Consider the following 115,343-nt stretch of genomic DNA (forward strand, 5'->3'; position numbering starts at 1 on the left):
CCTTGGACCACGGGCAGTCGGTGGACCCGGGTGCCCTCGGGCGTCGTCAGGCGCAGGCCCCCGGCGCGCAGGGCCTCGTAGTGCGCCCCGCGTGCGACGAGTACCACTTCGTGCCCGCCCTCGGCCAACCGCCCGCCGATGGTGCCGCCGACCGCCCCTGCCCCGATGATGATGTAGCGCATGGGCGTGAGCCTGCCACACCCCGCGCGGTGTGTGCAGGGGGCACGGAGTAGCGTCCGTACATGATCTCGGACACCTTCGGCACCTTCAGCATCGGCGGGGACCTTCCCGTACGCCGCCTCGGGTTCGGCACGGCCCAGCTCACCGGACCGGGTTACTGGGGCCCGCGGGGCGAGCGTGCGGACGCGGTCGCGGTACTGCGGCGCGCGGCCGAGCGCGGCGTCACGCTCATCGACACGGCGGACAACTACGGCCCCGGGCTCGCGGAGGAGCTCGTCGCCGAGGCGCTCCATCCCTACCCGGACGGACTCGTCGTCGCGACGAAGGGCGGCGTGGTCCGTACGAGCGCCGACGCCTGGCACATCGCGGGGCGGCCCGAGGACCTGCGTGCCATGTGCGACGCGAGCCTGCGGCGGCTGCGGACCGGGACCATCGACCTGTACCAGCTGCACCGGCTCGATCCGGACGTACCGATGGCCGAGCAGCTCGGCGCGCTCGACGAGCTGCGTACGGCGGGCAAGATCCGGCACATCGGGCTGGACTGCGTCACCGTCCGGCAGCTGGAGGAGGCGCTGGCGCTTACGGACATCGCGTCCGTGCAGAACCGCTTCAACCTGGTGGACCGGTCGTCCGAGGACGTCCTTGAACTGTGCGAGGCGCGCGGGATCGCCTTCCTGCCCTGGTTCCCGCTGGCCAACGGGGAGTTGAAGGGGCGCGGGCAGCTCGCGCTGGCCTGGCTGCTGCACCGGTCGCCGGTGCTGTGCCCGACGCCGGGCACCGGGTCGCTCGTCCACCTGGAGGAGAACCTGGCCGCGGCCGAGCTGCGGCTGAGCGCGGAGGAGATGGCGGAGCTGTGAGCGTCGTGATCAGGGCGGACCGCGTCGATGTGGTCCGGGACGGCAATGTGCTGCTGGACTCGGTCTCGCTGACCGTACGCGGCGGCGAGCACTGGGCGCTGCTCGGTGCGAACGGCGCGGGCAAGAGCACCCTGCTCGCCCTGCTCGGCGCCGTCTCGCATCCGACGCGCGGCACGGTGGAGGTGCTCGGGCGGGCGCTGGGGAGGGTGGACCTGCGGGAGCTCCGGGCGCACCTCGGCCATGTGGACCCGCGCCACCCGCTGCGCTCGCCGCTGCGGGTGCGGGACGTCGTCCTGACCGGGCTCACCGACTCCGTGGAACCGGTGCCTCGTTGGTCGCCGGCCGCCGGGGACCTGGCACGGGCCGACCGGCTGCTGGAGATGCTCGGGATGGGCGGCAGGAGCGTGGCGCGCTGGCCGGCCCTGTCGCAGGGCGAGCGCGGGCGGACGCTGATCGCGCGGGCGCTGATGCCCCGGCCCCGGCTCCTGCTGCTGGACGAGCCGGCCACTGGGCTCGACCTGGCGGCCCGCGAGCAGTTGCTGTCCAGCCTGGACGCGCTGCGCGGCGAGCACCCCGAGCTGGCGACGGTCCTGGTCACGCACCATCTGGAGGAGCTGCCGGCCAGTACGACGCACGCGATGCTGCTGCGCGGCGGCCGGTGTCTCGGCTCGGGGCGCGCCGACGACGTGCTGACGTCCGACCAGGTCAGCACGTGCTTCGGCCACCCCGTGCGGATCGCCCGTACGGACGGCCGGTGGACCGCACGGGCGGAGCGGGTCACGGGGACTGCGGTGTGACGCCGGGGTCGTCCTCCTCTTCGTAGGGCGTGCCCTGGTGGAAGTAGAGGAGCCAGCCGCGGTCCGTCAGGCGCCACAGTGAACTCCGGTGGGCGCGGCGGCCGTTGCTCTCGGTGTCGAAGGTCAGCTGGACCACGTCGGGGGCGAGCCGCACGCCCCGCATCCGGGTGGTGGTGATCGGGCGGGCCGTCGTCGCGGCGGACTCGTCGGTGAGGGCCGCGACGATCGAGTCGCGGTCCCAGCGGCGGCCCGACACCCCGAACTCGTGGAAGTCGGGGTGGAACAGCTCGACGAGGAGTTCGGGGGTGTTGCGGACGGCCGGGTCGAGCAGGCGCAGCTCGCCCTCGATGGCGGCCTCGATCGCGTCGTCAGTCACGGGTCATCTCCACGAGCTTGGCGACCGTGTTCCAGTTGCGGGTGGTCGCGGTGACGCCCTTGAGGAGGGCCGGCCTCGCCAGCGTCTCGGCGAGCTTGGAGCGGCCCAGCCCGTCCGGTGCGTAGAGGTAGAGGGCGCGGTCGCCGAGGCGGAACTCCTCGGGGAGGTACGCCGCCGGGTCGACGGGCGCGAACCGCGCGGGGCCGACCCGGTGCGAGAAGTAGGTGACGTGGAGCTGCCTGCCCTCCAACTCGGCGGCGGGGAAGGGACAGGCGTCGGCGACGGCCTTCAGGTAGGCGCCGCTGCGGACCAGGCAGTCGACGGTGAACCCGAAGTGCGTCCCCATGGCCTTCTCCAGGTCCGCGGCGAGCGAATCGTCGGCGTCGTCGGCATCGGTGGTGAAGACGGCGTTGCCGCTCTGGAGGTACGTACGGACATCCCGGTGGCCCAGTTCGGTCAGCAGCGCCCGGAGCTGGGCCATGGGCACCTTCTTGTGCCCGCTCACATTGATTCCGCGCAGCAGGGCGGCGTACGTCGTGGTCATGCGCCAAACGATAGGCGGCCGCCGCGCCCCGTGGGGGAGGGCACGGCGACCGCCCGTTCGGTGCCGCGGGCGCGTCCCTACTCGACGACCTTCAGCAGCTTGTTCGGCGTGCCGGTGCTCGGGTTGCTGATCTTGTCCAGGGTGGCGCCCCCGGTCAGCGCCGTCGCGACGGCCTCGGGCGTGGCGTCCTTGTGCCCCGCCAGGTAGAGCGCGGCGGCGCCCACGACGTGCGGGGTCGCCATGGACGTACCGGAGATGGTCTTCGTGCCCTCGTCGCTGTCGTTCCAGGAGGAGGTGATGTCCGAACCGGGCGCGTAGATGTCCACGACCTGGCCGAAGTTGGAGAAGCCGGACTGCGCGTCGTCCTTGGTGCTGGAGGCGACGGTGATGGCCTCCTTCACGCGGGCCGGGGAGCCCTGCCCGGCATCACTGGACTCGTTGCCCGCCGCGACACCGTAGGTGACGCCGGAGGCGATGGACTTGCGCACCGCCTCGTCGAGGGCCTCGTCGGCGCCGCCGCCGAGGCTCATGTTGGCGACGGAGGGGCCCTGGTGGTTCTTGGTGACCCAGTCGATGCCGGCGACGACGCCCTCGGTGGTGCCCGAGCCCTGGTCGTCGAGGACGCGGACCGCGACGATCTTCGCCTTCTTCGCGACACCGTGCGCGGCGCCGGCGATGGTGCCGGCGACGTGCGTGCCGTGGCCGTTGCCGTCGTCGGCGGAGTCGTCGTTGTCCACGGCGTCGAAGCCGTGGGCGGCGCGGCCCCCGAAGTCCTTGTGCGTGATCCGGACACCGGTGTCGATGACGTACGCCGTGACGCCCTCGCCCGCGCTGTCCGGGTAGGCGTACTTGCCGTCACCGGCGGTACCTGCCTGGTCGATGCGGTCGATGCCCCAGGACGGCGGGTTGTCCTGCGTCGCGTTGATCGTGAACTTCTTGTTCTGGACGACCTTGGCGACGGACGGGTCGGCGGCCAGGCGCTTGGCCTCGGTCTCCGAGAGGCCGCTGGCGGAGAAGCCGTTGATGGCGGAGCTGTAGTTGCGCCGGAGCTTGCCGCCGTACTCCTTGGCCAGGTCCTGCTTGTCGGTCTTCTCGTCCAGCATCACGATGTAGCTGCCGGCGACGGCGCCCTCGGCGCCGACCCCGTACACATGCCCCTGGGCGGCCGGCGCCGCCCCGCGAAGGGGGAGCTGAGTACGGTCACGCCTGCCGCGGCCGCCACGGCGGTCATCGCCGCGGTGAGCTTCAGCCGGCTGGAACGCTTGTGAAGTGCCATGAAGAGGGGGCTCCTCGTCAAAATGTGGGGGGATTCACCTCCGGACCGAAAGATCTCCGGGGGTTGGCTCGAAACCCTGACCGATTGACGCGCGCAGATCAAGGTCTTCATGATCCCGTCACTTACTCAACAACGTTTCATAACAAAAAAACGGGCAGCGGGCTCCAAGTCGGACAGGGGCCGCCCGAACACCCTTTGCGCGGAGGAGACTTGCGTCCCGCCGCCGCCCCGCCCCTCTTCTCCGTACGGCCACTGTCACAGCCGGGTGCTGTTCACGAGCCGCATCCCGCCCGAGCCGTACCGGACGTTCGTCGCGGAGACAACCGACGGGCCCTCCTCCGGGCCGCCGGATTAGCGGCGAAGGCGCCGCCCCGTTCGGGGCGGCGTTCGGATCCACCACGGCCGACCCGGGATTCGCAGGACGGGTCGGGCACCGGGCGGCCGGCAAGCCGTGGTTCGACGTCGAGGTCGAGTGAGGCGCCCGGGACGGCCTCGGGAGCGGCGACGGGGAGACGGAGGCGGAGGCGGACCGTGACGCCGCGCTTCAGCGCTGGTAGCGGGCGAGCACCAGGTTTCCGTCCTCGACCAGGCGTTTCTCCAGCTCCTCGGCGTCGATCGCCCCGCTGTAGAACTCCTGGTAGGCCGGTGTCGCCACCTTGTCCTTCCACTCGGGATAGCCGCGCACGGACTGCGCCGGGTCCGGGACCAGGTGCTCGGCGAGTGCGGTGCCGGTGGCCCAGCCGTCCTTCTCGGCCCGCAGGCCCGGGTCCTTCAGCGCCGCGGCTCCGGTCGGCAGCATCCAGTCGCCCTTGGCGAGACGCGCCATGTTGTCCGGCTGGAGGAAGAAGTCGATGAACTCCACCGCCTCCTTCTTGTACGGGCTGTCCTCGGCCACCGACAGCGTCTGGGGGCTCACCCCCTGGGCCGGGCCCCCGGCTCCCGCCGGGGCCGGGAGAACCTTCCACTCGAAGCCCTCGGGGGCCTGCTGGACGATCTGCTGCCGGTAGGAGAAACCGAGCGGCACCATGGCGTACTTGCCGCCGAAGAAGCCGGGCAGGGTGTCCGAGCCGCCCATGCCGAGGGTGGCCGCCGATGCGCTCCTGTCGGCGTTGACCTGGTCGTGGACGGTGCGGGGGACCACGGCGTCGCCCTCGGTGAAGCGCACCCGCACCTTGCCCTCGGTGTCGCGGTGGAAGAGCTGTCCGCCCGCCGACAGCCCCAGGTTGAGGGTGGCGGACACCGGGTCCTTGAGGGGCCAGGCGACACCGAACCTCTTGCCGTCGCCGGTGCTCAGCTCTTTGGTGATCCACCGGAACTCCGGCCAGCTCCACGGCTTCTCGGGGGTGGGGATGCGCACCCCCGACGCCCTGAGGATCTTCTCGTTGGCGATCAGGACCCTCGGCTCCTGGAGGAACGGCACGCCGTAGACGCCCTTGCCGAAGGTCGTCGTCCGCCAACTGCGCCGCGGGATGTCGTTCTTGAGCCGGGCGGGCAGCAGCTCGCCCAGGTCGGCGAGGTAGCCGCCGTACGCGAAGTCGGCGAGGTCGTCGGAGGCGTCGTGGATGATGTCCGGGGCCTCGCCGCCCTCGAAGGACGTCAGCAGCTGGTCGTGGACGCTGTCCCAGCTGCCCTGGACGTACTCGACCCGGACGTCGGGGTGCGCGGCGTTCCACTCGTCGACGAGTGCCTTGTTGGCGTCGACGGACTCCTTCTGCCAGGCCAGCGACTGGAAGCGGAGGGTGACCTTCCCGCCGGTGTCCCGGTCGCCGCCGCCGTCCGAGCAGCCGGTGAGGAGCAGCGACGCGAGCGCGGTGGCGGTCGCGAGCTTCGTGAGCCGGGCGATGCGCATCAGGCCTTCACCGCCCCGGCCGTCATGCCGCCCGTGATCCGCTTCTGGATGAGGGCGAAGACGACGAGGGAGGGGAGGGTCGCGAGGAACGCGGCGGCGGCGAGCGGGCCGAGGTCGGCCACGCCCTCGGCGCCGAGGAAGTGGGTGAGCACGACCGGCAACGTCTGCTTCTCCGGAGTCTTGAGCAGGACGAGCGCGAAGAAGAACTCGTTCCATGCGGTGATGAACGCGAACAGCGCGGTGGCGACGATGCCGGGGGCCAGCAGCGGGGCGGTGACCGAGACGAGCGTGCGGAGCCGGCTCGCTCCGTCGACCGCGGCGGCCTCCTCCAGTTCGTGCGGTACGGCCCTGACGTAGCCGACCAGCATCCACAACGCGAAGGGCAGCGACCACACGACGTACACCATGATCAGACCCGCCAGGGAGTTGATCAGGTGGAGGTTCTTGAGGATCAGGAAGAGCGGGATGATCACCAGGACGAAGGGGAACGCCTGGCTGACCACGACCCAGCCGGTGGCGGCGGCGGAAAACCTGTTGCGGTGGCGGGCCATGACATAGGCCATCGGGGTCGCGATGACGACCGCGATCAGGGCCGCCGAGAGGGCGGCGGTCAGGCTGTTGAGCGCGGCCTCCAGCAGGGGCTGCTCGTCGAAGGCCTGACGGAAGTTGTCGAGGGTCGGGTTCTCGGGGATCCAGGTGGGATGCAGGGAACCGAGCTCGCGCGGCGGCTTGAACGCCGTCGAGATCAGCCAGAGGAAGGGGAAGGCGAGAAAGACCAGGTAGGCGAGGAGCGCGAGGTACTGGCCGGTACGCGCGGACCGGCTGGTGCGGAGCGTCACTGGTCCTCGCCTCCCTTCAGGCGGCCCACGAGGTAGAAGGCGAGCATCACCGAGATCGCCGCGACCATGACGCAGCCCATGGCGGCGGCGTAACCGAACTGCCCGTAGCGGAAGGCCTGTTCGTACGCGAAGAGCATGGGAAGGCGGGTGCGGCCCCCGGGACCGCCGTTCGTCAGGACGTACACCAGGGCGAAGGAGTTGAAGTTCCAGATGAAATTGAGAGCGGTGATGGCGAGGGCGACCGGTTTGACGGCCGGCCAGGTGACGGTACGGAAACGGCGCCAGGCGCCGGCGCCGTCGAGGGCGGCGGCCTCGTGCAGCTCGTGCGGCGTGTTCTGGAGGCCAGCGAGGAGGGCGACCGTGGTCTGGGGCATGCCCGCCCAGATGCCGACGAGGATCACGGCGGGGAGGGCGGTGGCGAGGCCCGTCAGCCAGTCGCGGCCGTCGCCCAGGCCCAGATCACGGACGGTCTCGTTCAGGATCCCGGCGTCCGGGTTGTAGACGAGGCGCCACATGATGCCGACGACCACTTCGGGCATCGCCCAGGGAATGATCGCGAGCGCCCTGGCCAGCCAGCGGAAGCGGAGGTTCTGGTTGAGCAGGAGGGCGAGACCGAGCGCCAGCAGGAACTGCGGCACGGTCACCCCGACCGCCCAGAGCAGGCCGATCCGGAACGATTCCCAGAACAGGGTGTCGTGCAGCAGGTCCTGGAAGTTCAGCAGTCCGACCCACTGGGTGGGCGTGGTGCGGCCCGACTGGGAATCGGTGAAGGCGAGCGCGATGCCGTAGAGCAGCGGGCCGACGCTGAGGATCAGGATCGGGATGAGCGCGGGCAGCACCAGGAACCAGGCGCCACTGCTCGACTTCCCGGTGCTGGACCTCTTGCCACTGCCTGGCCCGCTGCCGCTGCCGGTCCCTCTGCCGGACCGCGCCTTCGCGGTCTCCAGTGTCACGGATTCGACTCCTTCGGGCGGCTCGTACGGGACCGGCCGCCCCGGCGGCCCCCGTCATCGTGCTGACGGGCAGTTGGTTCGTCAACCCGGCCTGCGCGGATGCGAGAATCGGGCCCATGGACGAGACACGGGCACGCGAAGTGCTGGCCACCGCCGGACTCCCCGCCGGAGCGGAACTGCTGGCACTGGGCGAGAACGCGGTGTTCGCGGCCGGAGCTCTCGTGGTCAAGGTCGGCCGCCGCGACGCGGAACTGCTGGAGCGGGCCGAGCGCGAACTGGCCGTCGCGGCCTGGCTCGCCTCGTCGGGCGTCCCCGCCGTACGGGCCGCCGAGCCGAAGCCCCGCGTGGTGGACGGCCACCCGGTGACGGTGTGGCACCGGCTGCCCGAGGCCGTACGCCCGGCGGGCCCGCGGGACCTCGCGGAACTGCTGCGCCTGGTCCACGCCCTGCCCGCACCCTCGTTCCCGCTTCCCCGGCGGGAACTGCTCGGCGGGGTCGAGCGGTGGCTGCGGCTCGCGGGCGACGCGATCGATCCGGCCGACGCGACGTACCTGCGCGAGCGGCGCGACGGTTTCGCGGCGGCGGCGGCCGCGCTCGTCCCGCACCTGCCGCAGGGGCCGATCCACGGCGACGCGCTCCCCCGCAACGTCCACGCCGGCCCCGACGGTCCGGTCCTGGTCGACCTGGAGACCTTCGCCGCCGACTTCCGCGAGCACGACCTGGTGGTCATGGCCCTCTCGCGCGACCGCTACGGCCTGGCGCCCGAGGCGTACGACGCCTTCACCGCGGCGTACGGCTGGGACGTACGCGAATGGTCCGGCTGCGCGGTGCTGCGCGGGGCCCGCGAGACGGCCAGCTGCGCCTGGGTGGCGCAGCACGCTCCGTCCAGCCCGGCGGCCCTGGCCGAGTTCCGCCGACGGGTGGCGTCCCTGCGCGACAGCGACCCCGAGGTCCGCTGGTACCCCTTCTGACCGGCCCCGCGCTCGCCCGCCTGCCCGGGCTCAGCGCCCTGTCGGCACCACCTCGCGCAGGGGCCAGCGCGGGTCGATGACCGCGTCCGGGGTGCCCTTCCTGCGGAGGAACTCCTGGAAGGAGGCCGCCCAGTCGGCGTACCACTGGATCTGCTTGTCGTGCAGGTCGGCGGGGGTGAGCGCCGCGACCGAGGGGTGGCGCTCGGCTATCGCGCGGGCGACTCCGACCGCCGCGAGGGCGTCCGCCGAGGCTTCGTGGGCACCGTCCAGGGCCACGCCGTACTCGGCGCAGACCGCTTCCAGCGTCCGCTTGCCCCTGCGGTAGCGGTCGACGGCGCGGTCGATCGTGTACGGGTCGATGACGGGGCCGATGCCTGCGCCGCCGAGCCGCTCGCTCAGCGACGGCAGCCCGTACCGGTGCAGCTCCGCCGCGAGCAGCGTCAGGTCGAACGCCGCGTTGTAGGCGACGACGGGAACACCCTGCGCCCAGTAGCCGGTGAGCGTTCCGGCGATCTCGTCGGCCACCTCACGGGCCGGCCTGCCCTCCGTCCCGGCCCGCTCGCTGCTGATGCCGTGGATCGCCGACGCCTGGTCCGGGATGCGGACGCCCGGGTCGGCCAGCCAGTCACGCCGGCGGACCACGGCGCCGTCCTGCACACCGACGACCGAAGCCGTGACGATCCGGGACTCCAGCGGTTCCGTGCCGGTCGTCTCCAGGTCGAACCCGACCAGTGGTTCCCCGTGCCATCCCATCCTGGGACCTCCTTCGTGATGCTCCCGGATGCTCCCCCGGTGAAAACCACCCTCGCACGCACCACTGACAACGCCCTCAGGAGACCGGTCGGGAGTCCGCCCACACCGCTTCGAATTCTTCCCGGTACGTCTCGAAAAGACCGTGCTCGGTGTCGTGGCCGTCCTGCCCGTGCCTGACCACACCGCGCCCGCCGCCCCGCAGCACCAGGACCGGCGCCTCCATGCCGCGCGCCCTGCGCAGATACGTCTGGACGACGGCGAGCCCGTCCGAACCGTCCCCGTCCACCAGGTACGCCGTGAAACGGGGCGTCTCGTCGAAGACCTGGATCTCGAACGCCCCCGGGTCGCGCAGCTTCGAGCGCACCCGCCGCATGTGGAGGATGTTCATCTCCACCGAACGGCTCAGCTCGCCCTTCTTCAGACCGAGTTCCCGCTCGCGCCGCTTGACCGCGCTGCTCGCCGGGTTGAGGAAGAGCAGCCGTATGCGGCAGCCCGATTCGGCCAGCCGCACCAGCCGCCGGCCGGAGAAGTTCTGGACGAGGAGGTTCAGACCTATGCCGATCGCGTCGAGACGCCGGGCGCCGCCGAAGAGGTCCTCGGCGGGCAGCTGGCGCTGGAGGCGCACCCGGTCCGGGTGGACGCTGACCACGTCGGCGTACCGGTCCCCCACCAGGTCCTCGACCGCGTCGACCCTGAGCCGGTCCGACGACGGCACGCCGGCCCCGCTGCCCAGGATCTCCAGGAGCCGCGCGGACGCCCGTTCCGCCTGGGCGAGGACCGCCTCGGACAGCGCCCGGTTGCGTGAGACGACGTTGCGGGTGACCTCCAGCTCGTCCAGGGCCAGCTCGACGTCGCGCCGGTCCTCGAAGTACGGCTCGAAGCACGGCCAGTGCTGGACCATGAGCTCGCGCAGCTGCGGCAGCGTGAGGAAACTGATGACGTTGTCGTCGGCCGGGTCGAGCAGGTAGCCCTTCCTGCGGGACACCTCCCGTACCGCGACGGCGCGCTGCACCCACTCCTGGCCCGCCGGCCCCGCGGCCGCGACCACCCACTCGTCCTCACCGTGCACCGGCTCGTAGATGGGCCGGAGCACGGCGGCGACGACGGCGCGCAGTCGCTGCTCCACCAGGTTGAGCCAGATGTAGGCCCGCCCCGCCCGCTGGGCACGCGTGCGCACCTCGCTCCAGGCGTCCGCGCCCCAGTCCAGCTCCGCTCCGATCTCCATCGGCCGCGCAAGCGAGACCGCCCCGGGCGGGACGCCTGTGGAACCCCCTTCGTGACCTGCGTCACCGGGGGGCAGTTCCAGCCCTCCCGAGCTCACCCACGCACCGCCTTCAGCTTCTGCAAGCCCCGTCTTCAACGATCAAGGAAGGGTACTCCGGAGCGGAAGGCGGTGCAGCCGGATCCACAGGCTCCTTTCTCAACTCCCCTGCTCGTACCGTCCGTTCTGTCCGGCAAGATCGGCCGGAGTGAGCGGATTCATAGCGGTTACGTCCCTGGGTGCCAGCTGGAAACCCTGCCAGTGGACCGGCATGGGCTGCTGGTCCTCGTCCCGGGCGACATGGTGGAATCCGATGTTGACCCAGGTGATCGGGTTCTTGAGGGTTTCGCCGTTCACCCACTCGTCGACGCTGTCCGGCGCGTTCGCGCCGCCGCAGTCCCGGATGTTGTTGCTCGCGAACTGTTCACACTTGCGGTAATCGGTGAAGTACAGGTCGTGCTTGGTGAAGCTGCGCCCCGGATGCTTGTTCGAGGCGCCGGGCACGATCTCGTACGAGCGCGGGTGCCCGTCCTTGTTCTTGCCGGTCGCGCTGACGACCCGCCACCACCGCATGCTCCTGGCGTCGCCCGCGAGCTCCTTGGTGATGGGGGTGCGGGTGGTCCTGGTGGTCGGCTTGCCGTTGCCCCGCGGCGGGGTGACCTTCGAGTCGTACTGCTCGATCCGGTTCTTGGAGCTGCCGTCGAGACCGAAGTTCAGCCGCCAGAAGACGTTGTGGCTGTGGCTGGTGGCGTAGTCGCGCGCGCCCTTGCCGATCGGCCAGCCCCGGCCGTCGGTGGCGTCGTAGTCGCCCGGCGAAAGGCTGCCGGTGGCGCCGACGTTGGCGGATACGGTGCCGTCGGAGGAGAAGCGCCACTCGGTGATGTACTCGTACCAGGACACCTTGTTGACGGTGTAGACGAGCAGGTCCTTGCCCTGGGCCTGCCAGACCTTGGTGCCCTCGTCGTTGGCGAGGCGGTACGCGTGCCCGCGCGCACGCGTGGTCGTGCACAGGCCCTTGACGTTGCCCACCTCGCGGACCCGGACCGTCCTGATGGTGCCGCCGGGGCACTCGGTCGGCTTCAGGTTCTGGAGTCCCCAGCCGAAGCCGTAGCCGGTGAGGTCGTCGTACTCCTCCCGGCCGTTGTCGTACGGCACGTGGACCTGTGCGAGCTTGCCGCTCGTCAGGACGCGGATCGGCTTGGGCTCGCCCTTGGGCTGGTACGAGACCTTCTCCAGGACCAGGCCGGCGTCACTGTCGTAGTTCCAGCACATGCGCCAGGTGGTGCCGCCGTCGAGCTTCTGCTCGATGCGGTACGCCGCGCTGCAGTCGGCCGGCGCCGGCGCCGGCGCCCGGGGCGCGGTCCCGGGTGCGGCGGCGGGGGCCGCGGTGGCGGCGGATCCGCCCGCGGCCGCGAGGCCGCCCATCAGGCTCGTGACGGCGATGATTGCCGCGGCCCGCTTGCGGGCACCAGAAGTTCTGTTGACGTGCATGAGGATGGACTCCCTCGTACGGAAGTGCGGGAAGGGGCTGAAGAGGATGAGACGGGTGAGAACGTCAGCCGATGCGGCCGACGGTCCTCGCGCTCAGGTCGACGACGAGATCGCGGGTGTCTATCCACGGTCCGTTCTTGACCTTGGACGTGACGCGGACGCACCGGTGCGCTCCGCACTTCGCGAGCGCCCGGGGCACCCGCTCCTCGCGGTCGGCCCGGTAGATCCCGCCGTTCACCCACAGCTGGTCCGCCGAGGTGAGCGGTTTGCCCATGGCGTCCTGATAGTCCTTCTTCAGGCCCTCGCCGAGCGGGCTCGCCAGGATCAGCTCCGTGGCCTCACGGTTCTCCCGGGGAGTGGGCGACGGCTGCACGCCCTTGAGGACACTGGTCCGCTCGACCTCGCCGGTGGCGAGGTCGACGGTCCTCGTCACCAGTTCGTCGCTCCTGTAGTCGTAGTACGAGACCTCCGCGCGGCGCGGCGGCGCGGCGTCGTCGACCTCGGACGGCTGCATCTCGCTCAGGTTGGTGGTGAGGTGCTGGAGCCCCCGGTCCCCCTCGACGTCCCGGCCGGCGGCGAACCGCGCCGGGGACAGCGCGAGCTTCTCCACCCGCTCCAGCTCGCCGTCCGTCAGCGGGTCCCTGCCGATGCCCCGCTCGTCCTCCGCCGGGGCGTCCTCGACGACCCCTGGCTCCGGAGCCCGCCCCGCGGCGGTCCCGTCGTCCTGGGCGCTCCCGTCGTCCTGCGCGCCACGGTCTCCCTGGGCGCTCCGCCCGTCCGGGGCCGGCCCCGTGGCTGCCGCGGTCCCCGCCCGTCCGCGCTGCGTGTCGTCGGCGCCCGCCGGATCCGGCAGGGTCACCCCGATCATCAGCGCGGTCCCGGTCACCGCGATCGCGGTCCCCGCCAGCACCTTTCCCAGGTGACGGCGCACTGTCCCGTTCACATTGCCCCCCTGCTTCTGCCCCGATCCTCCGTCGCCCGCGCGTCACACGCGACAGCAACTGACATACCGGGTATGCGTGGTCACCCGGTAGGACGGTCCGAAGTCCTAGGTGGTTGCCCCGCTTTCGGGGAAGATCTTGTGCGAAGTACCCCGCAGCACCCGGATCAGAAGTGGAAGAGTCGATCGCATGCAGGTCTGGCCGGGAGAGGCTTACCCACTCGGTGCCACGTACGACGGCGCCGGGACCAATTTCGCTGTCTATTCGGAGGCCGCCGACCGGATCGAGTTGTGCTTGCTGCACGACGACGGTTCGGAGACGGCAGTGGAACTGCGCGAGTCCGACGCGTTCGTACGCCATGCCTTCCTGCCCGGCATCATGCCGGGCCAGCGCTACGGCTACCGGGTCCACGGTCCGTACGCTCCGCAGGAGGGCAAGCGGTGCAACTCCGCCAAGCTGCTGCTGGACCCGTACGCGCGGGCCATCAGCGGGGAGATCGACTGGGGCGAGGCGGTGTACGGCTACCACTTCGGGAAGCCGGACTCGCGCAACGACCTGGACTCGGCGCCGCACACGATGGCCTCGGTGGTGGTCAACCCGTACTTCGACTGGGGTGACGACCGCCCGCCGCGCACGGACTACCACCGCACGATCCTCTACGAGGCCCATGTGAAGGGCCTCACGATGATGCACCCGGACCTCCCCGAGGAGCTCCGGGGCACGTACGCGGCGCTGGCGCATCCGTCGATCATCTCGCACCTGACGGAACTCGGCGTCACCGCGCTCGAGTTGATGCCGGTGCACCAGTTCGTCAACGACCACCGGTTGGCCGACGCGAACCTGAGCAATTACTGGGGCTACAACACCATCGGTTTCTTCGCCCCGCACAACGCGTACGCCTCATGGGGCGACCGGGGCCAGCAGGTCCTGGAGTTCAAGTCCGCCGTACGGGCGCTGCACCGGGCGGGCATCGAGGTCATCCTCGACGTCGTCTACAACCACACGGCGGAGGGCAACCACCTGGGCCCCACGCTCTCCTTCCGCGGTCTGGACAACGCCTCGTACTACCGCCTCGCCGACGATCCCCGGTACTACATGGACACGACGGGCACGGGGAACTCCCTCCTCATGCGCTCGCCGCACGTACTCCAGCTGATCATGGATTCGCTGCGGTACTGGGTGACGGAGATGCACGTCGACGGCTTCCGCTTCGACCTGGCGGCGACGCTGGCCAGGCAGTTCCACGAGGTGGACCGGCTGTCGTCCTTCTTCGACCTGGTGCAGCAGGATCCGGTGGTCAGCCAGGTCAAGCTGATCGCCGAACCGTGGGACGTGGGCGAGGGCGGCTACCAGGTGGGGAACTTCCCGCCGCTGTGGACCGAGTGGAACGGGAAGTACCGGGACACCGTGCGGGACCTGTGGCGGGGTGAGCCACGGACGATCGCGGAGTTCGCGGGGCGGCTGACGGGCTCGTCGGACCTGTACCAGGACGACGGCCGCCGACCGCTCGCGTCGATCAACTTCACCACCTGCCACGACGGTTTCACGCTGGCCGACCTGGTCTCGTACAACGACAAGCACAACGAGGCCAACGGCGAGGGCAACCGGGACGGCGAGAGCCACAACCGGTCCTGGAACTGCGGAGCGGAGGGCGAGACGGACGATCCCGAGATCCTCGAACTGCGCGCCCGCCAGATGCGCAACTTCATCGCGACGCTGATGCTGTCGCAGGGCGTGCCGATGCTGTCGCACGGCGACGAGTTCGCGCGGACACAGGGCGGCAACAACAACGCCTACTGCCAGGACAACGAGCTGTCGTGGGTCCACTGGCCGGAGAAGGGCGACGAGGAGGGCACGCTCCACACCTTCACGCGCGCGATGGTGTGGTTGCGCCGGGACCATCCGGTCTTCCGGCGCAGGCGCTTCTTCCACGGACGGCCGGTGGAGGGCACGCACAACGACCTGTCGGACATCGCGTGGTTCACGCCGGATGGCAAGGAGATGGCCCAGCGGGACTGGCAGGCGGCGCACGCCAAGGCGCTGACGGTCTTCCTGAACGGCCACGCCATCTCGGAGCCGGGGCCGCGCGGTGAGCGGATCTCGGACGACTCCTTCCTGCTGATGTTCAACGCGAGCGCCGAGGAGCTGGAGTTCGCCGTTCCGGTGAACCACGGAAAGCAGTGGCAGGTGGTGGTCGACACGGCCCGGCCGGACGGAGTGCCGCCGGGGAGCGGTCCCAAGGTGGGGGCGGGCGAACGGGTCACACTGATCGGGCGCAGTCTGGTGGTGCTGCAGCGTCCGGCTTAGCGGCCCCTGCCGTCTTCGCGGTCGCCGCGGAAGTGGTGCGGGCGGTCCACGCCAGTACGGCGCAGAGCGTGGCCGCCACCACCGCGACGGCGAAGGCGGCGGGCGCCCCGCCGCCCTCCGCGAGGCGCCCCGAGACCGCCAGGGCCAGGGCCTGGCCGCCGACTATGCCGCTCGTCAGGAAGGCCACGGCCTCCGCCGGCCTGCTCTCGGGAACGATCCGTTCGGTCAGCCCGAAGATCGTGATCAGGTGCGGGGCGTACGCGACGCCGAGGACCACGACGACGGCGTAGAGCGCCCACAGGGACTCCACGCACAGCAGCGGGACGGAGAGCACGGTCAGGGTGGCCGTCGCGGCGCGCCAGCGGGCCGTCAGGGTGATCCTGGCCGGTACCGCCGCCATGGCGAGCCCCGCGGCCGCGCTCATGACGCCCATGGCCGCGTGGACGAGCCCGGCCTGCTCCGGCCGGCCGAGCCGCTCGGTGAGCGCGGTGATGCCCGCCCGGGACGCGCCGAACATGGCGCCCTGGAGCACCATCGCGGTGCGCAGCGCGTACACCGCGCCGGGCAGGCTCGTACGTACGGTGGATGCCTGACGGGACACGGGACGTACCCGGGACGCCGTCGGATGCAGTGCGAACCAGGTACCGCAGACGGCGAGGAGTGCCACGGCCGCGAGCAGCGCGGCGGCGGGGTGCGCGAGAGCCGCCGCGAGACCGACCAGGGCGGGGCCGAGGACGAACGACACCTCGTCGAGCGTTCCCTCGAACGACAGGACGGCGCCGATGAGCCGTTCGTCGGCACCGCTCCTGCGGGCGAGCGCGACCGATCGCGTACGCGCCATCGGGCCGACCTGGGGAACGCTCGCTCCGGCGAGCGCGCCGACGAGTGCGAGCGGGAGCGTGCCGGCGTGCCCGAGGGCGGCGACCACGAGAGCGGCGACGGCGACCGCGTTGACGAGGGCGGCGGCCAGGACGACGGTGCGCTGTCCGTGACGGTCCGCCACCCGGCCCAGCAGTGGCCCGCCGGCCGTCTGCCCTGCCGCGAGCGCGCCGCCGACCAGGCCCGCCGTGGCGAGGCTGCCGCTGGTCCCGGCGACCAGCAGCAGGCTGCCGAGCTGGCACATCGCGGTCGGCAGCCTGCCGAGGAACGACACGACGGGCAGCACGGGTCCGGTGAGGGCGACGACCTTGCGGTACGTGTGAAAGGTTCCCGGCATCGGACGAACGTAATACCGGGTCATCACACGGACGCATGGGCCGATGACACAGAAGCCCCCAATGCGGGTACGTACGTTCGCATGACGCCCACCGCCACCTATCGTCTGCAGCTCCATTCCGACTTCCCCTTCTCGGCCGCCGAGAAGGCGGTGCCCCATCTGGCCGCACTCGGGGTCTCACATCTGCATCTGTCCCCCGTGCTCGAAGCCGTTCCGGGCTCCCGGCACGGGTACGACGTCGTCGACCACGCGCGCGTGCGGGACGAGCTCGGCGGCGAACAGGGCCTGCGCGCGCTGTCCCGCACGGCCCGCGCGCACGGTCTGGGGCTGGTCCTGGACATCGTGCCGAACCACATGGCCGTACCGGCTCCGGAGAGTCTGAACAGGCCGCTGTGGGAGGTGCTCAGAGAGGGGCCCGCTTCGCCGTACGCCCGGTGGTTCGACATCGACTGGGAGGCGGGCGGGGGGAAGGTCCTCCTGCCCGTACTGGCGCACCGGATCGGCGACGAGCTGGAGGGGCTGACGGTCGACGGGGAGACCCTGCGCTACCACGAGCACGCGTTGCCGCTGCGCGAGGGCACCGCTGGGCTGCCGCTGCCCGAGCTGCTGGACGCCCAGTGGTACCGGCTCTCCTGGTGGCGGCTGGCGCGGACCGAGCTGAACTACCGGCGCTTCTTCACCATCTCGGAGCTGATCGGTGTCCGGGTGGAGGACCCCGAGGTGTTCGCCGCCTCGCACGCGAAGATCCTGGAGCTGGTACGGGACGGGGTGGTGGAGGGGCTGCGGATCGACCATCCGGACGGGCTCGCCGATCCCGAGACGTACCTGCGGCGCCTCGGTGAGGCGGTCGAGGGCCGCTGGACGGTCGTGGAGAAGATCCTGACCGGCCCCGAGCGGCTGCCCGCCACATGGCCGGTCGCGGGAACGACGGGGTACGACGCGCTGCACCGGATCGACGGTCTGTTCACCGATCCGGCCGGCGCCGGCGAGCTGGCCGGTCACTACCGCGATTTCGCGAGCCCCCCCGAAGACCGCGGCGGCTCCTGGGAAGCGACCGTACGACGGTCGGCGTACAAGGTGCTCACGCATGAGCTGGCCGCCGAGACCCGTTTCCTCGTCCGTACGGCCGAGCGGATCTGCGCCGCCGATCCCGCCCTGCGCGACTACGCTCCCTGGGCGCTGCGCACAGCCGTACGGGAACTGCTGGTGCGCGTTCCCGTGTACCGCCCCTACGTGACGGCGGGCGGACCCTGTCCCGACAGCGCCGAGGCCGCTGTTCCGGTGGAGGCGGTGCGGCAGGCGAAAGCGGTGTTCGCGGTGCAGGAGGAGGCGGCGGCCGTCGACCTGGTGCGCGATCTGGCGCTGGGGAAGCTGGGCGGGGGGCCGGACCGCGCCGCGTTCTGCGCGCGGTTCGCGCAGACGGCTTCGGCGCTGCGCGCCAAGTCGGTGGAGGACACGGCCTTCTACCGGTACACGCCGCTGATCTCGGCGAACGAGGTGGGCGGCGACCCGGGGCGCCCGGAGTGAGCCCGGAGGACTTCCACGCCTTCTGCACGCGCCTGGCGCGCGACTGGCCGGCGACCGGCACCGTGCTGTCCACGCACGACACGAAGCGCAGCGCGGACGTGCGGGCCCGGATCGCGGTGCTCTCCGAGTGCCCGCAGCGGTGGTCCCGGCTGCTGGAGCAGCTGTCCGGGGCCGGGGTCCTCACCCCCGACCCGCACCTGGCGTGGACGGCGTGGCAGACGGCCCTGGGCTTCGGGGAGCCCGACGGGGAGCGGCTGACGGCCGCGCTGCTGAAGTCCGTACGGGAGGCGGGGCTGCACACCAGCTGGACCGGGCAGGACGCGGCGTACGAGCAGGCGGTGGCCGACTTCGTGGCTGCGGGCCCCGCGGGGCCGCCGTTCGAGGCGGTGGCGGAGTTCGCGCGGGAGCTCGGTCCGTACGTACGGGCCAATGTGCTCGGGTCCGCCCTGCTGCATCTGACGATGCCGGGGGTGCCGGATCTCTACCAGGGCACGGAGCGGGAGTTCCGCGCCCTGGTGGACCCGGACAACCGGCGCCCTGTCGACTTCACGCCCCTCGCCGCGGACGGCGACGGCCTGTCCGGCCTGTCCGCGGAGAAGTACGCCGTCACGGTGGCCGCGCTGGGGCTGCGGAGCGGGCGCCCCGAGGTCTTCGGCGAGTCGGGTACGTACACACCGCTCACGGCCGCGGGCCCGGCGGCCGGCCACTGCGTGGCGTTCTGCCGTTCGGGCGAGACCGTCACGGCCGTCACACGGCTGTCGTTGCGGCTCGCGGAGGCGGGCGGCTGGCGGGACACGGAGCTGGTGCTGCCGGAGGGCCGGTGGACGGATGTGCTGGAGCCGACGGGGCGGGGGTTCTCGGGAACGGTGCGGGTGGCGGAGCTGTTCGCGACGCGTCCGGTGTCGCTGCTGACCCGCGCGGGGCGGGAGGAGCCGTAGGGACGGGCGTGCCCGGCGGGACTTCTCCCCGGCCCGCCCCTTCCCGAACCCGGGGCGCTGCCCCGGCCCCGCTCCTCAGCCGCCGGAGGGAATCGGTGTGAGACCCTCCGGCGGCTGGGGGCACGCCCGCCCCGGTGGAGCCAGGGGCTTCCCGTACGGCCACGATGCGCAGAGCAGACCGGCGAACGCCGCTGCCGCTCCCGTGAGCTCGACGCGGGAGAAGACCGTCAGAGCGCGCCGCCAGGGCGGGTCGGCCGGAAGCACGACGCAGTCCTCGCCCACGGCGCCCCGCACGACGTGCGAGGGCGCCGTGGCGACGCCGACACCGGCCGCGGCCATGCGGACCGCCGTCGAGGTGTGCTCCGTGCGGACCGCCGTGCGCGGCACGAAGCCCGCTTCCGCGCAGGCCCAGTCCAGGAACCGCTGCCCGTCGACCACCGCCTCCATCGCGCACCGCACCCAGGTGCGGTCGGCCAGCTCCGCCAGGCGTACCGACGTACGTCCTGCGAGGCGGTCGTCGAAGGCGACGACCAGCACGATCTCCTCCTCGCCGACCGGCACCACGGGGCCCTGCCACCGGGGCGGCGGGGCCGGGCCCACCGCGAGGTCGGCGACGCCCCGTTCCAGCTGCTCCTCCAGTTCCTCGGTCGTCGCGTACTCGCGCAGGACCAGGGCGACGTCCGGGTGTGCGCGCCGCCAGCGGGCGAAGACGTCGGGCAGGATGCCGACGGCCACGGAGTGGAGGGTGGCGATGTGCAGCTCGCCGCCCTCGGCCCCGGCGGCGGCCCTGGCGGCGCGCCGGGCCTGGACGGCGCTGCGCACCGCGAGTTCGGCGTGCGGAAGGAAGGCGCGGCCCATCGCGGTCAGCCGTACGCCGCGCGCCATGCGTTCCAGCAGCGCGCCGCCGACGGACTTCTCCAGGGCCTTGATCTGGTGCGAGAGGGCCGGCTGCGTGACGTGCAGGAGCTCGGCGGCCCGGGTGAAGGACTTCTCCTCGACGACCGTCACGAAGTACTCCATCTGCCGCAGGCTCACCCGGCGTTCCTCCCATGAAGGATGTACATGGCCTTCAGAGAAACATTGCCTTGGACTCATGGCAAGAGCGGTCGCAGGGTGGTCCCATGACGGAGAATCATGAAACCGATGTGATCGTGATCGGCGGCGGGACCGGCGGCTACAGCACCGCTCTGCGCGCCGCGTCCCTCGGCCTCAAGGTCGTTCTGATGGAGCGCGACAAGGTGGGCTGCACCTGCCTGCACCGCGGCTGCATCCCCAGCAAGGCGATGCTGCACGCCGCCGAACTCGTCGACGGCATCACCGAGGCGCGGGAGCGGTGGGGCGTGAGGGCGACGCTCGAGTCCGTGGACTGGCCGTCCCTGGTGGCCGCCAGGGACGACATCGTGTCCCGCAACCACAAGGGCGTCGAGGGGCACCTCTCGCACGCGGGCGTGGAAGTGGTGCGCGGGAGCGCCGCGTTGACAGGTCCCCGGAGCGTACGGGTCGAGGGCGTCGCCGGTACGTTCGGCGCGCGCCGGGGCATCGTCCTGGCGACCGGGTCCGCACCCCGTACGCTGCCGGGCCCGGCCCCGGACGGGAGCCGCGTCGTCACCAGCGACGACGCGCTGTTCGCACCCGGGCTGCCGCGGTCCGTACTGGTCCTCGGCGGTGGGGCGATCGGTGTGGAGTACGCCTCGTTCCACCGCTCCATGGGCGCCGAGGTCACCCTGGTCGAGGCCGCCGACCGGCTCGTACCGCTCGAAGACGCCGACGTCTCGCGCCACCTGGCGCGCGGTCTGAAGAAGCGCGGCATCGATGTACAGGTGGGCGCGCGGCTGCTGGACGCGACCGTGCTCGACGACGGGGTACGGACCGAGGTCCGCACCTCGCGCGGCGAGACGCGCACCGTCGAGGTCGCGCGGCTGCTGGTCGCCGTGGGCCGCGCACCCGTGACCGACGGCCTCGGCTTGGCGGCGGCCGGGACGGCCACCGACGCGCGCGGATTCGTCGCGCCCGCCGACTGGTCCCGGCTGGAGACCGCCGTGCCCGGCCTCCATGTGGTCGGTGACCTCCTGCCGCCGCCCTCGCCCGGCCTGGCCCACGCCTCGTTCGCGGAGGGGCTGCTGGTGGCCGAGACGCTGGCGGGCGTCGCCTCGCCGCCCGTGGACTACGCGGCGGTCCCCCGGGTCACGTACTCCTCGCCGCAGACCGCGTCGGTCGGTCTGAGCGAGGCCGAGGCGCGGGGCCGCGGCCACGACGTCGTGGTCAACACCATGCCCCTGACCGCGGTGGCCAAGGGCATGGTGCACGGTCAGGGCGGCCTGGTGAAGGTCGTCGCCGCGCGCGGCGGGCAGGTCCTCGGCGTCCACCTCGTGGGACCGAACGTCTCCGAGATGATCGCCGAGAGCCAGCTGATCGTCGGCTGGGACGCCGAGCCCTCCGACGTCGCCCGCCACATCCACGCCCACCCGACGCTCTCCGAGGCGGTCGGCGAAACCTTCCTCACCCTCGCCGGCCGGGGCCTGCACCAGCAGTAGCGGGGCGGCCCGGTTCACCGGACGGCCGGCCGGAGGCCGGCGCGGAGTTCCGCAGGGGCCACCAGCAGCGGTCGCCGAGCAGCGCCATCGCCGACGGCAGGATCAGCGCCCGCAGCACGATCGCGTCGAAGAGCACCGCCACCGTGAGGCCCACGGCGATCTGCTTCATCTCGATGCGGTCGATGAAGAGGAAGCTGGCGAAGACCGACACCATGATGACGGCGGCGCTGGTGACGACACTCGCGGAGCCCGTGATCCCGTCCACCACGGCCTCCCGGGTCGGTGTGCCGCGCCGCACGGCCTCCTTGATGCGGCTGACCACGAAGATCTGGTAGTCGGTGGAGAGCCCCACCAGGATGGCGAACACCAGCAGCGGCGTGCGCGATCCGACGAATCCGGTGGACTCGAAGCCGAGCGGCCCCTCGGCCCAGGCGCCCTGGAAGACCAGCGTCAGTACGCCCCAGGAGACCGTCACCGCCGCCAGGTTGAGCAGCACGCGCAGCACGGCCATGACGACGGAGCGGAACGCCACGTACATGACGGCGAGCGTCGCCAGGGACACGAAGAGGATCACCCAGGGCAGCCGTTTCTCCTGGTGCGCCGCGTAGTCCGCGCCGTAGGCGATCTCGCCACTGACGGCGGTCTCGGTGCCGGGCACCCTGCCGACGGTCGCCGGTACGAGCTCACCGCGCACCAGCGCCAGGGAGCGGTCCGCCTCGGCGGAGTTCTCGGCGTACGGGACGGGGAGCGTCAGCATCGCCGTGCGCCCGTCCTGCGAGGTGCGCAGCCGCGGCGCGGCGCCGCCGTCCCGGGCGAAGAGTTCGTTGCCGGCCGTCCGGTCCGCGAGCTTTCGCAGGGCGGCCTCCGCCTCTTCCGCGTGGGCGGCGTCCGACCGTACGAGGACGAGGTGCGCGGTCCCGTCGGCCGGGTAGGCGGCCGTCAGCCGGTCGTACGTCGCCACGGCGGGCACGCTGTCGGGGAACGTGTCCTTGCCCTCGGTACCGAGCTTCATGGTGAGGGTGGGCAGGGAGAGAGCGGCCGTGGCGGCGAGTCCGGCGAGCAGCGTGACGAGCGGCCTGCGCATGACCGGCCGCAGCAGGGCGGACCACATCCGGCTCTGCCGCGGAGCGCCGGCCGCACGGCGTCCGCCCCCGCGGCCGTCCGTGCGGTGCCCCAGCTTGGCGAGCAGCGCGGGCAGTACGGTCAGTGATCCCGCCACCGCGACGAGGGTGACCAGGATCGCCCCGGAGGCGATCGACGAGAAGATCACGTCGTCCATCACGTAGAGGCCGCCGAGCGCGACGGCGACCGCCAGGCCCGAGTCGACGACGGCGCGCCCCGAGGTGGCCGCGGCCAGTTCGACGGCGGCGGCGTGGCTGACGGCGCCGCCCGTGCGCTCGCGTTCCTCCCTGGCCCGCTTGAGGTAGAAGAGCGAGTAGTCGACGCCGACCGCCATGCCGAGCATGAAGATGACGCTGAGCGCCGCGCCGCCCGCGTCGGGGGTGATCCAGGACACGAGACCGTAGAGGCCCACCGCTCCGGCGAAGGCGAAGAGGGCGAGCAGCACCGGGATGCCGGCCGCCAGAACCGATCCGAAGACGACGAGAAGGATGAGGAAGGTGACCGGCAGGCTGATCGCCTCGGTGCGCTGGAGGTCCTTGCCCTGCTGGTCGTTGACCCCGTTGGAGACCGAGGCGCTGCCGGTCTGTTCGATCCGCAGGTCCCGGTGTTCCCTCTGTACGGCCCCGGTCTGCTCCAGCAGCGCGTCGACGTCCTCCTTGGCGGTCTCCTTGTCGCCGCGCAGGGTGACGGCGACCATGAGCGCGGAGCCGTCCGCCGCGGCCTTCGGCGCGGCGACGGAGACGACCGCGGGGAGGGCCTTCATCCGCCGCTGTACGTCGCGTGCGGCGTCCTCGGCGGCAGTGGCGTCCTCGGCGCCGGGCTTCCCGGTCCCGCGCTCCGCCGTGATCAGTACCCGCTCGACGGGCGGGGGGGTGAGACCGGCGCCGGCGGCGATGGACTCGGCCCGGCCGGCCTCACCGATCCAGAAGTCGGAGAACTCCCCCTTGTTCGTGCCCACCGCGCTGCCCGCGCCGACGCACACGACGAGGAACACCAGCCACCCGGCGATGGCCCGCCACGGATGCGTGGCGCACCATCGTGCGATTCCGACCGTGATCGGTTGTCTGCTGCCGGCCATTGTGGTTCCCTCCCCAGGACGCTTTCCGCTTCTTGATCAGCGTCCTCTCCGGGGCTCCTCCGGTCACTGGTACCAGCCGTCGGGTCATCCTGCGGTTAACCCCACCCCTGGCCTGCGGCCGGCCTCGGCTCAGCGCGCGGCGAGCCGGAAGGCCATCTGTCCGAAACTCACCTGGTCCCCCTCCCGCACCAGGACGGTCCCCGTGACCCGGCGTCCGTTGACGGACGTCCCGTTGGTCGAGCCGAGGTCGCGCAGGACCCACATGCCGCCCTGGACGGACAGTTCGGCGTGCACGCGCGAGACCGTGTCGTGGCTGAGCCGCAGTCCGTTCGCGGGGTCGCGTCCGATCCTCAGGGGGTACGGTCCCGGCTCGGGGAACAGCAGCTTCGGCAGCCGCTCCGACTGCCACGCCCTGCGCAGCCGCACCGTGAACGCCGATGCCCGCTCCACCGCGCGGAACAGGCCCTGCGACCACCGGCCCTCGGTCTCCAGGTCGGCGGTGAGCACGGCCAGTTCGTCGGACCTGCGGGCGACGAGGGCGAGTTCCATCCTGCGCAGGAAGGTGTCGTGCGACAACCTGCCCTGCGCCGCGCCCTCCCTGAGCCTCCCGAGAACACGGTCGCGCTCGGCGTCGGAGGGCCGGGCGGGATACGCGGGGAACTCGAAGGAGGACGTCACAGAGGTGATTGTCGGGCCGACCGAGCACAGGTGTCCAGAAGAACGGTTCATCCCGTACGACCTGACCTGCGCGGACCCTTTCCGCGGGCGCTGGTGCCGGGTTATTGCCGGGCCCGGCCCGATGATCATTGTTACTGTCTGCGGACTCACACGCCACATCACCGGGGGACGGCTTGACCGCCATGCCGCAGGACCAGGAACTGACCCTGCGACCGCTCTCCGGGCCGGAGGAGCTCGGTCTCTTCCGTGAACTCGCGTACGTCCTCGACCACGAGCTCGACGACGACCTCGCCACCGGCCGCCGCCGTCCCGAGTGGATGTGGGTGGCACTGCGCGGCGGCCGGGTGCTGGCTCGCGTCTCCTGGTGGACCTCCAGGCCCGGTGGACCGCCGTGCGCCCTGGACTTCTTCGACCTGGACGACACGCTGCCCGGGCCCGAGCGCGGCGAGATCGGCCTGCGCCTCCTGGAGACGGCGTCGGCCGCCGTCCTCCCGGCCGGCGCGCCGCGTCCCGAGTACGGCAGGTTCGTTCCGCCCGACTGGCGCGACGACGCGGTGGCCCGCGGCGTGGTCGAGGCACGGATGAACGTCCTGGAGAGGGCCGGCGCGCGGCTGCTCGTCGAACGCCTGCGTCTCGAATGGCGCCCCGGCACCCCGGTCCCCGAGCCCACCGGCCGGCTGGCGTTCCGGCCCGCGAACGACCAGGAGGAGCTCATCGCGCTGATGACGCTGGTCCTGGAGGGCACGCTCGACGCGCACAGCCGGGCCGACCTGGCGTCGGGCCTCAGCGCACGGGAGGCCGCCGAGCAGCAGTTCGAGGAGGAGTTCGCGGGTTCCGCGTCACCGCGCGAGTGGTGGCGGATCGCCGAACTCCCCGGCGGCGCCCCCGTCGGTTTCGTCATCCCGGCCCGCAACAACTACCACCACACCATCGCGTACATCGGTGTCGTGCCGGCCTACCGCGGCCACGGCCACATCGACGACCTCCTCGCCGAGGGCACACGCGTTCTCGCCGCCCGGGAGGTGCCCCGCATCCGCGCGGCGACGGACCTCGCCAACGTTCCGATGGCCAAGGCGTTCGAGCGCGCCGGATACGTCAACTTCGAGCGCGCGGTCAACATGACGTGGAGCTGACGATTTACCGGCGGATCATGCCCGTCTGACGCACCATGGGTGGCGGCATCGTCGACGAGAGGGGCCGCCAGTGCTGTTCGAGGTATGGGCGCCGAAGGCCGAGCGGGCAGAGCTTCGGCTGGCGGGCGAAACGTACGCCATGGAGCGCGATCCGGCACGCGAAGGGTGGTGGACGGCCGAGGCCGACGCGGGCGCGGACGCGCGTTACGGCTTCTGCCTGGACGGCGGCCCCGTGCTGCCCGACCCGCGCTCGCGCCGCCAGCCGGACGGGCCCGACGGCCTCAGCGCCGTCGTGGACCACAACGCCCATGAGTGGCGGACGGCTTGGGCGGGCGGCGCTCCGCCGACGGGCGCGATCCTCTACGAGCTGCACGTCGGTACGTACACCCCCGAGGGCACCTTCGACGCCGCCGCACGGCGGCTCGGCCATCTGGCGGAGCTGGGCGTCACCCACGTCGAACTGATGCCCGTCTGCCCGTTCCCCGGAACGCACGGCTGGGGGTACGAGGGTGTGTCGCTGTGGGCCGTGCACGAGCCGTACGGCGGCCCCGAAGGGCTCAAGCGCTTCGTCGACACGGCGCACGGCCTCGGTCTCGGCGTCGTGCTCGACGTCGTCCACAACCACCTCGGCCCCTCCGGCAACCACCTGCCCCACTTCGGCCCGTACTTCACGGACACCCACCACACGCCCTGGGGCTCGGCGGTCAACCTCGACGCACCCGGGTCCGACGAAGTACGCGCGTACCTGCTCGGCAGCGCGCTCGCCTGGCTGCGCGACTACCGTCTCGACGGACTGCGGCTCGACGCGGTCCACGCCCTCGCCGACACGCGCGCGCTGACCTTCCTCGAAGAGCTGTCCGCGGCCGTCGACGCGCTCTCCGCGGAGGTGGGGCGGACGCTCCTCCTGATCGCCGAGTCCGACCAGGGGGACCCGCGCACGACCGCCCCGCGCGAGTCGTGGGGGCTGGGTCTGCACGCTCAGTGGAACGACGATTTCCACCACGCCCTGCACACCGCTCTGACCGGTGAGTCCCAGGGGTACTACGCCGACTTCGCCCGCGCCCCCCTCGGCGCGCTCGCCAAGACGCTGACCCAGGTGTTCTTCCACGACGGTACGTACTCGACGTTCCGGGGACGCGTTCACGGACGTTCCGTGGACCGCACGAAAACCGCCGCGCACCGCTTCCTCGGTTACTCCCAGACCCACGACCAGGTCGGCAACAGGGCTCTGGGGGACCGGCTTTCCGCCACCCTCTCCCCCGGGCTGCTCGCCTGCGCCGCCACGCTGGTCCTCACCGGTCCGTACGTCCCGATGCTCTTCATGGGTGAGGAGTGGGCGGCCCGCACCCCCTGGCAGTTCTTCACCGACCACACCGACCCGCAGCTCGCGCAGGCCGTACGGGAGGGCAGGAGGCGGGAGTTCGCCTCGCACGGATGGGCGGCGGAGGACATCCCGGACCCACAGGACCCCCGCACCAGGGAGCGCTCCTGCCTGGACTGGTCCGAGCAGGAGAACGAACCGCACGCGCGCGTGCTGGCCTGGTACCGCGAGCTGATCGCGCTGCGCCGGGAGCGGCCCGACCTCTGCGACCCGGACCTGGCTGCGGTCAAGGTCGCGTACGAGGAGAGCGCGCGCTGGCTGGCGTACCGGCGCGGCGACATCCGCGTCGCGGTGAACCTGTCGAAGGAGCCCGTCACGATCGGCCTCGGCCGCAACGGCCGCAGCACCGTACTGGCCGCCTGGGAGCCGGTCGACGCGCCGGGCCCCGACGGGCTGCTGCACCTGCCGCCCGAGTCCTGCGTCGTACTGGGCCCCGACGCCGCCTGACCCCTGCCCCGCGATCCACAAGGGGTCCCGCGGCGCACAGGGCCACGACGGCGGCCGAACACACCGGCCGGCGCCTGCCGACACCGGCCGACACCGGCCGGCAGCGGTCTCAGCCGACGACGGCCATCTCGCGCGCGGTGGTGTTGAGACGGCGCCCACCGTCCTCCGTGACGGTCACGATGTCCTCGATCCGCACGCCGAAGCGTCCGGGGAGGTAGATGCCGGGCTCGACGGAGAAGCACATGCCGGGCACGAGCGGCTGCCGCTCGCCCTCGATCATGTACGGCGGTTCGTGCGTGGTCACGCCGATGCCGTGTCCGGTGCGGTGGATGAACCGCTCGCCGTACCCGGCCTCGGTGATGACCGCGCGCGCCACCCGGTCCACCTCCTGGCAGGCGATCCCGGGCCGCACCGCCTCGAACGCCGCCTGCTGCGCCTGACGTACGACGTCGTGGACGCGCTGCTCCTCGGCGCTCGGGGCGCCGACATGGACCGTACGGGAGGTGTCGGAGCCGTAACCGTGCTTGAGGCCGCCGAAGTCGAGGACGACCATGTCGCCCTGCTCGATGACGCGCTCGCCCGCCTCGTGGTGCGGGTTCGCGCCGTTCGGGCCGCTGCCGACGACCGTGAAGTCCACCTGCTCGTGCCCGGACCGCGTGAGGAGACGGGCCAGTTCCGCTGCCACCTCCGTCTCGCGCCGTCCGGAGAAGCGGACCTTGACGATCTCCTCGTACGCCGCGTCCGCGGCCGCGCCCGCCGCTTCGAGACGAGCCAGCTCGGCCGCGTCCTTGACGGCCCGCAGCATGGGCAGGGCGGCGGTCAGCGACACGTACGAGGTGCCCGGCAGGGCCTGCTGGAGGCCGAGGAGGTGCATCGCCCAGGTGTTGTCGCTGACCGCGAAGCGACCGCCGGCGTCGAGGAACGGCGCGGTGACCGCGTACGGGTCCTTGCCGTCCGTCCAGTCGCACAGGGTGAACGCGGCGGCTCCCGCGGCCCGCTCGGCGTCCGGCGCCTCCAGGGTGGGCACGACGAGCACCGGGTCCTGTTCCACGGACAGGACGAGCAGCGTCAGCCGTTCGGTGGTCGCGGTGGGCCGGTAGCCGGTGAGGTGGACCAAGTCGGGCCCGGGGGCGACGAGTACGCCGTCCAGACCGGCGTCGGCGGCCGACCGGGCCGCGCGGGCCATGCGGGCGCGGTAGTCGTCTGCGGTGAAGGGCGCGGGCACGGACGAGGAGGCGGATGACATGGCCTCATCCTGCCCGGCGCCCGGTGCCCCCGCCACCCGATTGCGGGGCGCCGTCCGGGCGCGGGGCGGCGCCCGGGGCGAAGGCGACGACCAGGTCGGCACGGTCCCGGCCGGGGGCGACCAGGCGGGCGTTCGCCTCGTCCGAGGCGTGGACGAAGCGCTCGGCGGCCGGACGGGGCTTGCCGAACCGTTCGTGCCGGTCGACGAGACGGCGTACCCGCTCGTCCTGGTCGAGTTCCAGGAACCACGCCTCGTCGAGCAGGTCCCGCACGCGCGCCCAGGGCCCCTCGTCGAGCAGCAGGTAGTTGCCCTCGGTGACGACGAGCGGTACGTCCCGCGGGCCCGGCACCGCGATGCTGCCCGCCACGGGTTCCTCGGCCGTCCGGTCGAACGCGGGCGCGTAGACGACGGTGTCCGGCTCCCCGGGGGAGCGCAGCCTGGCCAGCAGGGCGGCGTAACCGGCGGCGTCGAAGGTGTCGGGGGCGCCCTTCCTGTCCGTACGCCCGAGGCGTTCCAGCTCGGCTCCGGCGAGGTGGAAACCATCCATGGGGACGAGTACGGCCAGTCCTTCGAGGCGGTCGACGAGGTGCGCGGCGAGCGTGGACTTGCCGGCCCCCGGCGCCCCGGCGATGCCGAGGACGCGGCGGTGGCCGGGGACGGCGAGACGGCGGGCGCGGTCGACGAGGCGGTGCGGTTCCATGCGGGCCATTGTCGCGGCGGAGCCCTCCGCCCGTCCCGGGACCCGTGTACAGGACCGGCTGCCGCCCGTAGCATCCGGCCACGTGTCCTCCCACGAACCGCACCACCGCGCCGTCGTGGCCGATGCCCACAACGACCTGCTCCCGGCGGTCACCGCCCGGCCGCCGCGTCGCTGGGCGGCCTTCTTCCGCGAGCGGTGGCTGCCGCAGTTGCGCGAGGGCGGCGTGGATCTCCAGGTGCTGCCGGTCTTCATCGAGGACGGCTTCCGCCCGGAGGGCGCGCTCCGCGAGACCCTGCGCATGATCGAGTGCGCCCACACGCTCGCCGAGGGCAACGCGGACGAGGTACGGCTGTGCCTGGACGGCGCCGGCATCGACGCGGCACTGGCCGAAGGGAGGATCGCCCTGGTCCTGGCGCTGGAGAGTGCGCCCGGCATCGACGCGAACGTGGAGCTCTTCCCGACGCTCCACCGCCTGGGCGTACGGATCGCCTCCCTCGCCCACTGGGGCCGTACGCCGCTGGCCGACGGCAGCGGCGAGGACGCCACCGGGTCCCGCCTCACCGCGGCGGGGGTCGAGGCCCTCGCCGAGATGGAACGCCTCGGCATCCTCTTCGACGTGTCGCACCTGAGCGCGTCGGGCGTCGCCCACGTCCTGGAGCCGGCCACCCGCCCCGTCCTGGCCACCCACTCCTCCGCCCGCGCCCTGCGCGACCACCACCGCAACCTCACCGACGCCCAGCTCCGGGGCATCGCCGCGACGGGCGGCACGGTGTGCGTGAACTTCCTGCCGGAGTTCCTGGCCGACGACCCGGCCGCGTGCACGCTGGACCGGCTGGTGGACCACATCGTCCACATCGCCGGGGTGGCCGGCGCCGACCACGTGGGTCCGGGCCCGGACTTCGTCCAGGAGGTCGTCGGCGACATCACCCCGCCGTGCTGCGAGTCCGACTACGGCTTCCCCTGGTCGCTCCCCGGCATCGAGGGCCCGCGCGGCCTGCCCCTGGCGACGGAGGCGCTGCTGTCCAGGGGCGTGCCCGGGGCGACCGTCCGCAAGATCCTCGGCGGCAACCTCCTCGACCTGTTCCGCAAGGAACTGGGCCGCCCGAACTAGCCCCGGACCAGCCCCGAATCAGCCCTGAGCCTCGTCGAGAGCACTGGTCAACCGCCCCAGAAGCCCTTGAAGGCCGAGGACCTCCTCGACCGAAAGGCCCGTCGCGGCAAGGATCTTGCGCGGTACCGGCAGCGCCCGCTCGCGCATCTCCTCGCCCGCTTCCGTCAGCCGGACCGTCACGGAGCGCTCGTCGGCGGCGCTCCGCTCGCGGCGCACCAGGCCGGCGGTCTCCAGCCGCTTGAGCAGCGGGGAGAGCGTGCCGGAGTCGAGGCGCAGCTGCTCGCCGATCGCCTTGACGGGCTGCGGGCCGTGCTCCCACAGCACCAGCATGGCCAGGTACTGGGGATACGTGAGGCCGAGATCCTTGAGCGCGTCGCGGTAGACGCCGCCGAAGGCGCGCGAGGCCGCGTGCAGCGAGAAGCAGACCTGGTGATCGAGGCGGAGCAGCTCCTCGTCGGACACGGCGGGGAGCGTCGGGCCGGTGGCCGGTGAAGGCGTCATGGGCCCAGAGTAACCTCTCGACCTCATCAAGTTGTGCACAACTAAATCGTGTGCAACTATTTTAGCCTCCCGACGGAACGAGGACACCCCGTGAACGCGCTCTACACCGCTGTCGCCACCGCCAACGGCCGCGAGGGCCGCACCATCAGCTCCGACGGCCAGATCGACCTCGCCCTCGCGATGCCCCCGGCCCTCGGCGGCGACGGCCGGGGCACCAACCCCGAGCAGCTCTTCGCCGCCGGGTACGCCGCCTGCTTCGCCAGCGCCATGGGCGCGGTCGCGCGCCGGACGAAGGTCGACACCAAGGACGTCTCGGTGACCGCCGAGGTCTCCATCGGCAAGGACGACACGGGCTTCGGGCTCGCGGTCGTGATGCGCGTGGAGCTGCCGGAGCACCTGGCGGGCGAGACGGGCCGCCGGCTCGTCGAGGCGACCCACGCCTACTGCCCGTACTCGAAGGCCACCAGCGGCAACATCGAGGTCGAGCTCGTCATCGAGTGACACCGGCGCGCTTCGCCCGTGCGCGTACGCCGCCCGGGCCGGCCGTTCACGCCGACGCGCCCCGCACCACCGGATCGGATCCGGGGTACGGGGCGCGTCGGCGTGTCAGGTCAGGTCAGGCGTCGGGGGTCAGCCGCAGCGAGATCGAGTTGATGCAGTACCGCTGGTCCGTCGGGGTCGGGTAGCCCTCGCCCTCGAAGACGTGGCCCAGGTGCGAGCCGCACTTCGCGCAGCGGACCTCCGTGCGGACCATGCCGTGGGAGGTGTCCGAGACCAGTTCGACCGCGTCCGTGTCCTTCGGGTCGTAGAACGACGGCCAGCCGCAGTGCGACTCGAACTTCGTGTCCGAGCGGAACAGCTCGGCGCCGCACGCCCGGCAGGAGTAGACCCCGGTCGTCCTGGTGTCCGTGTACTCACCGACGAAGGCGGGCTCCGTGCCGGCCTGGCGCAGCACGGCGTACTCGGCGGGGGTCAACTCCGCTCGCCACTGCTCGTCGGTCTTTTCCACGTCGTACGACATGCTGCGCTCCCTCAGTTCGACAGGCGGTCGAGGATCTGCGGGCCGAGGTCCGTCACGTCGCCCGCGCCCATCGTGAGAACAAGATCGCCCGGCTTCGCCATTCCCGCGATGACGTCCGGGACCGTCGCCTTGTCGGAGACCGGCATCACGTCGGCGCCCGCCGCACGCGCCGCGTCGATGACGAGCGTGCTGGTGACGCCGGGGATCGGGTCCTCGCGCGCCGGGTAGATGTCGAGGACGACCGAGGCGTCCGCGAGGGCCAGGGCCTGGCCCATCTCGGTGCCCAGCTCCTGGGTACGGGAGAAGAGGTGGGGCTGGAAGACGACGAGCAGGCGAGCGTCGGACGCCGCGCCGCGCATGGCCGCCAGGTCGGCGGTCATCTCGGTCGGGTGGTGGGCGTACGAGTCGATGACCTGCACGCCGTTCGCCTCGCCCTTGAGCTGGAGGCGGCGCTTGACGCCGGTGTACTTGCCGAGGGCGGAGGCCAGGTTGTGCGCCGGGATGCCGAGCGCGACACCCGCCGCCAGCGCCGCGACCGCGTTGTGCGCGTAGTGGCTGCCGGGGACCGAGACCGTGAAGGTGAGGTAGCGGCCGTCGAGGACGACCGTGACCTCGCTGGTCAGGCCGCGCGGGGTGACCTTGTGGACGCGTACGTCGGCCGACGGGGAGTCGCCGTACGTGACGATCTTCAGGGTCGAGAGGTCGCGGAGGCGGGACGTCAGTTCCACGGCGCCGGGCTGGTCCGCGGAGATGACGAGGGTGCCGCCGGGGACGACCTTGCCGACGAAGGTCTCGAAGGAGTCGTAGATCTCGTCCATCGAGGCGTAGTTCGCGTGGTGGTCCAGCTCGACGTTGAGGACGATCGCGACCTCGGGGTCGTACTTCTGGAAGCTGCGGTCGCTCTCGTCCGCCTCGGCGACGAAGATGTCACCGGCGCCGTGGCGGGCGTTCGTGCCCGGGCCCTCCAGGTCGCCGCCGATGGCGTACGAGGGGTCCAGACCCAACTCGGTCAGGGCCACGGCCAGCATCGAGGTCGTGGTCGTCTTGCCGTGCGTGCCGGCGACGGCGATCGCCCGCGCGCCGCCCATCAGCGAGGCCAGCGCGTCGGAGCGGTGCACGACGGGGATGCCGAGCTCGGCGGCGCGGACCAGCTCCGGGTTGTCGGAGCGGATGGCGCTGGAGACGACGACGCAGGTCGCGTCGGAGGCCAGGTGCCCGGCGGCGTGGCCGATGTGCACCGTGGCGCCCAGCGCGCGCAGGGATTCGGCGGTGGCGGACTCGCGTGAGTCGCTGCCCGCGACCCGGGCGCCGCGCTGGGCGAGGATCTTCGCGATCCCCGACATTCCGGCGCCGCCGATGCCGATGAAGTGCGGTCGGTCCATGGCGGTGGGAAGGCCGGGTGCCATACGTGTGTCTCCCATAAGTGCGACGTGTGAGCGGTGCCCCAGCCTATTCGTTGTGGGAGAAGAGCTTGAGCACCGGTACGCCGACCTTGTGGCGGGCCCGCGAGGCCCAGTCCCGGTGGAAGAACTCCTCGACGTAGTGCGGCGCGGTCAGGACGATCACCTCGTCGGCCCCCGTCTCGGCCACGACCGACTTCAGGAGGTCCAGGGGATGCTCCGCGACGACCTGGCCCACGGCCTCGTGCCCCCGGGCACGCAGCGCCTCCAGGGTCGCCTCCAGGCCGCGCTGCGCGAGGGGCTTCGCCTCTTCGCCCCGGGGCTTGTCGGGCTCGCGGACCGCTTCGTCGACCCTGCCCAGCGCCACGTCGTCGATGGCGCGCAGGAGCACGTCCGCCTGGTCGCCGCGGGGCTGCATCAGGACGACGAAGGAGACGCCCTCGTCACCGTGGAGGGTGCTGACGAATTCCACGTCGACGGACGACAGGGGCTTCTCGATCATCAATACGCTCGTGAACACGACGGGCGCCCTTCTCTTCTTCTTGGGCTCTTCTTCTCGGGACGGCGCTCCCGGGTGGCGCCGACGGCCCCCTGCGGAAACCATCCTTCCCCGTGCCCGCACGGGGTCTGCATAAGCACGTGAGTAAGCGTGTCCGGCGGAAACTGGGTGGAACGGGATATTCCACCCCCTGTCAGAACCGACGGTACTGGGTGAAAAGGAACCCGGCCTCTTCCAGTACGGACGCCAGTGCGAACCGCTGCGGAACCGCCACCCCCGGCCCGTCCGCGATCCGCTGCGCGCGGCCGGCCGTGAGCACGGGCGAGACGGTGAGACAGAGCTCGTCGAGCACTCCGGCCGTGACGAACTGCGCGAGCAGCCGCGGCCCGCCCTCGGTCAGCAACCGGGTCATCCCCCGCTCCGCCAGCGCCTCCACCGCGCGCGACGGATCCACCGCCGCACCGTCCCCCACGACCAGGACCTCGGCCCCGGCTTCCCTGGCCGCGCGGATCCCGTCGGGGGGCGCCGTGGCGCCGGTCAGCACCAGGGTGGGGACGAGGGGCGAGGTGAAGAGCGGAAGGGAGAAGTCGAGGTTCAGGCTCGCGCTGACCACCGCGATCGCGGGCGCGGGGCCCTGTCCCGCCGCCGCCCTGCGCGCCGCGAAGGCGTCGCGCGCGCGGGCCGGCCGGTACCCCTCCAGGCGTACCGTTTCCGCGCCGACGACCACCACGTCGGCGAGCGCCCGCAGCGTGCCGAAGATCCGCATGTCGGTGTCGGAGGAGATCGGCTGCGAGCGGCCCTCGTGCTGGGCGGCCCCGTCGAGCGAGGAGACCATGTTGGCCCGCAGCCAGGCTCCCGACGGGCCGCGCTCCTTCGGATACGCGTAGGCGTCGGCCAGCTCGTCGAGTCCCCACTCGCCTTCGGCGGCGGAGGCGGGGGAGAGTGTCTCGTCGGTCACAGGGAACAGGCGTCGCATGTCGTGCAGTGTGGCACGGAGCCTAGACTTGAGCCCCGTGTCGTCCTCCACCGCCGCTCATGGGTCCGCTCCCATAGCCGAAGCGGCCCCCCTGTCCCTGTGCGCACGCGAGCCGCACGTCCCCGCCGACCGCCTGGTCGCCGAGATGGTGCCGCCGCCGCGCTTCGACTCGGTGCGCTTCGATACGTACGTACCGGACCCGAACCAGCCGAGCCAGACCGAGGCGGTCCGGGTGCTGAGCGCCTTCGCGGCCGGTCTCGGCGGGGCCGCGGAGGCGGACGGGGACAAGCGGCGCTGGTTCGGTTTCGGGAAGAAGCCCGCCGCGCCCGCCGCGCCGCGCGGCGTCTACCTCGACGGGGGGTACGGCGTCGGCAAGACCCACCTCCTCGCCTCCCTCTGGCACGCCACGCCCGCACCCCGCGAGCTCAAGGCCTTCGGCACCTTCGTGGAGCTGACGAACCTGGTCGGCGCGCTCGGCTTCCAGCAGACCGTGCAGACGCTGAGCGGGCACCGCCTGCTGTGCATCGACGAATTCGAGCTCGACGACCCGGGCGACACGGTGCTGGTGTCCTCACTGCTGCGCCGGCTCGTCGAGGCGGGCGTCGCGCTCGCCGCCACCTCCAACACCCTGCCCGGCAAGCTCGGCGAGGGCCGCTTCGCCGCCGTCGACTTCCTGCGCGAGATCCAGGGCCTGTCGGCCCACTTCCGGCCGCTGCGCATCGACGGCGAGGACTACCGCCACCGCGGGCTGCCCGAGGCCCCCTCGCCGTACTCCGACGCGGAGGTCACCAAGGCGGCGTACGCCACCGGGGGAGCCAGCCTCGACCACTTCCCCCTGCTGCTCGACCACCTCGCCAAGGTCCACCCGAGCCGGTACGGGGCGCTCACGGACGAGGTGCGGGCGGTCTGTCTGACCGACGTCCGCGCGGTGCCCGACCAGTCGACGGCACTGCGGCTCGTGGTACTCGCCGACCGGCTGTACGACCGGGAGGTGCCGGTGCTGGCCTCCGGGCTGCCGTTCGACCGGCTGTTCAGTGAAGAGATGCTGAACGGCGGCTACCGGAAGAAGTACTTCCGGGCGATCTCCCGGCTGACCGCGCTGGCGCGCGACGCAAAGGGTCTGGTCGCCCAGTAGGTTTGGCCTGGATCATCATCCGCGAGAAGGGCTTTCGATATGGCTACCACGCGCCAGGCACACAACGTCTGGGAGGGCGACCTGCTCAAGGGCACGGGCACCGTGACCTTCGACTCGTCCGGCATCGGCGAGTACCCCGTCTCCTGGCCGGCCCGCGCCGAGCAGGCGAACGGCAAGACCAGCCCCGAGGAGCTGATCGCCGCCGCCCACTCCAGCTGCTTCAACATGGCGTTCTCCAACGGGCTGGCCAAGGCCGGTTCGGCACCGACCCGCCTGAACACCAAGGCCGAGGTCACCTTCCAGCCGGGCGAGGGCATCACCGGGATCCACCTCACCGTGGAGGGCGAGGTCCCGGGCATGGAGGAGGCGGACTTCGTCAAGGCCGCCGAGGACGCCAAGGCGAACTGCCCGGTCAGCCAGGCGCTGACGGGCACGACGATCACGCTGACCGCGTCGCTCGTCTGATCCGGGGCGGGCGCGTTGTCCGGACGCGCCGGCCGAGGTGTTGTGGCCCGCATGGTTCACGCGAGATCACTTGCGTGGTACACACGTGCGGGTCACAACGTTCCTGTCCGCCAACAGGGAGTTACCTCATGACCTCATCGCCCGCACCGTCCGCGTCCCCCAAGCCGTCCGCGTCACGCCGTCAAGTGCTGGCCCGCACGGGCGCCCTGGGCGCGGGCATCGCCTTCGCCGGGTCGCTGTCGGAGATCTTCGCCGGTACCGCCGCCGCCCGGGGACTGGGCAGCAGCGGCTACGGACCGCTCGTGCCCGATCCGGCCGGACTGCTCGATCTGCCCGAGGGCTTCCGCTACAAGGTCCTCTCCCGGGAGGGCGGCCCACTGCGCTCGGGCGAGGGCAGGGTTCCCTCGAACCACGACGGGATGAGTGCCTTCAGAGGTCACCGCGGCCGCGTCCACCTCGTCCGCAACCACGAGAACCGGCACACCGCCAGGATCGGCGTCCCGACGGTCGAGGGCCTGACCTACGACCCGGCCGCCAAGGGCGGCTGTACGGTCCTCGCCCTGGACGGCCGCAACAACGTCCAGGACGAGCGTGTCGGCATCGCCGGTACGGCCGTGAACTGCGCGGGCGGGCCCACCCCCTGGAACACCTGGCTCACCTGCGAGGAGAACGAGGACAAGGCCGGCACCAACGGCTACACCAAGGACCACGGCTTCATCTTCGAAGTCGACCCGGCCGACCCGCACCGCACCGGCGCCGTCCCGCTCACCGCGATGGGCCGCTTCCAGCACGAGGCGATCGCCGTCGATCCGAAGAGCGGCATCGTGTACGAGACCGAGGACGCGTTCGACCGGCCCTTCGGCCTCTTCTACCGCTTCCTGCCCGAGAAGCCGCTGGGCGGCACCGGCTCGCTGCGCGCGGGCGGCGCGCTGGAGGCGATGCGCGTTCCGGGCCTGCCCGACCTGTCGGCGGTCCAGGAGACCGGCGCGAGCTTCGGCGGCGTCGAATGGGTGCCCGTACCGGACCCGCTGGCCAGGAGGACGCCGATCCGGCTCCAGGACTTCGGCCGCAAGGGCGTCACGCACGCCCAGAAGCTGGAGGGCTGCTACTGGGGCGACAAGGCGGTCTACTTCGTTTCCAGCTTCGCGCGCAGCTCGGAGGGGTCGGCGGCGGACCACTTCGGGCAGGTGTGGAAGTACGAGCCCCAGAAGCGGCGCCTCACCCTGGTCGTGGTCTTCGGCCCGAGTACGGACATCCAGCTGCCCGGCGAGTCCCCCGACAACATCTGCCTCGCGCCCCGCGGCGGCCTGATGGTGTGCGAGGACGGCAACGGCGCGCAGCACGTGTACGGACTGACGAAGCGCGGCGAGGTGTACGCGATGGCGCGCGGCCGGCAGAACATCGGCACGCCCGAGGAGCCCGAGTGGGGCGAGTTCGCGGGCGTCACCTTCTCGCCGGACTGCTCGACGATGTACGTGAACTGCTACACGCCGGGCACGACGTTCGCCGTGACGGGCCCGTTCGACGACTGAGCCGGGCGGAGGCCGGGCGCGCGGCGGGCGCCGCGGGCGGTCACCGGGCGATCCCCGCCCCCAGGACCTGCCGGGTCGGGCCCGACCCGGCGGCCCGGCCTCCGGACAGCACGAGCAGGGTTTCGGTGCGGTTCGCGACCAGGCGCGGGTCGTGGCCGATGAGGACCGGGGCGAGGCCGCGGCTTTCCCGCAGGTCTTCGAGCAGGTCCATGACCGAGTCCGCGGTCCTGTCGTCGAGGGCCGAGGTCACCTCGTCGCAGACCAGTACGTCGGCGTCGGCCGCCAGCGCGCGGGCTATGGACGCGCGCTGGCGCTGACCGCCGGAGAGTTCGTGCGGGTAGCGGTCCGCGAAGCCGGCGGGCAGGCCGACGTGGGCCAGCAGCTCCAGGACGCGGGCCGGGGCCTCGCGGCGGCCGGCCCGCCGGTGCAGGCGCAGCGGGCGGCCGAGCGTCTCGCCGACGGTGCGGCTGGCGCGCGAACTCGCCGTCCCCGGCGCCCGCAGCGCGCTCGTCATCGGTACGGGCACCCAGGGCCGCCCCGCGCTTCCCTTCCTGCTCACCACGCTGCCGGACCTGGACCGCCTGATGCTGTCCGGCACCCACCCCGACGGCATCGCCGCCGTACGCGAGCAGGTGCGGGCCCACTTCCCGGAAGTGACGTGGAGCTCGTCACCGACCTGCGGTCCGCCGCCGGCGAAGCGGACGTCGTGGGCGCCGTCTATCTCACCGCGCCCCGGCTCGTCCTGCGTCCCTTCCTGGACTCCGGCTCGGACCAGGCGCTGGCCATCGCCACGCAGTTGCTCGTCGTCACGGCCTTCCTCCAGTTCTTCGACTGCGCGCAGAACATCGGGGTCGGGCTGCTGCGCGGCCTCGACGACACGGAGAGCGGTTTCCGCATCACCCTGATCGGCTACTGGGCGGTCGGCCTCCCCGCGGCGTGGCTCCTCGCCCACCCCCTGGGGCTCGACACGCCGGGCATCTGGCTCGGCCTGCTCACCGGTCCGGCCACCACCGCCGCGCTGCTCCTGCGCCGGTACTCCAGCTCTCTCGCCGCCCGGACCGGCACCCGTTCGGCAGTAGCGCCCGCGTAGCAACCGGAAACCTGGCAGATAATCGTATATTTTCCGTCAGTGATCATTTTTGTACGAAGATCGGCAGCAGCGGTCGTACTCGGCGCGGCTCTCGTCGGGTGCGGCAGCGGCACCGGCGCGTCACGGGGCTCGCTCGCCACCCAGCCATCGGCCTCCGCCTCCTCCGCCTCCGGGCAGCCCGCCCCCGCCCCGTCACCGGAGCGGGCCGCGCCACCCACCCTCGCGGCGGGCCCCGGCGGTCTCACCCCCGTCTTCGAACGCGCCTTCGACACCCGTACCAAAACCGTCGCGCTGACCTTCGACGCCGACATGACGGCGGACCAGGGCCCGCGGGCCGCGGGCGGCGAGCACTTCGACAACCCCGCCCTGATCGCCTCGCTGCGCAGGCTGAAGGTGCCGGCGACGGTCTTCATGACGGGGCGCTGGGCCGAGGAGTACCCGGACCAGGCACGCTCCATCGGGCGGGATCCGCTCTTCGAGATCGCCAACCACTCGTACAGCCACCACGCCTTCACGTCCCCCTGCTACGGCCTGCCGACGGTCTCCGGGCAGCGGATGCGCACCGACGTGGAGCGCGCCTTCGCAGCGTTCCGCAAGGCGGGAGCGCGGAACGTCGTCCCGTACTTCCGTTTCCCCGGAGGCTGTTACGACGACGGGGCCCTGCGCGCACTGGCCCCGGCGAAGGTGACGGCGGTCCAGTGGGACGTGGTGAGCGGCGACGCGTTCGCGCGCGACGGGGAAGCGGTGGCCGAGCAGGTCCTGGCGGGTGTGCGGCCGGGCTCGGTGGTGGTGATGCACTGCACGCGCAGCGCGGCGCCGGTGACCGAGCAGGCGGTCCTGCGGATCGTGCCGGAGCTGCGCGAGCGCGGCTACCGCTTCGTGAAGGTGTCCGAGCTCATGGAGCGCTGAGGGAGCCGAGGGAACGGGCCGGCACTTCGTACAGCGTCTCCATGCCGTCCTCCTCGTCCCACAGTTCGCCGGCCTCCGTGAAGCCGAAGCCGGCGATGGTGGCCAGGGACGCCACGTTGTCGGGCCGGATCGACGCCCGGACCGTGGTCACACCCGGCTCGGCGGCGGCCCGGCGCAGCAGTTCGGTGAGGGTGGCCCTGGCGTATCCCCGGCGGCGGAAGGCGGGGTCGACGGCGTAGCCGATCTCGACCATGCCCCGGTCGTCGGGCGGTCCGTGGAACCCGCCGTGCCCGACGACGGCGCCGCCGGGCCCGCACACCGCGAGCCGCTCGCACCAGTGCGCCCGCGCGGGATCGCCGGCCATCTGCCCGAGGCGGTAGCGCCACAGCCACAACGCGCTGTCGGTCAGGAAGAATCCGGTCAGGGCGGCCCCGGCCCCGGCACTCGCGCCGGTCAGGTCACCGTCCAGCAGGGCGGTCATGACCGCCCCGTCCAGCCGCACGAAGCGGATCTGCTGCTCGTCCCGATCTGTCACCATGCGGATCATCCCGGGGCCCCGGCACGCTGTCCACCGGATTTCACCCCGAGCAGGCCGTGCGCTGCGCCTCCTGCCATGCACAGACGGGGCAGTACACGACGCCCTTGACCGACTCCGGGTACTCGGTCGGCTTCCGGCACAGCACACATTCGGCGTACGGCGGGGTCTTCTCGTCCATGCGTACGAGCCTACTCAGCCGCGCCGCGAACTGAGCGCGCAGACCACCGCGGCCGCACCGCCCGCGATCAGCGCGGCGAGGACGAACGGCACCACCGGAGTGTGCACCGCTCCGGTCCGCGACCCCGTGACGAGGCCGGCGACGGCGGACCGCGCCGGCGATCCCGCGGCCACCAGGGCCAGCAGCGCGCCGAGCGCGGTGGCCGGCACCGACCAGCCGGGCCTGCGCAGCAGCGGCCGGGTGCACAGCGCGCCGACCGCCGCCCCGACGAGCGCGCACACCAGCACGGCGAGCAGCCCCGCCAGCGCGGCCGGCCCCGGCAGAACGGCCACCCGCCCGTCGCCACTGGCCGCCTTGCTGATCAGCGCCACCACAGCGGTGGCCACCCCGCCGAGGACGACGGCGCCGCCCAGCGCGGCGAGCAGGCACGCGAGGTGAACCCGCGCGGGCGAGGTCGCCGCGGCGGCGCAGTCGCGGGCGGCGGGCGGCTCGTTGGCCGTGCAGATCCGGACGAGCCAGGCGGTCACGGGCAGCAGGCCGGCGGCGGCGTACCCGAGCGAGTCGAGCACCGGCTGCCCGGGCCGCACCCCGACGACGAGGAACACCCCGTACAGCAGAACGGGCGGCAGCCACCGCTGCGACCGCAGGAGCAGCGCCACCTGATACCGGACAAGCGCACTCACCGCCCGGCCCGCCTCCCCACCGGCGCAGAGCCTCCGCCGTCGGCGTCTGCCGCGTCTGCCACGTCTGCCGCATCCGGCAGCGCGGCACTGTCACCGTGCCCGGCGTCCCGGAGGTCCGGGGCGGCGGAGAGCACCCCTCGCACGTGCCACGGCGGACGGGCGCCCAGGAGCGCTCGCAGCACCGCGTCCGAGTGCACCGCCGGCACCGTCAGGCGTACGCCGCCGTCCGGGCCGCGCACCACTTCCGGGGCTCCGGGCAGCCCGGCCGGCAGCGGCGCTCCCTCCGGGCCCACCGCGTCGATCCGCGTCCGGGTCCCGGACGCGGCCGCACCGGCGCCGGCGGCGGCCGCCCGCACCACTCCCCCGCCCCCGACCCGGAGCACCGCGTCCACCGCTCCCGCCAGGCGCCCCGCGTCGTGGTCGACGAAGACCACCGTCGCGCCGGCCGCCACCCGCTCGGCCACCACCCGGTCCAGCTCGCCGCGGGCCCTCGCGTCCAGCCCGGTCCACGCCTCGTCCAGGACGAGCAACTCCGGTTCCGCGACGAGCGCCTGGGCCACGGCGACCTTCTGGCTGGTGCCCTTGGACAGCTCGGGCAGCGGTGTACGGGCGTACCCCGCCGCCCCGAACCGCTCCAGCCACTCGCCGGCCCGGTCCCGCGCCACCGACCGCTCCAGCCCGTGGATCCGCCCGAGGTGAACGAGGTACCCGGTGGCGGTGAACGGCAGCACCGCCGGGAAGCGTTCGGGGACGTACGCCGTGCGCGGCCGCCCCTCCACCCGCCCGGCCGTGGGCGCGTCGATACCCGCGAGCAGCCGCAGCAGCGTCGACTTCCCACTGCCGTTGGCGCCCTCGACCCGCACCAGGGCACCCCCTCGCCGCACCGGTCCGGACAGGCCGGAGCCGGGACCGAGGTCGAGGTCCACGCCGCGCAGGATCCAGGGGCCGCCGACGCCGTACCGGCGGCCCACTCCGACGAGTCTCAGCACCGTCAGCCGGACGCCTGCTTCTCGGGCTTGAACTCGCTCGGCCGGACGATGACGAAGCCGTCGCCCTGGAGCATCAACTGGACCGCCTCGCCCGAGCCGCCCCGGATCATGGAGCCGACCGACTGCGAGCGGTGCAGCGACGTGCTGAGCTGGGCACTCCAGCCCACCACCGCGTCGGTGTCGACGTACACCGGCTGCTGCTGGGTCACGGGGATCACGATGGGGCTGCCCTCGCAGATCACGGCGAGCTTGCCGTATCCGGTGAAGAGGCTGTTGAAGAGGCCGCCACCGGTCATGCCGGCGCCCTTCACCGTCTTGATCTCGTAGGAGAGGGTCGCGTCGAAGCACAGCACGTTGCGGCCGTTGACGGTGAGCGCGTCGCCCTGCTCGATGTCGACGATGAAGCAGTTCTGCGCCTCGTGCGCGAACCACGCCTCGCCCTGGCCGCGCACCGCCATCAACGCCAGGCCCTCGCCGGTCACCGCGCGCTTGAGCATGCCGCCGATGCCCTGGCCCTTGCGCTCGAACTGGAGGTTGCCGCGGAAGGCGATCATCGAACCCTGCCGGGCGTGCATCTCTCCGTTGACCGCGTACTTCACCGACTTGGCGTTCTGGAGGGTCATTCCGGGGACAGTCGCCTGCTGCGCCATGTTCTCTGTGGCAAAAAGATCGCTCTTCATGCGGAGCATCCTCGCCCGGAGCCGTTGGTTCCGCCAAGCTGTCCGGGAGGAGGTGTCCTCCGGCCCGGCTGGCAGACTGGGCCGGGTGAGCGACAACGGCATCCCCGAGACCCCCGGCAGTCCCTTCCGCCACGAGCGGACGGCGCGCGACGAGGCCCCCCAGTTCGTGCTGCCCCTCGTCGTGCACATCGAGAAGGCCGATCCGCCGGCCCGTACGGACGCCCTGGAGACCGCGGCCCGCGCGGTGCTGACGATGCTCTGCGACGAGCGGTCGCTGGGCGAGGGCGAATGGGCCGGGGCCGTGCGGCTCTGGCAGGACGCCCGGATCCGCAAGGTGGTGCGGCGGGCGCGCGGCGCGGAGTGGCGCAAGGCGTCCGCGCTGCCCGGCATCACGGTCACGGGGAACGCGGGGAACGCAGAGGCCGCAAGGAGCGCGGCGGAGGTGCGGGTCTTCCCGCCCGTGCCGCTGGACGGCTGGCCCAAGGAGCTGGCGAAGCTCCAGGTCTCGGGGACGGACCTGGACGATCCGGAGCCCCCGGCCCCGGCCGCCGCCGGCGGCGCGGTGCTGTGGCTGAGTCCGGATCTGGACATGTCGGCGGGCAAGGCGATGGCGCAGGCCGGCCACGGAGCCCAGCTCGCCTGGTGGGAGCTGTCGGAGGTGGAGCGAAAGGCGTGGCAGGCCGCCGGTTTCCCGCTCGCGGTGCGTACGTCCGAGGCCGGGCGGTGGCGGGAGCTCACCGCGAGCGGGCTGCCGGTCGTGCGGGACGCGGGGTTCACCGAGATCGCGCCCGGCTCCTGCACGGTGGTCGCGGACCATCCGGCGCTGCGCGGGGCGCCGCGTCCCTGAACCGGGGTTCTCCCGTACGCCGTTGAACGCGTCGGATGCGTCACACGTACCCACGGATACCTGCAAGCAGGTTGTCCGGCCGTCCGGCAGACGGTTGGTTCGTCGGTGTCATGTATCGGCCCGGGAGACATCTTGTTGCGACGTATCAACGGAACCGCGCTCGTCATCGCGGCACTTGTCGCCACCATCGGCGCGCTCGCCTTCCCCGTCTGGTCCTACGCGGACCGTTCGGGCACCGGCCAGGCCAATCTGAACGCCTCCACGGTCGCGACCCGGTGGGGCCCGCTCTCCGCCACCGACCGGGACCTGCTGGTGAAGGTGCGGCTGGCGGGCCTGTGGGAGCTGCCCGCCGGCCAGCAGGCGATCGAGCGCGCCCCGAGCGAGGCGATGAAGGAGGCCGGCGACCACCTGGTCGTCGGCCACACCGACCTCGACAAGCGGGCCCGCACGGTGGCCGCCCAGCTCGGCGTACCGCTGCCCAACCAGCCCACCGAACAGCAGCAGGGCTGGCTCAGGGAGCTGTCGGCGGCGAGCGGGCAGGAGTACGAGCGGAAGTTCGCCAACCTCCTGCGCAACGCGCACGGCAAGGTCTTCTCCCTGATAGCCCAGGTCCGCCACACCACCCGCAACAGCCTCATCCGGCAGCTGGCGAGCGACTCCAACCAGACCGTCCTCGACCACATCACCATGCTGGAGGCCACCGGCCTGGTCGACTTCGACGCCCTGGCGAACGAGGCCGCGGGCACCGCAACCGCCAGTCCCTCGGGTCCCCCGCCGCCCGACGGCTCGGTCACGGTCCCGTCGCCCCCGCCGGCGGAGCCGACCGGTGACCAGACCTTCACCTCGCGGCCCTCCGCGCAGCCGGAGGGCGAGATCGGCAGCCCGGCGGTCAACACGGACCGCCCCGCCCCGTCGCCGTAACCTCAAATCAACCTCTGAACGTCCCCTCCCGCGGATTCGCCGCCGCCCGCCGGGGCCATTACCCCTGCACGAAGCGGTGGAGGGGGAACCATGGAACGTCTCGGTACGGGGATCGGCTGGCGGCCGGAGACAGCCGACGCGGTGGAGCGGCTGCCCGGGATCGACTGGGTCGAGGCGGTCGCGGAGAACATCTGCCCCGGCCACCTCCCCGACTCCCTCCTCCGGCTGCGCGCACGCGGCACGCGGGTGATCCCGCACGGCGTCTCGCTGGGCCTGGGCGGCGCCGACCGTCCGGACGAGGGCCGGCTGGCGGACCTGGCGGCGACGGCCGATGCCCTGGGGGCCCCGCTGGTCACCGAGCACATCGCGTTCGTACGGGCGGGCGGCCCCCTCACGGCGAGCCCGCGTCTGGAGGCGGGGCACCTGCTGCCGGTGCCGCGCACCTGGGACGCCCTCGACGTGCTGTGCGAGAACGTCCGCGTCGCGCAGGACTCCCTGCCGGTGCCGCTGGCGCTGGAGAACATCGCGGCGCTGGTCAACTGGCCGGACGAGGACATGACGGAGGGCCAGTTCCTGGCGGAGCTCGTGTCCCGTACCGGCGTCCGTCTCCTGATCGACGTGGCCAACCTCCACACCAACCACGTGAACCGGGGCGAGGATCCTTCGGCCGCGCTGGACGAGCTCCCGGTGGAGGCGATCGCCTACGTCCACGTGGCGGGCGGCGTCGAGAAGGACGGCGTCTGGCACGACACACACGCCCACCCGGTGTCCCGGCCGGTCCTCGACATCCTGTCCGACCTCCGCTCGCGCACCGACCCTCCGGGCGTGCTCCTGGAACGCGACGACAACTTCCCGCCCCTGGAGGAACTGGCCGGGGAGCTGACCAGGATCCGCACGGCCCTGGCGGCCCCGCGCCGCCTCACCCCCGGGCGCAGGGCCCCCGGCCCGCCGGACGGAGGCCGCGCCGGAGCCCCGGCACCGCTCCGTCCCGCACGCGCCGCCGACGCCGGTCCGGACCGGGACGCTCCGGACGAAGGCGGCGCCCGGGACGGCGGCGGCCCCGAATGCGCCCCCGCCCGCACGCGCCTCGCGCTCGCGCAGACCGCGCTGCTCTCCGCGCTCGTCGCCGGGGCTCCCGCCCCCGCCGGGTTCGACGCCGCGCGCCTGCGGGTGCAGAGCCGCGCGCTCGCCGGCAAGCGGGCCGACGTCGTGGCCAAGGTCGCCCCGGAGCTGCCGGAGATCCTCGGGAGCGGCTACCGTGCCGCGTTCCTCGCGTACGCCGCGTCCCGCCCCATGACGTCCGGCCACCGCCGCGACGCGCTGGACTTCGCCGAGCACCTGCTGGCCACCGGTCGGCCCGGGAACGACGCCGCCCGCAGGCTCCTGACCCACTGGTGGCAGGACCGCGCGGCCCCGCGCCCGCCCCGTCGCACGACCCGATTCGTCCGTGCGGCGCGTGCCGCACTCCTCAGGAAGTGACACGCCGATGACCCTGGCCCTCCCGGCCCTGCTGATCACGCTCGCCGTGGTCGCTGCCTCCCTCACGCTGACCCTCGGTGTCCGGGCCCTGCGCCGGTCCTCCGGCGGCCCCGCCCACGCCCACGACCTCATGGAGGTCGCGTTCCTGAACGGCGGCCCCTCCAGGGCCGTGGACACCGCGCTCGCCACGATGCACTCCGACGGCCGCCTCGCGATCGGCGGCCCCGGCATCGCCTCGGCGCAGAGCACCCTCGCCCGCGACCCGGTGGAGCGGACCGTGTTCGCGGAGCTCGCCGCCGCGCCCAACGGAGCGCTGCACACCCTGCGCCACGCGGTGATGCGCAGCGCGACGGTTCAGGAGATCGGTGACAGCCTGGCGTTCCGCGGCCTGATGGTGGAGCCGCGGGCGGCCCGCAAGTGGCGCTCCGGCAGCATCGCCCTGCTGGTGGCCTGCGCCCTCGGGGTGCCCGTCACCCTCGTGGTGACGATGGTGGTGTCGGTCCTGGAGGAATCCTCCGCCCCGTTCGTCCTCCTGGCGCTGCCCGCCCTGGTCCTGGGGATCGTGTGCGGCGCGGTCAACGCGTCCCGGGCGGGGGCCAGGGTCACCCCTGCGGGCCGCGCGGCGGTCAGGGCGTACCGGGCCGCGCACGCGGACCGGTACGACGTGGGCCACCTGGTCGCCCTGAACGGCCTGCGGGCACTGCCCGACCGCGTGCTGTGGGAGCAGTTGCGGACGGCGGCGCGGCTGACCCCCGGCATGGCCCGCGCCTCTTCCCGCAGGCCGTCGCCGGCCAACGGCGACAACAGCACCGCGTACGCGACGGTGCCCGTGGTCTGGTGCGCCGGTTCCAGCTCCGGTGCTTCGAGCTGCGGCTCCGGCTCGGGCGGCTCCGGCTCGGGCGGTTCGGGCTCCGGGCACGACTCGGGATCGGGGGGCTCCGGCGGGTCGAGCTGCGGCAGCGGCGGCGGATCCAGCTGCGGCAGCAGCGGTGGGTCCAGCTGCGGCGGCGGGGGCGGATCCAGCTGCGGAGGCGGATCCTGACGGACGGCGCACCCCCGCTCTCCCCGCCGTCCGGCGGGGGCGCGCCGCCCTCACGGCTCGTCGGGGTCATTGACCCCGACACCGCCCACCGGTGCTTTACTTCGCCAACCGCCCCACGAAGTATCCCTTTTGTCATGTAACTGCACGAAGGGAACGCGATGAGAGCACTGGTGATGTACGGGGCCCTGGCATCCCTCGGCTCCCTGGCCCTGACCCCCCTCGTCGCCGCCCCGGCGGGCAGCGCCGAACCCCCCGCCTCCCCCGAGGCCCGCGGCACCGCGCTCGCCGCCCAGCGCGCGGCCGCCGCCGGCATCGCCTTCGGTACGTGCCCCGAGGCCGAGGCCCTGCCCGCACCCGTCGAGTGCGGCACCTTCGAGGTCCCCCTCGACTACGCCGACCCCGGCGGCCGCCAGATCTCGCTGACCGTCAGCCGCGCCCGCGCGACCGGAAAGCCCGCCGCACGCCAGGGCGCGCTCGTCTACAACCCCGGCGGCCCCGGCGCCTCCAGCATGTACTTCCCGATGGCGGGCGCGATGCCCGAGTGGAAGCGGGCCGGCGCGGCGTACGACCTCGTCGGCTACGCCCCGCGCGGCGTCGGCCGCTCGGCCCCGCTCTCCTGCCAGGACCCCGAGGACTTCGCCGAGGCGCCCAGCCAGTCCCCGACGCACCCCTCCCACGCCTACAAGCAGCAGCAGATCGCCCGGGCCAAGGCGTACGCCGACGGCTGCGCCCGCAGGGCGGGCGGCGCGCTGCGCCACTACACCTCGCTCAACAACGCCCGCGACCTGGACGTGCTGCGGGCGGCGCTGGGCGAGAAGAAGCTGACCTTCATGGGCGCCTCGTACGGCACCTACTTCGGCGCGCTGTACGCGACGCTCTTCCCCTCCCACGTACGCCGCATGGTCTTCGACTCGCCCGTCAACCCCGACCCCCACCAGATCTGGTACCGCAACAACCTCGACCAGTCGCTCGCCTTCGAGGGGCGCTGGAAGGACTTCCGCACCTGGGTCGCCAAGCACGACCGGACGTACCGCCTGGGCGCCACGCCCGACAAGGTCCGGCTCAGCTACGAGAAGGCGCGCGCCCGGCTCTCGCGCGAACCGGCGGGCGGCACCGTGGGCCCCGGCGAGCTCCAGGCGGCGATGCTGAGCGCTGGTTACTACGACGACTACTGGGCGATGCGCGCCACGGCCCTCTCGGAGTACCTGAAGGGCAATCCGAAGCCGCTGATCGAGCAGGCGTCACCCCGGCCCGAGGCGATGCGGGACGAGGAGAACGGCAACGCCGTCTACACCGCCGTCGAGTGCAACGACGCGCCCTGGCCGACCGACTGGCCGGTGTGGAACCACGACAACAGCCTGCTCGCGCTGCGCGCGCCCTTCGAGACGTGGGACAACGTGTGGATGAACCTGCCGTGCGCCTACTGGAGCGCGCCGCGGCAGCAGCCCCTGGACGTCGGTGCGGGGCCGGGTGAACTGCCCCCGACGCTGATCCTGGCCGCCGAGCGGGACGCGGCGACGCCGTACCCGGGCGCGCTGGAGCTTCAGCGGCGGCTGGCCGGATCGGTGCTGGTCACGGAGCGGGACGCCGGCACGCACGGCATCGGCGGCGGCGAGAACGCGTGCGTCAACGGTCACCTGGAGACGTATCTCCTGACCGGCCGGACACCGGTGCGGCGCGCGCAGTGCGCGCCGCACCGGGAGCCGAACCCGGTGTCGCTGGACGAACGGGCGGTGGCGAAGGAGCCGGTGCCCGCTGTCTGATCTTCCGGGTCGGGGGTGGCGGGCCGCCGCTCAGGCGAGGCCCGCCACCAGGTCTGCGACCGACTTGCGCCGACCAGTGTAGAAAGGCACCTCTTCGCGCACGTACATGCGGGCCTCGGAAGCGCGCAGGTGACGCATCAGGTCGACGATGCGGTAGAGCTCGTCGGCCTCGAAGGCCAGCAGCCACTCGTAGTCGCCGAGCGAGAACGACGCGACCGTGTTGGCGCGCACGTCCGGGTAGCCGCGCGCCATCTTGCCGTGGTCGGCGAGCATGCGGCGACGGTCCTCGTCGGGCAGCAGGTACCAGTCGTACGAGCGCACGAAGGGGTAGACGCTGACGTAGTCGCGCGGCGTCTCGTCGGCCAGGAAGGCCGGGATGTGCGACTTGTTGAACTCGGCGGGGCGGTGCAGCGCCATGTTCGACCAGACCGGCTCCAGCGTGCGGCCCAGCCTGGTGCGGCGGAAGAGGTTGTACGCCTCCTGGAGCTGGTCCGCGGTCTCCGCGTGCCACCAGATCATGACGTCCGCGTCGGCGCGCAGCCCCGACACGTCGTACGTGCCGCGCACGGTGACGTCCTTGGCCGCGAGCTGGTCGAACAGCTCCTGGACCTCGTCGGCGAAGCCGGCGCGGTCCTCGGGCAGCACGTCGCGCAGCTTGAAGACGGACCACAGGGTGTAGCGGATGACGTCGTTGAGGTCCTTGGCCTTCTTGCCGGCGTTCGGCCCTCGGGGGGATGTCACAGTCTCCGGAGCATCAGTCATGTCCCTATTCTCCCGTGCCGTGATCCGTGCCCCGCGCCGGGTCCGGGGTGAGCATGATCTCGTCGGCCGCGCGCGTGCCGCTCGCGATGCACGCGGGGATGCCCACACCGTCGTACGCCGCCCCGCAGACCCGCAGTCCCGGCAGCTTCGCGACCTCGCCCCGCACCCGCGCCACCCGGTCGGGGTGGCCGACGGGGTACTGCGGCAGGCCGCCGATCCACCGGGTCACCTCGGTGGCCACGGGCCGGGCCGCGAGGCCGGTCGCCGCGCCGAGGTCCGCCAGGGACACGTCGACGAGTTCACCGTCCTCGCGGTGCAGGTGCTCCTCCTCGCCGTACCGGCCGATGGAGGTGCGCAGGAGGAACAGGTCGGGGGCGGAGGCGTCCGTCCAGCCCCACTTGCGGGTCGAGAAGGTGGCGGCCTTGATGGTCCGCCCGTCCACGGGCGGCACCAGGAAGCCGGACCCTTCGGGCATCGCCTCCACGTCCCGGCGCCGGAACGCCATGGTCACCAGGGCCATCGACGCGTACTCGACGGCGGACAGCTCGGCGGCCGCGGCCGGCGACTCGGCGGCGAGCAGCGCGGCGGCGGACCGGGCGGGGGCCGCGAGGACGACGGCGTCGGCCGCGATCACCCGCTCGTCGGTACGCACCTGCCAGCCGCCGGCGTCACGCGTCAGCCCGAGCACGGGCGTGCGCAGGAGGATCTCGCCGCCCCGGGCGCGCACGGCGTCGGCGACGGCGCCGGGCAGCGTGCCGATGCCTCCCGCGATCCCCATGAAGACGGGCCCGCCCTGCTGCTTCCCGCCCGCCCGCCGCTGGATCTCCCGTACGCCGTCGAGGAGCGAGTCGTACGCCCGCGCCGCCTCGAAGAGCTGCGGCACGGCGGCGCGCATCGACGTCCGGTACACATCACCGGCGTACACGCCGCCGAGCAGCGGCTCCACCAGCCGGTCGACGACCTCCCGGCCGAGACGGGCCGCGACGTACGCGCCGATCGCGATGTCGTCGCCGACGTCGGTGCGCGGCAGTTCGCGGTCGCGGCGCATCCGGGCGAGGGCGTCCTCGGAGAGGACGCCGCCGAGCACCGCCGGGTCGCTCGGCACGCCCATCACGTGGCCCTTGGGCATGGGGGTGAGCGTGCCCCGGTTCCACAGCGACGCGGTGGCGGTGGCGGGCGGCTGGAGCCGGTCGCCGAGTCCCACCGCACGGGCCAGGGCGACCGCCTCGGGGCGCCGGGCGAGCATCGACTCGGCGCCCAGGTCGACGGGCGCGCCCGCGATCTCGCCCGCCAGGAGCTTGCCGCCGAGCCGGTCCGTCGCCTCCAGCAGGGTCACGCGCGCACCGGCGCCGGCCAGCCGGTGCGCGGCGGCGAGCCCGGAGATGCCGCCGCCGATGACGACGACACGGCCCGTACGAGGTTCCACGTTCATGGGGTCCACTCTCTCAAACCCGGAACGAGTCCTGACCGTGACCGCTTCGGGACCGGAAAACGGCAACCCCCTCCCCCGTCCCGCACGTCGAACCGGCAACATCCACCACGACGTTCGGGGGGAACCGACATGCGTGCAGCACGTACGTCCGGGCACCGTTCTTCCAAGGTCCTTGCGACCGCTCTGCTCACCGCTTCGCTGGCACTCGGCGGATGCGGCGCCGGCAACGACGAGGCCGGCGGCAAAAGCGCGGCCGACGCTCCGGCCGGGGGGCGGGCGGAGCGGGCTCCCGGCGACGGCGCCGCGGCCGACTCGGGGGCGAAGGCGCCCGCCGGCGAGACCGCGGCGAAGAAGCCACCGCTCGCCAAGACCCATGTCATCCGTACCGCGACGCTCTCGGTCGAGGTCGCCGACGCCACGAAGGCGCTCGCCACGGCTCGTACGGCGGCCGAGAACGCCGGGGGCATCGTCGGCAGCGAGACCACCGAGCGGATCGACGACGGCCACGTCTACTCCCGCATCGTCCTGCGCGTCCCGCAGGAGGAGTACGACGCCGTGCTGAAGGAACTCTCCGGCACCGGCAAGCTGCTGAACCGCAAGGCCGAGGCCAAGGACGTCACCGAGCAGGTGGTGGACGTCGACAGCCGCATCACGTCGCAGCGCACCAGCGTCGCGCGCGTACGGGACATGATGGACCGGGCCACCGCGCTCAGCGATGTGGTCATGCTGGAGGGCGAGCTGAACACCCGCCAGACCGAGCTGGAGGCCCTCCTCGCCCGGCAGGCGTCGCTCAAGGACCGTACGAGCATGGCGACCATCACCCTCGAACTCTCCGAGCCCGAGGCGGAGGAAGCCGTGGAGGAGGACGACGGCCCCGGCTTCACGGACGCGCTCGGGGGCGGCTGGGACGCCTTCGTCATCACCCTGAAGTGGGTCGCGATGGCGCTCGGCGCGGTGGCCCCGTTCGCCGCGGCGCTCGCCCTGCTGTACGTCCTGTGGCGGCTGCTGCGGGGCAGTCTGCCGCAGCGGCGGACGGCCGCACCCGTGCCCGTGCCCGTAGCCGTGCCCGCGCCCGCCGGGGAGCCGCAGGAAAAGAAGCGGGAGGAGCCGCGGGAACAGCCCCGCACGTAGCGTGTCCTTCGGACGTACGGACTGGGAGGACACGTCATGGCAGCGGCGGAGCGACTGGTGGTCATCGGCGGCGACGCGGCGGGCATGTCCGCCGCGTCGCAGGCCCGCAGGCTCAAGGGCCCGGACGAGCTGGAGATCGTCGCCTTCGAGCGCGGTCACTTCACGTCGTACTCGGCCTGCGGCATCCCGTACTGGGTCGGCGGAGCCGTCACGGAGCGGGACGAGCTGATCGCCCGTACCCCCGAGGAGCACCGCGCGCGCGACATCGACCTGCGGATCCGCACCGAGGTCACCGAGATCGACGTGGCGGGCGGCCGGGTCCGCTCGCGCGACCTGGAATCGGGCGGCGAGTCCTGGACCGGCTTCGACAAACTGGTCGTCGCGACCGGCGCCCGGCCCGTCCGCCCGCCGCTGCCCGGCATCGACGCCCCGGGCGTGCACGGTGTGCAGACCCTCGACGACGGCCAGGCCCTGATCGACTCCCTGGAGCGGACCGGGGGGCGGCGCGCGGTGGTCGTCGGGGCGGGCTACATCGGCGTCGAGATGGCGGAGGCGCTGGTCGGCCGCGAGTACGAGGTGACCGTCCTGAACCGGAGCGAGCAGCCGATGTCCACCCTCGACCCGGACATGGGGCGCCTCGTGCACGAGGCGATGAACGGCATGGGCATCACGACCGTCTCCGGCGCCGAGGTCACCAAGATCCTCACCGGCGACGACGGCCGCGTCAGGGCGGTCGTCGCGGACGGGGACACCTACCCCGCGGACGTCGTCGTCCTCGGCCTCGGCGTCGAACCGGAGACCACGCTGGCACGCGGGGCGGGGCTGCCGGTCGGGGCGTCCGGCGGCCTGGTCACCGACCTCTCCCTGCGCGTGAGGGGCCACGACAACATCTGGGCGGGCGGCGACTGCGTCGAGGTGCTCGACCTCGTCTCGGGCCGCCGCCGCCACATCGCGCTCGGTACGCACGCGAACAAGCACGGCCAGGTGATCGGCGCGAACGTGGGCGGCGACTACGCGACGTTCCCCGGTGTGGTCGGTACGGCGGTCAGCAAGGTCTGCGACCTGGAGATCGCGCGCACCGGCCTGCGCGAGAAGGACGCGCGCGCGGAGGGGCTTCGGTTCGTGACGGCGACGATCGAGTCCACGAGCCGCGCCGGGTACTACCCCGGCGCGTCGCCGATGACGGTGAAGATGACCGCGGAGCGCCGGACGGGGCGGCTGCTCGGCGTCCAGATCGTCGGCCGCGAGGGGGCGGGCAAACGCGTCGACATCGCGGCGGTCGCGCTCACCGCCGGCATGACGGTGGACCAGATGACGGCCCTGGACCTGGGCTACGCCCCGCCGTTCTCCCCGGTGTGGGACCCGGTGCTGGTGGCGGCCCGCAAGGCGGTCGCGGCGGTGCGGGCCGGAGCTGCCCGGGGGGCACCGTCCGGCGCTTGAGGACACGCCCGGAAAGCGTCCGGGGGCGGAGGCCCGGCCCCCGCCCCCCTTCCCCCGGCAGGGGAACAGCCCCGCCGCGGGCGTCCGCCCCTAGCGCGCCGTGCGCGTGTGGACGTACTCCGTCAGGCGGGTCAGCGCGTCGGGGTCCGTCGCCGGCAGGACGCCGTGACCGAGGTTGAAGATGTGGCCCTCCAGGCCCGCCGCCGCGGCCAGCACCTCGTCCGTCTTCGCCATGACCGCGTCCGGCGTCGAGAAGAGGACCGCGGGGTCGAGGTTGCCCTGGAGCGCCTTGCCGGGGCCGACGCGGCGCGCGGCCTCGTCCATCGGGACCCGCCAGTCGACGCCGACGACATCCGCGCCGGCCTCGCCCATCAGCCCGAGCAGCTCGCCCGTGCCCACACCGAAGTGGATGCGCGGCACCCCGTACGACGCCACCGCGTCGAAGACCTTCGCGGACGCGGGCATCACGGAGCGCGTGTAGTCGGCGGGGGCGAGCGCCCCGACCCAGGAGTCGAAGAGCTGGACGGCGGACGCGCCCGCCTCGATCTGCACCTTGAGGAAGGCCCCGGTGATCTCCGCGAGCCGGTCGAGGAGGTCGGCCCACAGCTGCGGGTCGCCGTACATCAGGGCCTTGGTGTGCTCGTGGTTGCGCGAGGGGCCGCCCTCCACGAGGTAGCTCGCGAGGGTGAAGGGCGCGCCCGCGAACCCGATGAGCGGGGTGGAGCCGAGCTCACGCGTGAGCATCCCGATCGCCTCGGTGACGTACGTGACGTCCTCGGGCGTCAGGTCGCGCAGCCGGGCGAGATCGGCGCGGGTGCGGACCGGCTCGGCGATGACGGGGCCGACGCCGGGCTTGATGTCGAGGTCGATGCCGATGGCCTTGAGCGGCACCACGATGTCGCTGAAGAAAATGGCCGCGTCGACGTTGTGGCGGCGTACGGGCTGCAGCGTGATCTCGGTGACCAGCTCGGGCCGCATGCACGACTCCAGCATCGGAATGCCCTCGCGTACCTTCAGGTACTCCGGCAGCGAGCGTCCCGCCTGCCGCATGAACCAGACCGGCGTGTGCGGCACCGGCTCGCGCCTGCACGCCTTCAGGAAGGTCGAGTCGTACGTCTGGCTCTGCGGGCCGTCCATGGGGCGGCGGTCGTTGGCACTCACGTCCAAATCTTCGCACGCGGGCCGAAGCGGTTGTCGCGGGGCGGGTGTCCTTCCCTGCGCGAGGCCCGCGTTCCGCCTACTCTTCCCCGCATGGCTCCGGCTCAGGGACGACTTTCGGATGAAGCTGACGGCAGGGGCGGCGCGGGGGACGACTCCGTTCCGCTCGCGTTCCGTCAGGCGGTCGACGCCCTGCGCTCGGCGCGCCTGCGTCCCGGGTTGGAGGTGGAACCGACCCGCCCGCCCCAGCGGCTCGCGCCGTACGCGTACGCGCTGGAGGCGGCGGTCGTCCACGACGACGAGGACCTGGCGGACGGCCGGCTCGTACTCCTGCACGACCCTGCGGGCCACGACGCCTGGCACGGGACGTTCCGGCTGGTGACGCTCGTACGGGCGGAACTGGAGCCGGAGATGGCGTCCGATCCGCTGCTTCCCGAGGTGAGCTGGTCCTGGCTGACGGGCGCTCTGGAGGCACGCGGGCTGTCGTACGCGGAGGCGAGCGGCACCGTGACGCGGGCCGGCTCGTACTACTTCGGCGGGCTGGCCGAGCGCAGGCCCGCGACGCAGATCGAGATCAGGGCGTCGTGGACGCCGCGCGAGGGGCGCGGCGGGGTGCCGGACACGGCGGCGCACCTGGCGGCCTGGTGCGACCTGCTGGCGCAGATCGCGGGGCTGCCTCCGGCGGCCGTCCAGGGGCCGGGTTCCGTGGACGCCGGTGTGGTGTCGCTGCCGCAGCGGCGGGGCCCACAGGTGTCCTAGCAGGCGATGCGAGGGCGCGCCGGCACGGCGCGCCCTTTTGCGTGCGCCGTACGGGCGATTCTCCACCCGACCGATCACGCATCCGAATTGCCCGAATTGTTACTCACCAAATCGTGATCTTTCCCTAAAGGAGAGCGGCACCGCTGCCGAAGAGGTCAATGACCCTTCAGCACGGTTCCCCCGGCTACTTCCCCGAGCCGGCGAGTTCCGCCACTCCCCCAGGAGGCCTGGTGTCCGTTCTCCTCGAGCAGCCCGCAAGCCTGGTCGCCTACCGCCCTAACAAGCCGACGGCCATGGTCGTCGTGGCCGACCCGCGCGTCCGCTCCACCGTCACCCGCCATCTGTGGGCCCTTGGAGTACGTGACGTCATCGAGGCGTCGTCCATCGCGGAGGCACGTCCCCGCGTCGGCAGCCCGCGCGACATCTGCGTTGCCGACGTCCACCTGCCCGACGGTTCCGGGCTGACCCTGCTGTCCGAAACCCGCGCCGCGGGCTGGCCCAACGGGCTCGCCCTCTCCGCCGCCGACGACATCGGCGCCGTACGCAACGCCCTCGCGGGCGGCGTCAAGGGCTATGTCGTCACCGGTACGCGCAACAACATCGGGCACCCCACCCGCCACGGCGCCGCCCCCATCGGCGCCGTGGCCGCACGCATGCAGCGCCGCCCCCCGGGTGCCCCGAGCCACCCGGGCGGCTACCGGGAGCTCTCCGGCCGCGAGGTCGAGGTGCTCAGACTGGTCGCGGAAGGCCAGTCGAACAAGGCGATCGGTGTCTCGATGGGGCTCTCCGCCCTGACGGTCAAGAGCCACCTCGCCCGTATCGCACGCAAGCTCGGCACGGGCGACCGTGCCGGGATGGTCGCGGTGGCGCTGCGCACCGGCATCATCCACTGACCGGCCCACACCCCCCACGCGCCCGCCGACGGAACGTTCCGCCGGCGGGCGCCCCTCATTGCGGCGCCCGGGAAGGGCGCATCCGGGGGACCTCGTGCCGGTACTGGTTTTCGCAGGTCACCCGCACTTTCGAGGACGAGTGCAGGTCAGGCGTTCGCTCGTACAGATACCCTTTACGCGTGACCGACGCCCAAGAGACCGCAGCAGAGCCAGACCTGCGAAACCCCGGGGGCGCCCCCCCGGTCGACGTCGAGACGGCGCCGATTCCCTTGCTGGAGCCTCGCGAGGGCATTCCGCCGGTGGTTGCCACCCAAGAGGCACTCGACGAAGTCGTCGCGGCTTTCGCCCGCGGCACCGGCCCCGTGGCCGTCGACGCCGAGCGGGCGTCCGGATACCGGTACGGGCAGCGGGCCTACCTCGTACAGCTGCGCCGCGAAGGCGCGGGCAGCGCGCTCATCGACCCGGTCGGCTGTCCCGACCTCTCCGCCCTGGGGGAAGCCCTCGCCGACAGCGAGTGGATCCTCCACGCCGCCACGCAGGACCTTCCGTGCCTGCGCGAAATAGGCATGGTGCCCACCCGGCTCTTCGACACGGAGCTGGCGGGCAGGCTCGCGGGGTTCCCGCGCGTGGGTCTGGGCGCGATGGTCGAGTCCGTCCTCGGGTACGCCCTGGAGAAGGGCCACTCCGCGGTCGACTGGTCCACCCGCCCGCTGCCCGAGCCCTGGCTGCGCTACGCCGCGCTCGACGTGGAGCTGCTCGTCGACCTGCGGGACGCGCTGGAGGAGGAACTCGACCGGCAGGGGAAGCTGGAGTGGGCCCGTCAGGAGTTCGACGCCATCGCGTCGGCCCCGCCCGCACCGCCCCGCAAGGACCCGTGGCGCCGTACGTCGGGGATGCACAAGGTGCGCCGCCGGCGGCAGATGGCGATCGTGCGGGAGCTGTGGAACGCCCGGGACCGGATCGCCCAGCGGCGTGACGTGTCGCCCGGCAAGGTGCTCAGCGACACCGCGATCGTCGAGGCGGCCCTCGCCGTGCCGGCGAACGTACAGGCGCTGTCCGCGCTGCCCGGCTTCGGTCACCGCATGGGACGCCGGCAGCTGGAGCAGTGGCAGGGGGTCGTCGACCGCGCCAAGGCACTGCCCGAATCGGAGCTCCCGCAGCCGGGAGCGGCGGTGACGGGCCCGCCCCCGCCGCGTTCCTGGGCGGACAAGGACCCCACGGCGGCGGCCCGGCTGTCGGCCGCGCGGGCGGCGGTCTCGGCGCTCGCCGAGGAGCTGAGGATGCCTCAGGAGAACGTGATCACCCCGGACACGGTGCGACGGGTCTGCTGGGAGCCGCCGAAGGACGCGACGCCGGACGCGGTGGCGGCTTCGCTGGCGTCGTACGGCGCCCGTCAGTGGCAGATCGAGCTGGTGGCTCCGCTGCTGACCAAGGCGCTGGCAGCGACGGCGGCCGCCTGACCGCGGCCGGCCGGACCGTTCCGAGCGCAAGCCCCCGGCCGTCCGCGGCCGGGGGCTTCTCCGTGTGACCTTCACCGCTCCCGCCGTGGGGGGTGGGCAGCTTGGTTACCCGCAAGTAGCATGGCGGTATGCGTCACGCCCACGCGGCGTGCCGTGTGTGCAGCAGTGCCACCCCGCACCCTGGAGGAGAGCCAATCGTGCCTCGTACCGTCAGGGATGTCGTCTTCGTCGACGGCGTCCGCACCCCGTTCGGCAAGGCGGGCCCGAAGGGCATCTACCACGAGACCCGCGCCGACGACCTCGTCGTCAAGTGCATCCGGGAGCTGCTGCGCCGCAACCCGGATCTCGACCCCGCCCGCATCGACGAGGTCGCGCTCGCCGCGACCACGCAGATCGGCGACCAGGGTCTGACGCTGGGCCGCACCGCCGGCATCCTCGCGGGCCTGCCCGAGACCGTTCCCGGCTACTCGGTCGACCGCATGTGCGCCGGCGCGATGACCGCCGTGACCGCGATCGCGGGCGGCGTGGCCTTCGGTGCGTACGACATCGCCGTCGCCGGCGGCGTCGAGCACATGGGCCGCCACCCCATGGGCGAGGGCGTCGACCCGAACCCGCGCTTCGTCAGCGAGAAGCTCGTCGACGAGTCCGCCCTGTTCATGGGCATGACCGCGGAGAACCTGCACGACCGGTTCCCGCACCTCACCAAGCAGCGCGCGGACGAGTACGCGGTCCGCTCGCAGGAGAAGGCCGCCAAGGCGTACGCCGACGGCAAGATCCAGGCCGACCTGGTGCCGGTCTCGGTACGCCGCACCAACCCGGAGGCCGGTGAGACGGGCTGGGGCCTGGCCACCGCCGACGAGCCGATGCGCCCGGGCACGACGCTGGAGAACCTGGCCGGCCTGAAGACGCCGTTCCGCGCGCACGGCCGGGTCACCCCGGGCAACGCGGCCGGTCTCAACGACGGCGCGACCGCCTCGCTGATCGCCGCCGAGGACGTGGCGCGCGAGCTGGGCCTGCCGGTCAAGATGCGCCTCGTGTCGTACGCCTTCGCGGGTGTCGAGCCCGAGGTCATGGGCATCGGCCCGGTCCCGTCGACGGAGAAGGCGCTGGCCAAGGCCGGTCTGTCGATCTCCGACATCGGGCTGTTCGAGGTCAACGAGGCCTTCGCCGTGCAGGTGCTGGCCTTCCTCGACCACTACGGCATCGCGGACGACGATCCGCGCGTCAACCAGTACGGCGGCGCGATCGCGTTCGGCCACCCGCTGGCCTCCTCGGGCGTACGCCTGATGACGCAGCTGGCGCGGCAGTTCGAGGAGCAGCCGCACGTCCAGTACGGCCTCACCACCATGTGCGTCGGTTTCGGCATGGGCGGAACGGTCATCTGGGAGAACCCGCACTTCGACAAGGCCGCCGGAGGCAACAAGTGAGCACCACCACCACTGAGCTTCTGAAGGGCGCGGCCGAGCTGTTCCCGGGCGAGGTCGTCACGCAGGCGCACGTCCGCCACATCGACCTCCCGTCCGGCGCCGGGCGCTTCGCGCTCATCACGCTGGACAACGGCCTGGACCACACCAAGCCGACCACCTTCGGGCCGCAGTCCCTGGCGAACCTGAACACCGCCATCGACCAGGTCGAGAAGGAGGCCGCCGAGGGCTCCGTCGTCGGTGTCGGCCTCACCGGCAAGCCGTTCATCTTCGCCGTCGGCGCCGACCTCAAGGGCGTCGAGCTGCTGAAGCGCCGCGAGGACGCGCTGGCGATCGGCAAGGGCGGTCACGAGGTCTTCCGCCGCCTGTCCGGACTCGCCGTCCCGACCTTCGCGTACTACAACGGCGCGGCGATGGGCGGCGGCGTCGAGGTCGGCCTGCACTGCTCGTACCGCACGGTCTCCTCCGCGCTCCCCGCCTTCTCCCTGCCCGAGGTCTTCCTCGGCCTGGTTCCGGGCTGGGGCGGCTGCGCGCTGCTGCCGAACCTGATCGGCGCCGACCGCGCGGTTTCGGTCATCATCGAGAACTCGCTCAACCAGAACAAGCAGCTCAAGGGCAAGCAGGTCTTCGAGCTCGGGATCGCCGACGCGATCTTCGAGGGCGCCGACTTCCTGGAGCAGTCGCTGATCTGGACGGCGTCCGTGCTGCGCGGCGAGCTCCAGGTCGTACGCCCGGACATCGACCGCGGCGAGGCCTGGGACCAGGCCGTCGCGCGCGGCAAGGCGGTCGCGGACTCCAAGGTGCACGGGGCCGCCCCCGCGGCGTACCGCGCGCTGGAGATCATCGCGGCGGCGAAGAACGGCGACCTGAGCGCCGGCTTCGACGCCGAGGACGCCGCGCTGGCCGACCTGATCATGGGCGACGAGCTGCGCAGCGGCATCTACGCCTTCAACCTGGTCCAGAAGCGCGCGAAGCGCCCGGCCGGCGCGCCGGACAAGTCGCTGGCCCGCCCGGTCACCAAGGTCGGCGTCGTGGGCGCCGGCCTGATGGCCTCTCAGCTGGCGCTGCTCTTCCTGCGCCGCCTGGAGGTGCCGGTCGTCCTGACCGACATCGACCAGGAGCGCGTCGACAAGGGTGTGGGCTACGTCCACGCCGAGATCGACAAGCTGCTCGGCAAGGGCCGCATCAACCAGGACAAGGCCAACCGTCTCAAGGGCCTGGTCTCGGGTGTGCTGGACAAGGCCGAGGGCTTCTCCGACGCCGACTTCATCATCGAGGCCGTGTTCGAGGAGATGGGCGTCAAGCAGAAGGTGTTCGCGGAGGTCGAGGCGGTCGCTCCGGCGCACGCGATCCTCGCCACCAACACCTCCTCGCTGTCGGTCTCCGAGATGGCGTCGAAGCTCAAGCACCCCGAGCGGGTCGTCGGCTTCCACTTCTTCAACCCGGTCGCGATCCTCCCGCTCCTGGAGATCGTGCGCGGCGAGCAGACCGACGACGCCTCGCTGGCCACGGCCTTCGGTGTCGCGCGCAAGCTGAAGAAGACCGCGGTGCTCTGCAAGGACGCCCCGGCGTTCGTGGTGAACCGCATCCTCACCCGCTTCATGGGCGAGATCCAGAACACCATCGACGAGGGCACCCCGGTCGAGGTCGCCGAGAAGGCCGTCGAGCCCCTCGGTCTGCCGATGTCCCCGCTGGTGCTGCTGGAGCTGGTCGGCCCGGCCATCGGTCTGCACGTCTCGGAGACCCTGAACCGCGCCTTCCCGGAGCGCTTCACGGTGTCGCCGAACCTGGCGGCCGTGGTCAAGGCCGGCAAGCGCGGCTTCTACGTCTACGATTCGGGCAAGCCCGAGCTGGACCCCGAGGTCGCCGCCCTCCTCAAGCAGGGCGACACCGCCCTGACGGAGGAGCAGGTCCGCACCCGCGTCATGGAGGCCGTGGCGCAGGAGATCGGCCTCATGCTCCAGGAGGGTGTCGTCGCCGAGGCGCAGGACATCGACCTCTGCCTGATCACGGGCGCCGGCTGGCCCTTCCACCTGGGCGGCATCACGCCGTACCTGGACCGCGAGGGCTACGCGGAGCGCGTGAACGGCAAGAAGTTCCTGCCCCAGGGCGTGGCGAGCGTCCCGGCGTAACCGCGTCCGCTGTACGCGCCTGTGCCCGGCCCGCCAAGAGGCGGGCCGGGCACAGGCGTTGAGGAACGGGCGGGGTCAGACGCGGGCCCAGGCCGCCAGGGCCAGGCCCTCCTCCGGCTTCTGGCGGGCCACGTGCAGCGCGCCGTCCCGGCCGATCACCGCGAGGACGACGCGGCCCGCGCCGTCGACCGCCAGCGCCGGCGCGCCCACGCATTCCCCGCCCGTCGCGGTCCACCACACCCCGTCGCCCTCGGCCTGCGTCAGGCATGCCGCGAGCACGGGCCGGCCGTCGCTGCCGCGGTGGGCCAGGACCGTGCAGTCGTGGCCGCCGATCTCGGCGCGCAGGGCGGCGGGCGGGCTGTCCGCGGGGCTGCAGGACAGGTCGACGGGGTCCTCGCCGGGGCGGTGGGCGGTGATGCCCTTGGAGTCGGGGGCGTTCCAGTAGTACGTGACGCGGTCGTCGGCGGTCTCCAGACCCGTGGCCGTACGGACCACCGGGGACAGCGGGACGTTCTCGGCCTGGGTCAGTCCGCCCCCGGGCTTCTCCTGCGTCCAGCGCAGCGCCCCGGCCTCCGCCGGGACGAGGACCTCCACCGTGCCGGACGCCGTGGCCACCGCCACCGGACCGTCATGGGCCTTGCTGCCGCGCAGGTCCTTCCAGCCCTCCCACTTCCCGTTCGCGGCCTGACGGCGCATCTGGAGGCCACGCCCGGCGTTGCGTACGAAGACGTGGACCGAGCCCGCCGTGTTGACCGCGGCGGCCGGGGCTCCGATCCTGAGGCCGCGCTCGGCCGCCTTGTACGGGTTGCCGAGGGAGTGCCAGGCGGTCATCGGACGGCCGGTCTGGTACTGGATCGCGTGCACGATGTCCACCGCCCCGGCCTTCTCGCGCCGGCCGACGAAGTGCACGTAGCCGTCGGGGCCTTGGGCGAGGGCGATGTCCTCGGTGCCGGGCGCCGGGAAGAAGCGCGGTCCCGTCCACTCCGGGCCGCCCGGAGCCGTCTCCGTCCAGCGCAGCAGCCCGCCGTCGGTGGGGGCGTAGGCGGTGAGCCGGCCGTCCCTGCCGCGCAGAAGCCACCCGCTCGTCCCCGGCCCGGTCGCGAGCGGGGGAGGACCGGAAGAGGAGGAGGAAATCGGCTCGGCCTTACGCGCGCTCCGCGGCCTCATGGCGTCACGCCAACCTTCTGTGCATCGGCTTTTCGGTTCTCCGTGGTATCGAACAAGCATAGCGTTTTGCCTGGTGGCGCTGGTTCGTACAGCATGCTCGTGCTAAGAGAACGGTATGAGAACCCTGGTCCTCGTGGACGCTGCCAATGTTGTCGGTTCCGTCCCCGACGGCTGGTGGCGCGACCGCCACGGGGCCGCCGAGCGCCTGCGCGACCGCCTCCGGGCCTACGCCGACGAGGGCCTCCCGGGCCACCCGGGCCCGCTCTCCGTCGTCCTCGTGGTCGAGGGCACCGCCCGCGGTGTCACCTCCGTGCCCGGCGTACGGGTCGAGGCGGCGCCCGGCAACGGCGACGACCGGATCGTCGAGGTGGTCGCGGAGGAGACGGGCAGGGGGCGGCCGTCCTCGTCGTCACCGCCGACCGGGAGCTCAGGCGGCGCGTGGAGGCGTACGGCGCCCAGTGCGCGGGGCCGCGCACCGTGCGGCCCCGGCCGGGCGGCGCGGAGGGGGCGTAGGGAGCGGTGGCGGGATTCCTTGCGCGGGGAGGCGGTTCGCGCCGGCGCGGAGGCGTGCGGAGGCAGGCCGCGGCCGCGTGAGCATGCGCGCCGAGTCGTCCGGCCCCGCAGCCCCCACCGGAGCGGGGCGTACGGAGCCGGGGTGTTCCTGCCGCGGAACCGTGTCCGCCGGACGAAGCGGCCCCGTGCCTAGTACATGGCGTCGTCGCCGAGGCGGCCGAGGCGGCTGTGGCCGCGGCCGTACGCGAAGTACAGCACGTAGCCCAGCGCCATCCAGATGCCGAACCGAAGCCAGGTCTCGGCCGGCAGATTGAGCATCAGCCAGAGCGAGGCGGCCACCGAGAGGATCGGGACGAGCGGCACCAGCGGTGTACGGAAGGCGCGGTGCAGGTCCGGCCGGGTCCGGCGCAGGACGATCACGCCGAGGGCGACGACGATGAACGCGAAGAGCGTGCCGATGTTCACCAGTGTCGCGAGCTCTTCGAGACTGGTGAACCCCGCGATGACCGCGATGAGCACACCGAGCAGGATGGTCGGGCGGTACGGGGTGCGGAACTTCGGGTGCGTGACGGAGAAGAAGCGCGGGAGCAGCCCGTCGCGGCTCATCGCGAAGAACACCCGGGTCTGGCCGAGGAGCAGGATCATGCAGACCGTGGTGAGGCCGACCGCGGCGCCGAAGCTGATGACACCGGCGTAGAAGGGGTGCCCGGTGGCCTTGAACGCGTCGGCGAGCGGGGCGCTCACCGACAGTTCGCTGTAGTGCTGCATGCCGGTGACCACGAGCGACACGGCGACGTACAGCACGGTGCAGATGAGGAGCGAGCCGAGGATGCCGCGCGGCATGTCCCGCTGCGGGAGCTTGGTCTCCTCGGCGGCGGTGGCCACGACGTCGAAGCCGATGAAGGCGAAGAAGACGACGGAGGCGGCGGTGAAGATGCCCATGACGCCGAAGTTGGTGGGCGCGTAACCGAAGATCAGCTGGACCAGGGGGGCGTCCATGCCCGATCCGGCGGGCTGCTGCACGGGGTCGGGGATGAAGGGCGAGTAGTTGTCGGCCTTGACGAAGAACGAGCCCGCGACGATCACGATCAGCACCACGGTCACCTTGATGGCGACCACCAGCGCGGTGACCCGCGCGGAGAGCTTCACGCCGACCACCAGGATGGCCGTGAGCAGCAGTACCAGGACGAACGCCAGCAGGTCGAAGCCGAACCCGTCCGCCGCCTCGGGCCCGGAGAGCACTTCGGGCATGTTCCACCCGACGTTGTCCATCAGCGAGCGGACGTAGCCCGACCAGCCGACCGCCACCACCGCCGTGCCCAGGGCGAATTCGAGGACCAGGTCCCAGCCGATGGTCCAGGCGACCAGTTCACCGAGTGAGGCGTACGAGAAGGTGTACGCGGAACCGGCCACCGGGACGGTGGAGGCGAACTCGGCGTAACAGAGGGCGGCGAGAGCGCAGACGATGCCCGCGGCGACGAAGGCGAGGGCGGTCGCGGGGCCCGCCGTCTCCTTGGCCACCTTGCCCGTGAGGACGAAGATGCCGGTGCCGATGATGACCCCGACGCCGAAGACCGTCAGGTCCAGTGCGGAGAGGGACTTCTTGAGCTCGTGCTCCGGTTCCTCCGTGTCGCGGATCGACTGTTCGACCGTCTTGGTGCGGAACATGCCCCCTTTGACCGGCCCTGGGTCGTGCTGCGTACTCACCGGCGTACCTCCGACTGTCGGCTGTCGCCCAACCTTGAAGTGAGCGAGTTTCAGTCATGATCGTGAGTGAACCGGTCACTCCCCACGAGGACCGCCGCCCTGTTTCACCCGATGGGAGGCACGGGCCGGTATGCGTACCGGCCCTGCGAGTCGACCCTTTTGGCCGACCGGAACGCGGAGGACCCGCCCGGGGCTTCTGCCCGGGGCGGGTCTCCTGTCCGTACGGGATGCGTACGGACGCGTCAGTCGCGCGCGGCCTCGGCCGGCTCGTCCTCCAGACGGCCGTCCAGCCTGGCCACCAGACCCGTCACCTGACGGGCGATGTCCGGGGCCGTCAGACCGATCTCGGCCATGACCTCCTTGCGGGAGGCGTGGTCGAGGAAGCGCGGCGGGATGCCGAAGTCGCGCAGCGGTACTTCGACGTCCGCGTCCCGCAGCGCCTGGGCGATCGCGGAGCCGACACCGCCGGCGCGGCTGTTGTCCTCGACGGTGACGACGACGCGGTGCTGCTCGGCGAGCGGCGCGAGCGCCTCGTCGACCGGCTTGACCCAGCGCGGGTCGACGACGGTCGTGGTGATGCCCTGCCGGTCGAGGAGGTCGGCGATCTCCAGGCACATCGGCGCGAGCGCGCCGACGGAGACCAGGAGGACGTCCGCGGTGCCTTCGGCGGGCCTGCGCAGGATGTCCATGGAGCCTGCCTTGCCCACGGCCTTGACCGCGGGGCCGACCGCGCCCTTGGAGAAGCGGACGACGGTGGGAGCGTCGTCGACCAGGACGGCCTCGCGCAACTGGGCGCGGACCTGGTCGGCGTCGCGCGGGGCGGCGATCCGCAGGTTCGGGACGCACTGGAGGATCGACATGTCCCACATGCCGTTGTGCGAGGCGCCGTCGGTGCCGGTGACGCCCGCGCGGTCCAGGACGAAGGTGACGCCGCAGTCGTGCAGGGCGACATCCATCAGGACCTGGTCGAAGGCCCGGTTGAGGAAGGTCGCGTACACGGCGAAGACGGGGTGCAGACCGCCGGTGGCCAGGCCCGCCGCGGAGACCGCGCCGTGCTGCTCGGCGATCCCGACGTCGTACACCCGGTCCGGGAACGCCTTCGCGAACTTGTCGAGGCCGACCGGCTGGAGCATCGCGGCGGTGATCGCGACGATGTCCTCGCGCTCCTTGCCGAGCTTGACCATCTCCTCGCCGAACACCGACGTCCAGTCGACGCCCGAGGAGGCGATCGGCAGGCCCGTGTCGGGGTGGATCTTGCCGACGGCGTGGAAGCGGTCCGCCTCGTCGGCGAGGGCCGGCTGGTAGCCGCGGCCCTTCTCGGTGAGGCAGTGCACGATGACGGGGCCGCCGAAGCGCTTGGCGCGCTGGAGCGCGGACTCCAGGGCCTCGATGTCGTGGCCGTCGATCGGACCGACGTACTTCAGGCCGAGGTCCTCGAACATGCCCTGCGGGGCGATGAAGTCCTTGAGGCCCTTCTTCGCGCCGTGCAGGGTCTCGTAGAGCGGGCGGCCGACGACCGGCGTGCGCTCCAGGATGTCCTTGCCGCGGGCGAGGAAACGCTCGTAGCCGTCGGTGGTGCGCAGGGTCGCGAGGTGGTTCGCGAGGCCGCCGATGGTCGGGGCGTACGAACGTTCGTTGTCGTTGACGACGATCACGAGCGGGCGGTCCTTGGCGACGGCGATGTTGTTCAGCGCCTCCCAGGCCATGCCGCCGGTGAGCGCGCCGTCACCGATGACGGCGACGACGTGGTCGTCCTTCTTCAGGACCTCGTTGGCCTTGGCGAGGCCGTCGGCCCAGCCCAGGACGGTCGAGGCGTGCGAGTTCTCGATCACGTCGTGCTCGGACTCGGCGCGCGAGGGGTAGCCGGACAGGCCGCCCTTCATCTTCAGCTTCGAGAAGTCCTGGCGGCCGGTGAGCAGCTTGTGGACGTAACTCTGGTGTCCGGTGTCGAAGAGGATCTTGTCCTTCGGCGACTCGAAGACACGGTGGAGAGCGATGGTCAGCTCGACCACACCGAGGTTGGGCCCCAGGTGTCCGCCGGTCTTCGAGACCTCGTCGACGAGGAATGTCCGGATCTCGGCGGCCAGCCGGTCCAGCTGCTCCGGGGTGAGCCGGTCCAGATCGCGCGGTCCCGTGATGCGGGTCAGCAGCGCCACCCGTGCCTCCTTGCAGTTGAACTGTCTGCTTGCCGGTCTGTCGAGTCTAATGTTCCGCCCGCGACTGTAGTCATCGGGCAGCGGGTTACGCCTCACGCGTCGGCCGGGGCCGGGCGTACGCGTGCGCGTGCCCGGCACCGGGGTCCGGTGCCGGGCACGCGCGGGGCGAAGCGGTCAGGCGCGGCCCGCCGTCTTCTGGGTCTTGCGGGTGACGGAGTCGATCACGACGGTCGCCAGCAGGACACCACCGGTGATCATGTACTGGATCGGAGTGGCGATGCCTTCGAGGGCCAGGCCGTACTGGATCGAGGTGATCACCATGACGCCGAGGAGCGCGTTCCAGGTGCGGCCGCGGCCGCCGAAGAGGCTGGTGCCGCCGATGACGGCCGCCGCGATGACGTTCATCAGCAGGTCGCCGGCGCCGGCGCTCTGGTTGGCCGCGGCGATCTTGGAGGCCCAGAACAGGCCGCCGACGGCCGCGAACGTACCGGCGATGGCGAAGACCGAGATCCGGACCGCCGTGACGTTGATGCCGGCACGCCGGGACGCCTCGACGCTGCCGCCCAGCGCGAAGACCTTGCGGCCGTACGCGGTGCGGCGGAGTACGAAGTCGGACGCCACCAGGACCAGGAGGAAGAGCAGCACCGCGAGCGGCAGGCCCTTGTACTGGTTGAAGGTGGCCGCGGCGGCGAAGGCCAGGACGGCGAGCAGCGCCGTGCGCAGGACGATCTCGCTGAGCGGCCGGGACGGGACGCCCGCGGCCTCGCGGCGGCGGCTGTCGGTGAAGGAGGAGAGGAAGAAGGCGGCGACGGCGACCACGGCGAGACCGTAGGCGGCGGCGACGTCCGAGAAGTAGTACGTCGTGAGCTGGCCGACCAGGCCGTCGGAGTCCAGGTTGATCGTGCCGTTGCTGCCGAGCAGCTGGAGCATGAAGCCCTGCCAGAACAGCAGGCCGGACAGGGTGACGGCGAAGGCGGGGGCACCGATCCGGGCGAAGAAGAAGCCGTGGATCACGCCGATGAGGGCGCCTCCGACGATCGCGGCGACGATCGCGAGCCATTCGTTGATGCCGTTGGTGACGCTGAGTACGGCGACGATGGCGCCCGAGACACCGCTGACCGAGCCGACCGACAGGTCGATCTCGCCGAGCAGCAGCACGAAGATGATGCCGACGGCCATCATGCCGGTGGCGACCATGGAGACGGCGATGTTGCTGAGGTTGCCCGCGGACAGGAAGTTCGAGTTCAGGCCCTGGAAGATCGCCCAGATGACGATCAGGCCGATGACGACGGGTATGGAGCCCAGGTCGCCGGCGCGCATCTTGCGCTTGAACTCGGAGAGGTAGCCGGCGAAGCCCTGCTCGCGTACGAGCAGCCGCGGGTCGACGGCCGTGACGGCGGCGGGGGCGGGGGCCGGCGCGTCGTCGGCCTTGCCGAGGGGCGTGGAGGTCTTGTCGGTGCTCACTTCTGGACCTCCGCGTTGCGGGCCGCACGACGGGTCACGGCGTTGTCCGTGGCACCGGTGATGGCGGAAATGATCTCTTCCTGCGAGGTGGACGCGACGTCGAAGACGCCGTTGTTGCGGCCCAGCCTCAGGACCGCCACCTTGTCCGCGACGGCCTTGACGTCCGCCATGTTGTGGCTGATGAGGATGACCGCGTGGCCGCGGTCGCGCAGCCGCTCGACGAGGTCGAGGACCTGCGCGGTCTGCTCGACACCGAGAGCAGCGGTCGGCTCGTCGAGGATCACGAGCTTGGGCTCGCCGAGCATGGAGCGGGCGATGGCCACGGTCTGGCGCTGACCGCCGGAGAGCGAGGCGATCGGGATGCGCACGCTCGGGATGCGGATGGACAGCGTGGTGAGGAGCTCGCGGGCGCGGCGCTCCATCTCGACCTCGTCGAGGACGCCGCGCCTGCGGAGCTCCCGGCCGAGGTAGAGGTTGCCCACGACGTCGATGTTGTCGCACAGCGCGAGGTCCTGGTAGACGGTCGCGATGCCGAGGCTCTGGGCGTCGTGGGGCTTGCTGATCTGTACGGCGCTGCCTTCCCACTCGATGACGCCGTCATCGATGGGGTGCACGCCGGCGATCGTCTTGACCAGCGTGGACTTTCCGGCGCCGTTGTCGCCCACCAGGGCGACCACTTCACCGGCGTGGACCTCAAGCTCTACGTCGGTGAGCGCCTGGACGGCACCGAACCGCTTGGAGACCCCTCGCAACGCCAGCACGGGCGTAGCGGACACGTGAACCATCTCCTTCGCCGCCTGACCGGCGGGGATGCCGCGCCGGGGGAAGGCGGCGCGGAGGTCGAGCAGGAAAGTGGGGGTGCGGGGTGTTCTGTCCGGCGCCCGGCCCGAGCTGCGGGGCTGTGGAGGGCGGGGCACCGGACAGGCTTCAGCCGCGGGTGAATCCCGTGAGGAACGGGGGGACTTACTTCAGCCCGAGCTTGTCGCAGGCGGCCTTGTACTTGGGGGTGCAGATCTCGGCGACCGTGTAGATGCCGTCGGCGATGACGGTGTCCTTGATGTTGTCCTGGGTCAGCGAGACGACCGGCACGAGCACGCTCGGGATGCCCTTGACGCTGGCGTTGTCCGCGGTGTCCTTGGCGATGGAGTCGAGCTTCTCGCCCTTGGCCAGTGCGACGGCCATCTCGGCGGCGGCGGCCGCCTCCGGGGCGTACGGCTTGTAGACGCTCATGAACTGCTCACCGGCGACGATGCGCTGCACACCGGCGAGTTCGGCGTCCTGGCCGGTGACCGGCGGGAGCTTGGAGAGGCCGGCGCCCTTGAGGGCGGTGATGATGCCGCCCGCCATGCCGTCGTTGGCGGAGTAGACGCCGTCGATCTTGTCCTTGCCGAGCGCGGAGAGCGCGCCCTCCATGTTGGCGTTGGCGTTCTCCGGCTTCCACTCCTTGGTGTCGTACGACTTCCCGATCTTGACCTTGCCCTCGAGCTCGGCCAGCGCGCCCTTCTTGAAGAGCTTGGCGTTCGGGTCGGTGATGGCGCCGTTCATCATGACGATCTGGGCGTCCTCGGCCTTGTCGCCCAGCGCTTCGAGCAGGGCCTTGCCCTGGACGTGGCCGACCTCTTCGTTGTCGAAGGAGGTGTACGCGTCGATCGGGCCCTCGGCGAGGCGGTCGAAGGCGACGACCGGGATGCCCTCGTCCTTGGCCTTCTTCACGCCGTTGGCGACCGCCTTGGCGTCCACCGCGTCCAGGATCAGCACGTCGACCTTGTTGGTGATCATCGTGTCGATCTGCTGCGTCTGGACGGTGGCGTCCTGCTTGGCGTTGGCGTAGACGACCTCGCCCTTGCCGCCGGTCAGCTCGCTGACCTTCTTCTCGATCAGCGGCTTGTCGAACTTCTCGTAACGCGCGGTCTGATTCTCCGGAAGCAGGAGGCCTATCTTGAGGGCGTCGGTCTTCTTCCCGCCCTCCGACTCCTTGGCTCCTCCTGCCGCGTTCCCGGACTCCTTGGCGCTGCCGCAGGCGGCGAGGGAAACGGCCATCGCGGTGGCGGCCACGGCCACGGCGGCACGACGCATACGCGTGTTCACTTCAGAAACCTCCCTGACGAGGCCGCGTCGTTGCGGCCGAGGTGGCTGGAAGTCAACTCCGCCCGGATGGCAGCGTCAAGGAGTAAATCCTTAACGAGATGACAACGGTGCCATTCGTTATCTAAGTGAAGGCAGGTGCACCCGTCGGCAGGGCACTGTCCAGAAGGGTCGAATCACCCATTTCATTGAGGACGAGCGCGAGCGCGCCCAGGACTTCGGACCGTCCGCCGAGCGCCCCCGGAAGCACCGAGAGCTGCCTGGCCGCACTCGGGATCGCGTACCGCGAGACCGAGTCGCGGATCGGCCCGAGCACCAGCTCACCGGCTTCCGCGAGGTCTCCGCCCAGTACCACCCGGCTGGGATTGAGCAGGTTGCAGAGGTTGGCGACCCCGCTGCCGATGTGGCGGCCGACGTCCCCGATCACCCGGCGGCAGCCCGGGTCGCCCTCGCGCGCGAGCCGGACCACGCGCTCCATGGTCAGATCGTCGCCGTGGCTGGACTGCAGCAGCGGCAGGACGTACCGGGCGGCCGTGAAGGTCTCCAGGCAGCCGCGGTTGCCGCAGCGGCAGACCGGGCCCGACTCGTCGAGCGTGATGTGCCCGATCTCGCCGGCCGTGCCGCCGGGCCCCCGGTAGATCTGGCCACTGATCACCAGGCCGGCGCCGACACCGCTCGCGACCTTGATGTACGCCAGGTCCTTGACCCCGCGCCCGCTCCCCCAGACCAGCTCGCCGAGCGCGCCGAGGTTGGCGTCGTTGTCGACGTACACGGGCACGCCGAGGCGTCCGGCCAGCTCCATGCTCGGGTTGATGCCCTTCCAGCCCGGCAGGATGGACGTCGAGCCGAGCGTGCCGGACTCCACGTCGATCGGACCCGGCACGCCCAGGCCGACGCCGATCACCTTGTCCTGGCTGAGGCCGCTCGCCGCGATCAGCCGCTTGACCAGCTGTTCCGCCCGGTCGAAGCCCTCGGCGGCCGAACCGTCGACGTCCAGCGGCTCGGCCTCCTCGGCGAGCACCTGGTGGGCGAGGTTGCCGACGGCCACGCGCAGGTGCGTATGGCCGAAATCGACGCCGATGACGATGCCGGCGTCGCCGCTGAGCGAGACGCTGCGCGCCCGGCGGCCGCCCGCGGAGGTCGGGGTGACCTCGACGGTCCCGCCGTCCTTCAGCTCGCGGACGATATTGGACACCGTGGCTGCGGAGAGCCCTGTGCTCCTGGCGATCTCTGCCTGGGTGAGCGAACCTGCCATGCGCACGGCACGTACGACCCGCTCCAGGTTGGCCCGGTGCAGTGACGTCTGCGACCCCGGAGTCTCCATTGACTCTCCTCTTTCTCCAACATGTGAACTCTAAGATGAGCCTTTCGGGTTGCCCCCCGTCAAGACCTTGAGCGTGGCAGGAGCCGTGAGGGAACGCCGAACCGCCCGTCGGCGGGGTGCCGGCGGACGGTTCGTACGCGGACGGGGGCAGGGCCCCGCGGCGCTATTTCAGGGCGCCCGCGGTCAGGCCCGAGACGACCTGGCGCTGGAAGACGATGTACGCCGCCAGAACCGGCAGCATCGCCATCACCAGGCCGGCGAAGAGCCCCGACCAGTCGCCCTTGTAGCCCTGGCTGGTCGCGAGCTCGACCAGCCCCTGGGAGAGCACCCGGTTGTCCGGGTCGTTGTTGAGCACCGTCGGCAGCATGTACTGGTTCCACTGCCCCAGGAAGTTGAAGATGCCGACGCTGATGAGGCCGGGCTTGGCCATCGGCAGCATCACCTGGAAGAAGATCCTGGTGTGCGAGGCGCCGTCGATCATCGCCGCTTCCGCCACCGAGGTCGGCAGCGTACGGAAGAAGGAGGTGAGGAAGAAGACGGTGAAGGGCAGCGAGTACGCGATGTAGACGAGGATCAGGCCCGGGAGCGTCTCCAGCATCCCCATGTTCTTCAGTACGTAGAACAGCGGCACCAGGGCCAACATGATCGGGAAGCTCATTCCTCCGACGAAGAGGAAGTAGACGAAGCGGTTCCCGGGGAAGTCGAAGCGCGCGAGGACGTACGCCGCCATGGAGCCCAGCAGCAGCGTGCCGACGAGCGAGCCGCCGACCACGATGATGGTGTTGAAGAAGTAGTCGCTCATGTGCGCTTCGGACCAGGCCCGCGACCAGTTCTCGAAGTGCAGCCTGTCCGGCAGCGAGAACGGCGACTCAAAGATCGACGCGTCGTCCTTGAAGGACGTCATCACGGCCCAGAGCAGCGGCATGACGACCATGAAGGCCCAGAGGACGAGGACGCCGTGCGAGAAGACGTTGAGCGCGCTGCCGGTGACGTCCTTCTTCGGCTTCGCCGGGGCCGGGGCGCCCGCCTTCTCCGGGGAGGGAGGGCTGCTTTCGGTGACGCCTGCGGGCGGGGTGTCAGTGGTCTTCATCAGAACTCCAGCCGCTCACGCCGGCCCACTCGCATGACCAGGGCCGCGAGAGCCAGGGTGATGACGAGCAGGGCCACACCGATCGTTGTCGCATAGCCTGCCTGGCCGTCCCGGAACGCCGTCTGGTAGACGTACAGCACCAGGACGGTCGTCGAGTAGTCGGGGCCGCCGGGGCCCACGGTCATGATCTGGACGACCGCGAAGGACTCCGCGCCCAGGGCGAGGATCCCCATGTAGACCCAGCCCGACTGCACGGTGTCCCAGAGCAGCGGAACGGTGATTTTGAAGAAGGTGGTGATCCGGCTCGCGCCGTCCAGCAGCGCCGCCTCGTAGAAGTCCTTGGGGATGGACGCCATGCCCGCCGAGAAGAGCACCACGAAGAACCCCACGGTGGACCAGACGAGCACCGCCATGACCGCCCAGAGCGCGGTGTCCGGGTCGCCCAGCCACTGCGGCTGCACGCTGTCGAGGCCGATGGCCCTCAGCAGCCCGTTGATCGCGCCCTCGTTCGGGTTGTACGCGAAGGCGAAGAGGACGGCGACGATGGCGATCGAGAGCACCTGCGGGAAGAAGTACGCGATCTTGTAGAAGCCCGAGCCCCGGACTCCCGCGATCGCGGCGCCCTTCCGGCGCCGTCCGCCGACATTGAGCATGAAGGCGAAGAAGAGCGCGAGGCCCAGCGTCACCAGCGGCAGCAGCAGTGCGAAGAGCAGGCTGTGCCCCAGTGAATCCCAGAAGATCTGGTCTTCCAGCATCCGGCTGTAGTTGTCGAAGCCGACCATCTTGAAGTCCGGGCTCAGGCCGGTCCAGTCCGTGAACGAGTAGTAGATGGACTGGATGAACGGCCAGATGACGAAGATTGCGTACAACGCCAACGGGGCCGCCAAAAACCCCACGATGAACCGGTACTTGCCGTGTTGCATGGTTACCGACCCCGATCTTCCGGCGTGTGCCGCCGCTGGTTCCGCGATCTCCCGGGGGCCCGCCCCCGGGCCCCCGGGTTGCTCACTGGTGCTTGTAGTGCTTGATGGACTGGTCCTTGGCCGCCGCGTCGGCGAAGCCCTGGATCTTCTTGATGGTCTCGGCCGGGGTCGCTCGGCCGGCCATCATCTCGCCCAGACCGGCGACACCGATCTGCTCCTTCTGGAGCTTCACGTACCAGTCCTGCAGGCGCGGGTTGACCACGTTCTCGCCGGCCTTCTCCAGGGCGGCGCTGGCGGACTTCAGACCCGGGGTCAGCTCGATGCCCTCGGTGCCGCCGTTGAGCGCGGTCAGGGACTTCACGCTCTGCGTGAAGTTCTTCGACGACGCCTCGCTGAGCATGATGCGCAGCTGCTCCATGCCGCCGTCGGGGTTCTTCGCCGACTTCGGGACGATGAACGGCTCACCGCCGGAGGCCCAGATGGTGCCGAACGGCAGCTTGTCCGAGCTGTCGAGGCCGGAGGGCGCGCCCACGGCGAGCTTGAAGTCGGCCGGCATCGTCTTGGCCGCCTCGTTCTCCACCCACGAGCCGTTCGGGATGAAGAGCGCCTTGCCCTGGGTCCAGGCGGTCTGCGACTGGATGTGGTCGATGCCGGGGGTGCCCTTGAGGATGTAGCCCTTCTTGAAGAGCTCGTAGTACGCCTCGAACGCGGCCTTCACGGCCGGATCGGACCAGGCGTTCGGCTCCAGGTTGTCGATCTTGTCGAGAACCTTGCGGCCGCCGATCTTCGCGATGAACGGGTAGAGCGAGAACGGCAGGTAGTACGGGTGCTTGCCCGCGTACGTCCAGCCCGCGATGCCCTTCTTCTTCGCCTTGGCGCAGAGGGCGAGCATGTCGTCCCAGTTCTCCGGGTACGTCGCGTCGAGCTTCTCCAGCGCCGTCTCGGAGTACCAGACGCCGTAGACCGTGTACGCGTAGTACATGATCCAGACCGGGTCGCCGTCGAACTGGCCCATCTCGACGATGCCGGGCCGCAGCGTCTCGCGGACCGTCTTGCTCGGGTCGTCGACGGAGGCGGCGTCCAGCAGCGGCGTGAGGTCGGTGAGCTGCTTCTTGCCGACGAGGACACCCATGTCCATCTGCTCGGCGCCCGAGTTGTCGATCAGGTCCGGGGGCGTTCCGCCGTTGAACCTCGGCTGCAGCTGCGATCTGATCTTCTGCGTCGAGGAGAACTTGACCTTCGCCTTCGGGTAGGTCTTCTCGTAGACGGCCTTGGCGTCCTCGGCGTACTTGGTTCCGAATCCACCGTCGAAAATGACGATTTCGAGCGGCGCGCTCTCATTGACACCCAGCGGGTTCTTCTCGGTCTTCTTGCCCTTTTCGACCTTCTCGTCGCCGCCGCTGTCGCCGCTCGCGCAGGCGGACAGGAAGCTCACCGTCGGAACGGTGATCAGACCGAGTGCGGCAGACCGCTTGATCAGATCGCGACGGCCAAGGCCCTCATTGTTGTGGGCGGAGGTGGATCCCATGCTCAAGTCCTCGCCTTCTCCAGGACTCAGGCGGTGTACCGGTCGCCCGTACTTATCTCGCCTAGGCGAAGGGCCCCGCCACCGCAGTCAAATGACGCTGGGTCGTGCTGAGTTGCAGAAGGTACGGACATAGCGTTCGGCAACCACCGCAGCAGCTTCCCCCACCGGTCCCCGCCCCCCTGGCCCGCGGCCGCGAAACGGCGGTGCAGACGCCGACAGGTATAGTCCACTTCACATCAACTGGGCAAGATCGAAAGCAAGTTTGGGCGGCAGTCTTTCCCTAGTTGAGACCTCACGGATACGTGGGGCGCGCACGCGGTCGCCCGCGTGACCGCGCGGGCGCGGCGCACCCCCTTCACCCCCCCTTTCACTTGCAACACCCTTGACACCATCGGCGACTTGGCTCCCTACTGGGTCTCATGCACTGCCCATGACAACGTTGTCCAAGGGGAGGAAAAGTCCGGGATGCAGCACATACCTCGGTACGCACCACGCCATACGGCGGCCGCCGTCGCGGCGACCGCCCTGCTGCTGGTCGTCACGGCCCCTTCCGCGGCCGTCGCCCAGCCCGCCCGACCGCAGGAGCAGGAGCGCAGGTTCAGCTCCTCCTTCGAGGCCGGCGAGCCCGAGCCGGACTGGCGCAACACCGTAGAGACCGGGCCCGGCGGCGAGAAGCGCTCCTCGGGGGTCGACGGCGGATACAGCGCCGGGATTCCGGGCAATGTGACCGACCGCGTCGTCGAGCTGCGCGCCAGCGGTGAGAACACCGGCGGCGGAGAGGTCAAGGAGAACCTCGTCGACGTCCAGTCCGCCACCAAGTGGCTGGCCTTCGAGCCGACCGCCTGGATCGAGTTCGACCTGGACGAACCGGTCAAGCTCGTGAAATACGCCCTCACTTCGGCCAACGATCACGCGGAGCGCGACCCGAAGGACTGGACGCTCAAGGGGTCCGCCGACGGCGAGGAGTGGAAGGTCCTGGACACCCGCGAGGGGCAGACCTTCACGAAGCGCTTCGAGACGAAGACCTACGCTTTCGAGAACGGCACGGCGTACGCGCACTACCGTCTCGAAATCACCCGCAACAACGGCGCCTCGGACGCCACCCAGCTCGCGGACGTTCAGTTCTCGAACGGTGACACCTCCGTGCCCGCCCCGGACGACATGCGCAGCCAGGTCGACCGCGGGCCCTCGGGCTCCCCCACCGCCAAGGCGGGCGCGGGTTTCACGGGAAAGCGGGCGCTGCGGTACGCCGGCACGCACAAGCCGCAGGGCCGGGCGTACTCGTACAACAAGGTCTTCGACGTCGACACGCGCGTCACGCGGGACACCGAGCTGTCGTACCGGGTCTTCCCCGCCCTCCCGGAGACCGACCTCAACTACCCCGCCACCCATGTGTCGGTCGACCTGGCCTTCACGGACGGCACCTATCTGAGTGATCTGCGCGCCCTCGACCAGCACGGCGCGGTCCTGTCCCCGCAGGGCCAGGGTGCCTCCAAGACGCTGTACGTCAACCAGTGGAACCACAAGGCCTCACGGATCGGCGCGGTCGCGGCCGGCAGGACCGTCGACCGGGTGCTGGTGGCGTACGACTCCCCGAAGGGGCCGGCGAAGTTCAGCGGCTGGGTCGACGACATCACCCTCGCCCCCAAGGCGCCGGAGAAGCGTCTCGCCCGCCTCTCCGACTACGTGTCGACCACCCGCGGCACCCACTCCAGCGGCGCCTTCTCGCGCGGCAACAACATCCCCGCCACCGCGGTCCCGCACGGCTTCAACTTCTGGACGCCGGTGACCAACGCGGCCTCCACCAGCTGGCTCTACGACTACGCCCGCGGCAACAACAGCGACAACCTCCCCACCATCCAGGCGTTCAGCGCGAGCCACGAGCCGAGCCCGTGGATGGGCGACCGCCAGACGTTCCAGCTGATGCCGTCCGCCGCCGCGGGCACCCCGGACGCCGCCCGCAAGGCCCGCGCCCTGCCCTTCCGGCACGACAACGAGACCGCCAAGGCGCACGAGTACGGCGTCACCTTCGAGAACGGCCTGAGGGCCGAGATGACGCCGACCGACCACGCGGCGATGATGCGGTTCACCTATCCCGGTGACGACGCGAGCGTCATCTTCGACAACGTGTCGAACGACGGCGGTCTCACCCTCGACCCGGCGACCCGCTCCTTCACCGGTTTCTCGGACGTCAAGAGCGGCCTGTCCACCGGCGCCACCAGGCTCTTCGTGTACGGCGTCTTCGACGCGCCGGTCACCGCGGGCGGCAAGCTCACCGGCGGCGGGGGCGGCAGCGCCGACGACGTCACCGGCTATCTCCGCTTCGAACCGGGTGCCGACCGCCAGGTGACGCTGCGCCTGGCGACCTCGCTCATCAGCGTGGACCAGGCGAAGAAGAACCTCGCCGACGAGATCCCGGCGGGCACCCGCTTCGAGCGCGTCAAGGACCGGGCGCAGAAAGCGTGGGACGACCTCCTCGGCCGCGTCGAGGTCGAGGGCGCGAGCCACGACCAGCTGACGACCCTCTACTCCAGCCTCTACCGGCTGTACCTGTATCCGAACTCCGGTTTCGAGAACACCGGCACCAGGGCCCGCCCCAGGCAGCAGTACGCCAGTCCCTTCTCGAAGCAGACCGGCCCGGACACCCCGACCCACACCGGCGCGAAGATCGTCGACGGCGAGGTGTACGTCAACAACGGCTTCTGGGACACCTACCGGACGACCTGGCCGGCGTACTCCTTCCTCACCCCCGGGAAGGCCGGCAAGCTCGTCGACGGCTTCGTCCAGCAGTACAAGGACGGCGGCTGGATCTCCCGCTGGTCGTCCCCCGGTTACGCCGACCTGATGACCGGCACCTCCTCCGACGTGGCCTTCGCCGACGCGTACGTCAAGGGCGTCGGCTTCGACGCCGGGGCGGCGTACGAGGCGGCTCTCAAGAACGCCACCGTGGTACCGCCCTCCTCGGGCGTGGGCCGCAAGGGCATGGAGACCTCCCCCTTCCTGGGGTACGCCTCCACCAGGACCCACGAGGGTCTCTCCTGGTCCCTGGAGGGCTACCTCAACGACTACGGCCTCGCGAAGATGGGCGAGAAGCTCTACGCGAAGACGAAGAAGGCGCGCTACAAGGAGGAGTCGGAGTACTTCCTGAACCGCGCCCGCAACTACGTCAAGCTCTTCGACGGCGAGGCCGGCTTCTTCCAGGGCCGCGACCTCAAGGGCGACTGGCGGGTCCCGTCCGAGCAGTACGACCCGCGCGTGTGGGGGTACGACTACACCGAGACCAACGGCTGGGGCTACGCCTTCACCGCGCCCCAGGACTCCCGCGGCCTCACCAACCTCTACGGCGGCCGCGCCGGCCTCGGCGACAAGCTCGACCGCTACTTCTCCACCCCGGAGACGGCGGCCCCCGAGTTCACCGGCTCGTACGGCGGCGTCATCCACGAGATGACGGAGGCGCGCGACGTGCGGATGGGCATGTACGGGCACAGCAACCAGGTGGCCCACCACGCGACGTACATGTACAACGCCGCCTCGCAGCCCTGGAAGACGCAGGAGAAGGTCCGCGAGGTCCTCTCCCGCCTCTACACCGGCAGCGAGATCGGCCAGGGCTACCACGGCGACGAGGACAACGGCGAACAGTCGGCCTGGTACCTCTTCTCCGCGCTCGGCTTCTACCCGCTGGTCATGGGCAGCGGCGAGTACGCGATCGGCTCGCCGCTCTTCACCAAGGCGACCGTCCACCTGGAGAACGGCCGCGACCTGGTGGTCAGGGCCCCGAAGAACAGCGCGAAGAACATCTACGTCCAGGGCCTGAAGGTCAACGGCAAGCCGTGGAAGTCGACGGCGCTGCCGCACGACCTGCTGGCACGGGGCGGCACGCTGGAGTTCGACATGGGCCCCGAGCCGTCCTCGTGGGGTACGGGCAAGAAGGCCGCACCGGTCTCCATCACGAAGGACGACAAGGTGCCGTCGCCGCGCGGCGACGCGATCACGGGCTCCGGTCCGCTGTTCGACAACTCGTCGGACACGAACGCGCAGTTCGAGAGCCTCGACCTGCCGGTGAAGCCGGACACCCGCGCCCTCCAGTACACCCTCACCTCCTCGGACCGCGCCGAGGCCCCTCGGGGCTGGGTGCTCCAGGGCTCGCGGGACGGTGAGAAGTGGAGGGACCTCGACAGGCGTACGGGAGAGTCCTTCGCCTGGGACCACCAGACCCGCGTCTTCACCGTCGCCCGCCCGCACGGGTACGAGAAGTACCGGCTGGTACCGGACGGACCGGCGACCCTCGCCGAGGTGGAACTTCTGGGGTGACCCGGGGCAGGGGGGAGGAACGGCCCGGCGGCCGGTCCTCCCCCTGCCACACGCCCGCCAAGGCGCTGCAATCGTTCGTGTGCGCAGTGTCACTGCGGACGGCTACGCTCGGTGTGCGCGCAAGGAGCGTGGCCCATGCCTCAGCCCAAGGACCTTGACCCGTACACCGACCCGAGGTCGTTCTACGGCTCGGAACTGCGCCGCCTGCGCGAAGCCGGTGGCCACTCGCAGGAGCAGCTCGGCGAGCAGGTCTTCTGCTCCGGTGCGTACATCGGCCAGTTGGAGGGCGCGACGCGGCGGCCTCAATTCGACCTGTCGAAGATGCTCGACGGCGTGCTGGGAAGTGGTGAGCACCTTCAGCGCCTGTGCCGCCTCGCGCGCAAGTCCAAGGTCGCGAAGTACTTCGCCGACGCGGCGGACTTGCAGCAGCGGGCGACGGCGATCAGCGAGTACGGGTCGATGCTGGTTCCGGGCCTGTTGCAGACGGAGGGTTACGCGCGGGCACTGACCCGTGGCGCCCACCCGTTCGCCGCGCAGTCGGTGATCGAGGGGCACGTCACCACCAGGATGGAACGGGCGCAACTGCTCGACTCGCCCACAACGCCGGTGTTCTGGGTGATCACCCACGAGGCCATGCTCCGCGTGCCGGTCGGCGGTCCCGCCGTCATGCACGGTCAGCTCACGCATCTCCTCAAGGCGGCGCACGCACGGCCCCATGTCGTGCTCCAGGTCATGCCCTTCAGCGCCGGGCCGCATCCCTTCCTGGAGAGCAGCGTGTCCCTGATGGACTTCACCGACGAGCCGCCCGTCGTGTACACCGAAGGCGCCTATACCGGCCAACTCGTCGAGGAACCCGCCCTGGTCGCCCAGTTCCGATCGGCCTACGATCTGGCCAGGGCCGCCGCGCTGTCGCCGGAGGCGTCCCTGGCCCTGATCGAGTCGGCGGCGAAGGACTACACCACACATGAACACCACACCTGACCTGAGCACAGTCGCGTGGCGCAAGTCCTCGTACAGCAACGGCGACGGGGGCAACTGCGTCGAGGTCGCCGACGACTGCCCCGGCGGCGTCATACCCGTCCGCGACAGCAAGACCGCGCCCGGGGGCCCCGCGCTCGTGTTCCGGGCCGGGGGCTGGGCGCCCTTCGTCACCGCCGTCGGGAACGGCGCGCTCTGACCGCACGGGTATCGCAGAAGGGCCGCACCCCGTCGCCGGGATGCGGCCCTTCTGCGTCATGCGATGGCGACTAGCTGCGGATCAGGGACCGCAGCACGTACTGCAGGATGCCGCCGTTGCGGTAGTAGTCCGCCTCGCCCGGGGTGTCGATGCGCAGCTTCGCGTCGAACTCCACGTCGCCCGCCTTGACGTGCAGGGTCTCCGGGATGCCACCGTCGTTGAGGCCGGTGACACCGGTGATCTCGAAGGTCTCCTCGCCGGTCAGACCCAGCGAGGCCGCCGAGGCGCCCTCCGGGTACTGGAGCGGAAGGACGCCCATGCCGATCAGGTTCGAGCGGTGGATGCGCTCGTACGACTCGGCGATGACGGCCTTGACGCCGAGCAGCGCGGTGCCCTTGGCCGCCCAGTCGCGGGACGAGCCCGAGCCGTACTCCTTGCCCGCCAGGATGACCAGCGGGACGCCGGCGGCCTGGTAGTTCTGCGAGGCGTCGTAGATGTACGACACCGGACCGCCGTCCTGGGTGAAGTCGCGGGTGAAGCCGCCTTCCGTACCCGGCGCGATCTGGTTGCGCAGGCGGATGTTGGCGAACGTGCCGCGGATCATGACCTCGTGGTTGCCGCGGCGCGAGCCGTAGCTGTTGAAGTCGCGGCGCTCGACGCCGTGCTCCGTGAGGTACTTGCCGGCCGGGGTGTCGGCCTTGATGGCGCCGGCCGGGGAGATGTGGTCGGTGGTGACCGAGTCACCCAGCTTGGCGAGCACGCGCGCACCGGCGATGTCCTCGACCGGGGTCGTCTCCATCGTCATGCCCTCGAAGTACGGGGGCTTGCGGACGTACGTCGACTCGCTGTCCCACTCGAAGGTGTCGCCGGTCGGGATCGGCAGCGCCTGCCACTGGGCGTCACCCGCGAAGACGTCCTGGTAGGACTTGTTGAACATGTCCTCGCCGATGGCGTTCGCCACGACGTCGTTGACCTCGGCCTCGGTGGGCCAGATGTCCTGGAGGTAGACCGGCTTGCCCTCGGTGTCGGTGCCGAGCGCGTCCTTGGTGATGTCCACCCGCATGGAGCCCGCGAGGGCGTACGCGACGACCAGCGGCGGGGAGGCCAGGTAGTTCATCTTGACGTCGGGGTTGATGCGGCCCTCGAAGTTGCGGTTGCCCGAGAGGACCGACGTGACCGCGAGGTCGTTGTCGTTGACGGCCTTGGAGACCTCCTCGGGCAGCGGGCCCGAGTTGCCGATGCAGGTGGTGCAGCCGTAGCCGACGAGGTTGAAGCCGACCTTGTCGAGGTAGGGGGTCAGACCCGCCTTGTCGAAGTAGTCGGTGACGACCTTCGAGCCCGGGGCGAGGGTGGTCTTGACCCACGGCTTGCGGGTCAGGCCCTTCTCGACCGCCTTCTTGGCCACCAGCGCGGCGGCGACCATGACGTACGGGTTCGAGGTGTTGGTGCAGGAGGTGATGGCCGCGACCGTCACGGCGCCGTGGTCCAGCTCGTACGTCGAACCGTCGGGGGCGGTGACCGTGACCGGGTTCGACGGGACCGCGCCGCCCGTGGCGTCGCCGTGCTGCGGGGCACCGGCGCCGTTGTCGTCGTGGCCGTAGGCCGGGGCGTCGGAGGCCGGGAAGGACTCGGAGCTCGCCTCGTCGACCGGGGAGGCCACACCGTGCGGCTGCTCCTGCTGGGGGACGCCCGGCTTGCGGTCGTCGCCGCCGGTCACGCCCGCCTCGACGTAGTTGAGTACGTCGATCTTGAACTGCTCGGCGGCGTTGGCGAGGACGATACGGTCCTGCGGACGCTTCGGGCCGGCGATCGACGGGACGACCGTCGAGAGGTCGAGCTCCAGCTTCTCGGAGAAGTCGGGCTCGGCGGCCGGGTCGAGCCAGAGGCCCTGCTCCTTGGCGTACGCCTCGACGAGCGCGACCTGCTGGGCGTCGCGGCCGGTCAGGCGCAGGTACTTCAGCGTCTCGTCGTCGATCGGGAAGATCGCGGCGGTGGAGCCGAACTCCGGCGACATGTTGCCGATGGTGGCGCGGTTCGCCAGCGAGGTGGCGGCGACGCCCTCGCCGTAGAACTCGACGAACTTGCCGACGACGCCGTGCTTGCGGAGCATCTCGGTGATGGTCAGCACGAGGTCGGTGGCGGTGGTGCCGGCCGGCAGCTCGCCGGTCAGCTTGAAGCCGACGACGCGCGGGATGAGCATGGAGACCGGCTGGCCGAGCATCGCGGCCTCGGCCTCGATGCCGCCGACGCCCCAGCCGAGCACGCCGAGGCCGTTGACCATGGTGGTGTGCGAGTCGGTGCCGACGAGGGTGTCGGGGTACGCCTGGCCGTTACGGACCATGACCGTGCGGGCCAGGTGCTCGATGTTGACCTGGTGGACGATGCCGGTGCCCGGGGGACGACCTTGAACTCGTCGAAGGCGGTCTGGCCCCAGCGCAGGAACTGGTAGCGCTCCTTGTTGCGGCCGTACTCCAGCTCGACGTTCTGCTGGAAGGCGTTGGACGTACCGAACTTGTCGGCGATGACGGAGTGATCGATGACCAGCTCGGCCGGGGCCAGCGGGTTGATCTTCGCCGGGTCGCCGCCGAGCTCCTTGACGGCCTCGCGCATGGTGGCGAGGTCGACGACACAGGGCACGCCGGTGAAGTCCTGCATGATCACGCGGGCGGGCGTGAACTGGATCTCCTGGCTGGGCTGGGCCTGCGAGTCCCAGCCGCCGATCGCCCGGATGTGGTCGGCGGTGATGTTCGCGCCGTCCTCGGTGCGGAGCAGGTTCTCCAGCAGCACCTTCAGGCTGTAAGGGAGGCGCGCGGAGCCCTCGACCTTGTCCAGCTTGAAGATCTCGTACGACTCGTCGCCCACGCGCAGCGTGCTGCGGGCGTCGAAGCTGTTCGCCGACACGACAGTCTCCTTCTTCAATGTGCGCGTTTCTACCGCATCCTGCCGCCACGCCCCCCTGGCCATCCGCTAAGGTAAGACTTAGTTAGGTCACCCTTACCGGTCGGCGGCTGCGGTACGCCTTCGGCAGATATCTCGATGTCGAGATAACTCTAGTACATGGCCGTGGCCCGGTCATGTCCGGAGGGCGGGCGGACACGCGTGCGGGCTGCGCGTCGCGGCCGGAGCGGGGCGCCCGGCGGCCCGCGCTGCCGTCGGTGAACCAATGAGGATGCGGCTGCTCCCCCGCCCCTGCCGGGAGGCGGGGGAGCAGGCCCGGCCGCCAGGAGACCGGTGGGCCCTGCCCCAGAGGGCCGGTGAACCCTGCTCGATGCGGCGCAGCACCGGTGCGAGCCGGTCGGTCCCGCCGCTGCTCCGGAGCTGCCGTTCGTCCCACCAGGTGGCACCTGCGTCGATCAGCGGGCCGACCAGGTCGCGCGCCTTGGCCGCGCCGGCGGGGCTGACGCCGCCGAGGACGATCTCGAAGGGGCCGGTGTGCCGTTCGTCGCGGTGTCGGCGGACACAGGAGACGAGGTCACGGACCTGGTCGGTCGGCGGAGCATGTCCGTGCCTGGCGGAGTCGGACAACGGGACCGCGCCGTCCCAGCGGGCGGCTCGGCGCATCGGCGGGCGGTTCGGCCGGAACCCGGCGCCCCAGACCGGCGGGCGGGGCCGTTGCACCGGGGCGGGCAGCAGGGTCGCGTCCCGGACCCGGCAGTGCCGCCCGTGACGGTTCACCGGCTCCCCCGACCAGTAGCGCCGCAACAGGTCCAGGCCCTCGTCCAGGCGCTCGGCGAGCACGACGGGGTCGGTCGGCTCGCCGAAGCTGCCGAACTCGTCCTCGATCGGCCCGCCCAGGCCCGTACCGAAAATCACCCCTCTGCCGCTGAGCGCGTCCAGGGTGGCCACCTGGCGGGCGAGCTGCTGCGGGCGACCGGAGTGACCGGGGTGATCAGCCTGGTCCGGGAGGTCGCCAACGCCGCAGCGGTCAGCGGCATCCAGGGGTCCCCGAAGGCCCGGCCCCGGCGCAGGGTCCTGTCATGCGCCACGTGGTCCCCGACGAACAGCCCGTCCCAGCCCGCCTGTTCGGCCGCCGCGGCCACCGCCGCGACCGTCCTGGCATCGGCGAAGTCCCCGAAGTCCGGAATGTTGACCGAAAAGCGCATCCCCGCATACCGCTCCGCCACGGCGGTCACGGCATTCGAAAAACAGCGGCCCCGCGGTGAACTTTCGGGAACCGCTCGGCCTGGCGCCGTACGCCGGCCGGCGCCTCGGCGCGCCGTGTCACCGGTAGTCGGGAAAACTTGACGGCAGGTGTCAGGTATGGGCGGAAGCATCTCCGTCGAACCACGAGAGACGGAGGCACTTCCCATGACCACGACGCGTTTCCCGGCCGCCGGGACCAACGGGATCAACGGAATCAAGGCGCTGCGCGACGGCGTGCGGGGGCCCGTGCTCCTGCCCGGCGACGAGGGGTACGACGACGAGCTCGCCGGGTTCCAGACCGCCTACCGGCACCGGCCCGCCCTGGTCGTCGGCGCGGAGGAGACCGCCGACGTCCGGGCCGCCGTGGGATTCGCGGCGGCGCACGGGCTGCCGGTCGCCGTGCAGGCCACCGGGCACGGGCTCTCGGTGGCGGCGGACGGCGGGGTGCTGATCAGTACGCGCCGGATGCGGGAGGTCCGCGTCGACGCGCGGGCACGGACCGCCTGGTTCGGGGCGGGCGTGGTCTGGGGGCAGGTGGTCGAGGCCGCCGCGCCGCACGGGCTGGCGCCGCTCAGCGGGTCGGCCGCCGGGGTGGGAGCCGTGTCGTACACCCTGGGCGGCGGGGTCGGGCTGCTGGCCCGGCAGTTCGGATACGCCGCCGACCAGGTGCGGGGCGCGGAGATCGTCACCGCGGACGGCGCGTCGCGGTACGTCACCGCGCAGAGCGACCCCGAGCTGTTCTGGGCGCTGCGCGGGGCGGGGCACAACTTCGGGGTGGTGACCGGCCTGGAGGTGAACCTGGTGCCGGTCGATCAGGTGTTCGGAGGTGGGCTCTACTTCGGGGGCGCGCTGGTGGAGGACGTGCTGCGGACGTACGCCGACTGGAGCACGGCCGTGCCGGAGGAGATGACGTCGTCGGTCGGTCTCATCGCGTACCCCGACCTGCCGCAGCTCCCCGCGGCACTGCGCGGGCGCTATGCCGCGCACGTACGGATCGCCTTCAACGGTGACGCCGCAAAGGGCGAGCGGCTGGTGGCGCCGCTGCGCGCGATCGGGCCGCGGCTCGTCGACGACCTCGGGGAACTCCCGTACAGCGAAGGGGAGTCCATCTACAAGGACCCGCCCTTCCCGCACGCGTACACCGGCACCAACGCCATGCTCCGCGAACTCGACCCGGCCGCGCTCGGGGCCGTGCGCGAACTGACCGGTCCCGACCGGCCCCTGATGAACGTCGTGGACCTGCGGCACCTGGGCGGCGCGCTCTCGCGCGAGCCCGCCGTGGCGAGCGCGGTCGGCAACCGCGACGCGCGGTACATCCTGCGGGTCATCACGATGCTGGACGGGCCCGACGACATCGGACAGGCCCGCCGGACGCAGGAGCGGGTGCTGGAGGTGCTCGCGCCGTGGACCACCGGCAGCTCGCTGCCGTTCCTGTACGGCGACGGGGAGCGGGCGGGCGAGGAACAGACCCGGACCGGCCACGCCCCGGACACCTACCGGCGGTTGCGGGAGCTGAAAGCGCGCCTGGACCCCGCCAACCTCTTCCGCTTCAACCGCAACATTTCCCCTGCCCCTGCCCCTGCCCCCGCCCCTGCCTCTCCGGCCCCCGTACCCCCACCCACCCCTCGGAATGCGGCATCTCATATCTGAGATAACCTGCCGCTATGGCAGACGACTACCTCGTACGCATCGGCAAGCTCATCCGTGACGCCCGTCAGCACCGGGGCTGGACACAGAGTCAGCTCGCCGAGGCGCTGGGCACCAGCCAGAGCGCCGTGAACCGCATCGAGCGCGGCAACCAGAACATCAGCCTTGAGATGATCGCGCGCATCGGTGAGGCTCTCGACAGTGAAATCGTCTCGTTGGGGTACGCGGGACCGATGCATCTACGTGTCGTCGGCGGACGACGTCTTTCCGGTTCGATCGACGTGAAGACGAGCAAGAACGCGTGCGTGGCGCTGCTTTGCGCCTCGCTGCTCAACAAGGGCCGCACCGTGCTGAGGCGCGTCGCGCGCATCGAGGAGGTGTACCGCCTGCTGGAGGTGCTCAACTCGATCGGCGTGCGCACCCGTTGGGTCAACGACGGGAAGGACCTGGAGATCGTCCCGCCCGCCGAGCTGGACATGGGCTCCATGGACGCCGAGGCGGCGCGCCGGACGCGGAGCATCATCATGTTCCTCGGCCCGCTGCTGCACCGCATGGACCACTTCAAACTCCCGTACGCGGGCGGCTGCGACCTCGGCACCCGCACCATCGAGCCGCACATGATCGCGCTGCGCCGCTTCGGCCTGGACATCACCGCGACCGAGGGCATCTACCACGCGGTGGTGGAGCCTTCGGCCGGGCCCGACCGCCCGATCGTGCTGACCGAACGCGGCGACACGGTGACCGAGAACGCGCTGCTCGCGGCGGCCCGCCACGACGGCGTGAGCGTCATCCGCAACGCCTCGTCCAACTACATGGTCCAGGACCTGTGCTTCTTCCTGGAGGCGCTGGGCGTACGGGTCGACGGGATCGGCACCACCACGCTGACCGTGCACGGCGTACCGAACATCGACGTGGACGTCGACTACTCGCCCTCCGAGGACCCGGTCGAGGCGATGAGTCTGCTCGCGGCCGCCGTGGTGACGGGTTCCGAACTGACGATCCGCCGGGTCCCGATCGAGTTCCTGGAGATCGAGCTCGCGGTGCTGGAGGAGATGGGCCTCGACCACGACCGGACGGGCGAGTACGAGGCCGACAACGGGCGTACGCGGCTGGTGGACCTGACCGTACGGCCCTCCAAGCTGGAGGCGCCGATCGACAAGATCCACCCGATGCCGTTCCCCGGGCTGAACATCGACAACGTGCCGTTCTTCGCGGCGATCGCGGCGGTCGCCCAGGGCCAGACCCTGATCCACGACTGGGTGTACGACAACCGCGCGATCTACCTGACGGACCTCAACCGCCTCGGCGGCCGTCTCCAGCTCCTGGACCCGCACCGCGTCCTGGTCGAGGGCCCGACCCGGTGGCGCGCCGCCGAGATGATGTGCCCGCCGGCGCTGCGGCCCGCCGTGGTCGTCCTGCTGGCGATGATGGCGGCCGAAGGCACGTCGGTGCTGCGCAATGTGTACGTCATCAACCGCGGGTACGAGGACCTCGCCGAGCGCCTGAACTCGATCGGCGCGCAGATCGAGATCTTCCGCGACATCTGATTGGCGGAGTGTCGTGCCCCTAGGAGATGAGGGGCGCGACACTCCTAAATGCCTGCTGACCTGCTGTTACGCACTTGCGGGACCCTTCATTGATCATCGCTGTTTTTCATCACCTTGTGCAACGCACGTGCAAGATGATCTTAAATTGGTGACGATGCATCAGAGATATCTGAATATCCGTCAGCCTTCACGGAGAGTGCTCGCCAAAGGGGCCTCGCAATGTCCGCACCGACGGTGCCACTGGCGTTCCTGAGATTCTGAGTTCAGTCCTCGCCGCGCACGCGCATCAAGCGCACTACACCGCTACGGCCAGTTCCAGCCCGGACCTCCACGCGCACCGGCGCTCCTTCGATCATCCGGCTGACCCCCACGTCCGGGTCGGCGGCCTGCTGACCGAGGCGCCCGCCGACAGCGTCCGCGACGACCCTGCCCGGGAGCGCGTCGAGACGAGCAGTGAAACGCGTGCTGCCGTCGTCGGGCCTGCCAACGGAATGGGAGAGCGGACGCATACGTCGAGGCCAGCAAGGTCATCAAGTCCATGAAGGACACCTGCGCGGACATGTCCGTCAAGTACAAGGAAACGGCCCGGGGCGGGCTGGCGATCAACATCATCGAGCGCTGATGAAATAGGCCCCGACCAGCGCGTTCGTCACTTTCAGCGCTGTCAGGGCCATCCCTGCTTACGCGGCGGAAAGTCCCCGGGAAATCCCATGGGATGGGCGCCTGGCCTGGATGTTCGTGGCTCGCGCTTGGAGCAGCTGCTGGTGGATGCTCCGGCCTCTCAGCACCCCCGCCTCCCCGCAGACCCCGGACCTGGCGGACCGCCATAGTGGACCGGTACGAAGCCGACGGTCCGCACCAACTCGCTTTCAAGACTGCCGAGTTGCTTGATTTCATCCAGACACTGCTGGAAGGGCGCCAGCCGCCTGGGCAGCGGGCAGAACTCTTCCGTCTTGCAGCCCAAGCCTCCGGCCTGCTCAGCTACATGGCGGTCAACGCGGGTCACGAGGCCATCGCCGAGGCCTACAGCACCGAAGCCCTCCAGCTCGCTCAGGAGATCGACGACCTGGAGCTGATGATGTGGATCTTTGGCACCCGCTCTCTGGGCGCGTACTACGCGGGCCTCTACGACCAGGCGCTCGAATGGGCCGATGCCGGCTTGGCCATCGATCGCGACAACGCGCAAGCGATCCGGCTGCTTGCTAACGGCCGAGCACGTGCTCTCGGCAAGCTCGGCGACGCCGTGGGCGCGCAGAGGGCCATCGCAGAGGCCGAGGACCTCAGCAGTAACCACCGGCTCCCGGGCGGGCTGACACCGTGCATCTCTTTCGCCCCGTACAGCATCGCCCGCACACTGGCGAACGCCGCTACCGCCCATGTCGCCCTCGGCAACACACGGGACGTCATCGAGTACGCGGAGCAGGTCGACGAACTAGGAGCTGTCCGGGCGATCAAAGATCTCGTTAGGGTGGCTCGGCGGAGGGACCTGATGAGTGCTGGGGAGATGAGTCGCGCGGAGGCGGTCGTGCTCGTGCAGCGGATCATGGACGCGAACTACGCCTCGGACGACGATGCGGACGGCTGGCTGGACAGGCTGGACAGAGCCCTGGCATGCCCGTCCGGACATGTCAGGGGCTTGATTTTCTGGCCGCCGGAGCGGGAGCTTTCGGCTGATGAGGTGGTCGATCAGGCCCTGGCGTATCGGCCAGTCGCTCTGTGAAGCCGAGACTCAACTCCGAAGCCAGATGAGCAGAGCCGCGGTGGTGGCGGTGCCGAGGAAGACGTAGCCGCGCTTGTCATAGCGGGTGGCCACGGCCCGGGACTGCTTCAGCCTGTTGATCGCCCGTTCGACGGTGTTGCGCTTCTTGTACCGCTCTTCATCGAAGCCGGGTGGCCGTCCGCCGCGCGAGCCTTTGCGCAGGCGGGCGGCCTGGCTGTCGGTCTTCTCCGGGATCGAGTGCCGGATGCCACGGCGCCGCAGGTACTCGCGGCACGGACTGTTGCTGTATGCCTTGTCGGCCGCGAGGCTGTCGGGCTTCGTGCGCGGCCGGCCCGGACCGCCCCGCGGAACACGGATCTTCGCCAGCACCGTCTGGAACTGGGTGCAGTCCGCCCGCTGTCCGGCGGTGACGACCAGGGACAGCGGGCGGCAGCGGCCGTCCGCGCTCAGGTGGAGTTTGCTGGTGAACCCGCCCCGCGAGCGGCCCAGGCCCTCACCTCCCGCACCACCTCCACCAGCCGGGCGAGCAGGCTCTGCCACGGCGTTTCGCCCTGGTGTTCTGCCGCTTCGGCCCCCTTTGACGCGGGCGCCGACGGCGGTCCGGTCCGGGCACCGGCCGCGTGCTGATGAGCCCGCACGGTGGTGGAGTCCACCGAGATGTCCCAGTCGATCTCGCCCGCGGCATCGGCGGCGGCCTGGACCTGCTGCAGCAGACGTTCCCACGTCCCGTCGGCCGACCACAGCCGGTGGCGTTCATACACGGTCTTCCAGGGGCCGAAGCGCTCGGGAAGATCCCGCCACTGCACCCCGGTTCGCACCCGGTGCAGGATCCCGTCGATCACCTGCCGATGATCCCGCCACCGGCCACAACGTCCATTGCTCACCGGCAGGAACGGCCGCAGCCGTTCCCACTCGGCATCCGTCAGATCGCCCCGCCCCATACCCACAACAACGACCCAGACACGGGGCGGTCACATGATCGCCCGGACAGCTCCTAATAGAGCAGTCCGACTCCGACTGGAGCCGGGCCTTGGTCCGCCTGGACGTGGCCACTGCTCTGCTCGCAAGGCCTCAGCCGGATGTGGAGCAGGCCATGGTGCTCGGCAGGCAGGTTCTCGAAGCCGGGGGTGGCCCGCCGATCCGATCGGTCATCCAGCGAGCCGGTGAACTCCACGCCCGTGCAGCATCGTGGCACCAGCTACCTGTCGTCAGGGATTACGCCGAGGCGCTACGCACTTGGCACACCACCCCGTTAACCCGAGCGGTGACCAATTTTGCCAAGATGGCACGCTTGAGCGATAGCCGTACGAGAAGGGCACCGAGTGCTGCTGACTGAGGATCCCAGCGCGTTTCCCACCGCCCCGCCGCCGAGCGTCGATGACCCCGAGGTCATCGCGGCACACGACTGGGCGGCCTTCGACCGGGTGCAGGAGATGAGTAACCACTGGGACCGGGCTGGGTGGACTCCATCGACGCGGGCCTACTACTGGATGCTCAGCTTCCCCGCCGACTCGGCGCTCGCCGAGCACGCTCGACACTGCCAAGACAAGATCCGGCACCTGAACTTCGACTCCATCGACGCGGACGGGCTGCACCTGACCCTCGGCCGGATCGGCACCACCGACGACGTCTCGCTGGAACAGTTGGACACACTGCTCGCCACGACAGCCGCGATACCTACAGGCAGGTTCCGGCTCCAGGCCATACCGATGACCGCATCCCGCGGCGCGGTCCGCTACAGCATCGCCCCGTGGACTCCCGTGCTCGACCTCCACTCCAAGCTGTCCGCCACCAACGCGCAATGCCAGCTGCCTTTGCGGAAGCCGACCGCGGTGCTGCGGCCGCACATCGGCATCGCGTACTGCAACCGCCCCACGGATGCCTGCGTTGTCCGGGAAGCGATCCGCCCGCTCCGCGACATGGACAGCGTCGGCGTCCCGGTCGATCACCTGGAACTGGTCGAACTACGTCGCGAAGACCGCGCCTATCGCTGGCGCACCATCGATCAATTGGCTCTGAACTGATCGCATCCCCGGCACCCTTCGCAGACGTACCAGCTCAGAGGCGTCCCCCGCCTCTCCGCTCCTGGGACTTTTCAGGGACTTTCAGCTCTGTCTGAGGGACTTCCGAGGGAGTTTTGGCCGCCTAACGCGGCAAGCTCGTGAAAGACCGGAAAAGGCTTCCGATGCAGTTCAGAGGCCCTTTCCAAGACAAAGCCGCAGGTGGCGGCAGACGAGTCGGGCTGTACGCCGGGGAGATCACCGCAACGCTATGACCTGCACAAACGTTTAGAGAGGGCGCTTCCGTGGCTACCTCGATGGCTACGTAAGGAGGCGCCCCCGCGCCGGAGCGGTCCGGGACTCGTCGCCGACCTTCGAGGGTGCTCCTACAGGCTGTCCCTGTTCGTGTGACGCGGGACCCAGAGCTCGTCGACCGCAGGCCGCGAGTTCTGTGTGAGAGCAGTCGCGCGCTATCGCTCAATTTCCCTTGAGGCGGCCTTCCGCGGCCGCCAAGAGGCCAAGTCGTGGGCGCTGAGCCCATATGCGGTACGCAGGTCGTCGAGCTCACGCTGGTATGTCTCGGCACGGTCGACGTCCGGCTCTGACTCGGTCGAAGCCTCCCATTGGCGAACCCAAGGAATCAGTTCTTGGATGCCCGCAAGCAAGGGAGCGATCTCGTGGACACGCGGGTGAGCCTGCTCCTGGAGCATGCCGACCAGATCCAGCAACACACGAACGCGGTCCGTATCACTCCAGCCAGACCAGCCGATCAGCAGACCGTCCCCCTCGGCAATCGCGCCGGGATAGGAGACGAAGCGTTCCCGGGGGATGTCCAGGCTGCCTCGAAGCGACCAGTAGGAGGCATGCCTGAAGTCGGCGGCGCTGAACTTCGGCGGCACGGGGATACCCAGCGCCTCTCCCGTTCTGTCCTCGCTGCGCTGGAGCTGCCACACCTGCTCCCACTGGGCGCGTTTCCGCAGCCCCGACTCCTTGTACCTCAGCGCCGACACGTAGGGCGCATGCTCGTCGGCCAGGATCGCCGCCAGCACGTCACGGAATGTCGCGTCCCACCTTCCCAGGATGCGGATCGCGTACAGCTCGGCCACGGAACACACCGCGGCATCGGCACTGAGATCCCCTGCGAGCTGGTCGATGGTTCGGGGACGCGGGTGCCTGCCCCCGTTCCTGTGCTCGAACCAGAGGCGTTCGTCCTCACAGCGGTCGAGCAGCCAGGTACGCAACGCTTGAGTCTCCCGCCGTCCCCATGGCTCCGACAGCCACCGCCGCTTGTACTCCGGGCGCTCGACGACGGCGATCGGGTGACGGGACTCGATGGCCTCAATTCTGGCCCGCACGACCTTCTTGTAGGCAGCTGGCCAGTGCTTCGGGATCTCGGTGATCGGTGTTGCCGCGTGCCTCACGAACCACGAGTCCGAATCCTCGCCGACGTCGATTCCGCGGGCCAGCACGATTTCGAAGGCACGCTCACCCGGCCGCAGCGGAGGCGGTGGAACATCAGCGGGGGTGGTCAGGCGAGCCCGCTCATCGTCGGACAGCAGTCCGTAGGAGCCGTAGACCTCCCAGTCCAGTTCCTCCTGAAGGGCGACCATCCGACGACGCGTCTCTTGTTGTGCGGCCCGGGCCGCGTCCAAGGCGCTTCGGGAGGGCGGATGTTCCTGCGCGCAGACGGTGCTCGGCTCATGGACATCAAGCAGCCGGGCCAAGGCATGCAGTTCCCGCGCGCGGGCGATCGGAGCGTCGGCCGGCAACGGAAGCTGTGTCAGAGGACCCGTGTTGAAACGGTAGGCGCGTGCCCATTCCTCACCGGGCGAGGAGATGCCCGGTCCGTCGAACGCGGTCGCGGCGCCGGTCTGCTTGAGCCAGAAGCAGACCGTGGACGAGTTGAGCACCCCCAGCAGCGCGATGTACTCGCCCTCATCCGCAGCAGGCGACAGTCGCACCATGGGCGCGGTCCGGCTGAACACCCGTCCACCGTGTTCCAGGGCGAAGCGATTGTGCGTGGCCACAGACGCGAACGTGATCGCCGGCCCCCGATGGGCACCGGGAGACCAGTACCTCCAGGTCCACCACGCCTCAGGCCCTGCTCCGGCCGATTCTCGTGCCCGGGGAGCCGACCGGAGAAACTGCCGCATCGTCCAGAGGTGGCGTGCCCATGAGGTTCCGAGGTCCAGGTGGAGCGGTGAGCCGTCCCCGTCATAGGGGGCCAGCACTTCCGTCGACGATTCCGCACGCCAGTCCCGTACGGTCTCACTCGTGACCATGCCCAGGCCGAGCCCGGCCGAGTCCGGATGCCGGGCGAACCACGGCCGGCCGAGAGCGAACACTTCCCGCTGCCCAGGATCTGCGGCAACTCCGACCGAGCCGGAGAGGACGTCGGCCAATCGTCGCGGAAACCGCGAGAGCACGTCCACGAGGTCCCCGGCCCCGCCACCCGTCAGCGTCCACGGGAAGCGGGAGAAACGCTGCCTGGGTTCGTCCTGCACGCTCACCCATTCCGAAGTGCTGCCAGGACGGTCGATCTGGTCGAGGATCGACTTCCACACGATCCCCTCGGCCGGATCCGTGGGCTGCTTCGGCTCACCCCGCACACCAAGGACCGACCGAACAGGGGAATCACGCATGGTCGGGTCGTTCCGGCCGACCAGGATCAGAGTCGGGGTCCCATGGCCCGGTGCGTAGACGCCGGAGGTGTCGATGACATGTGTCAGCGCAACGCGCGGAAAGAACTCATCGATCAGCTTCGCGCCGAAGTTACGCCTCGTGAAGGAACTGGAGGTGTACTGACCGACGTAACCGCCGGAAGTCCTGCTGGTTTTCCGCACTGCCAGCTGGAACATGCGCTCCGCGAAGAGGACGTGGAGCGGGAACATTCCGGAGGCCACGTCATAGGCCGCCCGGTATGCCGCGTTTTTCACCTTGTCGCGCACGGAAGCGGAGGGAGGCTCTGAAATCACGGCGTTGTAGGAATTCCGGCCCAGGAGATCACACGACGCGGAGAACTCGTCGATGTCCTCCATCGTTCCGTCGCCGCCCTCCCCCTCCTCAGGAAGCAACAGCGACGATCCGCCGGGCGCACCACGCCCGGCGAGCAGGGCGTCGCCCACCGCCACGTAGATCACATGTTCCGGCAGCTCGCTCAGCGGCCTACGGCCGCTGGCCCTCGCGGCGGCCATCAGCAGCCGGAACCGCGTGATGCTCACGGCGAACGGGTTGACGTCACAGCCGTGGACGGAGTCCAGGCTCCGCCGGATCAGCTCGTGATCCTGGGTTCCGGGCTCCGCCGCCCGCCAGGCAGCCAGAAGGCGCTCGAACAGGCCCAGGGGAAACGTCCCCGATCCACAGGCCGGGTCGATCCCACGGAAACCGTGGGGCCCGAATTCCGCGATGGCCGGATCGGCGGTGAGATCCAGGACGAAGTCCACGATGAAATCCGGAGTTCGGACCAGCGCGTAGGCCTTTCGCGACGCCTCGCTGATGTCCTGGTACAGGTCACCGAGGAAGTCGGTGTCGAGTCCGGGGTGAGTGAAGTCGACGAGAAGAGACCCGTCTTCGCCTCGCCGCCTCCAGAACTCAATCAATTCGGCGGCGGCTCGGGGAGACGGTGACAGCTCCCACAACGGATTGCGCGCCCTGTCGAAGATGCGCGCGAGCGCTACGTGGGACCGCGCCAGGTGCGTGAACGCCTCCACCAGCCAGTCCTGGTCATTGGTCCCGTGATCCTCGACCCAACGGGCGTACTGCCGTTCCTCGGCCTCCGCCGAACGCAACCCCGGCCCTGCGATGAAGACCCGGTCGATGAGTCCGTTGTCCTCGCAGAAGCGCACGAAAACCGTGCCCAGCACCCATGCCACCGCGGTCTGCGTGAGGCGCTCGTCCCGCCAAGCACCGTACGTGGCAGTCGTACCACCGGCTGCCCACACCTCTTCGTACGTGCTTCGTAGGCGGTCGCGGTAGCGGTCGATGTCGTCGCTGCGCTCGCGGAGGTCCGCCTCCAGTGCTCGAACCTGTTTGCGCACACCCGTGACGAGCGCGGCCCTGTCCAGGGAGGACGTCCCCGTATCAGCTCCGTCAGTCGGAGACACAGCGGCGACCTCTCCTCCGTACGTCGTCGACGACGACGATCCACTGTCTCGTCGGATACATCCTGCCAGCTCGCCGGCCGCCGCCCCCGTTCCGTGGCCGGTCACCTCCGGACGCGCGCGGCCCGTCTCGGTCTGACGCCCTATCATTCCTGTGCGCACCGGCGGCCCTGAACGCCGCCGGACACCACGTGTTCCGAGGGCGCGCCAGGGTTGGACCGACGAGGGGGCACATGCTGACACGGCTCGAAGTCAGTGGATTCAAGAACCTTCTGGATCTGAGGGTCGAGTTCGGCCCGTTCACCTGCATCGCGGGCGAGAACGGCACGGGAAAGTCGAATGTCTTCGACGCGATCCAGTTCCTGAGCCTGCTCACCGACCACTCCATGATCGAGGCGGCTCAGGCCGTCCGCGGGACCCATGGCACGTTGCACGGTGACGCGCGCGACCTGTTCTGGAACGGTTATGCGGACGGCGAGCACTTGATGAAGTTCGCCGCAGAGATGATCGTCCCGGGTGAGGCCGAGGACGACTTCGGCAGGCTGGCCGAGCCGACGTCCACGTTCCTCCGCTACGAGGTCCACCTCGGATACCAACCGCCGCAGGGCGGGGAGCGGGGCGGCAGGCTGACACTGCGGTACGAGGATCTCAGCCGGATCAGACCAAGTGAGGCTCTGTCACATCTGCGCTTCCCGCACCGCGCCGCGGACTTCCGCAACGCCGTGGTCCGCGGTCGCCGCTCGAACTCCCCCTACATTTCCACGTCCCTCGAAACGGGCGACGCCGTCGTCAGCATCCATACCGACGGCAGCCGCCGAGGCCAGCCCCGTCCGGCACCCGCGAGCCGCGCACCTCAGACCATGCTCTCCACGATCAACCGCAACGACGACCCGACCATCCTGACTGCCAGGCGGGAAATGCAGTCCTGGCGACGGCTGGCCCTCGAACCTTCCGCACTGCGCACGCCCGATCGCTTTTCGGACCCCAGTGAGATGCAGCCCGACGGCCTGCACCTGCCGCGGAGCCTGGACCGGATCGCGTGGAAGAAGTCTCCGGACGACCCGGAGCGGATCTACTCGCGGGTCGCAGGGCGCCTCTCGGACCTGTCGGGGCTGCACGTCAGGACGCTGCACGTGGAGGCCGACGACACCCGTGAGCTGCTAACGATCAAGCTCCACGAGATCGACGGCTTGGTGTTGCCGGCCCGCAGCCTGTCGGAGGGGACCCTGCGCTTCCTCGCCCTGTGCGTTCTGCTGGAGGACCCGCAGGTGCATGGTCTGCTCTGCATGGAAGAGCCGGAGAACGGCATCCATCCGGCCAACCTCTCCGCGATGGTGGACCTGGTGCGCGATCTGGCCGTGGATCCCTCCCTGCCGGTGGACGAGGACAACCCCTTCCGGCAGGTCCTGATCAATACGCATTCACCAGGCGTCGTACAACTCGTCGATCCGGCGGACCTGCTGATCGCCGACACAACCACCGTCCCGGGGGCCGACGGCAAGGCCGCGCGCGGTCTACGGCTACGTCCTCTGGCCGATACATGGCGCGCCGGCGGCGCCGGAAAAGGCTACGGCACCAAGGCCGACATCCTCGCGTACCTCACCGCCCCGCCCGAGGCCCGCCTGACTCTCCAGGAGAGCGCGTCGTGACCATTCGCGCCCTCTACCTGTGTGAGGGATCCAGCGACACGGGCCTGCGCTTCCACATCGAGGGGATCGCAGGGGACGTGGGCAGGCAGATCCTGGTGACGGTCCCCGACCTGAACCGCCTTGCGAACAAGCCCGGTCCCGGGGTCGAAGGCAAACTGCGAGCCGCCCAGCAGCTCAGCGACAGCGGGCAGACATACGACCTCGTCGTCATCCACCGTGATTCGGATCGCGAGCCCCCGGACCACCGCCGCAGCGAGATCGCGGAAGCGGTGGCTGCGGTGAGCCCCGGCCTGGCGCATGTCCCGGCGATACCCGTTCGGATGCTGGAGGCATGGCTGCTGCTCGACCAGTCAGCGATCCGCGAAGTGGCGGGCAACCCCAACGGCAGGATGGCACTCGACCTTCCGAAACCGGCACGGGCGGAATCGGTGGCGGACCCCAAGGCACTGCTCAAACAGGCGATCGCCACTGCGAGCGGGGAAAAGGGGCGCGGTCTGCAGAAGCTCCAGACCCGCTTCTCGGCGAATCGCGCGCGGCTCCTGCAGATGCTGGATCGCGACGGGCCGGTCAGGCAACTCACGTCCTGGCAGTCGTTCACGGACGATCTGCGCGCGGCGCTGGTGAGCAGTCACTGACCTCTCGGCGTCAGGGGCGATCAGCATCCCCGGTCAGGCAGCAGACAACGTACATCATGTGCTGGACGTTGCCGACCTGGTTCCACGTCCCGGCGTTGCCCGTGCCCTTGGAACCCGTGGTCCGGGCGCACTGCTGATACCAGTGGTCGCCCGTACTCGCCCCCTCACCCCGGAAGTCCGACAACTCGGTGATCCAGCGGGCCGCCTCCCGTGTGACACCGGTTTCGCCCCGCTTCTCGGCCCAGAACCGGGCGAGCAGAAAGGAACGTTCAGTCGTGTATCGAAGCAGTCCGAACGGCGACCGGTCGCTGTCATCCGCCGCTCTGCCGAGGTTGCGGGCGGGGAGCGTGCCGTAGTCGCCGTAACGAACGAACTCCGCATACGACCGCCCACTCGCGCGTATCTCGTGCCACGTGTCCCAGTCCGCGCGGTCGGCCTCGCCCCGCTCCCGGTCGAGCAACCCGTCGACTTCGTCCGGGAAGCCACCGGCCAGAGTGGCGATCGTGCGCCAGGAGGCGAGCGGGACCAGCGCGTCGAGTGCGCGCAGCGCTTCTTTACCCGCGTCGGGACGGCTGGGGAGCACCGTCTGGAGGTCGAGAAGAAGGTCCACCCGCACCTCGGGCCCCGTCCTGGTGAGCAGAGCCGCGGTGCGTTCGGCGAGTTCGTCGTTCCAGGCGCCGGGCAGCCGTATGCGTATGCCGAGGCCGTTGCCGCCGTCGCGTGCGCTGGTTGCGGCCACTGCCTGGTGCGCTGCGGGAAGGTCCGGGTCGGTGACCGGGCGGAGCCCCGTGTGGGACCAGTACGAGGGGAGCAGATCCGCGTAGGCGCGCTCGTCGAGGTCTGCGTGCGGGGCGTCCAGCCATGCTGGCGTGTATTTCTGTACGGCCGCGACCCGCCGGAGTTCCTTGTCCACCGCCTGTTGAAGTTCCTCGGCGCCCTCGGCGGTCATGGCTGGGAGCGTCCGCAGGGGCGCCGTCCGGTCTCGGATCCCTGGGGCGAGGTCCTTGACCGCGGCCACGGCGTGGGGGCGTGCGGGCAGGACAGGAACGTACAGCGGTCCGGACATGGTGGCCCCTCCACATTGCCCCGCGGCAGTCTGGGACCAAGGTGAGCTGGGGCGATGGGCGCCGAAAGGGCGCAATCCGGTCAGCGGGGCCAATATGTGCGTCCCGGCGCTGTTCTCAGGCCTGTTCGGTCTCCCAGCGCACCTGTCGGGACAACGCGGCACGGGCCCCGTCCGTATCCGCGAGTGGATCGGCGAGGACACGGGTGGCGAGATCATCGGGGAGAGCGGCGGAGACTTGAGCCCGCGTACCGCAGCCGCGGAAACCTGCGGCAGCTCCTCCTCCCGAGGCAGCCGCCATGCCTGCGCCCACTCCTCCCCCGTGACGTCGTGGCGGAGCCGTACGTAGGCGTCTGCGGGCCTCTGAAGTGGATCGACCACGTCGGTCAGCCAGGCGGTGAGGGTGGTGTTGGCGCGAAAGCCGGCCCAGGTCCACCAGCACACGTCTCGTCCGTGACGGGTGATCAGGGCCTCGTCGTGATGGGTGAACCGGCCTTGGCAGAGACCGTTTGTGCCAGGTCCGGCCGCGCCGTCGTCCAGCTCTGGCTCCAGTTCTCATGGCTACCTACGTGGCTACGTACGTAGCCGTCCGGTCCGGTTCGTCACCTCCGGCGATGATCGCGCTCTACAGCTCGGGAAAACGTCCTGAGCGGGACGTCCCTTCTGCCAGCGCATGACTGGACCGTGGCCTGTGGGGTGAAGCGGAGGAGACCACCAGGTGGGGTCTCTGCCCATCCCGCCGGGTCTCTCCTCCCAGGCGTCAGCCACAGCGGATGCCTGGTTCTCCTCCGCAGAGCCTCACGCGGCTCTGCGCCGCCTGGTCTCGGATCTCCCGCGCTGACGTACAGACACGGCGACGGCCCAGGCGGCAGCGCCCGCCGCCTGGGCCGTCGCCGTCGAGGTCGCCGACCACGCGCCGGCCGGCGGATACGAGGCCACCGGCGCGGTGTGGATCGTGGGTGGGTCGGCGGGCAGGGCCGCAGCTCCCGCAGAGAGGAACCGCTCCAGTTGCCCGTCGGTGCTGCGCACCCACAGGTCGGTGTGGCCGTCGCCGCTCACGTCGCCGGGTGCGAGGATCTCGTGGTCCTTCCACTCCGCACCGCCCAGCGCCACCGCGTTTTGAGGAAGTGCGGCAGGGCCCCGAACGAACCCCGGTGCAGTTGAAGCCGTTGGTGCTGCGTCCGACTATGTGCGGGACGTCGAGTGCGGCAGGATAGGGACCCTGAGAAACTACTGATTCCCTGCATTAGTCGATGAGAGTAGGTTGCGACGGGCCACGGCCGTACCGGGGCGCCACGATGTGCCCGGCCGCTACACAATGCGAGAGCCACGGCTTGCCCGTCCCGAGGAAGTCCACCAGCACGATGAAGCCGCGCTCCAGCATCGCCTCCTTGGCCTCTTCCGGGTTCTTCGGGGCGTTAGGCGCGCACCGGATGCAGGCCCCCTGACCGCTCATCACGTTATTGCGGTTCGGATAGACGACCTGCTGGCACGGGATGTGACGGCACATCCAAGGTTCGCGGGCACGGCCTGGGTAAGGCTCCAGGGGCTCGGCCTTGCCCAGCCGACGCATCTCAGCAGCCGCGACGTTGGCGGGGATCGGAGGGGGCACGGCCGTCCTCAATCTGGGGGCTGACGTGGTCTTGATCGACGGCGAGGAAGCACGCCGCCGGGGATCGCGCTCTGGCTGGTCTACTGCTCTGGGTACGTGGTGAGGTACTGCAGCGCGGCAGAGAACGCGGTCACCATGTCGGTCAAGTCGACCGTGCTTTGGAGCACGGCCGAGCTTCCCTGGCCACCGCCTTTGTATCCGTAGTACCGCGGGTGGCCTTTCCCTCTCGACTTCTGCGTCTTGAATCCGTCGTCTTCCGGTGCCGCCACCATCGCCTGGACGGTCGGGCCCGCGTACTGCACGAAGCTACGGCGGGCGAGCCAGCTTCGATATTGGTCCGCGAGTTCTCCATCGGCCCCGGGCGTCGCCCCTGGGATCCCAACCATGATGCGGATCTCGAAGGGCGTGCCCGTGCCGCCTCTCGGACTCCTCGGGTTTAGGCGCTGGATCTCGGCGACAACGTAGCCGTCCGCCGTCTTTCGCCAGGCGCAGATGTTCGCGGCTCCGGCCTCAGAGCGTTGCTTGGGCTCGAAGATCGTGCCGGGTGGGGCGGCAGCCTGCGTCATGCTCGCCAGTCGCCGCAGACGCAGTGCGTCGCTCAGCGCGATGGAGGCCTGGCTCGCTGGACCCGTTGCCTCGGCCTCCAGTTGTGTGAACTGCTGGAGCGCTCGGACGGATAGGAGTCGGGCGAAGTCATCCGGCGAGCGGTTCCAGCTGGCGAGGAGGCCGGCGACTGTGAGCTGACGCGACCAATGTCTCGGCTCGTTGGGGATGGGATCAGCGTTCGGGCCCACCAGATAGCGGGCTGATACCGGTATGTCCTTCGAGTCCGCCCAGACGTCGTACGCCGCGAACTGATCGCCGTGAGCACCAGCACCGAGCTTCACCTCCATCACCGCGCGCTCGATGTCGTCCAGTAGGACGATGACGTCGGCCCGGCCTGCGGGGGCCCCTCTGCCTGCCTTCACCGAGACCTCCCGCCAAACGGTGATCCTGCCCGGTGCAAGGAGCAAGGCAGACCGGAGCGGCTCAGGATCCAGCTCGGCGAGGAGGCACAGCAAGTCCGACCAGTCGTCCTCGGTACGCAGCAGGCGCGTCAGTCCGTAAGTCACGGCCGGACGCTACACGCCGCCTCTGACAACTGGGCCTGGCGCTGGCGCCGTTGTCGGAGGCGGCTACCACGCTCGGACACCTCGCCGTCCGACAAGGCGCCAACGCCCACTTCGTCAAGACCAACCGGATCCTGGCGGAACAATGCCGGCGGCCACGCAGACCGCACCTGGGAGAAGCGGATCTGCGAGCTGTCCGTCCCAACATCCGCATCCCCTCCAAGCGATCAGGCGCGTGGTCGAGGCTCGTGAGGCCGCCGCGCCCGTGGCCGAGGCCCCGGCGGCTCGTCTGATCCAGGGCCGCCGCCGCCAGCTCTGAGTAGACGCCACATACCCCGGGTCGCGTGCCCGAAGCGCCCACTCCGGCGGCCGTCGTCGGGCCACCGGTGCCCACCACTGGGCCACGTCGCTGGACGGTTAGCGCGTGTCCTCGTCGCGGAGGGGGCGCCTCAGCGCGGGGGCCTACCGCGACGGCCAGTTCCTCCATCGTCAACTCGACGCACCGGCCTTCGGCGACCCGGCGCTTCACCCGGTCTCCCGTCACCTGCCGACCCCCGAGTTCGCCGACGGCAGACGTCACTCCCGGGGAAACGACTACGCACTTCGGCATGCCGCATGCCAACGTACGGACATCGGGAAAACCGCAGCTCAACGAAGGGATCCATCTAACCGTGAGCACCTCTGCCACCCTCCTGCCTGCCGTTGTCCGCCCCAAGGCGGATGCTCGCCACTGGCTCTCAGCCGACCACGGTGCGGGTCCGGTGCTCGACCTCCTGGGCGCTCTCGGATGGGCGTTCGTCGACACCCCCGACGCCAACGTCCACGCGACCAGCCCCGACGGCGGTGTCTACGTCGGCTGGCTCCCGGAAGACCCGTCGGCCTGGCAGCGCAACATCGTCTGGCACGTCCAGGTGCAGCCCGCCAATGGCGACGCACGGGTCCAGGAGTTCGGTCTCTCTCCCCCTCAGAGGCCGTTGCCGGGTTCCTCGCCGCCTTGGTCACCAGCTCCTCGTGCTGACTGCCCATCAGGCTCTGCTCATACATGCACCGATGGCCCGACGACTGCGTGTCGTCGGGCCGACCAGCCCGTCAGTGTCCACTGTTCACGGAGACTCCCTTGCCCCAGTACCTGACCGTCGGCCACCTGCTCCGCCAGTTCCAGGAACTCGACCCCAACCTGCCGGTCCGTCTCGCCATCAATCCGGATTTCCCCTTCGCCCACTTTGTGGGAGCCGAGGTCGTCGTACGCGACGGCAAGGCGTACATCGCCGACGACGGACAGGAGGGCTACCTCCCGGTGGGGGCGCGCGACGCCCTCACCTGGGCCTGATCGCTTCCCCACCACCACGGAGGCTTCCATCTCGTCACTGTCGCGCCCCGCGCCTCACCTCGCGCTGCACGATGTCGCGGCGCGCCCCATGCCGAACGGCGTGCACAGCGCGCTTGTCCAGCGCATCTCCGCCCGCCCCGACGGCTCCTTCGACGTCACCTGGCTCGCTGCCGAAACTCCCAGACTTCCCCTCGGGCGCATCCGACTGCGCTGGGAGCCCGCATCGCTCAGCGGCTGGGACGTCACGGTGCATCTCGGCCTGACCACTGCCGAGGTGCTCCTCGGTTCCTGGCCCGCCGCCCCGAACGACTGGCCGCGCCTGGTCCGTCCGACCCTGTACGAGGTGACCGGCCTGTGCGCCGCCCTCGCTTTCGCCACCGACGCCCTCGATCTCTCGAACCGTCTCACCGGAATCTGATCGAGAGCCGCAGGCCACCCCACGCTGTTCAGGCGAGGAACGGCCTTGCTATGCATGCATCCGGTAGAGCTCGGACAGGTCCCGCACGGTGCCGAGGAGCCGCCAGTCGTCAGCATGGCGCTGAACTGCTTCCAGCGATCGGCCTCGCAGCCGCTCCGGCACCTCCTCGTAGTCCCACTCTTCATCCGGCCAGGAGAACAAGAGGGGGCCATCGAAGTCGCCACCAAGCATGTCCCAGTGCCCGTGACCGTCAAGATTCCGTGCGCCAGGTCGTCCAGGGAGCCGGTGAAGTCGGGCTGGCTCTCGGTCCCGATCAGCATGGTCAGGGGAAACCCTGGCAGGACATGCTCCCAGCCCGAGGGCCACCGGTCGTTGTGCATCGCCAGGTCCCGGCGCGGGCCGAGTACAGGCGCGTTCTCATTCATCCGCAGCTCTTCGAAAAGCACTCGGCGTTCGCAGCGGACGCAGTTAGCCCTCACGACCGCCCCACCCACGCCTGGTGCTCGGGGGCGACGTGCAGCTGCTCGCGGAGGCGGCCACGCATGACGCCGACACGAGTTCGGCCCTCCAGGACCTGAAGCCCGCCGCTCACCGGAGCCAAGAGGCCCCGGTCGATGAGGAGCGGCGGGCGCAACCACGTCCCGTGATCTTCCCAGTGCCTGCCGACTTCCGGGGCTCGCGCTGCGACCCAGTGCACCGGGTTCTTGGCAAAGTGTTCGATCAGTCCGACTTCGCTCTCACCGGTCGGCATGGTGAGGAAGTCCGCGGACGGAATCGTCTCCAGCGTCCAAGTGATCGCGGTCAGGTCGAGGGCTCCGTATTCGTCCACGAAGGGACCGTTGTCGCCATGGTCGAACAGGAAGTCCCTCAGCACGTCGTCCGGCCACCGCAGTGCGGTCAATGCCGGATCGGATCGGAAGCGTTCGAAGCTGAGGCCGCCGTCCTGACGACGCTTCATCAGCGAGCTGAGGTCGTTGAGGTTCATGCCTCACATCTACCGGAGTTCTCCGACCGTGTTCACCCTGACCACGGTCTCCTGTCACTGCGGACATCGGGTCGATGAGAGGGGCGACTCCAAAGAGCCGGGCCGCGGGGATGTGATGAGCCTATTCCCCCCGGGGCGCGTGGCGTGCTGAACGGTGGCGCGTCAGTTCTCGGCGGCGTCTGGCTCTGTCGCTACCCGGCAAAAGAGCCAGTCGTCCGGTCGGTGAGCCATGTGACGCCGTCGGCGTCGGCCATCCAGCGTCGCTGTCAGTGCCCGCTCGTACGCTATTGACGGCGCAGTCGCGCCGGAGCCTGGAGGCTTTCGTGGCACAACAGCTGACGTATGAACAGCGGATCGCTTTGATCAACAAATGGAAGAACCCCCCGGGTGCTTCCGAACAGCTCCGGCTGGAGCGCGCCGAGCGCATGGTGAAACAGGCGGTGCTCCGGCACCAACCGTTCCAGGGGCTCGACATCACGGTGGCGTCGAAGGGCTCGTACCCCAACAACACCAACGTCCGCGGTGATAGCGACGTCGACATCATGGTGAAGCTCAACGACCCCATCCATACGGAGGGGCTGGCGGCTTGGTGGTTTGGGCAGCCAGCCAGGTACGCGGGGCCGTGGACCCGGCAGAAGCTCCGCCAGGAGGTTGAAGACGCGCTTACCAACCACTTTGGCTGGGTGGACACGGACCACAACCTCGCCGTGTACGTTCCGGAGGTTGTGGGCAGCCGTCCCAGCATCGACGTGGTGCCGTGCTTCAAGTGGGTGGCCTACGACACCACGGTTCCCGGCGGCGAGTACGTGGGCAGCGTCGTCTACGGGCGCAACGGCAAACGTGTCATCAATTGGCCCGAGCTCCAGCTGGCCAACGGCCGCACGAAGAACACCAACACCAAGTACCGGTACAAGTTCGTGGTGCGGGTGCTGAAGAACGTCGAGAACGACCTCGCCTCCGAGGGCGTGATCAAGGCCCTTCCGTCTTACTTCTCCGAGTGCCTGATCTACAACGTCCCGGACAACGTCCTGCTCCTCGACGGCAGCCTGGACTCTGTGGTCCGCGAGAGCCTGCGGGAGGTCTATCAGCAACTCACGGGGGCCTGGTTCAGCTATCTGCGCATGGTGGAGCCGAACGGGATCAAGAAGGTGTTCGGCGAGGGCCAGAAGTGGACGGAGAAGGACGCGCGCGAGCTTATCGAGCGCGCGTGGTACTACCTCAACTACGAGAGCTGACGATGAACACCGCGACCACCATCCGAGCCGGCGCCACCATCGCCGCCACCCTCTACACGGTCGTCCTGGTCGTCCTGGGCCTGTACCCGTCCGAGTTCCGGTACCTCTTCGCGTACATTCCGGCGCTCGTGGGCTACGGCACCGTCGTGTTCGACAAGTGGGCCTGGCACTGGCCCGTTATCCACCGCTTCACCGGCCGTGCCTGGGTCACGGGCACCTGGCGGGTAGTGCTTGTCCCGAGCTCGGAAAGCCACATCCCGGAGGGAGGGAACCGGGGTCCGATCATCACGTACATGACGATCGAGCAGACCTTCTGGAGCCTGCACGCCACACTCCGCACGAAGGAAAGCACCTCGCGGTCGAGCAACGCCACCATCGGCGCCCCCGAGAACTCGGGAACTGCCGAGATCGGATTCCTGTACGACAACACGCCCCGCGTGGAGCACCAGCATCGAAGCCCGCGGCACGAAGGGGCCTGTCGAATCGCGGTCACCGGTCTCCAGCCCAAGACTGCGACCGGGCACTACTACACCAGCCGGTTCACCGCCGGTGACATGGACTTCAGTCTGCTCGACCGATCGACCGACTACGGCACCTTCGCAGAGGCTCAGGCTGCCGACCCGGCGCACGCCAGTAGCTGAAGATCAGAAGCGGCGAACCCGGAGGCTGGTGCCCCAAGTCCCCGCGTATTCGTCCCGGTGCTCGCCTACTCCATATACATACCGGCGAAGACACCATCGAACCCGAGCGCGGCCAAGCCCGCCTCGACACTCGGGTAGGTCGTCCCGTGCGGGCCGCCGACGAGGGCGTCGAAGTCGGCGCGGCTGATCTCGGGCTCGAGCCACTGGTTGCCGCACCGGCAGCGGACCCAGACGTTGCGCCCGTGGTTGATGAGCAGCCAGTCGCGCCGGGCACGGCAGGCGGAGCACATCACGGGGATGCCCCGAGAGCGAGTTCGCGTGAGTGGCCGACGCAGCGAATCGCCCCGGGGCCGTCGACCGGCCGCGTCTCGGCCTGGAGCTGCAGCAGGGAGGCGGTATCAGTGGGGAGGACGGGCAGCGTGGGTGCCGGCTCCGTGGTGCGGGTGGTGGTTCTGAGCACGAGCGTCATCTCCCGGTTGTCGGTCCTGTCTTCATCCGTAACAGCCAGTGAAACCGGCTGTCCATACATTTCGCGGCGTCCGCTCGGTCGGTGGTCGACTACCGGTCCGACCTGGTCAGCGACGTGACGAGCGACGGTTGGGGTCTTGAACAGTCCCGAGCGGCGCGACTGCCGTCGCGTTTCGTTCACTGGTGCGGCTGCTCGGCGCGGTGGCCTGGCGGGTGGCGGCCTGCGGACGACGGGCACCTTCGCCCGGGTGTGCCGGGAGCTGGGCGATGCGCCGCAGGCGCCAGACCAGGACGTCGCTCACGTCATCGGCGCTTTCGAGTTCGCGCATGTCGATGGCCTGGCGCAGGAGGGCTTCGGAGTCGTGGCCCGCCTGCTCGGCCTGGGCGAGGGTGGCGACCAAGGCGTCGGTCCTCGCTTCCATGCCCCCTGCCCGTACGGCCTTCTCCGGCAGGACGGCGCGAAGGGTGGCTTCGTGCGCGCGGCGCTGGGCTTCTGGAAGGGCCCGACCTTGGTCGTGCAGCACTCGCATCGGCGTGGCGGCGGCCTGCCGGTAGGCGGTGCGCAGGTGCGCGGCGGCTTGTCGGGAGGCGTGGGCCTGCTGAGCGTGTCCGTGAGCGGAGTGCCAGCGGGCGGCGGCGAGGGTGACCAGGACGAGGGTGGAGACGAGCATGGCGGTGGTGCCGCCGTCCTCGCCTCGGCCGAGCGCCCCGCCGGCCTGGACAATGCCCCGGGCGGCTGAGCGGAGAGCCCGGGTGTCGGCGCGTTCGGCGCGGACATGGCTGCGGGTCGCCCGCTCGAAGGCGCGAGCTGCGGCGGCCAGCTCGGCGCGGGTGGTGGCCGGTGAGGTCTGGGCCACCGCATCGAGGAGTTCTCCGATGCCGACGAGCTGGGCGGCGGCCTCGCCGTCCTCGTCGCGTTCCAGGAGCGTGGCCGAGCGCTCGGCGATGACGACTGCGTTGCGTCGTTGACGGGCGGGCGGTGACCAGTTCGTCCGGTCAACGGCGACCGCGGGCCCGCTCGGTTCGGCGGCCCCGTCGGTGAGGCGTAGGCGGATCTTCGGAAGGGAGAGGTCGGGGGCCAGTTTGGAGCCGGGGTACCAGACCGGGTCTCCGTCGCGGTTGCGGTCGCCGGGCAGGGCCACGTTGTAGCCGAGCGCGTCACCGGACGGAGCGTGCCGCAGCTTCACCCGCACCCCCGCCTCTCGGAGCCGCGTGAAGAACTCCTCTTCCGAATCTGCTCCCGCCACGGCTCGACGAACGGCCTCACGGAGCGTCTCGCGCGAGGTCTCCGGGCGGCCGGTGCGCTCGGCCTTGAACTTCTCGGCGCTGCTGGGATTCTTCGCTGCGGTTCCGTCGCCAGCGTTCAGGCGCCGCAGGCCCATCTCCTGCTCGATGCGGCGGCATTCGGCCTGGGCCTTGTTGAAGTCGTAGTTCAGGCGCGGGTTGCGCAGGTCGCCGCGTATGAGGGTGGCGACGATGTGGATGTGGTCCTCCGCGTGGCGGACGGCGATCCACCGGCAGCCGTCGGGGTCTCCGGCCGGGGCGATGCCGGTGGCGTGGACGATGCGCTGGGCGACGGCGTTCCACTCCTCGTCGTCCAGCCGCCGGTCGCCGGGGGCGGTGCGGACTGAGCAGTGCCAGACGTGCTTGGCGGGCGCGCGGTCGCCGGCCTGCTTGACCCGCAGGTCCAGGGCGGCGGTGAGCCGGGCGAGGGTGACCTTCGGGTCGGGGTCGAGGCCGGGGTCGGGGGCGAAGCCGTCCCAGGAGCCGACGAGGTGCGCGTCGGTGTGCTCCTCGCGCCGTCCGGGGCCGTACAGGTAGACGAGGAGGCCGTGGGTGCGGGAGCCGCGTCCGATGTCGGGAACCATCACAGCCGCCGGGCCACCAGGTCGTTCGCCGCGTCATCGACGCGGGCGAGAAGTCCGGTCAGCGTGCCCAGAGCGTGTTCGAGTTCACCGGCGCGCGGCTGGCCACCGCTGTTGAGGACGAAGGCGATCTGGTTGATGTTGTTGCCGATCCGGGCCAGCGCGGTGCGTAGAGCGGCGAGTTCGTCGATGGCGGTGTCGAGCTGGTCGTTGCTGTGCACGGCGGCACGTCCGCGGGCGGCGCTCAGACCGGCGGTGGCGAGGAAGCGGGCGACGGTGACGCCGTGCTGGGTGGCGGCGTCGGTGATCTCGGCTTTCTCGGTGTCGGAGAGGCGGGTGGTCGTCTTGCGGGCGCGCTCGCTCGGGTTGCGGCTACGGCGGCGCGGGGTGCGGTCGGGGAAGGCGGGCGTGCTCGGGCTCGGCTGCTCGCGGTCGGCAGGGTCATCTGCTTCTCCCCCGATGACCGGCGCCCCCTGGTGCCGGTTGCCCGGCTGGTCCCCGTGCGCCCTCGCTCGGGGACCAGCCAGGCTGCCCCCGCCCTCCCGGGCGGGGGCAAGTGCGTACGACGGGCCGTAGGACCGTCGTACGCGATAGCTTGCTCCGCCAGGAGCCGTGGTGGGGTCACGATGCTGTCCAGCGGGGGTGGCCACCGGGTCGTTGGTGTTCACCGGCTCGTCTCCGGGTCCTGCTGCTGGATTTCGCGGACGAGTCCCTCGATCCAGTCCATGGCCAGGACGGGGTGGTGCAGGGTCCAGGGCCGGTCGTGCTGCTCGCGTTGAACGATCCAGGTGGTGTCGGGGCCGGACTGGGCGCGGTGGAGGTGTCCGTGCTGGTGCAGGACGGTCAGCCAGGAGTCGACTTCGGCGGGCGTGGCCGGGTGAGTGCGCATCGGGTGCTCTCCGCTTCTGCTGTGGTGGGGTGTGTCGGTGACATGCGGAGTGGGTGACCGGCCGGGGTGACCGGTTCGGTCACCCACTCCGTGGAAGTTCGGGCAGGGCCGGGAGGAAGTGACCGGCTGGCGGTGCTGCTCGCGCAGCTGAGCCATCAGCGCGGTCAGGGTGTCGCTGGACAGCGGGATCTGCTGACCTCGGATCGCCTGGGCGACCACCTTGCGGGTCAGTTTGTCCTCGGCCCTGACCGCCGACCGGGCGATCGCCAGCAGCTCCTCGGTGTCCGGGTCAGGACGCCGGTCACCAGTCGGCCGAGCGGCCCGGTCAGTGACCGGCGGCGAGGTGACCGGCGGGGCACTGACCGCCGCCGGGCTGTCCTGGTCATCACCGACCGGGGCCGCACTGCCGGGGCGGTCAGTGACCGTCCGACCCTTGTCCGCCTGTCCCGGCAGGTCAGGGGCACCGTGGCTGCGGTTGTGGTGGTCGGTGACCGACTGGCCGCTGGTCGCCGGGGTCGAGTCTCCGGTCACTGACCGGGCGGCGGTGTCCTCGTCGGTCGGGGACAGCGGCAGCCGGTCGGTCAGAGCGGTGACCGACTGACCGGACTTGACCTGACCGGCCGCTGACCGCTGCTGACCGGCTCGGTCGGTCCGGGTGACCTCGATGGCGTCGCTCCGGTCGGTCTCACCGAGGTGACCGGGCTGACCGAGGTTCTGCTGGCCAGAGTCCTCGACCGGGCCCCGGGCAATGAGGATGTAGAGGTGGACCGCTCCGGCCAGTGCGAGCGGGGCGATGGTGGAGAGCACCGCGACCACCGCGTCACCGAGCTGGAGGCCGGTGCCGGCGACCGTGTCCTGGTTGATGCGCACCGCGTGGAGTGCTTTGGCCCAGATGCTGGCGGCGGTGGCCGTGCCGAAGAGCGTCCAGACGTAGAGCCGGGCGCGCAGTGGTGCGTTGCGCAGGACCAGGAGGGCTCGGATGCCGTAGGCGATGAACCCGTCGATCACCAAGGGGAACAGGTAGGTAAGGAAGCCTCGGATGTGGATGGCCACGGCCATCTGCTGCAGGGCGTCGTACGAAAGCGCGCACCCCGCGCCCCCGAGCGCCACGACAGCCGCGCGGTCCCACCCGGATATGTGCGCCGTCTTCGACGCGCTTGCGATGTTCATGCCGCCGTCCCGAAGTCGTCGCGGATCAGGCGCGCGCCGCTGGTCTCGGGGGGTGTGGTGTTCGTGGTGGGCTGGCTCAGGGTTCGGTTGCGCTCGGCCCGGCGGATCTCGCGGTACCGCTTCTTGGCGTGCTCCTCGGTGACCTTCAGAAGCCAGGCCAGACGCTGCTCGCTCACCCCGTGGCGGTAGGCCGCGTACTCGACCGCGCGGCGCTCCGTATGGGTGAGGTGCACGTCGCGTCCGGCGATGGTGGCATTGACGCGGCTGTAGTCGAGGCGGCTGGCGAGCTTGTCGTGCAGCGGCCCGCGCTCCTCTTCCGTCAGGCCGCCACGGATCCCGTCGGTGTCACCCCCTTCGAGAGCGGCGTCCAGGCAGGTGCGGCGGACCGGGCACTGGCCGCACAGGGCCTTGGCCGTGGCGATCTTGGCGGTCTCGTCGGGTTCGGGGAAGAAGACTTCGGGGTCCACCGGGTTGTACTCGGTGCTCTGGCAGACGGCGTCGGCCTGCCAGGTCTGGTCGCCGAGCTGACGGTGCTGGGCGGGGCCGTTCATCGTGCTGGTCATGCGGGGTGCTCCGATCGCTCTCCGCGCGCAGGGACATCGGCGGAGAGGTGCGCTGGCGGTAGGTGCCCGGGGGACGGCGCTGCGAGGGCGCGGTCCGGCGGGGTGGCCTGTGGAGGGTCAGGCGGCGGCGCTGTGGCGTCTGCGGTCGACGGCCTCGAACTCGACTCGGGTGGTCATCTGCGCGAGCCTGCTGGCGACTCGGTCCCCAAGGTAGGAACGCAGGTCCTTGATCGCCAGGTTGGTCGTGATCAGCGTGGGGAGTTCGTAGTTGTACCGCCGGTTGATCAGCCGGTACGTGATCTCCTCGACCCACTCGCTCGCCTTGGCCGCGCCGAGGTCGTCGATGATCAGCAGCGGGCACCGGCTGACGGCCGCCAGCTCCCGCTCACTGTCCACCCCGGGCCGGGGGCGGAGATCGGCGTAGAGGTCGGCGGCGGTGGTCGCCCGCCAGCGCGCGCCGACCCCGCTCTGCACCAGCGCTCGGACCGCGCCGTACGCCTGGTGCGTCTTGCCCGCGCCGACGACCCCGGCCATCAGCAAGCTAGGGCCGGTGGTGACCTGTCGTCGGGCTCCTCGGCTGGGGGCGACGGCCGCGTCGGTGACCTTCCGGACCCACTCCAGGACCGTGGGGTGGTCGGCGACAGCCGCTTGATAGCGCGGGGGCATCCCGGCCAGCAGGGCATCCAGCGGTGAGAAGGGCTGGGCGTCGTCGGCCAGCGCGGCGTCAGCCGGGTCGATGTTGCGGGCGGCCAGAATCCGGGCCATGCGCTCCAGGGTGGCTTCATTGCCGAGGAGCTGCGGTTCGCGGTGACGGGTGTACATCACAGCTCCTCAGCGTAGGCGGCAGACGCGTTGGCCGGGTTGGTCCACGCCTGGTGGGCGGGCACGTTAGGCCGGATTCCCGGCCGCGCCAAACCGCCGGGGCGAGCGTTCATCGCCTCGTTGACCATGCTGGTCAGCACGCTCGGGTGCTTCGGGTTGGCCGTGAAATTCGCCAGCCCGGCTCGGATGTGCGCCGGTGCGATGCCCTCGTCCAGGAGCTTCTTGATGATCCGCCCGAGGTGCCCGATCACGTCGCTCGGGGGGCGCTGGTCGCACCCGGCGACGTACTCCCCGACCAGGTCCTTGGCGGAGATGCCGGTTGCGGGCGCTGTGCGCCCCGTAGGGACAAGAGATCCAGGATCCAAGATCCTAGATCCAGGCGCCGAGCCTTCGGGGAGGCTTGGGGGAAGGTTCGAGGAGTCCTCGGGGAACGCCTCCTGACGCGTAAATAGCAGCAGGTCAGGGTGGGTGTGGGCAGGACTGGGTGCCCGCTGGCCGTTGAGGGCTGGCGGGTGTCCGGGTCTGCCGGTCAGGCTGCGGTCTCCCTTGGGTTGAAAGTGACGGTGTAGCCGAGCTGGTTGAGCTGGGTGATGGCCCGGCGGGTGGCGCGTTCGGGGTCGCGGCGGGTGAAGTAGTCGCCGCCGAGCTCTTGATAGGCGACGTTGTCGGTGAGCATGTGCCAGATCGCGGTGATGATCGAGTGTTCGACGGCGACGAGGGCCCGCAGGGGGCCGCGGCGGGCGGTGAGCCGTTTGTAGCGGGCGGCGAGGTAGGTGTCCTTGGTTCTTGACCGCGCCGAACGCGGCGAGGCCGAGGGCGCCTTTGAGGTAGGGGTTGCCGGGCCGGACCTTGGTGTTCTTGGTGCGGCCGGCGGACTCGTGGTGGCCGGGGCAGACTCCGGCCCAGGAAGCGAGGTGCTTGGCCGTCGCGAACCGGGTCATGTCCCCGCCGGTCTCCGCGATGATCACCTCGGCGACGTGCTGATTGATGCCAGGGACGGTGTCGAGCAGGTCGAGGGCGCCACGAAAGGGTGCCATCGCCTCCTCGATGCGCCCGGTGAGCTGGTCGATCATGACGGTGAGCTGGTCGTACTGGTCCAGGTGGAGGCGGGCCAGGAACGCGTGGTGCTCGCGGAAGCGTCCGGTCAGGGCCTCGGTGAGTTCGGGGATCTTGTTGCGGAGCTTGCGTTTGGCCAGGTCCGCGAGGACGTGCGGGTCGGCTTCGCCGCGGATGAGGGCTTCGAGCATGGCCCGGCCGGAGACGCCCATGATGTCGGCGGCGACCGCGGAGAGTTTGATGCCGGTGTCTTCCAGCAGCTTCTCCAGCCGCTGGACCACACGGCTCCGTTCGCGGGTGGCGGTGGTCCGGGCGCGAGTGAGGTCCCGTAGTTCACGGACCGGTTCGGGCGGCACGAAGGAGGGCCGGACCAGGCCGTGGGCGCCGAGTTGGGCCAGCCAGGCCGCGTCCGAGACGTCCGTCTTGCGGCCGGGCAGGTTCTTGACCTGCCGGGCGTTGACCAGGATCACGTTCAAGCCCTCGGCCAGCACGTAGTAGAAGGGCTTCCAGTAGTCCGACGTCGCCTCGATCACCACCAGCGTCACCCGTGCGGCGAGCAGATGGTCCCGCAGATCCAGGACCGCGTTGGTCGTCGATCCCCACGTCGTGGTCTCCGTTGTGAAAGACCCCCGCCGCTTCGTACTCGGGGTACGGACACAAGCCTTGGCGTCTTTCTTGCTGATGTCGAGGCCGGCGCAGCGTTCGTGCAGCACGTCCACGGCACTTGCTCCCTCCCTGGCTGACGGACCCGTCGTATGCCGTTCCGGGAGGGCCAGGGTGAATCAGGAATTCTGACGCACGTGCTTCGCAGCAACACTCCACGGTTCCCGTGGACGGCCCCCAGCACCACGCTGACCTGCGAGCTCAGGGGCATCACAGAGGCATCGGTTTCGGCCGGAACGAACCCCACCACGATCCCGAACCGAGACCAGCCCGCGTCAGGGCAGACAGAAGCACCTCCGGCGCGCGCCACGGGATTTACCACGCCCCCGGCGCGCACCGAAGGTGCGCTGGATCGCTGACCTGCGTAAATGACACCTCTCGAAGATCATCTTGCACGGTTGTTGCACAAGCCGAACGGAGCAGGACTCACGCGGCCCTGGTGTAGGCGCTCCGGACCGCGATGCGGACCTTGGAACCTGCTCCCACGACCCGGTGCACGTATGCACGCAGGGTAAACGCGGGATCGGCGTGTCCGAGGCGGTCCGCGAGCGTGTACACGTCTACCCCGCCGTTGATCATCATCGACGCGTACAAGTGTCGGAGCGCGTGCATCATCACGGCGCGGGACTTCTCCCAGCGTCGTCCCTTCGCGTCGTGCTCAAGGGGCTTGATGAGGCCGGCCGACGCCAGGGCCGGCTTCCAGCGGTAGGAGTTGAACCAATTCGACTGAATGGCGGTCTTCTCCCGGGTGTAGAAGATCAGCCGCACCGTGACCGGGTCGCCGCCTTTGCTGCCCCACGGTCGGGTCACCTCGACCGGCGGG

92 protein-coding genes and 10 pseudogenes (2 of these 102 only partly in view) are annotated in these 115,343 nt (G+C 70.8%); 41 read left to right on the top strand and 61 right to left on the bottom strand.

The window, feature by feature from the left end:
- A protein-coding gene (locus BN1555_RS06110; protein WP_093798430.1) for a ketopantoate reductase family protein crosses the window boundary here: on the bottom strand, positions 1 to 182 show its start. The gene continues 823 nt to the left of window position 1, outside the view; 182 of the gene's 1,005 nt are visible here — the first part of the coding sequence; its start codon is at positions 180 to 182; the stop codon falls past the left edge of the window.
- A gap of 60 nt (positions 183 to 242) precedes the next feature.
- Between BN1555_RS06110 and BN1555_RS06115 the strand changes: the two genes are divergently transcribed.
- Both BN1555_RS06115 and BN1555_RS06120 read left to right on the top strand, forming a co-directional pair.
- Complete coding sequence (locus BN1555_RS06115) at positions 243 to 1,037, top strand: aldo/keto reductase (protein WP_093798431.1); 795 nt, start codon at positions 243 to 245, stop codon at positions 1,035 to 1,037.
- Positions 1,034 to 1,834: an ABC transporter ATP-binding protein gene (locus BN1555_RS06120; RefSeq protein WP_093798432.1), complete on the top strand. Its 801-nt coding sequence runs from the start codon at positions 1,034 to 1,036 to the stop codon at positions 1,832 to 1,834. The genes BN1555_RS06115 and BN1555_RS06120 overlap by 4 nt, the downstream gene beginning before the upstream one ends.
- Here BN1555_RS06120 and BN1555_RS06125 read toward each other — a convergent pair.
- The 6 genes and pseudogenes from BN1555_RS06125 to BN1555_RS06155 all read right to left on the bottom strand — a co-directional run bounded on the left by BN1555_RS06125 (position 1,815) and on the right by BN1555_RS06155 (position 7,671).
- The gene (locus BN1555_RS06125; protein ID WP_093798433.1) at positions 1,815 to 2,210 is read right to left on the bottom strand and encodes a nuclear transport factor 2 family protein; all 396 of its coding nucleotides are present in this window, start codon (positions 2,208 to 2,210) and stop codon (positions 1,815 to 1,817) included. The two genes, BN1555_RS06120 and BN1555_RS06125, sit on opposite strands and share 20 nt — an antisense overlap.
- Complete coding sequence (locus tag BN1555_RS06130) at positions 2,203 to 2,754, bottom strand: DUF1697 domain-containing protein (protein ID WP_093798434.1); 552 nt, start codon at positions 2,752 to 2,754, stop codon at positions 2,203 to 2,205. Before BN1555_RS06130 ends, BN1555_RS06125 begins: the two co-directional genes overlap by 8 nt.
- A 77-nt stretch (positions 2,755 to 2,831) precedes the next feature.
- Positions 2,832 to 4,030, bottom strand: a pseudogene (locus BN1555_RS06135) (S8 family peptidase).
- A 544-nt stretch (positions 4,031 to 4,574) separates the two neighbouring features.
- The gene (locus BN1555_RS06145; RefSeq protein WP_093798435.1) at positions 4,575 to 5,879 is read right to left on the bottom strand and encodes an ABC transporter substrate-binding protein; all 1,305 of its coding nucleotides are present in this window, start codon (positions 5,877 to 5,879) and stop codon (positions 4,575 to 4,577) included.
- Entirely contained in the window at positions 5,879 to 6,718 is an 840-nt protein-coding gene (locus tag BN1555_RS06150) for a carbohydrate ABC transporter permease (protein WP_093798436.1), read from the bottom strand. The genes BN1555_RS06145 and BN1555_RS06150 overlap by 1 nt, the downstream gene beginning before the upstream one ends.
- On the bottom strand, positions 6,715 to 7,671 hold the full coding sequence (locus BN1555_RS06155; protein ID WP_093798437.1) for a carbohydrate ABC transporter permease: 957 nt from the start codon (positions 7,669 to 7,671) through the stop codon (positions 6,715 to 6,717). Before BN1555_RS06155 ends, BN1555_RS06150 begins: the two co-directional genes overlap by 4 nt.
- A 116-nt stretch (positions 7,672 to 7,787) precedes the next feature.
- Between BN1555_RS06155 and BN1555_RS06160 the strand changes: the two genes are divergently transcribed.
- The gene (locus tag BN1555_RS06160; protein WP_093798438.1) at positions 7,788 to 8,642 is read left to right on the top strand and encodes a phosphotransferase enzyme family protein; all 855 of its coding nucleotides are present in this window, start codon (positions 7,788 to 7,790) and stop codon (positions 8,640 to 8,642) included.
- Positions 8,643 to 8,672: 30 nt separating this feature from the next.
- On the opposite strand, the gene BN1555_RS06165 is transcribed toward BN1555_RS06160, so the two are convergent.
- The 4 genes from BN1555_RS06165 to BN1555_RS06180 all read right to left on the bottom strand — a co-directional run bounded on the left by BN1555_RS06165 (position 8,673) and on the right by BN1555_RS06180 (position 13,090).
- On the bottom strand, positions 8,673 to 9,395 hold the full coding sequence (locus BN1555_RS06165) for a 3'-5' exonuclease (protein WP_093798439.1): 723 nt from the start codon (positions 9,393 to 9,395) through the stop codon (positions 8,673 to 8,675).
- A 76-nt stretch (positions 9,396 to 9,471) separates the two neighbouring features.
- Positions 9,472 to 10,716 carry an SAV2148 family HEPN domain-containing protein gene (locus BN1555_RS06170; protein ID WP_093798440.1) on the bottom strand — a complete coding sequence of 415 codons (1,245 nt, stop codon included), beginning with the start codon at positions 10,714 to 10,716 and terminating at the stop codon, positions 9,472 to 9,474.
- A gap of 99 nt (positions 10,717 to 10,815) precedes the next feature.
- On the bottom strand, positions 10,816 to 12,147 hold the full coding sequence (locus BN1555_RS06175) for a copper amine oxidase (RefSeq protein ID WP_093798441.1): 1,332 nt from the start codon (positions 12,145 to 12,147) through the stop codon (positions 10,816 to 10,818).
- 64 nt (positions 12,148 to 12,211) lie between these two features.
- Positions 12,212 to 13,090, bottom strand: a complete 879-nt coding sequence (locus BN1555_RS06180; protein WP_093798442.1) for a Tat pathway signal sequence domain protein — start codon at positions 13,088 to 13,090, stop codon at positions 12,212 to 12,214.
- Positions 13,091 to 13,277: 187 nt separating this feature from the next.
- Between BN1555_RS06180 and glgX the strand changes: the two genes are divergently transcribed.
- Positions 13,278 to 15,395: a glycogen debranching protein GlgX gene (glgX, locus tag BN1555_RS06185; protein WP_093798443.1), complete on the top strand. Its 2,118-nt coding sequence runs from the start codon at positions 13,278 to 13,280 to the stop codon at positions 15,393 to 15,395.
- On the opposite strand, the gene BN1555_RS06190 is transcribed toward glgX, so the two are convergent.
- On the bottom strand, positions 15,349 to 16,611 hold the full coding sequence (locus BN1555_RS06190; RefSeq protein ID WP_255305903.1) for an MFS transporter: 1,263 nt from the start codon (positions 16,609 to 16,611) through the stop codon (positions 15,349 to 15,351). The genes glgX and BN1555_RS06190 overlap by 47 nt on opposite strands.
- Before the next feature lie 81 nt (positions 16,612 to 16,692).
- Here BN1555_RS06190 and treY point away from each other — a divergent pair.
- Positions 16,693 to 19,076, top strand: a pseudogene (treY, locus tag BN1555_RS06195) (malto-oligosyltrehalose synthase).
- Positions 19,077 to 19,151: 75 nt separating this feature from the next.
- Here the strand turns inward: treY and BN1555_RS06200 are convergent.
- Entirely contained in the window at positions 19,152 to 20,111 is a 960-nt protein-coding gene (locus BN1555_RS06200; RefSeq protein WP_093798444.1) for a LysR family transcriptional regulator, read from the bottom strand.
- 86 nt (positions 20,112 to 20,197) lie between these two features.
- On the opposite strand from BN1555_RS06200, the gene lpdA reads away from it, so the two are divergent.
- Positions 20,198 to 21,610: a dihydrolipoyl dehydrogenase gene (gene lpdA / locus BN1555_RS06205; protein ID WP_093798445.1), complete on the top strand. Its 1,413-nt coding sequence runs from the start codon at positions 20,198 to 20,200 to the stop codon at positions 21,608 to 21,610.
- Here lpdA and BN1555_RS06210 read toward each other — a convergent pair.
- Together BN1555_RS06210 and BN1555_RS06215 are read right to left on the bottom strand one after the other, a co-directional pair.
- Entirely contained in the window at positions 21,576 to 23,810 is a 2,235-nt protein-coding gene (locus tag BN1555_RS06210) for an MMPL family transporter (protein WP_093798446.1), read from the bottom strand. The genes lpdA and BN1555_RS06210 overlap by 35 nt on opposite strands.
- 129 nt (positions 23,811 to 23,939) lie before the next feature.
- Positions 23,940 to 24,488 (bottom strand): FHA domain-containing protein, encoded by a 549-nt coding sequence (locus BN1555_RS06215; RefSeq protein ID WP_093798447.1) that lies wholly within the window; start codon positions 24,486 to 24,488, stop codon positions 23,940 to 23,942.
- A gap of 182 nt (positions 24,489 to 24,670) precedes the next feature.
- On the opposite strand from BN1555_RS06215, the gene BN1555_RS06220 reads away from it, so the two are divergent.
- Positions 24,671 to 25,621, top strand: a complete 951-nt coding sequence (locus tag BN1555_RS06220) for a GNAT family N-acetyltransferase (protein ID WP_093798448.1) — start codon at positions 24,671 to 24,673, stop codon at positions 25,619 to 25,621.
- 70 nt (positions 25,622 to 25,691) lie between these two features.
- Positions 25,692 to 27,449, top strand: coding sequence for a malto-oligosyltrehalose trehalohydrolase (gene treZ / locus BN1555_RS06225; RefSeq protein WP_093798449.1), 1,758 nt, complete (start codon positions 25,692 to 25,694; stop codon positions 27,447 to 27,449).
- Positions 27,450 to 27,558: 109 nt separating this feature from the next.
- On the opposite strand, the gene BN1555_RS06230 is transcribed toward treZ, so the two are convergent.
- Positions 27,559 to 28,695, bottom strand: a complete 1,137-nt coding sequence (locus BN1555_RS06230; RefSeq protein WP_093803226.1) for an aminopeptidase P family protein — start codon at positions 28,693 to 28,695, stop codon at positions 27,559 to 27,561.
- A 4-nt stretch (positions 28,696 to 28,699) separates the two neighbouring features.
- Positions 28,700 to 29,395, bottom strand: coding sequence for a nucleoside/nucleotide kinase family protein (locus tag BN1555_RS06235; protein ID WP_093803228.1), 696 nt, complete (start codon positions 29,393 to 29,395; stop codon positions 28,700 to 28,702).
- 82 nt (positions 29,396 to 29,477) lie between these two features.
- On the opposite strand from BN1555_RS06235, the gene BN1555_RS06240 reads away from it, so the two are divergent.
- Positions 29,478 to 30,506 (top strand): dipeptidase, encoded by a 1,029-nt coding sequence (locus BN1555_RS06240; RefSeq protein ID WP_255305904.1) that lies wholly within the window; start codon positions 29,478 to 29,480, stop codon positions 30,504 to 30,506.
- 18 nt (positions 30,507 to 30,524) lie between these two features.
- Here BN1555_RS06240 and BN1555_RS06245 read toward each other — a convergent pair whose 3' ends face one another.
- Positions 30,525 to 31,007, bottom strand: coding sequence for a MarR family winged helix-turn-helix transcriptional regulator (locus BN1555_RS06245; RefSeq protein WP_093798451.1), 483 nt, complete (start codon positions 31,005 to 31,007; stop codon positions 30,525 to 30,527).
- A 90-nt stretch (positions 31,008 to 31,097) separates the two neighbouring features.
- On the opposite strand from BN1555_RS06245, the gene BN1555_RS06250 reads away from it, so the two are divergent.
- Complete coding sequence (locus BN1555_RS06250) at positions 31,098 to 31,508, top strand: organic hydroperoxide resistance protein (protein WP_093798452.1); 411 nt, start codon at positions 31,098 to 31,100, stop codon at positions 31,506 to 31,508.
- A 115-nt stretch (positions 31,509 to 31,623) separates the two neighbouring features.
- Here BN1555_RS06250 and msrB read toward each other — a convergent pair whose 3' ends face one another.
- The 4 genes from msrB to BN1555_RS06270 all read right to left on the bottom strand — a co-directional run bounded on the left by msrB (position 31,624) and on the right by BN1555_RS06270 (position 34,903).
- Positions 31,624 to 32,028: a peptide-methionine (R)-S-oxide reductase MsrB gene (gene msrB / locus BN1555_RS06255; protein WP_093798453.1), complete on the bottom strand. Its 405-nt coding sequence runs from the start codon at positions 32,026 to 32,028 to the stop codon at positions 31,624 to 31,626.
- 11 nt (positions 32,029 to 32,039) lie between these two features.
- Positions 32,040 to 33,434 (bottom strand): UDP-N-acetylmuramate--L-alanine ligase, encoded by a 1,395-nt coding sequence (gene murC / locus BN1555_RS06260; RefSeq protein ID WP_093798454.1) that lies wholly within the window; start codon positions 33,432 to 33,434, stop codon positions 32,040 to 32,042.
- A gap of 43 nt (positions 33,435 to 33,477) precedes the next feature.
- Complete coding sequence (locus BN1555_RS06265) at positions 33,478 to 33,948, bottom strand: indole-3-glycerol phosphate synthase (RefSeq protein WP_093798455.1); 471 nt, start codon at positions 33,946 to 33,948, stop codon at positions 33,478 to 33,480.
- Between the two features lie 172 nt (positions 33,949 to 34,120).
- Entirely contained in the window at positions 34,121 to 34,903 is a 783-nt protein-coding gene (locus tag BN1555_RS06270) for a pyrimidine reductase family protein (RefSeq protein WP_093803230.1), read from the bottom strand.
- Positions 34,904 to 34,940: 37 nt separating this feature from the next.
- On the opposite strand from BN1555_RS06270, the gene zapE reads away from it, so the two are divergent.
- The 3 genes from zapE (at position 34,941) to BN1555_RS06285 (ending at position 38,035) form a co-directional block, all read left to right on the top strand.
- Complete coding sequence (gene zapE, locus BN1555_RS06275) at positions 34,941 to 36,038, top strand: cell division protein ZapE (RefSeq protein ID WP_093798456.1); 1,098 nt, start codon at positions 34,941 to 34,943, stop codon at positions 36,036 to 36,038.
- 39 nt (positions 36,039 to 36,077) lie between these two features.
- On the top strand, positions 36,078 to 36,503 hold the full coding sequence (locus BN1555_RS06280; RefSeq protein WP_093798457.1) for an OsmC family protein: 426 nt from the start codon (positions 36,078 to 36,080) through the stop codon (positions 36,501 to 36,503).
- A 128-nt stretch (positions 36,504 to 36,631) separates the two neighbouring features.
- Complete coding sequence (locus BN1555_RS06285) at positions 36,632 to 38,035, top strand: alkaline phosphatase PhoX (RefSeq protein WP_093798458.1); 1,404 nt, start codon at positions 36,632 to 36,634, stop codon at positions 38,033 to 38,035.
- 40 nt (positions 38,036 to 38,075) lie between these two features.
- Here BN1555_RS06285 and BN1555_RS06290 read toward each other — a convergent pair whose 3' ends face one another.
- Positions 38,076 to 38,594, bottom strand: coding sequence for an ATP-binding cassette domain-containing protein (locus BN1555_RS06290; protein ID WP_255305905.1), 519 nt, complete (start codon positions 38,592 to 38,594; stop codon positions 38,076 to 38,078).
- A gap of 144 nt (positions 38,595 to 38,738) precedes the next feature.
- Here BN1555_RS06290 and BN1555_RS06295 point away from each other — a divergent pair.
- A pseudogene (locus BN1555_RS06295) lies at positions 38,739 to 39,125 on the top strand (MATE family efflux transporter); the annotation flags it as partial.
- 39 nt (positions 39,126 to 39,164) lie between these two features.
- The gene (locus tag BN1555_RS06300; protein WP_093798460.1) at positions 39,165 to 40,034 is read left to right on the top strand and encodes a polysaccharide deacetylase family protein; all 870 of its coding nucleotides are present in this window, start codon (positions 39,165 to 39,167) and stop codon (positions 40,032 to 40,034) included.
- On the opposite strand, the gene BN1555_RS06305 is transcribed toward BN1555_RS06300, so the two are convergent.
- From BN1555_RS06305 to BN1555_RS06320, 5 genes are read right to left on the bottom strand one after another with little or no spacing between them, the layout of a single operon-like run.
- A complete protein-coding gene (locus tag BN1555_RS06305) occupies positions 40,021 to 40,572 on the bottom strand; it encodes a GNAT family N-acetyltransferase (protein ID WP_255305906.1) in 552 nt (183 codons plus the stop codon). The two genes, BN1555_RS06300 and BN1555_RS06305, sit on opposite strands and share 14 nt — an antisense overlap.
- Positions 40,573 to 40,612: 40 nt before the next feature.
- Positions 40,613 to 40,750 (bottom strand): hypothetical protein, encoded by a 138-nt coding sequence (locus BN1555_RS38860; protein ID WP_176709970.1) that lies wholly within the window; start codon positions 40,748 to 40,750, stop codon positions 40,613 to 40,615.
- A gap of 14 nt (positions 40,751 to 40,764) precedes the next feature.
- Positions 40,765 to 41,433: an ABC transporter gene (locus BN1555_RS06310; RefSeq protein WP_093798461.1), complete on the bottom strand. Its 669-nt coding sequence runs from the start codon at positions 41,431 to 41,433 to the stop codon at positions 40,765 to 40,767.
- On the bottom strand, positions 41,430 to 42,419 hold the full coding sequence (locus tag BN1555_RS06315; protein ID WP_093803233.1) for an ATP-binding cassette domain-containing protein: 990 nt from the start codon (positions 42,417 to 42,419) through the stop codon (positions 41,430 to 41,432). Before BN1555_RS06315 ends, BN1555_RS06310 begins: the two co-directional genes overlap by 4 nt.
- 5 nt (positions 42,420 to 42,424) lie before the next feature.
- Entirely contained in the window at positions 42,425 to 43,102 is a 678-nt protein-coding gene (locus tag BN1555_RS06320) for an AIM24 family protein (RefSeq protein ID WP_093803232.1), read from the bottom strand.
- Between BN1555_RS06320 and BN1555_RS06325 the strand changes: the two genes are divergently transcribed.
- From BN1555_RS06325 to BN1555_RS06345, 5 genes are all read left to right on the top strand, one after another.
- Positions 43,101 to 43,949 carry a peptidyl-tRNA hydrolase gene (locus tag BN1555_RS06325; protein ID WP_093798462.1) on the top strand — a complete coding sequence of 283 codons (849 nt, stop codon included), beginning with the start codon at positions 43,101 to 43,103 and terminating at the stop codon, positions 43,947 to 43,949. The genes BN1555_RS06320 and BN1555_RS06325 overlap by 2 nt on opposite strands.
- A gap of 135 nt (positions 43,950 to 44,084) precedes the next feature.
- Positions 44,085 to 44,870: a DUF4142 domain-containing protein gene (locus tag BN1555_RS06330; RefSeq protein ID WP_176710251.1), complete on the top strand. Its 786-nt coding sequence runs from the start codon at positions 44,085 to 44,087 to the stop codon at positions 44,868 to 44,870.
- Between the two features lie 90 nt (positions 44,871 to 44,960).
- Complete coding sequence (locus BN1555_RS06335; protein WP_093798464.1) at positions 44,961 to 46,349, top strand: MbnB/TglH/ChrH family RiPP precursor modification enzyme; 1,389 nt, start codon at positions 44,961 to 44,963, stop codon at positions 46,347 to 46,349.
- A 7-nt stretch (positions 46,350 to 46,356) separates the two neighbouring features.
- On the top strand, positions 46,357 to 47,391 hold the full coding sequence (locus tag BN1555_RS06340) for a TIGR04222 domain-containing membrane protein (RefSeq protein ID WP_107081062.1): 1,035 nt from the start codon (positions 46,357 to 46,359) through the stop codon (positions 47,389 to 47,391).
- Between the two features lie 158 nt (positions 47,392 to 47,549).
- Entirely contained in the window at positions 47,550 to 49,154 is a 1,605-nt protein-coding gene (locus BN1555_RS06345; RefSeq protein WP_093798465.1) for an alpha/beta hydrolase, read from the top strand.
- 30 nt (positions 49,155 to 49,184) lie between these two features.
- Here BN1555_RS06345 and hemQ read toward each other — a convergent pair whose 3' ends face one another.
- The gene (gene hemQ, locus BN1555_RS06350) at positions 49,185 to 49,916 is read right to left on the bottom strand and encodes a hydrogen peroxide-dependent heme synthase (RefSeq protein ID WP_093798466.1); all 732 of its coding nucleotides are present in this window, start codon (positions 49,914 to 49,916) and stop codon (positions 49,185 to 49,187) included.
- Between the two features lie 4 nt (positions 49,917 to 49,920).
- On the bottom strand, positions 49,921 to 51,450 hold the full coding sequence (gene hemG / locus BN1555_RS06355; RefSeq protein WP_369688950.1) for a protoporphyrinogen oxidase: 1,530 nt from the start codon (positions 51,448 to 51,450) through the stop codon (positions 49,921 to 49,923).
- Between the two features lie 27 nt (positions 51,451 to 51,477).
- On the opposite strand from hemG, the gene BN1555_RS06360 reads away from it, so the two are divergent.
- Together BN1555_RS06360 and BN1555_RS06365 are read left to right on the top strand one after the other, a co-directional pair.
- A complete protein-coding gene (locus tag BN1555_RS06360) occupies positions 51,478 to 52,479 on the top strand; it encodes a DUF4349 domain-containing protein (protein WP_093798468.1) in 1,002 nt (333 codons plus the stop codon).
- Between the two features lie 36 nt (positions 52,480 to 52,515).
- Positions 52,516 to 53,919: an FAD-dependent oxidoreductase gene (locus BN1555_RS06365; protein WP_093798469.1), complete on the top strand. Its 1,404-nt coding sequence runs from the start codon at positions 52,516 to 52,518 to the stop codon at positions 53,917 to 53,919.
- Between the two features lie 90 nt (positions 53,920 to 54,009).
- Here the strand turns inward: BN1555_RS06365 and hemE are convergent, their stop codons facing one another.
- On the bottom strand, positions 54,010 to 55,056 hold the full coding sequence (hemE, locus tag BN1555_RS06370; RefSeq protein WP_093798470.1) for a uroporphyrinogen decarboxylase: 1,047 nt from the start codon (positions 55,054 to 55,056) through the stop codon (positions 54,010 to 54,012).
- Between the two features lie 114 nt (positions 55,057 to 55,170).
- Here hemE and BN1555_RS06375 point away from each other — a divergent pair, with 114 nt between their 5' ends.
- The 5 genes from BN1555_RS06375 (at position 55,171) to BN1555_RS06395 (ending at position 61,745) form a co-directional block, all read left to right on the top strand.
- Entirely contained in the window at positions 55,171 to 55,836 is a 666-nt protein-coding gene (locus BN1555_RS06375; RefSeq protein WP_093798471.1) for a DUF3000 domain-containing protein, read from the top strand.
- A gap of 230 nt (positions 55,837 to 56,066) precedes the next feature.
- Complete coding sequence (locus tag BN1555_RS06380; protein WP_093798472.1) at positions 56,067 to 56,729, top strand: helix-turn-helix transcriptional regulator; 663 nt, start codon at positions 56,067 to 56,069, stop codon at positions 56,727 to 56,729.
- 179 nt (positions 56,730 to 56,908) lie between these two features.
- Positions 56,909 to 58,189 carry a ribonuclease D gene (locus tag BN1555_RS06385; RefSeq protein WP_093798473.1) on the top strand — a complete coding sequence of 427 codons (1,281 nt, stop codon included), beginning with the start codon at positions 56,909 to 56,911 and terminating at the stop codon, positions 58,187 to 58,189.
- 197 nt (positions 58,190 to 58,386) lie between these two features.
- A complete protein-coding gene (locus BN1555_RS06390; protein WP_093798474.1) occupies positions 58,387 to 59,616 on the top strand; it encodes a thiolase family protein in 1,230 nt (409 codons plus the stop codon).
- Complete coding sequence (locus BN1555_RS06395) at positions 59,613 to 61,745, top strand: 3-hydroxyacyl-CoA dehydrogenase NAD-binding domain-containing protein (RefSeq protein ID WP_093798475.1); 2,133 nt, start codon at positions 59,613 to 59,615, stop codon at positions 61,743 to 61,745. Before BN1555_RS06390 ends, BN1555_RS06395 begins: the two co-directional genes overlap by 4 nt.
- A gap of 75 nt (positions 61,746 to 61,820) precedes the next feature.
- On the opposite strand, the gene BN1555_RS06400 is transcribed toward BN1555_RS06395, so the two are convergent.
- Positions 61,821 to 62,912 (bottom strand): DUF8189 domain-containing protein, encoded by a 1,092-nt coding sequence (locus BN1555_RS06400; RefSeq protein ID WP_093798476.1) that lies wholly within the window; start codon positions 62,910 to 62,912, stop codon positions 61,821 to 61,823.
- A gap of 115 nt (positions 62,913 to 63,027) precedes the next feature.
- Between BN1555_RS06400 and BN1555_RS06405 the strand changes: the two are divergent.
- Positions 63,028 to 63,425 (top strand): annotated as a pseudogene (locus BN1555_RS06405) (NTP pyrophosphohydrolase).
- A 189-nt stretch (positions 63,426 to 63,614) separates the two neighbouring features.
- Here BN1555_RS06405 and BN1555_RS06410 read toward each other — a convergent pair.
- From BN1555_RS06410 to ngcE, 9 genes are all read right to left on the bottom strand, one after another.
- Positions 63,615 to 65,093, bottom strand: coding sequence for an amino acid permease (locus BN1555_RS06410; protein WP_176709972.1), 1,479 nt, complete (start codon positions 65,091 to 65,093; stop codon positions 63,615 to 63,617).
- 281 nt (positions 65,094 to 65,374) lie between these two features.
- Positions 65,375 to 67,288, bottom strand: a complete 1,914-nt coding sequence (gene dxs / locus BN1555_RS06415; protein ID WP_093798478.1) for a 1-deoxy-D-xylulose-5-phosphate synthase — start codon at positions 67,286 to 67,288, stop codon at positions 65,375 to 65,377.
- 174 nt (positions 67,289 to 67,462) lie between these two features.
- Positions 67,463 to 68,752, bottom strand: coding sequence for a sugar ABC transporter permease (locus BN1555_RS06420; protein WP_093798479.1), 1,290 nt, complete (start codon positions 68,750 to 68,752; stop codon positions 67,463 to 67,465).
- A complete protein-coding gene (locus BN1555_RS06425) occupies positions 68,749 to 69,537 on the bottom strand; it encodes an ATP-binding cassette domain-containing protein (protein WP_093798480.1) in 789 nt (262 codons plus the stop codon). The genes BN1555_RS06420 and BN1555_RS06425 overlap by 4 nt, the downstream gene beginning before the upstream one ends.
- 178 nt (positions 69,538 to 69,715) lie before the next feature.
- Positions 69,716 to 70,840: a sugar ABC transporter substrate-binding protein gene (locus tag BN1555_RS06430; protein ID WP_255305908.1), complete on the bottom strand. Its 1,125-nt coding sequence runs from the start codon at positions 70,838 to 70,840 to the stop codon at positions 69,716 to 69,718.
- 121 nt (positions 70,841 to 70,961) lie between these two features.
- Complete coding sequence (locus BN1555_RS06435) at positions 70,962 to 72,161, bottom strand: ROK family transcriptional regulator (RefSeq protein ID WP_093798481.1); 1,200 nt, start codon at positions 72,159 to 72,161, stop codon at positions 70,962 to 70,964.
- 163 nt (positions 72,162 to 72,324) lie between these two features.
- A complete protein-coding gene (locus BN1555_RS06440; protein ID WP_093798482.1) occupies positions 72,325 to 73,251 on the bottom strand; it encodes a carbohydrate ABC transporter permease in 927 nt (308 codons plus the stop codon).
- The gene (locus tag BN1555_RS06445) at positions 73,251 to 74,174 is read right to left on the bottom strand and encodes a carbohydrate ABC transporter permease (protein ID WP_093798483.1); all 924 of its coding nucleotides are present in this window, start codon (positions 74,172 to 74,174) and stop codon (positions 73,251 to 73,253) included. Before BN1555_RS06445 ends, BN1555_RS06440 begins: the two co-directional genes overlap by 1 nt.
- Before the next feature lie 82 nt (positions 74,175 to 74,256).
- Positions 74,257 to 75,702 carry an N-acetylglucosamine/diacetylchitobiose ABC transporter substrate-binding protein gene (ngcE, locus tag BN1555_RS06450; RefSeq protein ID WP_093798484.1) on the bottom strand — a complete coding sequence of 482 codons (1,446 nt, stop codon included), beginning with the start codon at positions 75,700 to 75,702 and terminating at the stop codon, positions 74,257 to 74,259.
- Between the two features lie 465 nt (positions 75,703 to 76,167).
- On the opposite strand from ngcE, the gene BN1555_RS06455 reads away from it, so the two are divergent.
- The 3 genes from BN1555_RS06455 (at position 76,168) to BN1555_RS06465 (ending at position 81,190) form a co-directional block, all read left to right on the top strand.
- Positions 76,168 to 80,013: a GH92 family glycosyl hydrolase gene (locus BN1555_RS06455; protein ID WP_093798485.1), complete on the top strand. Its 3,846-nt coding sequence runs from the start codon at positions 76,168 to 76,170 to the stop codon at positions 80,011 to 80,013.
- A 135-nt stretch (positions 80,014 to 80,148) separates the two neighbouring features.
- The gene (locus BN1555_RS06460) at positions 80,149 to 80,994 is read left to right on the top strand and encodes a helix-turn-helix domain-containing protein (RefSeq protein ID WP_093798486.1); all 846 of its coding nucleotides are present in this window, start codon (positions 80,149 to 80,151) and stop codon (positions 80,992 to 80,994) included.
- On the top strand, positions 80,978 to 81,190 hold the full coding sequence (locus BN1555_RS06465; protein ID WP_093798487.1) for a DUF397 domain-containing protein: 213 nt from the start codon (positions 80,978 to 80,980) through the stop codon (positions 81,188 to 81,190). Before BN1555_RS06460 ends, BN1555_RS06465 begins: the two co-directional genes overlap by 17 nt.
- A 70-nt stretch (positions 81,191 to 81,260) precedes the next feature.
- Here BN1555_RS06465 and BN1555_RS06470 read toward each other — a convergent pair.
- A pseudogene (locus tag BN1555_RS06470) lies at positions 81,261 to 84,091 on the bottom strand (aconitate hydratase).
- Positions 84,092 to 84,436: 345 nt separating this feature from the next.
- Positions 84,437 to 85,293: pseudogene (locus tag BN1555_RS06475) on the bottom strand (LLM class flavin-dependent oxidoreductase); the annotation flags it as partial.
- 205 nt (positions 85,294 to 85,498) lie between these two features.
- Here BN1555_RS06475 and BN1555_RS06480 point away from each other — a divergent pair.
- The 3 genes from BN1555_RS06480 (at position 85,499) to BN1555_RS06500 (ending at position 90,247) form a co-directional block, all read left to right on the top strand.
- A complete protein-coding gene (locus tag BN1555_RS06480; RefSeq protein WP_093798488.1) occupies positions 85,499 to 86,983 on the top strand; it encodes an FAD-binding oxidoreductase in 1,485 nt (494 codons plus the stop codon).
- Positions 86,984 to 86,997: 14 nt separating this feature from the next.
- Positions 86,998 to 88,527, top strand: a complete 1,530-nt coding sequence (locus BN1555_RS06485) for a helix-turn-helix domain-containing protein (RefSeq protein ID WP_093798489.1) — start codon at positions 86,998 to 87,000, stop codon at positions 88,525 to 88,527.
- A 1,489-nt stretch (positions 88,528 to 90,016) separates the two neighbouring features.
- A complete protein-coding gene (locus BN1555_RS06500; RefSeq protein WP_093798492.1) occupies positions 90,017 to 90,247 on the top strand; it encodes a bacteriocin immunity protein in 231 nt (76 codons plus the stop codon).
- Between the two features lie 9 nt (positions 90,248 to 90,256).
- Here BN1555_RS06500 and BN1555_RS06505 read toward each other — a convergent pair.
- Positions 90,257 to 91,188: pseudogene (locus BN1555_RS06505) on the bottom strand (IS5 family transposase).
- 381 nt (positions 91,189 to 91,569) lie between these two features.
- Between BN1555_RS06505 and BN1555_RS06510 the strand changes: the two are divergent.
- Positions 91,570 to 92,271, top strand: coding sequence for a 2'-5' RNA ligase family protein (locus BN1555_RS06510; RefSeq protein WP_093798493.1), 702 nt, complete (start codon positions 91,570 to 91,572; stop codon positions 92,269 to 92,271).
- A gap of 446 nt (positions 92,272 to 92,717) precedes the next feature.
- Here BN1555_RS06510 and pglX read toward each other — a convergent pair whose 3' ends face one another.
- On the bottom strand, positions 92,718 to 96,284 hold the full coding sequence (pglX, locus tag BN1555_RS06515; RefSeq protein ID WP_255305909.1) for a BREX-2 system adenine-specific DNA-methyltransferase PglX: 3,567 nt from the start codon (positions 96,282 to 96,284) through the stop codon (positions 92,718 to 92,720).
- 296 nt (positions 96,285 to 96,580) lie between these two features.
- On the opposite strand from pglX, the gene BN1555_RS06520 reads away from it, so the two are divergent.
- Positions 96,581 to 97,996 carry an AAA family ATPase gene (locus BN1555_RS06520; RefSeq protein WP_093798495.1) on the top strand — a complete coding sequence of 472 codons (1,416 nt, stop codon included), beginning with the start codon at positions 96,581 to 96,583 and terminating at the stop codon, positions 97,994 to 97,996.
- Positions 97,993 to 98,631 (top strand): hypothetical protein, encoded by a 639-nt coding sequence (locus tag BN1555_RS06525; RefSeq protein ID WP_093798496.1) that lies wholly within the window; start codon positions 97,993 to 97,995, stop codon positions 98,629 to 98,631. Before BN1555_RS06520 ends, BN1555_RS06525 begins: the two co-directional genes overlap by 4 nt.
- Before the next feature lie 10 nt (positions 98,632 to 98,641).
- Here the strand turns inward: BN1555_RS06525 and BN1555_RS06530 are convergent, their stop codons facing one another.
- The 4 genes from BN1555_RS06530 to BN1555_RS06545 form a co-directional block, all read right to left on the bottom strand.
- Positions 98,642 to 99,913, bottom strand: a complete 1,272-nt coding sequence (locus tag BN1555_RS06530; protein ID WP_369689026.1) for a beta family protein — start codon at positions 99,911 to 99,913, stop codon at positions 98,642 to 98,644.
- A gap of 579 nt (positions 99,914 to 100,492) precedes the next feature.
- Complete coding sequence (locus BN1555_RS06535) at positions 100,493 to 100,807, bottom strand: hypothetical protein (RefSeq protein ID WP_093798498.1); 315 nt, start codon at positions 100,805 to 100,807, stop codon at positions 100,493 to 100,495.
- A 133-nt stretch (positions 100,808 to 100,940) separates the two neighbouring features.
- Complete coding sequence (locus BN1555_RS06540) at positions 100,941 to 101,150, bottom strand: hypothetical protein (protein WP_141662813.1); 210 nt, start codon at positions 101,148 to 101,150, stop codon at positions 100,941 to 100,943.
- A 236-nt stretch (positions 101,151 to 101,386) separates the two neighbouring features.
- Positions 101,387 to 102,418, bottom strand: coding sequence for a PDDEXK-like family protein (locus BN1555_RS06545; RefSeq protein WP_093798500.1), 1,032 nt, complete (start codon positions 102,416 to 102,418; stop codon positions 101,387 to 101,389).
- Between the two features lie 1,114 nt (positions 102,419 to 103,532).
- Here BN1555_RS06545 and BN1555_RS06555 point away from each other — a divergent pair.
- The gene (locus BN1555_RS06555) at positions 103,533 to 103,745 is read left to right on the top strand and encodes a hypothetical protein (protein ID WP_093798501.1); all 213 of its coding nucleotides are present in this window, start codon (positions 103,533 to 103,535) and stop codon (positions 103,743 to 103,745) included.
- Between the two features lie 100 nt (positions 103,746 to 103,845).
- Complete coding sequence (locus tag BN1555_RS06560; protein ID WP_255305910.1) at positions 103,846 to 104,163, top strand: esterase; 318 nt, start codon at positions 103,846 to 103,848, stop codon at positions 104,161 to 104,163.
- A 475-nt stretch (positions 104,164 to 104,638) separates the two neighbouring features.
- Here the strand turns inward: BN1555_RS06560 and BN1555_RS06570 are convergent, their stop codons facing one another.
- Positions 104,639 to 105,148 carry a hypothetical protein gene (locus BN1555_RS06570; protein WP_093798502.1) on the bottom strand — a complete coding sequence of 170 codons (510 nt, stop codon included), beginning with the start codon at positions 105,146 to 105,148 and terminating at the stop codon, positions 104,639 to 104,641.
- 323 nt (positions 105,149 to 105,471) lie between these two features.
- On the opposite strand from BN1555_RS06570, the gene BN1555_RS06575 reads away from it, so the two are divergent.
- Positions 105,472 to 106,383, top strand: coding sequence for a nucleotidyltransferase domain-containing protein (locus tag BN1555_RS06575; protein ID WP_141662814.1), 912 nt, complete (start codon positions 105,472 to 105,474; stop codon positions 106,381 to 106,383).
- A 2-nt stretch (positions 106,384 to 106,385) separates the two neighbouring features.
- The gene (locus tag BN1555_RS06580) at positions 106,386 to 107,024 is read left to right on the top strand and encodes a Cap15 family cyclic dinucleotide receptor domain-containing protein (RefSeq protein ID WP_093798504.1); all 639 of its coding nucleotides are present in this window, start codon (positions 106,386 to 106,388) and stop codon (positions 107,022 to 107,024) included.
- 65 nt (positions 107,025 to 107,089) lie between these two features.
- On the opposite strand, the gene BN1555_RS40175 is transcribed toward BN1555_RS06580, so the two are convergent.
- From BN1555_RS40175 to BN1555_RS06630, 11 genes and pseudogenes are all read right to left on the bottom strand, one after another.
- Positions 107,090 to 107,314 carry a hypothetical protein gene (locus tag BN1555_RS40175; RefSeq protein ID WP_255305911.1) on the bottom strand — a complete coding sequence of 75 codons (225 nt, stop codon included), beginning with the start codon at positions 107,312 to 107,314 and terminating at the stop codon, positions 107,090 to 107,092.
- Positions 107,314 to 107,493 (bottom strand): hypothetical protein, encoded by a 180-nt coding sequence (locus BN1555_RS40180; protein ID WP_255305912.1) that lies wholly within the window; start codon positions 107,491 to 107,493, stop codon positions 107,314 to 107,316. The genes BN1555_RS40175 and BN1555_RS40180 overlap by 1 nt, the downstream gene beginning before the upstream one ends.
- Positions 107,494 to 107,599: 106 nt before the next feature.
- Positions 107,600 to 109,360 carry a relaxase/mobilization nuclease domain-containing protein gene (locus BN1555_RS06590; protein ID WP_093798505.1) on the bottom strand — a complete coding sequence of 587 codons (1,761 nt, stop codon included), beginning with the start codon at positions 109,358 to 109,360 and terminating at the stop codon, positions 107,600 to 107,602.
- Positions 109,360 to 110,025 carry a plasmid mobilization protein gene (mobC, locus tag BN1555_RS06595; RefSeq protein ID WP_093798506.1) on the bottom strand — a complete coding sequence of 222 codons (666 nt, stop codon included), beginning with the start codon at positions 110,023 to 110,025 and terminating at the stop codon, positions 109,360 to 109,362. The genes BN1555_RS06590 and mobC overlap by 1 nt, the downstream gene beginning before the upstream one ends.
- Entirely contained in the window at positions 110,022 to 110,246 is a 225-nt protein-coding gene (locus tag BN1555_RS41555; RefSeq protein ID WP_093803236.1) for a hypothetical protein, read from the bottom strand. Before BN1555_RS41555 ends, mobC begins: the two co-directional genes overlap by 4 nt.
- A 108-nt stretch (positions 110,247 to 110,354) precedes the next feature.
- Positions 110,355 to 111,416: pseudogene (locus BN1555_RS06605) on the bottom strand (DUF2637 domain-containing protein); the annotation flags it as partial.
- Entirely contained in the window at positions 111,413 to 111,979 is a 567-nt protein-coding gene (locus tag BN1555_RS06610; RefSeq protein ID WP_093798507.1) for a WhiB family transcriptional regulator, read from the bottom strand. The gene BN1555_RS06610 and the pseudogene BN1555_RS06605, both read right to left, overlap by 4 nt.
- A gap of 117 nt (positions 111,980 to 112,096) precedes the next feature.
- Positions 112,097 to 112,801: an ATP-binding protein gene (locus BN1555_RS06615; protein WP_093798508.1), complete on the bottom strand. Its 705-nt coding sequence runs from the start codon at positions 112,799 to 112,801 to the stop codon at positions 112,097 to 112,099.
- A pseudogene (locus BN1555_RS06620) lies at positions 112,801 to 113,235 on the bottom strand (hypothetical protein); the annotation flags it as partial. The pseudogene BN1555_RS06620 and the gene BN1555_RS06615, both read right to left, overlap by 1 nt.
- Positions 113,236 to 113,330: 95 nt before the next feature.
- Positions 113,331 to 114,576: pseudogene (locus BN1555_RS06625) on the bottom strand (IS110 family transposase).
- Positions 114,577 to 114,946: 370 nt separating this feature from the next.
- Positions 114,947 to 115,343, bottom strand: partial view of a tyrosine-type recombinase/integrase gene (locus tag BN1555_RS06630; protein WP_093798510.1) — the end only. It continues 878 nt past the right edge of the window; only the last 397 of its 1,275 coding nucleotides appear in the window; its start codon lies off the right edge, out of view — the gene reads right to left on this strand; its stop codon occupies positions 114,947 to 114,949.

Origin of the sequence: Streptomyces sp. Wb2n-11 (assembly GCF_001049855.1) — a bacterium.
GTDB classification, from domain to species: Bacteria; Actinomycetota; Actinomycetes; order Streptomycetales; family Streptomycetaceae; genus Streptomyces; species Streptomyces altiplanensis.

Bases quoted from the DNA above. Each gene is read 5' to 3' on its own strand.
- BN1555_RS06500 (WP_093798492.1), top strand. From the start codon at position 90,017: ATGAGTGCTGGGGAGATGAGTCGCGCGGAGGCGGTCGTGCTCGTGCAG.
- BN1555_RS06345 (WP_093798465.1), top strand. From the start codon at position 47,550: ATGAGAGCACTGGTGATGTACGGGGCCCTGGCATCCCTCGGCTCCCTG.
- BN1555_RS40175 (WP_255305911.1), bottom strand. From the start codon at position 107,314: ATGTGCTCCGCCTGCCGTGCCCGGCGCGACTGGCTGCTCATCAACCAC.
- BN1555_RS06210 (WP_093798446.1), bottom strand. From the start codon at position 23,810: ATGGCCGGCAGCAGACAACCGATCACGGTCGGAATCGCACGATGGTGC.
- BN1555_RS06485 (WP_093798489.1), top strand. From the start codon at position 86,998: ATGGCAGACGACTACCTCGTACGCATCGGCAAGCTCATCCGTGACGCC.
- BN1555_RS06460 (WP_093798486.1), top strand. From the start codon at position 80,149: ATGCCTCAGCCCAAGGACCTTGACCCGTACACCGACCCGAGGTCGTTC.
- BN1555_RS06520 (WP_093798495.1), top strand. From the start codon at position 96,581: ATGCTGACACGGCTCGAAGTCAGTGGATTCAAGAACCTTCTGGATCTG.
- BN1555_RS06320 (WP_093803232.1), bottom strand. From the start codon at position 43,102: ATGAAGAGCGATCTTTTTGCCACAGAGAACATGGCGCAGCAGGCGACT.
- lpdA (WP_093798445.1), top strand. From the start codon at position 20,198: ATGACGGAGAATCATGAAACCGATGTGATCGTGATCGGCGGCGGGACC.
- BN1555_RS06145 (WP_093798435.1), bottom strand. From the start codon at position 5,879: ATGCGCATCGCCCGGCTCACGAAGCTCGCGACCGCCACCGCGCTCGCG.
- BN1555_RS06165 (WP_093798439.1), bottom strand. From the start codon at position 9,395: ATGGGATGGCACGGGGAACCACTGGTCGGGTTCGACCTGGAGACGACC.
- BN1555_RS06235 (WP_093803228.1), bottom strand. From the start codon at position 29,395: ATGGAACCGCACCGCCTCGTCGACCGCGCCCGCCGTCTCGCCGTCCCC.
- BN1555_RS06280 (WP_093798457.1), top strand. From the start codon at position 36,078: ATGGCTACCACGCGCCAGGCACACAACGTCTGGGAGGGCGACCTGCTC.
- BN1555_RS06190 (WP_255305903.1), bottom strand. From the start codon at position 16,611: ATGCCGGGAACCTTTCACACGTACCGCAAGGTCGTCGCCCTCACCGGA.
- msrB (WP_093798453.1), bottom strand. From the start codon at position 32,028: ATGTCGTACGACGTGGAAAAGACCGACGAGCAGTGGCGAGCGGAGTTG.
- BN1555_RS06465 (WP_093798487.1), top strand. From the start codon at position 80,978: ATGAACACCACACCTGACCTGAGCACAGTCGCGTGGCGCAAGTCCTCG.
- hemG (WP_369688950.1), bottom strand. From the start codon at position 51,450: ATGTTGCCGGTTCGACGTGCGGGACGGGGGAGGGGGTTGCCGTTTTCC.
- BN1555_RS06440 (WP_093798482.1), bottom strand. From the start codon at position 73,251: ATGAAGACCACTGACACCCCGCCCGCAGGCGTCACCGAAAGCAGCCCT.
- BN1555_RS06365 (WP_093798469.1), top strand. From the start codon at position 52,516: ATGGCAGCGGCGGAGCGACTGGTGGTCATCGGCGGCGACGCGGCGGGC.
- BN1555_RS06445 (WP_093798483.1), bottom strand. From the start codon at position 74,174: ATGCAACACGGCAAGTACCGGTTCATCGTGGGGTTTTTGGCGGCCCCG.
- BN1555_RS06580 (WP_093798504.1), top strand. From the start codon at position 106,386: ATGAACACCGCGACCACCATCCGAGCCGGCGCCACCATCGCCGCCACC.
- BN1555_RS06175 (WP_093798441.1), bottom strand. From the start codon at position 12,147: ATGCACGTCAACAGAACTTCTGGTGCCCGCAAGCGGGCCGCGGCAATC.
- BN1555_RS06455 (WP_093798485.1), top strand. From the start codon at position 76,168: ATGCAGCACATACCTCGGTACGCACCACGCCATACGGCGGCCGCCGTC.
- BN1555_RS06245 (WP_093798451.1), bottom strand. From the start codon at position 31,007: ATGACGCCTTCACCGGCCACCGGCCCGACGCTCCCCGCCGTGTCCGAC.
- BN1555_RS06540 (WP_141662813.1), bottom strand. From the start codon at position 101,150: ATGAGCGGTCAGGGGGCCTGCATCCGGTGCGCGCCTAACGCCCCGAAG.
- BN1555_RS38860 (WP_176709970.1), bottom strand. From the start codon at position 40,750: ATGGACGAGAAGACCCCGCCGTACGCCGAATGTGTGCTGTGCCGGAAG.
- BN1555_RS06230 (WP_093803226.1), bottom strand. From the start codon at position 28,695: ATGTCATCCGCCTCCTCGTCCGTGCCCGCGCCCTTCACCGCAGACGAC.
- BN1555_RS06270 (WP_093803230.1), bottom strand. From the start codon at position 34,903: ATGCGACGCCTGTTCCCTGTGACCGACGAGACACTCTCCCCCGCCTCC.
- BN1555_RS06570 (WP_093798502.1), bottom strand. From the start codon at position 105,148: ATGAACCTCAACGACCTCAGCTCGCTGATGAAGCGTCGTCAGGACGGC.
- BN1555_RS06530 (WP_369689026.1), bottom strand. From the start codon at position 99,913: ATGATCTCGCCACCCGTGTCCTCGCCGATCCACTCGCGGATACGGACG.
- murC (WP_093798454.1), bottom strand. From the start codon at position 33,434: ATGGCACCCGGCCTTCCCACCGCCATGGACCGACCGCACTTCATCGGC.
- hemE (WP_093798470.1), bottom strand. From the start codon at position 55,056: ATGGACGGCCCGCAGAGCCAGACGTACGACTCGACCTTCCTGAAGGCG.
- BN1555_RS06115 (WP_093798431.1), top strand. From the start codon at position 243: ATGATCTCGGACACCTTCGGCACCTTCAGCATCGGCGGGGACCTTCCC.
- BN1555_RS41555 (WP_093803236.1), bottom strand. From the start codon at position 110,246: ATGCGCACTCACCCGGCCACGCCCGCCGAAGTCGACTCCTGGCTGACC.
- BN1555_RS06335 (WP_093798464.1), top strand. From the start codon at position 44,961: ATGGAACGTCTCGGTACGGGGATCGGCTGGCGGCCGGAGACAGCCGAC.
- BN1555_RS06130 (WP_093798434.1), bottom strand. From the start codon at position 2,754: ATGACCACGACGTACGCCGCCCTGCTGCGCGGAATCAATGTGAGCGGG.
- BN1555_RS06435 (WP_093798481.1), bottom strand. From the start codon at position 72,161: ATGGAGACTCCGGGGTCGCAGACGTCACTGCACCGGGCCAACCTGGAG.
- glgX (WP_093798443.1), top strand. From the start codon at position 13,278: ATGCAGGTCTGGCCGGGAGAGGCTTACCCACTCGGTGCCACGTACGAC.
- BN1555_RS06340 (WP_107081062.1), top strand. From the start codon at position 46,357: ATGACCCTGGCCCTCCCGGCCCTGCTGATCACGCTCGCCGTGGTCGCT.
- hemQ (WP_093798466.1), bottom strand. From the start codon at position 49,916: ATGACTGATGCTCCGGAGACTGTGACATCCCCCCGAGGGCCGAACGCC.
- BN1555_RS06410 (WP_176709972.1), bottom strand. From the start codon at position 65,093: ATGTTCCGCACCAAGACGGTCGAACAGTCGATCCGCGACACGGAGGAA.
- BN1555_RS06425 (WP_093798480.1), bottom strand. From the start codon at position 69,537: ATGGTTCACGTGTCCGCTACGCCCGTGCTGGCGTTGCGAGGGGTCTCC.
- BN1555_RS06480 (WP_093798488.1), top strand. From the start codon at position 85,499: ATGACCACGACGCGTTTCCCGGCCGCCGGGACCAACGGGATCAACGGA.
- BN1555_RS06590 (WP_093798505.1), bottom strand. From the start codon at position 109,360: ATGGTTCCCGACATCGGACGCGGCTCCCGCACCCACGGCCTCCTCGTC.
- BN1555_RS06375 (WP_093798471.1), top strand. From the start codon at position 55,171: ATGGCTCCGGCTCAGGGACGACTTTCGGATGAAGCTGACGGCAGGGGC.
- BN1555_RS06610 (WP_093798507.1), bottom strand. From the start codon at position 111,979: ATGACCAGCACGATGAACGGCCCCGCCCAGCACCGTCAGCTCGGCGAC.
- BN1555_RS06360 (WP_093798468.1), top strand. From the start codon at position 51,478: ATGCGTGCAGCACGTACGTCCGGGCACCGTTCTTCCAAGGTCCTTGCG.
- BN1555_RS06305 (WP_255305906.1), bottom strand. From the start codon at position 40,572: ATGGTGACAGATCGGGACGAGCAGCAGATCCGCTTCGTGCGGCTGGAC.
- ngcE (WP_093798484.1), bottom strand. From the start codon at position 75,702: ATGGGATCCACCTCCGCCCACAACAATGAGGGCCTTGGCCGTCGCGAT.
- BN1555_RS06285 (WP_093798458.1), top strand. From the start codon at position 36,632: ATGACCTCATCGCCCGCACCGTCCGCGTCCCCCAAGCCGTCCGCGTCA.
- BN1555_RS06400 (WP_093798476.1), bottom strand. From the start codon at position 62,912: ATGAGGCCGCGGAGCGCGCGTAAGGCCGAGCCGATTTCCTCCTCCTCT.
- BN1555_RS06325 (WP_093798462.1), top strand. From the start codon at position 43,101: ATGCGGAGCATCCTCGCCCGGAGCCGTTGGTTCCGCCAAGCTGTCCGG.
- BN1555_RS06615 (WP_093798508.1), bottom strand. From the start codon at position 112,801: ATGTACACCCGTCACCGCGAACCGCAGCTCCTCGGCAATGAAGCCACC.
- BN1555_RS06160 (WP_093798438.1), top strand. From the start codon at position 7,788: ATGGACGAGACACGGGCACGCGAAGTGCTGGCCACCGCCGGACTCCCC.
- BN1555_RS40180 (WP_255305912.1), bottom strand. From the start codon at position 107,493: ATGACGCTCGTGCTCAGAACCACCACCCGCACCACGGAGCCGGCACCC.
- BN1555_RS06220 (WP_093798448.1), top strand. From the start codon at position 24,671: ATGCCGCAGGACCAGGAACTGACCCTGCGACCGCTCTCCGGGCCGGAG.